The organism is Sinosporangium siamense (assembly GCF_016863435.1).
Lineage (GTDB): Bacteria > Actinomycetota > Actinomycetes > Streptosporangiales > Streptosporangiaceae > Sinosporangium > Sinosporangium siamense.
The window spans coordinates 1-97,789 of sequence record NZ_BOOW01000016.1; the positions used below are offsets into that span (position 1 = coordinate 1).

Genomic DNA, 97,789 nt, shown 5'->3' on the forward strand with positions numbered 1-97,789 from the left:
GGCGCCGCCTGCGTTCACCTTCACCGGCTGGGGTCTGGCGGAGTACGGCACCGTCTGCGTTCACCCTCACCGGCTGAGGTCAGGTGGAGGACGGCACCGCCGTCCTCGTCCGGTCGGCCTCGGCGGCGAGCTCCAGCAGCTCGCCGAGCATCTCCGGGTGACCGGCGACGAAGCTGCGGCCCTCGTCGCCGCGGCCGATGGCGTCGTCGAACGGCCCGCCGGCAAGGGCGCGCACCGCGATGCCCGCTTCCTGGGCGATCAGCATGCCCGCCGGCAGGTCCACCACCTCCGTCCGATAGCCGATGATGCCGTGGATGTCCCCGCGCGCCAGCATCACCCACGACAGCAGCGGCGCCCACAGTTGCAGCACCCGCCGGGCCCGCACCTCCATCGCCAGTTTCAGCGCGCGCGCCGCCGGATCGTCGCGGGCCACCGCATATCCCTGCGTCCAGGCCAGCACCGGCCCGTGCGGCGCGGGGCGGTACGGCGGAGCCACCGGCCCGGCCGGCCCCGTCGTGCCGGCGCCGCGCACCGCCGACCAGGTGTGCCCCGTCACCGGCTCGTGCACGACCCCGACCACCGGCCGCTCACCGTCGCAGAGCGCCATGCCGACGACGAAGGCCGGCAGGCCGATGGCCAGGTTGTTGGTGCCGTCCAGCGGATCGATCAGCCACGACCAGCGGCTCCCGGGCTCGCCGAGCGCGCCCGACTCCTCCGCCAGCACCGCGTGCGCCGGGAAGGCGCCGAGCACACGGTCGATCAGGATCTTCTCCGCGGCCAGGTCGAGGTCGGTGACCACGTCCCCCGCGTCGCCCTTCGCGTGGACTCCCGTGGTCGTGCCGAGGGCGTGGCGCAACATCGCCCCCGCCGCCTCGGCTGCCTCCACGGCCACATTCCTCGCATGATCGAGCTCCATGCTTCTCCTGTCGTCACGGCGGGTCGTGTGCTGACGGGGCCGCCGGCCGGGTCGGTTGGGTTGAGCGCTGGGCTATATGTGGTTGTGGGGCGTTGCCGTGTTCCCTGAGCGTCTCAGGAAGTCGTAGGCCATGCGCGCCGCACTCGCCGTCTCGGCGGCGTCGCACCGGGTCCTCGTGACGAGATGGGGGCGCGCGGCCAGCGGCCCCAGGGACAGATCGGGCGATCCGGGGACGGTGCGCCCGAGCGCCACCGTGGCCGCCTCGCCGCCCTCGGGGATCACACTGCTGTGGAAGACCCCGGCGGGCAGCGCATATGTGTCACCGGGTCCCCAGACCTCGGCTGCTCCCGTCCCGCAGCGCACGGTACGCGCGGTCGGGCGGATGTAGTCGCGTTCGCCTTCGCTGACCACTTCGAGCACCCGATGGGTGGGGTCCACATCGGCGTCGTCCACGTCGGCGAGCACATTTCTTACATACCCATAAAGCACGTAGCTCGTCAGGTCCCAGCTATGGCAGTGCACCTGGGAGGTGGTCGGCTCGGCCATCCGGAAGGCCGCCGACCAAATGTGCAGGCACACGCCGTACTCCCCGTCGCGCACCACCGGCAGGCACAGGAACCCCAGCGGGTGCCGCACCGCCGCCAGCGACGACCGGCCCTCCGCGAGGTCGCCGAGCACGGCGAGCGCGTACGGCCGGGCCCCGCGGGCCGACAGCTCCTCGCGGACGAACGCGAACCCGGGCGGCGTGCTCATGTGGGGGCCGTGCCGTACGGGTCCCTGGCTCGCAGGGCCTTGCGGGTGAGGTGGGCGATGTCGCGGTCGGTGTAGGACTTGGGCAGAGGCAGGTCGATGGTCTCGAAGAGGGTCAGCACCTCCTCGATGGTGGGCTCGTCGCTCAGCGGCGCCGAACGGTAGCGCTCCATCGGCACCCGGCGTGCCTGCTCCAGGCTCGTGCGCAGCTCGGTGTCGCAGCTCAAGTAGTAGAAGGTGCCGGAGAGGGCGAGCATCGCGCGGTTGGGGTCCTCCACGGTCATCACCACGGAATGGTCGGAAAGGTCCCACCGGAACGTCGTCATGGTTCCGGACAGGCCGACCGCGATGTCGAGCAGGCCGTAACGCTGGCGGTACCAGAACGACGCCAGCACCGTCGCATAGGACTCCATGCGCGCCCGCTCCAGCGACCACCGGTCGCCGGTGCCGTCCGGATGGTCCGACAGGGAACGCCGGTAGAGCGCGTAGGACTCGCAGACGTCGATGTTCGCCGGATCGATGATCTCCAGCCGGACCGTGAGGTGGCGTTTGTCCTTGCGCGCGGCGGCCACTACCTCCGGGAGCGTGACCGCCCGGATGAAGGTGCCCGTGCCGCCCTTGAACGACCAGCGGCTCGTGTCCTCCCGCGCCCGCTTGAGCGCCGCACCGATCTCCTGCGAACTGCCGAGCACCCGCACCAGCGCGGCGTCGTCCAGCGCCCGGCGGGTGCCCTCGACGAGGCTCTCCAGGCGGTCCAGGCTTTCCAGCCGGGCCGGCAACTCCGCCAGGGCGCCGGTGGTGAAAGCCTTCTCGACCGGCTCCTGCCGGGCGCGGTCCCGGATGAGCGCGGTGGCGACGAGGGCCAGGATCACCAGGGTCGCACCGCTGATGAGCTCGTCCTCAGGGAAGGTGGAAGGCAGCACGTCGCCGGGGATGATGCCGAGGCCGCCGACCACGATGGCGAGCACCAGGGCGATGGCTCCGTCGGCGTTCTTTCCCGCCCAGGTCGTGAACGACTTGACCTTCGTGAAGAACGGCCCCATCCGCGTCCCCGCATCCTGATCATCCAAGCCCCACGCCATGGTAACTAGAAGGTCATCACCGGACCAGTTCCCAGGAGGAGGGGAAGCCGTACCTAAGGAGGAGACAGAATCAGACTTTCGGCTCATGAAAAGCACAGGTCACAGGTAATACGGTGTTAATCACGCCGGCGGGGGGCCGGGAGACTTTGGGGGATCTCGGTGCCGGTGCTCGTGGAACGGCGGGCGGGCAGAGCGTGCGCGGGGGCGCTCGCGCTCTGCCTGGCCGCCGCCACGTTTCTCCCCTTCACGCTGCGGTCCCACGACGCCGCCGCACTGGTCCCGGCACCCGCCGGCCACGAGCGCTTCCTTCATGTGGTCGCCCATCCCGACGACGACCTGCTCTTCCTCAGCCCCGACATGTTCGGCGCCGTCGCCTCCGGGCGCGCCACGGCCACCGTCTTCCTCACCGCGGGCGAGGCGACCGCCGGGCTCGACGACGACTACGACCCCCTGCAATACATCAGGGATCGGGAAGAGGGCATCCGTACGGCATATGCCGTACTCGCCGGGAAACCCAACCGGTGGCGCAGCCGCCTTGTGCACGCGGGCGCGGCGCGGCTGCGTATGGACGTCCTGGTCGCGACGCCTGCCATCCGCCTTATCTTCGCCCACCTCCCCGACGGCGGCGACCCCCGCGCCGACGGCGGCCGCGACGCCCTCACCCGCGTCTGGCACGCCCGGCGGCGCGGCGAATGCGCGCGGGCCTTCTCCTCGGCGGCGTATCGGCCGTGCCTGGACCGGCGCGACATCGTGGAGGTGCTCACCACCGTTTTCCGCCGCTTCCGGCCCACCGTCCTGCGCACCCTGGACCCCGAGCCCGGCTCCGGCCCCGGCCACGGCCACGACCACCCCGACCACGTGGCCGCCGCCAGATTCGCCCTGGCCGCCGCCCACGAGTATGGCGACCCGAGGTTGAAAATCGTGTCCTACCGCGGCTACAGCGTGACTTCACGCCCGCCCAACCTCGACCCCCGGCTCCGCGCCCTCAAACGCCGCGTCTTCGCGGTGTACGGCCGGCACGACTACCGGGTGCGGGGCGGCGGCCGCTATCACGCGTGGACGGCACGGATGTACCGTTGCCCACCTTGGGCCCCTCTGAGGGAACCCTCCGGGCAGCCCACCCCCCTCCGCGAGGGACCACCAACCGGAGGCTTCGGCCCACTGTGGTGGCGGCCCTGACGCCGTCGGATGCGGCATGATCGCCCTGTTCGTCGAAGTCTGTCCGAGGAGCGTCATGACTGGTTCCGTGGATGAAGGATGGTCGGGTGTCAGTGGGTATGGGTGGGCCGATGGGTGCGGCGGAGGCCGCTCGGCGGCTTGAGGCAGGGCAGGTCGCCGACGCCGAGGTCGCGGGGATTCTGGACGATCCGTGGTCCGATGCCGATAGCAGCCTGGAGGTCGTCGGGATCAGCGACGTGCCCGGTGGGTGCGTTGTCATTCAGCCGTGGGGACATGCTCCCTCGACTCCCGAGGTGACCGGCAGCCTGTCGGGCGGCACCGTCTGTTACAGCTTCTATGCCAACCCCAAGAGCGGCCGTCAGGGGATGGTGGCTCGCGACGGTGTCGTTGAGGACTCCGACACCCATCCGGGCGGTGGTGACGCGGGTGGGCATCTGGCGGCGGGCGAGATCCTCGCCGAGTATCTCTATCAGGGCCACGCCTTGGCCTACTGCTGTGCCGCCGCTGGGTTGCGGGTGGCGGATGCGCGACCGATCTCCGGGACGCCGGACATGTGGGTGCGGCTCCCGGCGGCGGACGGCTGACGGGAAAACCCGCGATCGCCGCCGGGGTGAAGGCCGGGCCGGTTCGCCATGGTCGCACCGGCCCGGGCGGCTTGGGCCGGGGTCAGTGGCCCTTGATCGCGTGGGGGCGGTAGGGGGCCTCCAAACGGGAGATCTCTTCCGGGCTCAGCCGTACGCCGACGGCGGCCAGGGCGTCGTCGATGTGGCCGACGCGGGTGGCGCCGACGATCGGGGCGGTCACGCCGGGCTTGTGCAGCAGCCAGGCGAGGGCCACCTGGGCCGGGGGCAGGCCGCGCTCCTTGGCGATCGCCGTCAGTTCGTCGACCACGTCGAAGTCGGATGCGTCGTACAGCGACTCGGTGAACGGGTCGTTCTGTGCGCGGACCGTGAGCTGTGCGCCCTCGCGCGACCTGTTGCCCGCCAGGAGGCCACGGGCCAGCGGACTCCACGGGATGACACCCACGCCCTGGTCGAGGCAGAGCGGGATCATCTCGCGCTCCTCCTCGCGGTAGGCGAGGTTGTAGTGGTTTTGCATGGAGACGAATTTCGCCCAGCCGTGCCGCTCGGAGGTGAACAGCGCTTTGGCGAACTGCCAGGAGCTCATGCTGGAAGCCCCGATGTAACGGACCTTGCCCGATCGGACGAGGTCGTTGAGCGCCTCCAATGTCTCCTCGAGCGGGGTCTCGGGATCCCAGCGGTGGATCTGGTAGAGGTCGATGTGGTCGGTGCCGAGCCGCCGCAGCGAGTTGTCCACCGAGGCGAAAAGGTGTTTGCGCGACAGGCCCTTGTCGTTGGGGCCGGTGCCCATCGGGAAGTACGCCTTGGTGGCGAGCACGTAGTCGTCGCGGCTGGAGAAGAGTTTGGCGAGGAGGGCACCCGTAACCTCCTCGCTCACCCCCTCTGAGTACATGTCCGCGGTGTCGAAAAAGGTCACGCCCTCGTCCACCGCCCGGCGGACGAGAGGCTCGGCCTCGTCCAGCTCGAGCACCCAGGGGCGCCACTCTTTCGAGCCGTAGCTCATCATGCCGAGGCACACGCGCGAGACCTTGAGTCCCGTCGTGCCCAAGCGCATATATTCCATGACCGTCCTTCTTCGGGGTTCGAATGTCGAGGGGGTGGTCCTATGCCGGACGCGGCCTCCCTCTGATCGTTCTACCCCTGTGGGCGGTGCACTTCAATGTGATTAGGGCCGCCGAAAAGGAGGTCAGGGCTCGGTTCGGCCTGGCTGTGCCGTACTTCGAGGAGAGGTTTGGGCCGGCTGTGCCGTACGGCGAAGGCCTGGGAAATAGGCGGCGGCCCGCGCCGTGGGGCGCGGGCCGCCTGCGGATCGGATCGGGGCCGGCCCGGTGAGGGACGGTCGGCCCCGGCGTCGGCTAGAACCAGCCGCGACGCTGGGCCATGGCGCGCAGGCCGTTCTGCAGCGCCTGCTCGGCCGCGCCGGGGTGGTCGTTGTATCTCACCGTGAACCGGTTGTAGGTGTCCTGGCTGGAGGTGAGGAAACCGCCGCGCTTGTCGGCTTCCAGGATGACGTCCATCTGGGTCGGGCCCGCGATGAAGGTCAGCTCCAGCTCGTTGAAGTGGCGGGACCACTCGTGACCCGCGTAGTACTCGATTTCCTGGTAGAAGGGCATGTGGGAGCCGCGCAGGGTGCCGCGCTCCAGGTCGGCCTTCTTGAAGCGGAACCCGGCGCGGTCCAGAGCCGCGATGACGTGCTCCTGCGCGGGCAGCGGGTTGATGAAGAGCGGGTCGAGGTCGCCCTTGTCCAGGGCGCCCGCCAGGGCGAGCTCGGTCGCCACACCGAGGCGCATGCCGCGCAGGGGGTGGCCGCCGATCGCGCTGATCGGGGTCTCCCAGGGCACGGGGATCTCCAGCGGCACCGAGTGCTCGGCCTTCGCGGCGAGCTGGAATGGGCCGGCGACCTGCTGGCGCAGGAAGCTGTAGGTGGCGTTGTACTCGCTGTCGCCGCTTTCGACCTCGACCACGGCGGTGAAATCGATGAAAATGCCTTCGACCTTGTGCTCGGACCCGCCGCCGCGGAAGTTGACCTGCCCGCGCAAGATCTCGCCGGGCCGGACATTGGAGTTGGCGAGCACGGTGTCGATCTCGACACCGGCACCGAAGGCGGCCATCAGCTTGCGGAACACCATGTGGGAATCTCCCAGTAGAGGTAGTGATTTTTCGTTGGTTGGCGGGCGTTGGGGCTAACGAACCGGGCGGTAGGAGCGTTCCCGGGCTGTCGGGGTTTGCCCTGATTGACTGGGTTTTAAGCGGATCTGGTGTTGGGGATGGGGAATGTGGATCAAGGACTGGCTATCGGTGCCGGGGTTTCGGCCGGCTCATGAGTTGGGTTATAGACCGAGTTCACGGTCCGTGTCCATGCGTTGGGGGAGGTCGGCTCGGCGGGACAGTGGTGCGGTGTGGGGCTATCACGCCCGGTGACTGTTGTGGCGGGTGATGTCGGTCCACAGTTAAGGACATCGTGGTTGCCGACGGCTTAACGGATAGTTGATGTTGTTTGGGGGGTGGGTTGGGCCGCTTCGCGGTGTCCGGGGGCTCGTCGCGTTAAGGATCTTGTGGTGTCCGGCGCGTCAGCGATCTTGTAGTGGTACGGATCTTGTGGTGGCGCGGGTCTTGTGGTGGCGCTTTCGGCGACCGCTGAAATCCTGATTCGGATATGCCGTAAGTAGAGCGCGCTTTCTTGATCGATTGATATTCGCAATGTTGTGTCCGCGGCAAGGCTTCTGCGGGCCGGTATAAACGATCTCCGGAGGTAACATCACGATGACATTTAAACGGCTGCCGCCTATTTCGCTCGCCCGTGGCCATACTTAGGGCAGAGCTTGGATCTGGGGGTACGGAGAACAATCCGACACGGCTGCGGATCTCGATTGGGGAAGCATCGAGATGTCCGACAACGACATAACGATGGTGAGCGTGGAGGAGTTCGTCCCCGTCGACAGCGTCGACCGGATGCTGGCGATTGCCGAATCCATCTTCACGTTGCCGCCCCAGCAGGGCCTCGCGCTTCCCGAGAATCTCAAGCGGTCGATGGTGTGGATGGTGAAGTACATCGCTCCCACGAGCGAATTCTGGGACTGGCCCATGATCGAGAGTCCCATCGACAACGAGACCAGACTGCACGTCAGTTTTATCGGCCTCGGATGGGTGATCAAGCTGGTGCGCACCTACACCGTCCACCGCCAGGTAAACCCCCTGCACGCCGAGCGGCAACTGTGCCGCCTGCTCGACGCGATAACCGCCGGAACCCCGGTCGACGCCGTGGTCCGGTTGAAGTCCACGTCGTGGACAAGGGCCGAGCTGCGGCAATTGGCGGTATATCTCAAGGGGAACGGTTATGAGGCGAAGGCCGACACCAGGGCGTTTCGGCTCACCGTCGGCCCCGTGGTCGTCTCCGTCGGGGGCCAGGAGTCGGCGGCGATCCCGTGCGCCTCGAATGCGATGGACGAGACCGTCAGAAAACTGTTCCGCGATATCAAACGGTGGGCGAACCGCGAACAGAAGTTTGAAGGCGCTGACTGGTGCGCATATAAACGCCGCAGATTGACGGTCATAATGAGGTCCGTTCCCGCCGGCGGGTGCGCTCCCACGGCGGAGGACCTCGACGTGACCAACGAGCCCACCGGATTGTACGACCGATCGGACAGAATTTGTTATGACCTCGTGGAGGATATGACCGCCAGGTCGCCCCGGCCGCTGGGTTCGCTGGTCTTCCCCGCCTACGGTTTCCACCTGGGGGTGATTCAGCCCCGCGCCGTGCTCCGGGTGGTGGCCGGCTCGGACACCGCCGTCGTCGGGGAGTTCCTCCAATACTTCTCCTATCTCTGGGTCAGCCACTACACGCGGATTTGGCGCTACCTGGAGTTCGAGGATCAGTTTGTCTACGCCAGCGACGTCCGGCGCCTGAAGGAGCTCGACGACCAGTCCCTCGACGGCTACAGCGGCAAGGCGCTGCGCCTGGCCGATCTGCGCAGCCGCCTTGAGCTCATGAACCGGGTGGACGAGGGGCGGGTCAACGCCTATACGCCACCGCACCATCGGTTCTCCTTCGCGCCGGGGGTGGCGGGGACGCGGTCCGTGGTCGCCCGGCTCAGATCCGCACTGATCCCTTCGACGATCACGAAGTTGAACAACGATCCGCTGGCGAAGGCGCCCGAGATTCTCGACCACGCCATCAACGAGTTGTCGCGCGCCTACGGCGCCTTCGCCCTGGCGTCGTCGTTCCGTATGCAGCGCATGTTGCAGATCCTGCAGAGCCTCTTCGTGGTCGCCGCGGTCGCGCAGATCTTCAGCCTGGTGCCGCTCGCCGACGTCGTGGACAGCGCGGTGAGCATCGGTCTCGCCGGCCACGCATGGCATGAAGGAGTTCTCGCCCTCAAGGCGCACTGGGTGTGGCTGAAGGACATCGACCTTTCGCTGATCGCCGTGCGGTTGCTCATCTTGGCCCTGGGGTCCGCGCTGGGCATCGCCATAATCAGGAGGGCCCCGATCTCAGGCATGTTGAAACGTTTGCTCGGCTAGGGTCTTGTTCGCCGGATCGGCCGAGGGCCCGGCTTCCGGATTCCGCTGCGGAAACAAGAGGTCAGGGCCCGGTTTCCAGGGTCGGCTTCGGGGGACACCCATCAAGCTGCACCCAGGGGCTAGGTGCGGTCCCACCTGGTGTAAGACACCGTGCGGGAGATCAGGCGTCCATAGGAGACGTTGTCGAACATCGTGTAACGGTGGCCGAAACTTTCGAGTTCCGTCAGGTCGAAGTTCTCCGGCACCCGCAAAAGCACCTCGTCGAAACGCGGCAGCGTGAGACTCAGCAACCGGCCGCCGTCCGGGAGGAAACTCGCGAGGAGAAACCTGTCCTGCCCCTTGTAGGCCGGTCCTCCCCAAGGAGGGTCGAGATAGACGGCGTCGACCGCCGCCCGCGCCGACTGCACGACGTCCATGAAGTCGCCGACCACGAACTCGATCCGGTCCGCCACGCCGTAGATCTTCGAATTCTCCTCCGCCATGCGCAGCCGATCGCCGTCGACGTCGACCGCGATCACCCGCTTGCCCGCCCGGGCGAAACCGATGCTGCTCCCGCCTATCCCGGCGAACCCGTCCAGCACGACGGCCCCCCGCACGGCCTTCGCCACCGCGAGTGCCGCGTCCTCCGGCATGACGGAATAGAGTCCTTCGGCGTCGGTCCGGATGCCTTCGTCGAACCTGGAAAAATATTCATATCGCCTGTTCCAGTATTTCTGCAGGCTGGGGCCGAACGGGGAGGACGTGGCGTCATCCATGATCGAGGTGGCCTTTCCGTAACGGATCCAATCTCGGAACACCGATTGCGGAGTCAACGGAATTTTGCCCGCTGAAACAGCGCGAATGCCACTCCCCGCGCCCCTTCCTTTCCTGGGTGTCGCTCATCCTGCTGCGAACGATGATCGGCACCTGGCAAATGGAAGAACGGGGAAGCAGTTGTTCACCGTACGAGTGTGATAGCGCTGAGAGCTGTCGATAAAGATCGAGGCGGCGATTGAGTGCCGCCGTGACCTGCCGGAGTGCGCATTTGCGGCAAGTGAGAGCGCTCCATGCCGGACCCCCGAGGCGGGAACGTTCACCAGAAACGTGAGGTGGTGCCCATAAAGCTCATAGTGGCCATTGAGTTCATTGAGTCTACAGGGGCGGCAGGGGAGAGTAGATGGCCTCGGAACGGGGGAGGAAAAGCGAATCGGACCATGGCGAGACGGCAGAACGATTCCGGTCCTCAGCGGATCTACCGCAAAACTCGCCATCAACGCGGTAGGAGAGCAATCTGAGAAAGCTTCGCGAGTCGTGGAGACGATCAATCCCCTACACACGCCGACCACTCCCGCCGCAGACGCCGCTTCCCTACCAGTGCCCCCGAAGTCGCGGGGCGGAACACCGCCTTCGCGTCGGGATTGTCGGTGGCGACGCCTACAGTGGGTCGGGTGAGGCCGGTTACTGATTTGCAGCGCAAGGTGGCACCCTTCCACGTGGTCACCGAGATGACGCCGTCCGGAGACCAGCCGGCGGCCATCGCCGAGCTAGAGCGGCGTGTCAAAGCGGGGGAGAAGGACATGGTGCTGCTCGGTGCCACAGGCACCGGCAAGACCGCCACCGTGGCCTGGTTGATCGAGCGCCTGCAGCGCCCGGCCCTGGTGATGCAGCCCAACAAGACCCTGGCCGCGCAGTTCGCCAACGAGCTGCGCGAGATGTTGCCCAACAACGCGGTCGAATACTTCGTCTCCTACTACGACTACTACCAGCCCGAGGCATACGTCCCGCAGACCGACACCTACATCGAGAAGGACTCCTCGATCAACGACGAGGTCGACCGCCTCCGTCACTCGGCGACCAACTCGCTGCTCACCCGCCGCGACACGATCGTCGTGGCCTCGGTGTCGTGCATTTACGGCCTCGGCACCCCGCAGGAATATGTCGACCGCATGGTCAGGCTCAAGGTCGGCCAGGAGATCGAGCGCGACGCCCTGCTGCGCAGGCTCGTCGACATGCAATACGCCCGCAATGACCTCGCCTTCACGCGGGGCACCTTCCGAGTGCGCGGCGACACGATCGAGGTCATCCCGCAATACGAGGAGCTCGCCGTCCGGATCGAGATGTTCGGCGACGAGATCGAGAAGCTCGCCACACTCCACCCCCTCACCGGCGAGGTCGTGACCGAGGACACCGAGCTTTACATCTTCCCCGCGTCCCACTACGTCGCCGGGCCCGAGCGCATGGACCGCGCGATCCGCGACATCGAGGCCGAGCTTGAGGAGCGCCTCGCCGAGTTCGAGCGCCAGGGCAAGCTCCTGGAGGCCCAGCGGCTGCGCATGCGCACCACCTACGACATCGAGATGATGCGCCAGGTCGGCACCGCCTCCGGCATCGAAAACTACTCCCGCCACATCGACAACCGCCCCGCGGGCTCGGCGCCCCACACGCTGCTCGACTACTTCCCCGAGGACTTCATCCTTGTGCTGGACGAGTCCCACCAGACCGTCCCCCAGATCGGCGCGATGTATGAAGGCGACGCCTCCCGCAAGCGCACGCTCGTCGACCACGGCTTCCGCCTGCCCTCCGCGATGGACAACCGCCCCCTCAAGTGGGAGGAGTTCCTCGACCGCATCGGCCAGACCGTCTACCTCTCGGCCACCCCCGGCTCCTATGAGCTGGGCCGCGCCAAGGGCGACGTCGTCGAGCAGGTCATCCGCCCCACCGGCCTCGTCGACCCCGAGGTCGTGGTCAAGACCACCAAGGGCCAGATCGACGACCTGATGCACGAGATCCGCGTCCGCACGGAGAAAGACGAGCGTGTGCTCGTCACCACTCTCACCAAGAAGATGTCGGAGGACCTCACCGACTACCTCTTGGAAAACGGCATCCGCGTGCGCTATCTCCACAGCGAGGTCGACACCCTGCGCCGCATCGAGCTGCTCCGCGAGTTGCGCATGGGCGAGTTCGACGTCCTCGTCGGCATCAACCTCCTCCGCGAGGGCCTCGACCTGCCCGAGGTGTCGCTGGTCTCCATCCTCGACGCCGACAAGGAGGGTTTCCTCCGCTCCGAGACGTCCTTGATCCAGACCATCGGCCGCGCCGCCCGCAACGTCTCCGGCCAAGTGCATATGTATGCCGACACGGTCACCCCGTCGATGCAGCGCGCCATCGACGAGACCAATCGCCGCCGCGAGAAGCAGGTCGCCTACAACCAGGCCAACGGCATCGACCCGATGCCCCTCCGCAAGAAGATCGCCGACATCCTCGACCAGATGGCCCGCGAAAACGCCGACACCGAGCAACTCCTGGGCGGCGCCCGCCAGCAGTCCCGCGGCAAGGCCCCCGTCCCCGGCCTGTCCTCCAAGGCCGGCCAGCACGCCAAGACCATCGTCGGCGAAATGCCCCGCGCCCAGATCGAGGCCCTCATCGAGTCCCTCACCGACCAAATGCACCAGGCCGCCGCCGACCTCCGGTTCGAGGTGGCCGCCCGCCTCCGCGACGAGCTCAAGGAGCTGAAGCGCGAGGTCCGCGACATGCGCGAGGCGGGGGTGAGCTGAGGCTCATTCTTCTACGGGCTCAGCAGCCGTCATGAGCTGAGCGTCCCTGCGTTCCGGGTTCCTCGGAAACCAGGCGCGCGGCCGAGACCTCGGCACACTGCCAAGGACCGTGAACTCGATCCGCCGGGAGGGTGATCCTCTCCCGGCGGATTCGTGCTTTTAAGAAGGATCCCTCTCCTCGCCCTCGCGATCCTGCGCAGGGCTTCCAGGCGGGAATTTGGTGATTCGGGCGGCACTCTGAGGGCCCTCTATACGAGTACGGCAGAGGCCATGTCGGCGGGTTGTCGGATTCTTGCCTCAGTGGCGGGAGTCCCGCCCTTTGGTTGGTGAAGAGAGCTCACCTTTATGGGTGTGCCCTCGCTTTCCGGACGTCTTGCCGTCGGTGCTATAGGTCAGTTTCAACTCACCAATGAGTCGGTTTTTCCACTCGATCGATTCCACGCGATGACTACCCCCTCCTCTAATGAGCGAGAGGAGGCCCAGGTATGTGATCGCGAGGCACAGAGCGGCGGCGAACACCCAACTCAGAGGGCTGCTGACCGCATGGGCGATCACTGTCCCCAAGGCCTGTCAGGCCTGACCGTAGTGAACGGTGGTTCGTGTCATGCTTTCCCTCCGCATATTCAACAGGCACGTCGGCAGTTGCTTTCCTGGTGCGCACTCCGACGGCATCACTATGCGTGCGCCGGGTCTACAGCACAACTACAGCCTTGAGGGAAACACGCTCAAGATCGAAGAAGGACGGCAGATCCGCCACACGCGCTTCGAGGTTCATGCTACTTCGGCTTCAAGTCGTCCGTATAGAGCAATCTCGAAGAAGCGGCAAACAAGCGACGTCCGCCTTCTTGTGGGTGAGCCGAATATGGGCCTGGAAACCGACCGCTCCGTCGTTTAGAACAGGCGGCTAGCCGAGGAGTCTGCCGAGGTCGATGTCCACTGGGAATCCGATATCGATGATCAGTCTGCTGTGGTGGATCCCCGTGGGAACGTAGCCCGCAACGACGGGATCGAGCTCGTATGTGTACACCACGGGCCTGTCATCGACCTGTTCGATCCGCCACATGTGTCTGATGCCCGCGCTTGAATACATGACGGGTTTCGTGGTGCGGTCCCGCTCTCGGGATTCCTCGGACACGACCTCGGCCACGAGGACGACGTCTTCCGGTTCGAAGGAAGGGCCTTCGGCATGAGAGCCTCGCGCTTGACCACCAGGATGTCCGGCTCGGGGCGCTGACGTAGCCCCAGCGTGACGGTCATCTCGCGCGCCACCGCATATTCGCCGGACGGGTTCAGGCCGTGTTCGATCAGGCGCAGCGCAAGCATGTGAAACGCCGTCTGGGGAGGGCGTTTGACCAGGGAGCCGTCGATGAGTTCGACGTGTCGCGGCGCGCCGGGAGGTAGGCGGTCGAGCATGTCCGCGGTCCATCCTCCCGGTGGGCGAGGAGGGAGCCGGTTCACCACGCGGGGGGTCAGCGGAGTTCGTCCGGGCGGTGGGGTTTTTCGGCGGCGATGGTGCGCTGGTAGAGGTCTTCGATCTCGTCGAGGGGGTCGGCTACCGGGGTGCCGGCCTGGCGGCGGGCTTCGATTTCCATTTCGGTGCGGGTGTGGAGTTCGCCGATGCCGGTGGAGGAGTGGGCGACCTGGTTGTCGAGGAGGTCGGCGCGGATGCGGGCGCAGGTGGAGGTGAGTTTGCCGTGGTGTTCGCGTAGGCGGCCCAGGGTGACGTGGTCGACATAGGGCGAGACGCGGCGCTGCTGGGCGTAGGCGGCGAGCTGGCCGTCGAGGACGTTGGCGTGCTGGCTGATCTCGCCGACGAGCTGGGGGAGGTCGCCGAGGCCCCAGCCCTCGTGGATGGCGCGGTCGACGGCCTGGCGGGTGATGGAGATCTCGCGCTGGAGGTCGATGCGCATGCGCTCGACCTCGGCGGCCTCGCCGGTGCCCATCGCGTTGACGTGGGTGGTGAACTTGCTGGTGGCCTCGCGGGCTTTCTTCGCCGCGACCTTGCCGAGGCGCACCATCGCGTAGATCGCGACTCCGCCAATGATCAGCATGAACAGCAGAGCGACCAGGATGATGGTCAACAGCGTGCTTATTGGAGGCACCCCCCACCAGGAACGGCAAAGATGTTTCGAGGATATCCCGGCGGGGCAGAGCGTGAGCCGGTCAATGTCGGGCGGGGGTGGCGTGGCGGCGCCGTGGTGTCCATGTCTCCGGGGTCTCCGGCCGGGTGGGAGCGGCGTGGTGTCCACGTCTCCAGGTTCACGTGACCAGGCGCCGTGTCGTATCCGGGGTGATGCCACAGTCGGGCGAGGATGGTGCCGTGGGGTCCCTGTCCGTGAGATGACGCCAGGTCACTACTGAACGCGGGCGGCGCGGCGGCGGCGTCGGGCGCGCATGATGCGCCAGGCGAGCCAGGCCAGTACGGCGACGGCCACGATGATCAGCACCGGCACGAAGACGGCGATGAGGGTGAGGCCGAGCGAGCCGGCGTCCTCCATGGTGCTGACGACGGGGGCGCCGACGCCCGCGGTGCCGGCGTTGACCACGGGGCGGGCCGCGGACTTCATGGCGTGGACGGCGAGGGCGATGCCGATGCCGAGCACCCAGCTCAGCCAGGGGCGCTCGGTGAAGAAGGAGGAGCCTTCGAGGTTCGCGGCGGCTTCGGTGCCGCTGAAGACGACGCCGCCGGCGGCGGGGCGCACGGCGGTCTGGATCATGTCGTTGACGTGGTCGACGACCGGGATCTTGTCCAGCACGAACTCGGCGGCGAGCAGCACCGCGATGAGGGCCAGCACCCAACCGTTGGAGAGCCAGGCATATCCTTGCGGCAGCCGTACGGCGTCGGTGAAGTTGGCGAGGAGGCCGACGACCAGCAGCGGGATATAGGCGTTGAGACCGGCCGCGGTGGACAGGCCGACGCCCGTCAATGCCGAGAGCATGGTGCCTCCGGAGGGCTGTCAAAACCCGGATCAGGAAATGTCGGGCGTCCTCGACGACGGACACTTACGACTCTATGAGGAAAGCTCCCGGCATGAGCTTGGGATCAAGCAGGCTTGACGCGTTCCCGACCGACCGCGTTCCTGACCGACCATCGCTTTCCCGACCGACCGCGTTCCTGACCGACCATCGCTTTCCCGACCGACCGCGTTCCCGGCCGATCGTGCCCTCTAGAACTGATCGCGCCCTCTAGAGAGGCGTCCCTCCGGGCCCGGGCTCTGCCACCCCTCCTCGGGCTTGTACTGACGGACCAACCTGGCCGGCACCCCCGCTAATACGCAGTGGTCGGGAAACTCCCCCCGCACGACGGCGCCGCCCGCGACGACCGTCTGACGTCCAAGACGGGTGCCGGGAAGAATGATGGCGCCCGCCCCCAGCCATGAGCCGGACCCGATCTCGACGGGACTGTTACGCGGCCACTGCCGCCCGATGGGCGTCTCCGGGTCGTCGTAAACGTGGTTCTGATCGGTGATGTAGACATACGGCCCGGTGAAGACGTCGTCCCCCACAGTGATGGACTGATGGCCGACGATGTGGCTGCCCCTGCCGATGGAGCAGGCGCGGCCGATGCGCACGATGGTGTCGGGGCCGAGGGGCGCGCCGGGCATCATGCCGGCGGAGATGGAGACCCGTTCCCCGATGAGCGTGTGGTCGCCGATCTCTATCCGCTCCTCCCCGAAGATCGCTCCGACGGGGAAGGCGATGCAGGCTCCCTCGCCCAGGCTGCGGAAACGATATCCGGCGGGCGCGGCGGGACTGATCGTGCCGAGCTTGCCGGCGGTGCGCCACAGGGAGTGTACGGCGTGGCCGGCGAGGCGGACGGTCGTCCGGCGCAGGGCACGGCGGGCGGCCTGAAGCGGGGTGAGGGCCGCGGCCTCGCGAGGGGACATGTGGTGAGAAGTTACCGCTTGGTCGCTATGTCCGGTGCATGGGGCTAAGTCCGGCGTAGACCACGAGAGGGTCGCTTATGGCCACAAGGAGGCTTAGTGGATTGGGTCGGGAGGTCCGGCGGGAGAGGAGTTATAGGCTTCGGCCTGGGCTGTTCGAGCACTTGGCGGGCACTGTTTGATACTCTGAGAGCCCGTGGATAAGTTCGGCCGCAACTTGACCGGCCGTCCCCGCCCTCGGACCACGGGAGCCCCTTGTTGCGCAGTGCCTCTCGCACCAAACATCTGTTCGTCACCGGCGGCGTCGCCTCCAGTCTTGGCAAGGGGCTGACCGCGTCCAGCCTGGGGCGCCTGCTCAAGCTTCGCGGCCTACGGGTGACCATGCAGAAGCTCGACCCCTACCTCAACGTCGACCCCGGCACGATGAACCCTTTCCAGCACGGTGAGGTGTTCGTCACCGACGACGGCGCCGAGACCGATCTCGACATCGGCCACTATGAGCGTTTCCTCGACACCGACCTGCACGGCTCGGCCAATGTGACGACCGGCCAGGTCTACTCCAATGTGATCGCCAAGGAGCGCCGCGGCGAATACCTCGGTGACACCGTTCAGGTGATCCCCCACATCACCAACGAAATCAAAGAGCGCATCCGGGGCATGGCGCACCCCGATGTGGACGTCGTCATCACGGAGGTCGGGGGCACGGTCGGCGACATCGAGTCGCTGCCGTTCCTGGAAGCCGTCCGGCAGATCCGCCACGAGGTGGGCCGGGACAACGTCTTCTTCCTGCATGTCTCGCTCCTGCCGTACATCGGGCCGAGCGGTGAGCTCAAGACCAAGCCCACCCAGCACTCGGTCGCCGCGCTGCGCAGTATCGGCATCCAGCCCGACGCGATCGTGTGCCGGTCCGACCGGCCGATCACGACCAGCCTCAAGCGCAAGATCAGCCTGATGTGCGACGTCGACGAGGACGCCGTGGTGTCCGCGTGTGACGCGGCCAGCATTTACGACATTCCCAAGGTGCTCCACACCGAGGGGCTCGACGCTTATGTCGTGCGCCGCCTCGGCCTGCCGTTCCGCGACGTCGACTGGACGGAGTGGGACCAGCTCCTGCGCAGGGTGCACCGCCCCGCCAAGGAGGTGACGGTCGCCCTAGTCGGCAAATACATCGACCTGCCGGACGCCTACCTCAGCGTCACCGAGGCCCTGCGCGCGGGTGGTTTCGCCACCGACGCCCGGGTCAACATCCGCTGGGTCAAGAGCGACGACTGCGAGACGTCCGAGGGCGCGGCGCGCGAGCTCGACGGCGTCGACGGGGTGCTTGTGCCCGGTGGGTTCGGGGTGCGCGGCATCGAGGGCAAGCTGGGAGCGATCCGTCACGCCCGCGAGAACAAGGTCCCGCTGCTCGGCATCTGCCTCGGCATGCAGTGCATGGTCATCGAGGCCGCCCGCACGCTGGCCGGCGTCGAGGACGCCAACAGCGCGGAGTTCGAGCCGGAGACGCCCGCTCCCGTGATCTCCACCATGGCCGACCAGGAGGACGTCGTGGCGGGCGAGCGCGACATGGGCGGCACGATGCGCCTCGGCATGTATCCCGCCGAACTCGCCGAGGGCTCCCTCGCTCGCAGGCTGTACGGCAAAGCCAAGGTCAACGAGCGTCACCGCCACCGTTACGAGGTCAACAACTCCTACCGCGAGCCGCTGGAGAAGGTCGGCATGGTGTTCTCCGGTCTGTCGCCGGACGGCCGCCTCGTCGAATACGCGGAGTTGTCGGTGGACGCCCACCCGTTCTTCATCGGCACGCAGGCCCACCCCGAGTTCCGTTCACGGCCGACGCGGGCGCATCCGCTGTTCCGCGGCCTGATCGCCGCCGCCCTCGACTACGCCGACACGCGCAATGTGGTCGTGAAGGCCGGTCGGGGAAAGTGAGTGTGGCCGGGCAGGGCGACGCGCCTGCCGTGCCGATCAAGGACATCCCGCAGGAGTGGGACGTCGTCGCGGCCAAGGAACGCTTTCAGGCGCGCGTGATCGGCGTGCGCACCGAGACGGTGTGCATGCCGGAGGGCGTGACCGCCGACCGCGACTACGTCGTGCATCCGGGCTCGGTGGCGGTGGTGGCGCTGGACGACCGGCAGCGGGTGCTGCTGCTCCGGCAATACCGCCATCCGGTGCGGCATCTGCTGTGGGAGTTGCCCGCGGGCCTGCGGGACGTCGCGGGCGAGTCGCTTGTGCTCGGCGCGGCGCGTGAGCTCGCCGAGGAGGCGGGTGTGCGGGCTACGACCTGGCACACGCTGCTCGACGTCTTCACCTCGCCCGGCATGGCGAACGAGCGCATCCGGATCTTCCTGGCCAGGGGGCTCACCGAGATCCCCGAGGACGAGCGCGACTTCGTGCACCGGCACGAGGAGATCGGCATGCCGGTGGAATGGGTGCCGCTCGCCGACGCCGTCCGCCTCGCGTTGGAGGGAAAGATCCATAATTCACCGGCCGTCGCCGGTATTCTCGCCGCATACGCCGCTTCGGTCGACGGATTCACCTCATTGCGGTCCGCCGACGCTCCAGATGTGAACGGAGCGAACGGGGCGTATGAAGCAGACGCACCGGAGGCGTGACCGGAGGAGGAAGTCCTGAGCGAGCCTGCGGCAGTGCTCTCCAGCTACCTCGCGCACCTGTCGGTGGAGAGGGGGCTGTCCGCCAACACGCTCGCCTCCTACCGCAGGGACCTGCGGCGTTATCTCCAGCATCTGTCGGGCCTCGGCCGCCTCTCCCTGGGCGGGGTGGTCGAGGCCGACGTGTTGTCCTTCCTGGCGGCGCTGCGTGAGGGCGACGACGATCATCCGGCTCTCGCGCCGGGGTCGGCGGCCAGGGCGGCTTCCGCCGTACGCGGTCTGCACCGTTTCGCCCTGCGGGAGGGGCTGACCGAGACCGATCCCGCCGGGTCGGTGCGCCCGCCGCGGCAGCTCCGCCGGCTGCCCAAGGCGATCACGGTCGACGAGGTGGAGCGGCTGATCGCCGCCTCGGGCCCTGACGGGGCACCGCTGACGCTGCGCAACCGGGCGCTTCTGGAGCTTCTGTACGGCACGGGCGCGCGCATATCCGAGGCCGTCGGGCTGGCCGTGGACGATCAGGAGGACGCTGAGGTACGGCTGACGGGCAAGGGGGGACGCACCCGTGTGGTGCCGCTTGGGCGATATGCGAGGGGAGCCGTGGATTCCTACCTTGTGCGTGGAAGGCCGTCATTGGCCGCTCACGGGCGTGGAACGTCGGCTTTGTTCCTCAATGCCCGGGGCGGGCGTTTGACCCGTCAGGGGGCCTGGGAGGTGCTTCAGGCGGCTGCTGAGCGCGCCGGACTCGATGGGATTTCCCCACATATATTGCGTCATTCGTTTGCAACGCACCTCCTAGATGGAGGTGCTGACGTTAGGGTGGTTCAGGAGCTGCTTGGCCATGCCTCAGTGAGCACCACTCAGGTCTACACTCTGGTGACGGTTGATCGACTCCGCGAGGTTTACGCGGCCACGCACCCGCGTGCGCTGCGTTGATCCGCTGCGCTCAGCACGACTAGGCGGCGGGATGGGCGTGCCTCCTTGCCGCTTACGTGCTGACGCCATAGTGTCCGTCCGGACGGTCCGGTTCGGGGCCGTCAGGGAGGTTCATCTGGTGACTCTGACCACCGGCGGTTCTGCTCGGGGCGCGACCTCGGGCAACCCCGATAATCCCTGGGGCGACTCCAAGACCGCCGCAGCTCCGAGCGGCGGCAGCCTTGGTCCCACCGGGCGCCCTCGCCCGATGTTCCCCGAGCCGAGGCCACGGCTGACCCACGGACCTGCCCGGGTCGTCGCCATGGTCAACCAGAAGGGCGGGGTCGGCAAGACCACGACCACCATCAACCTGGGCGCCGCCCTGGTCGAATGCGGGCTCAAGGTGCTGCTCGTCGACTTCGACCCGCAGGGAGCGCTCTCGGTCGGTCTTGGGATCAACCCGCTCCAACTCGACCTCACGGTCTACAACCTGCTCATGGAGCGCGGGATCACCGCCGAAGAGGTGCTGCTCAAGACCAACGTCGACGGGCTCGACCTGCTCCCCAGCAACATCGACCTATCCGCGGCAGAAGTGCAGCTCGTCACCGAGGTCGCCCGCGAGCAGGTCCTCGGGCGTGTGATCAAGCCCCTCCTGCCCGACTACGACGTCTGCCTGATCGACTGCCAGCCGTCCCTCGGCCTGCTCACGATCAACGCGCTGGCCTGCGCCCACGGCGTCATGGTGCCGCTTGAGTGCGAGTTCTTCGCGCTGCGCGGCGTCGCGCTGCTCATGGACACGATCATCAAGGTGCAGGAGCGCATCAACGAGGACCTCGAGATCGAAGGCCTCCTCGCCACCATGTACGACGCGCGCACCCTCCACGGCCGCGAGGTCCTCGCCCGTGTGGTGGAGGCGTTCGGCGACAAGGTGTTCCACACTGTGATCAATCGCACGGTTCGTTTTCCCGACGCCACGGTCGCGGGCGAGCCGATCACGAGCTTCGACCCCTCCTCCCTCGGCGCCAACGCCTATCGCGAGCTCGCCAGGGAAGTGCTTTTCCGGTGGGACGCGGAGGAGCACGCGCAGCCCGAGTGAGGGCTTCCCATCGGCGGGGGTGTTTCGTGTGGGCGGTGAGCCGGGTGCTCGCCGCCCTGTTCTAATGGCGGGGCGGGCGCGCCCGTCCGTCGTGTACGGCAGAGCCCGGCCGGGCTTCCGCCGTACGCCGCCCGGCCGGTGCCGGGATTGACATCCCCGGCGCTCGGGCCCGACTGAGGGTCATGCGAGGGCCGGCTGAGAGACAATGGGCAGGTGACCGAGCAGACCGCGATCGATCCCGATGCCTTCCTGGTGCACCTGGATGTCTTCGAGGGGCCGTTCGACCTGCTGCTCGGCCTCATCGCCAAGCACAAGCTGGACATCACCGAGGTCTCCCTCCACAAGGTCACCGACGAGTTCATCGCGCACATCCGTGCCCGCGGCTCCGAGTGGGATCTCGATCAGGCCAGCCACTTCCTCCTTGTCGCCGCCACCCTGCTCGACCTCAAGGCCGCCCGGCTGCTGCCCACCGGCGAGGTCGAGGACGAGGAGGATCTCGCGCTGCTGGAGGCCCGCGACCTGCTGTTCGCCCGGCTGCTGCAATATCGCGCGTACAAGGAGGTCGCCAAGGTCTTCTCCGCGCGTATGGCGGAGGAGGCCCTGCGGTTCCCCCGCGTGGTGCCCATGGAGGCGCCCTTCGCGGATCTGCTGCCCGATCTGATCCTCGGCATCGGTCCCGATCAACTCGCCAAGATCGCCGCCCGGGCCTTCACCCCGAAGGCGCCGCCGACGGTCTCGATCACACACATCTATCAACCGATCGCCAGTGTCCGCGAACATGCGGCTATCCTTGTGTCGCGCCTTCGGCGCATGCGCCGAGCGACCTTCCGGGCCCTGACCGCCGACTGCGACGGCACCCACGAGGTCATCGCACGTTTTTTGGCCGTCCTGGAGCTGTTCCGGGAGGCCGCGGTCTCCTTTGAGCAGCTTGAGCCGCTGGGGGAGCTGCACGTGACCTGGACCGGCACCGATGACGGAGAGGTCCTGGTGGGCGACGACTACGACGAGAGCGCGGGGAAGGGACCGGCCGATGAGTGACGTCCACAATGGCGCCCCTGCCCCGGTCAAGCCTGCCCCGCAGCACGAGGCGGCCGGTCCTGAGGCGGCCCCCCGGGTTGAATGGGCCCGTGAATCGGCCCGTGAGTCGGCCCGTGAGGCAACGCGGATTGGGTCGGCCCAGGTTGAGTCGGCTCGTGAGTCGGCCCGTGAGTCGGTCCAGGTTGAGCCGGTTCGTGAGTCGGCCGAGCGTGACGCAACGCGGCGTAGCGCCGGTCGGCCGGAGGGTGACGATCTCGACCCCGGGCTTCGGCAGGGGCTTGAGGCGATCTTGCTCGTGGCCGACGAGCCGGTGAGCGAAATGAGCCTGGCCACGGCGCTGGAGCGTCCCACACGCGAGATCACGATGGCTCTTCGCCGGTTGGCGAAGGAATACACCGATGAGGGACGCGGTTTCGATTTGAGAGAGGTGGCCGGTGGCTGGCGGTTTTACACGCGAGCCGAGTGTGCGCCCCTCGTGGAGCGATTTGTGCGGGACGGTCAGCAGACCCGGCTGACCCAGGCCGCACTTGAGACCCTGGCAGTTGTGGCCTACCGCCAGCCGGTGAGCCGGGCCAGGGTCGCAGCTGTGCGCGGCGTCAACAGTGACGGCGTCATGCGCACCCTGGTGGCGAGGGGGCTGGTCGAAGAGGCCGGCCACGATCCGGAGAGCCAGGCGGTGCTCTACCGCACGACGGCGTTCTTCCTGGAGCGGCTGGGCCTGCGGGATCTCGGGGAGTTGCCCGAGCTCGCCCCCTTCCTGCCCGACGATGTGGAAACCCTTGAGGAGCAGAACAAGTGATGAGCAGAGGCACCCCGTCCGGTGATGGACGCGGTCAGGGACGCACCGGTGGAGCGCCGCGCGGCGGCTCCCGGGCGATAGGCGCGGGGCGCGGCGGTCAGCGCGCCGGACGCGGACAGAGCGAGGGCCGGGGGCGGTCCTTCGACGGGGGCGGCCGTTTCGGCCGCTCCGACAGCGGCGGCTTCGGCCGCTCGGGCGGTGAGCGTGGCGGTCGCGACGAGCGTGGCGGTCGCGACGAGCGTGGCGGTCGCGACGCCGGGCGTTCCGGCGGCGACCGCGACGGTCTGCGCGCGGGACGCGGCGGCCGGCCCACCGGCGGCGGTCGTCCTGAGGGCGGCTGGGGCCGCTCCGACCGCGACGGTGACCGCGGTGGCCGGGGATTCGACCGCGACCGGGCCGGTTCGGGCCGGGGCGGTCCGGGGGGCGGCGGTTTCCGCGGCTCCGACGGTGGACGCGGCTCCGACGGTGGGGCCCGCGGCGACAGGGGCAGATACGGCGCGGGCCGTGACGACGCGCGAGGCGGGCGTCCGGGCGGTTTCGACCGTGACCGCGGCCGTCCAGGTGGATTCGACCGCGATCGAGGTGGCTCGCGCGGGTCCGAAGGCGACAGGGGCAGGCACGGCGCGGGCCGTGACGACGCGAGGGGTGGCCGTTCGGGCGGTTTCGACCGTGACCGGAGTGGCTCCGGTGGTTTCGACGGTGACCGCGGCCGTTCGGGTGGTTTCGACCGTGACCGGGGTGGTTTCGGGGCGGACCGGGGCTCGGGGGGCCGTTTCGGCTCCGGCCAGGGCGACCGCCGAGGCGGGTCCGACCGGGACCGGGGCGGGTTCCGCCCCGACCGTGATCGTGATGACTTCAGGTCAAGGTCGGGTGAGCGTGGTTCCTTCCGCTCCGACCGTGACGGCGGCCGGGCCGGGTTCGGCCGCGACCGCGACGGCGGCCGTGAGGGCGGCGGTTTCCGCTCCGAGCGCGACGGCGGTCGCGCGGGTGGTTTCGGCGACCGCGGCCGTGACGGGCTGCACGCCGGGCGCGGCGGTGGCCGTGCGGGCGGCGGCTTCCGCGACGGCGGGGACGACCGTGGCGCGGGGCGGTCCCGCGGCTCGTTCGACGGCGGCGAGCGGCGCGAGGGAGGCTTCCGCAACGACCGGGACGATCGGGGCGGGTTCGACCGCGGCCGTTCCGGCGGCGCCTCGGCCGGATCGGGCGCCCGCGGCGGCTCCCGGGAGCGTTACGGCAGGTCGGCCAGGCGTGACGAGGTCATGACGATCGGCGACAGCCGCACCGGATCTCGCTTCGGCGGCCCGGCCAGAGGCGGCGCCGGCAAGGGAACGCCCAGGGACCGCACCCAGCCCGCCAACCCCTTCAAAACCGCACGTCAGCCTCGCCGGGACCCGGAGTTCTACCCGGAGGGCTACACCGACGACCGTGACACCACCGAGGTGCCGGACGGCGTGCGGCTGCAGAAGGTCCTCGCGCAGGCGGGTGTGGCGAGCCGCCGCGCCTGCGAGGAGATGATCGGCGAGGGCCGGGTCACCGTCGAAGGCCAGGTGGTGCGCCGCTTCGGCGCGAAGGTCGACCCCGCCAAGCAGGTCATCCACGTCGACGGCAAGCGCATCCCGACCGCTCCCGACCTGGTCTACTACGCGCTCAACAAGCCCATCGGCGTCGTCAGCACGATGGAGGACCCTGCGGGCCGCCCGTGCCTGGCGGACTTCGTGCAGGATCTCGCGGTGCGCATGTTCCACGTGGGGCGTCTCGACACCGAGACCGAGGGGCTCCTGCTGTTCACCAACGACGGTGAGCTGGCGCACAAGCTGACCCATCCGAGTTTCGGTGTGAGCAAGAAATACTGGGCGAAGGTCCCCGGCCCGATCCCGCGTGATCTCGGCCGGCGGCTGAAGAAGGGCATCGACCTGGAGGACGGCCTGGCCAAGGCCGACGACTTCTCGATCGTTCAGGAGCACGGCCAGCAGGCGTTGGTCGAGGTCGTCTTGCACGAGGGGCGCAAGCACATCGTGCGGCGTTTGCTTGAGGAAAGCGGCCATCCGGTCATCGACCTGGCGCGCATCGAATTCGGACCGATCAAGCTGGGCCGGTTGAAGCCGGGCACGCTCAGGACCCTTTCCGTGAAGGAAGTCGGTGATCTTTACGCCGCGGTCGGCATGTAACCTGGCGCGTTAGGCCGAGTTCATATGGGAACTGCGCGATGAAAGGGGACAAAGTGGTGCGAGCTATTCGTGGGGCCATTCAGGTCGCCGCCAATGACCGAGACTCCATCCTTTCGGGGACCACCGAGCTGGTGACTGCGGTCATGGAGCGCAACCAGCTCACGACCGACGACGTGATCAGCGTCATCTTCACCTGCACCCTCGACCTCACCGCGGAGTTCCCGGCCCTGGCCGCGCGCAAGCTCGGCTTCCACGACGTGCCGCTCATCTGCTCCACCGAGATCGACGTGCCGGGGTCGATGCCCCGCGTCGTCCGCCTGATGGCCCATGTCGCCACCGACAAGCCGCGTCAGGAGATCCAGCATGTCTACCTCCGGGGCGCCGCGGCGCTCCGGGTGGACATCGCACAGTAAGACCAGCAATCCACATCGCCCGGTCATCCACCCCTTGGGCGCGAGCAAGCGAGGAAAGTCCTGCCATGACGGTCAGCTCAGTGCTTGACCCCTCGGAGGCGAGAGACGAGATCAGTTCCGTCCTTGTCGTCGGCACCGGCCTGATCGGCACGTCGGTGGCGCTGGCCGTGCGCCGCCACGGCGTGAAGGTCCTGCTGGCCGACCGCGATCCATCGGCGGTACGGCTGGCGCGTGAGCTTGGCGCGGGGGAGGAGTGGGAGCCGGGGCGGACCGCCGACCTGGCCGTGATCGCGGTGCCGCCGCAGGTGGTCGCGCGTCAGCTGCTTGAGCTGCAGAAAGAGGGCGCGGCCCGCTTCTACACCGACGTGGCCAGCGTGAAGGCGCTGCCCATCGCGCTGGCGGAGGAGCTCGGCTGCGACATGAGCGCATACGTCGCCGGGCACCCGCTCGCCGGCCGGGAGAAGTCGGGCCCCGGGGCCGCCCGGGCCGACCTGTTCCTAGGCCGGCCGTGGGCGCTCTGCCCCACCGAGCGCACCGCACCCGAGGCGCTGCGCGCGGCCCTGGCGCTCACCGTGTTGTGCGGCGGCAACGCCGTCGAGGTGGACGCCGCGGCGCACGACGAGGCCGTGGCCGTCATCTCGCACGCGCCGCACGTCGCGGCGTCGGCGGTGGCGGCACGCCTGGTCGACGCCACCGACACCGCGCTCGGCCTCGCCGGGCAGGGGGTGCGTGACGTCACCCGGGTCGCGGGCGGCGACCCGGCCCTCTGGCTCGGCATCCTGTCGGGCAACGCCCGGCCCGTCGCCGCGGTGCTGGAGGCCGTCGCGGCCGACCTCGCGGGCGCGGCGCGGGCGCTGCGGGCGCTCGACGCCGGTGAGGAGCCGGCGGGGGAGAAGCTGACCGGGCTGCTCTCCCGGGGGGTGACCGGTCACGGGCGCATTCCCGGCAAGCACGGCGGTCCCGCCCCGGCCTACGTGGTGGTGCAGGTCGTCGTGGGCGACCGTCCCGGTGAGCTCGCCAGGTTGTTCCAAGTGGCAGACGGGATCGGGGTCAACATCGAGGACGTGCGGCTGGAGCACGCCCCGGGTCTCCCCGTCGGTGCGGCCGATCTCTATGTGCAGCCGGAGGCGGCGGCGCCGCTGTCCGAGGCGCTCCGGGCTCACGGGTGGCACGTGCCTTAGCGGGCTTGTGCCGTACTCCGCGATCAGCGAAATACTCAAGGGGACGAGGAAAGCGCATAACCTCGTCTGCGGACATTTGACTAAAGGGAGCAGGGAGAGCCGTGACCGCACTGGTCGTCGCCATGGACGGGCCTTCGGGATCGGGCAAGTCGAGCGCGTCGCGTGGGGTGGCCCGCGCGCTGGGGTTGCGTTATCTCGACACCGGGGCGATGTATCGCGCGATCACCTGGTGGGTGCTGCGCGAGGGCATCGACCTGACCGACCCCGGGATGATCGCAGCCAGGGCGGAGGAGCCGGTGCTCCAGGTCGGCACCGACCCGGTGGCCCCCACGATCGGCGTCGACGGCGTCGACGTGGCCGGGCCGATCCGTAGCGCCGAGGTGACGGCGGCGGTGAGCGCGGTCAGTGCGGTGCCGGAGGTGCGGCGACGGCTCGTGGCCGAGCAGCGCGAGATCATCGGCGCGGGCGACATCGTGGTCGAAGGGCGCGACATCGGCACCGTGGTGGCGCCGGACGCGCAGCTCAAGGTTTATCTTGTGGCCAGTGCCCACGCCCGCGCCACCCGCCGAGCGGCCGAGGTGGCGGGCAGCACCCTTGAGGCGCAGCGCGCCGACATGGCCCGCCGCGACCACCTCGACTCCACCAGGGTCACCGACCCCCTCGCGATGGCGTCCGACGCCGTCGAACTCGACACCACCGCGCTCAACCTCGACGAGGTGATCGCGGAGATACTCCGACTTATTAAGGAACGCACGTGACCGCCGAGAGCGACTACGACGACAGCGGCTGGATCGCTGCCGAACTCGCCGGGATGGAGGACGAGCGCGAGGCCGCCGAGGCCGATGCGGGGCCGCTGCCCGTCGTCGCCGTCGTGGGCAGGCCCAACGTCGGCAAATCCACCCTGGTCAACCGCATTCTCGGCCGCCGCGAGGCGGTCGTCGAGGATGTGCCGGGGGTGACGCGGGACCGGGTGACCTACGAGGCGTCCTGGCGTGGGCGCAGGTTCACCCTCGTCGACACCGGCGGGTGGGACCCCGACGCGACGGGCATGGCCCAGCGCATCGCCGAACACGCCCAGATCGCTGCCGAACTCGCCGACGTCATCCTGTTCGTGGTGGACGCCACGGTGGGCATCACCGACTCCGACCAGGCCGTGTCGGGTGTGCTCCGCCGTTCAGGCAAGCCGATCGTGCTCGCCGCCAACAAGGTCGACGACCAGCGGGCCGAGCTTGAGGCCAACGTGTTGTGGTCGCTCGGCCTGGGCGAGCCCTACCCCGTGTCGGCCCTGCACGGACGGGCCAGCGGCGACCTGCTCGACGTCGTGCTGGAGGCGCTGCCCGAGGCACCGCCGCAGCGCTTCGGCGCCGAACGCGGCCCGCAGCGCATCGCGCTCGTGGGCAAACCCAACGTGGGCAAGTCGTCCCTGCTCAACAAGCTGGCGGGGGAGGAGCGTGTGCTGGTCGACCCGATGGCGGGCACCACACGCGACCCGGTCGACGAGCTGATCGAGCTCGGCGGCAAGACCTGGCGCTTCGTCGACACCGCGGGCATCCGCCGGCGCGAGCGCGAACTCCAGGGCGCCGACTTCTACGCCGGCATGCGCACCAAGTCCGCGCTTGAGCGGTCGGAGGTCGCCGTCGTGCTGATCGACGCGAGCGACACCCTCACCGAGCAGGACCTCCGCATCCTGTCGATGGTGATCGAGTCGGGCCGGGCCATGGTCGTCGCCTTCAACAAGTGGGACCTGGTCGACGAGGACCGGCGCTACTACCTGGAGAAGGAGATCGACCGCCAGCTCGCCCGGGTGCCATGGGCGTTGCGGGTCAACATCTCCGCCAAGACCGGGCGCCATGTGGACAGGCTGGTGCCGGCCATCGAGCGGGCGCTGGAGTCGTGGCGCACCCGCGTGCCGACAGGACGGCTCAACTCGTTCATCACCGAGCTCGTCCAGCAGACGCCGCCGCCGGTCCGCAGTGGCAAGCAGCCCAAGATTCTCTTCGCGACCCAGGCCGCGGTGGAGCCGCCCAAGTTCGTGCTCTTCACCTCGGGGTTCCTGGAGGAGCAATACCGCCGCTTCATCGAGCGGCGCATCCGCGAGGACTTCGGCTTCGCGGGCAGCCCCATCTCGCTCACCATGAAGATCCGGGAGAAGCGGGGCGGGAGCGCAAAGAAGAAGTAATTGAGGGGCTACCTAGGGTCTGACTGTGTGTAATCATGGAAACGTGAATCGTCGCTCTAGGTCACGTGGTGGAGTCGGCCGCAAGGCCGTCGCGGCCCCACCATGTCCCCTCATTCGGCCCTCCACGGCCGGCACGCCGTAAGGCTGCCCGACGGCCGGCGGTGTGACCGTCCGGCACGCCTCACGGCAAGGTCCTGGGCCCCCGAATCCACGGGTGCCCAGGACCCTAACTTTTTTGGTACGGCAGAAGCCTGGTCGGCGGGGGTTTCGGCCTTCGGCCCTCTGGCCTTTGGCTCCGGCCCGTGGTTCTGGTCAGTGCCTCGGTCCTGTTTCCGCGTTACTCCGTGCGTCGGCTGCGCTGCCCCAACGGTGATCTTTGGCCCAGGGGGTCAGAGGTCAGGGGTTGTGGGGCGGATGAGGCCGGTTTCGTAGGCGTAGACGACCACCTGGGCGCGGTCGCGTAGTCCGAGTTTGACCAATACGCGGCTCAGGTGGGTCTTGACCGTCGCCTCGGCCAGATGCAACGCAGCGGCGACCTCGGCGTTGGACAGTCCGCGTGCCACCTGCGCCAGCACCTCGTGTTCGCGTGTGGTCAGGTGCGCCAGCCGTTCGTCTCGTTCGGCGGGGCTCGGCGTCATCTGCGGCGCGAACCTCTCCAGGACGCGGCGGGTGACGCGAGGCGACAGTGCCGCCTCTCCCGCCGCGACGTTGCGGATCGCGCTCAGCAGCTCCTGCGGCGGCGTGTTCTTCGGCAGGAATCCGGCCGCTCCGGCTTTCAGCCCGGCGAAAGCGTATTCGTCCAGGTCGAAGGTGGTCAGGATGATGACCCGCGAGCGTGGACTGTCCCGGACGATTCTGCGTGTGGCCTCGATGCCGTCCAGCCCCGGCATGCGCACGTCCATCAACACCACGTCGGGGCGCAGGTGCCTGGCCAGCCGGGCCGCCTGCTCGCCGTCGTCCGCCTCACCGGCCACCTCCATGTCCGGCTCGGAGTCGAAGACCATGCGGAAGGCCATCCGCAGCAGCGACTCGTCGTCGGCGATCAGTAGCCGGATCATCGTGGTGCTCCCAGGTTCAGCACGGTCGGGCTTGCAATGGGTCATCGTGGCGCTTCGGGGTCCAGCACGGCTCGCCATGGGTCATTGTGGCGCGTCGAGGTTCAGCACGGCCAGCACCCGCCATCCGCCACCCGGCACCGGCCCGGCGTCCAGGCTCCCGCCGTAGGAGGCCACCCTTTCGCGCATGCCCGCGATCCCACGCCCATCACCTCGGAACTCAGACACCCGGGTTCCGGCGGCCGTCGCCGGCTGTGGTGACGCAGAGCGGGGCACGGAGGCGCCGGCCGCAACCGGATCACGAACGTCGATGACCTCCACCTCGGCACGGTGCGACGATGCTTCGACCCGCACCTCCGCGCGGGCTCCGGGTGCGTGACGCAGCGTGTTCGTCAGCGCCTCCTGAACCAGCCGGTAGATCGTCAGCTGGGCGGCGGCGGGAACCGCCTCGATGTCACCCGCCACCCGGACGCGCGTCGCCAGCCCTGTCGCGCGCATCCGCTCGGCCAGCGGGCCGAGCTCGGCGATCCCGGGGGCGGGTTGCAGCATCTCGTCGAAACGGTTTTCCGAGCCGGCGCGGTCGGTGCGGTCGGTGCTCAGGGAGCGGCGCATGTCCTGCAAGGCCTGGCGTCCCGTCGCGGCGATCTGCTCCATCGCCGCTGCGGCCCGGTCCGGCGCACTGTGGCGGACGTAGGCGGCGCTGTCCGCCAGCGCCACCATGACCGACAGGTTGTGGGTGACGATGTCGTGCATGTCGCGGGTCATGCGTGCGCGTTCCTCGGCGACGGCCAGCCGCGCCCGTTGCTCGCGGTCGTGTTCCAGGGAGGTCACGTAGGCTCGCCGTACCCGCATCCACAGGCCGCTCATGAGCGCGACGGCGGCCATGGCGCTCAGCGCGGCAGCCGTGAAGGGGAACTGCCCGGGCGGTGCCCAGCGGGCGGCGGCCATCAGCACCCCGCCTTCCAGCGCGACCGCCGCCACCAGGGTGCGGCGCCAGGGGCGGTGCGCGGCGACCGTGTACATCGCCACCAGAAGTGCGGCGTCGGCGGGAAGCTGCACGTCCAGCGTCCACTGGACGGCGGCGGCGAGTCCGATCAGACCCATGACCGTCATCGGAGCAAGTCGTCTCCAGGCCAGTGGCGCCACCAGCGCCGTCTGCAGAGCGAGCAACCACGGGGGACCGGGCAGCACCTGGCCGGGGCCGAGTGTGGTCAGGAACAACGCGGCGGCCAGCACGGCGTCGGCGGGCACGGTCGACCATCGGCTCAGCGCGGTGATGCGGGCCGGACGGTCGCCTGGGTTCATGGGCTTCACCCTAGTTGTCCTGCGGGTTCGCTCCCGCTCCTCCCTGAGGACGACCGTCATCCGAAGGTCGCATGCTCTCGTGCGGTTGTTCTGTGACGCTCCTCCCCAGGAGGGACCGTCATCCGAAAGTCGCATGTGTGCGTGCGACCTCCGCCGCTGGCCCACGGGTATGCCGAGCTGCCAGCCTCGTCGGACTTCCATTTCCGTTCGAGGAGTTGTCGCATGTCCTTTGTTAGGAAAAGTACGGATCTGACCGGGGGAAGCGGAGACAGCGGTTACAAGCGCCGGGTGCCCGCTGTCTCGAAAGCCGCGGGCAAGATCGCAGGGCTGGCCGTGCTGGTGTCGGCGCTCTCCCTGCCGATGGCCGGTGCCGAGGCCGGAAGCTCGGTCAGGGCCGCCGCCGACACCGAGGGCCCGATCAAGGTGAGCCTGCCCGCGCCCACCGGCCCGTATCCGATTGGGACGGTGGCGCTGCGGCTGGTCGATCGCTCGCGGCCCGATCCGCTCGTGCCGGCTGTGCCGTACCGGGAACTGATGATCAGCCTGTGGTATCCGGCCACAGGTGGCGGGCAGCTCGCGCCGCACATGGCGCCGATGGCCGCCGCCGACTGGGATCGGCACTCGGCGCCGCCCATGGGCATCACCAAGGGGGCCGTGGACTGGTCCGCCACGCGCACCCATGCCCGTGTGGGCGCACCGGTCGAGCCGCGTGCGGGCAAGCTTCCTGTGGTGCTGTTCGGTTCGGGGGACGGCGGGCCGCGCACGCTGGGCACCGGCCTGGTCGAGGACCTGGCCTCGCGCGGCTACCTGGTCGTCGCCGTCGACCACACCTATGAGGCCGATCAGGTGGAGTTTCCCGGTGGTCGCCTGGTGCGCGCCCTGCCGCTCCCCGCGAAGCTGACGCCGAGGGTCATCGCCAAACTGCTGACCAAGCACTCACGGGCGCGCCTGGCGGACATGCGCTACGTCCTGGACCAGGTCACCGCCCTGGCCGAAGGCCGCTCGATCGGCGGCAAACTGCCCGAGGGGATGCTCGGTGCACCCGACACCTCGCGGATGGGAATGCTGGGCCAGTCGCTCGGCGGGTCGGTCGCCGCCCAACTGACCCGCGACGACCCCCGCGTGGACGCGGGCGTCAACCTCGACGGCGCCTACGTCGGCCCGGTGGCCAAACGCGGTGTGGCGAGGCCGTTCCTGCAACTGGCGGCCGAGACCCACACACGTGACAACGAGCCGAGCTGGAAGTCGTTCTGGCGTGCCTCGACCGGCTGGAAACGAGAACTCCGCTTCAAGGGCGCGGCCCACGGCTCGTTCACCGACCTGCAGCCGCTCCTCCCGCAGATCGCGGCCAAGCTTCCCAAGGTGCCACTCGTGGACTTTGTGGGCACGATCGACCCCGGCCGCTCGGTGGCGGCCCAGCGCGCCTACGTCGGAGCCTTCTTCGACCTGCACCTCCGAGGCAAGCCGACCCCCCTGTTCGAGACCCCCGACACTCGCTTCCCCGAGGTCTCCCTCATCCCCTGACCCCGCAACGCCGGCCCCCGCTTACACGGCCGTCTTCCTGGTCGGGGGTACTGCGCCAGGATCACGAGGCCGGCCCTCAGGGCAGGCGGTCTGTTCGCCGGTGGGGTAACTCACTGCCACAGGCTCTGCATTATCGTCGCGAACTGCCCAGAATGGTGATGAGGGCTGCTCCCCTCATCACCATCTTGGCCTTCGGCAGCGTCAGGGGCCGGCGACAGACATCCCCCCTCAACAGTTGCCCCCCGCCTGCCGCAGTTGCTGACCTTCGGCGGCAAGTCTGCAAAAATTCTGCGCAGTCAGGCTCACCGGAGGCCTGATCGGCTCAAGTGTCCCGTCGCGGGAGGAGCAGTGCCAGGCCCGTGCCCACCGCGCACAGGACGGCCGTGATCAGGAATATCTCCGTATATTCGATGTGCAGCGCCTCGGTCACCTTGGCCTGGTAGGCCGTCATCTGCCGGGCGAACTCCTGGGGCTGCACCCCGATCGGCAGCGGTGTGTCGAGGTCGGCTGTGAGGGACTGGAACCGGTAGAACCCCCACGCCGACAGGGCGGCGACGCCGAGCAGCATGCCCATCATGCGTGCCACGACCACCGCGGCCGACGCCACGCCGTGCTGCACGGCGGGAGTGAGCCGGAGGACCGCCGACGACACGGGGGCGATGACGATGCCCAGGCCGAGCCCGGCCACGACGAGGTCGAGGTCGAGTCTGCGCAGGCCCATGCCGTACGTCGCGTTCGCCAGGTCCAGGGGCCAGGTGGCGATGAGCGCGTAGCCGAGGGTGGCCGCGGCCATGCCGGCGACGGCGACGACGCGTTCGCCGAGGCGGCGGACGAGGAGGCCGCCGAGGAGCGCGGCGACGGACAGGGCGATGAGGAACCGCGACAGGACGAGTGCGCCGTCGACGGTGTCCAGCCTGAGCAGGGTCTGCGCGGTGAGCTGGACGTTGACGAGGGTCGCGAGGAGGGCGGCGCCGGTGAGGAAGCTCACGGCGAGGGTGCCGAGGAGTGGTCCCTGGCGCAGGCCGGTGAGGTCGAGGAGGCGGGTGCGCGACCGGATCTCCCACACGACGAACACGACGCCGACGGCGGCGCCCGCGCCGATGACGGGCAGACCCCAGGAGGGAAGCACGGCCTTGGCCGGGTCGGGGTTGTAGAGGCCGGTGACGAGAAGGCCGAGGGAGAGGGCGAGCAGCACCCCGCCCACCACGTCGATCTTCCGCGGCGAGACGCCGGCGGGGCGCCCGGGCGGCACGGTGAGGTGTACGGCGACCGCCGCGACGAGGGCGAGTGGCAGGTTGACGTAGAAGATCGTGCGCCAGCCGCCGAACGGCTGGCCGAGGAGCTGTCCGGCGGGGAGCAGGGCGGCGAGGCCCGCGCCGTATAGCGGGCCGAGGACGCTGCCGAGCTCCTGGGCGGCGCCGACCGCGCCGAGTGCGAGGGGCCTGCCCTTCTCCTCCCACAGGTCGCCGACGAGCGCCATCGTGATGGGCAGCAGCGCACCCCCGGCGAGGCCCTGGACGGCGCGGCCGGCGACCAGCAGCGGCACGTCGGTCGCGACGGCGGTGAGCGCGGAGCCGAGGGCGAAGCCGGCGAGGCAGGCCTGGATGAGCGCGCGTCTGCCGTAGCGGTCGGAGAGGCTGCCGAGGAGCGGCATCGCGGCGATATAGCCGAGCAGGAAGCCGGTGACGACGGGGGTGGCGCGTTCCATGTGGTTGAGCGGCACGCCGACGTCGCGGGAAATGTCGATCAGCACCGTCACCACGACGTAGGCGTCGAGGGCGGCCAGGAGTACGGCGAGGCCGCCGACGCCGAGCGCGACGCGCCGCCGCGAGCGGGCACCGCCGCCCGGGCCGGGCGTCGTGGCCGGGGTGGTGCGCTGGGTCGTCACGGGTTACTCCGCGGGGGGTGTGACCTGGACGGGGGCGTCGTAGTCGCGGAACGACACCGTGACCTCGCCCGCGTTGCCGCCGCTGCCGAGCGGCAGGCTGACCTTGAGCAGCCGGCCGCTCGCCTTGTCGATCCACAGTTTGCCGTTGACGCCCTGGGTGACGCCGGGGATGAGCTTGGCGAGGACCTGCTGGGACAGAGCGGCGCGCACGCGGTAGGCGTCGGCGCCGGCGACCTGCTCGGCCGCCTCGGTGTGGACGTCGGACGCGGTGCTCATGAGCTGGGCGACCCCCTGAGCGGGGTTGAGGATGACCGACGGGTCGTAGATCGCGGCCAGTTCCTGCCGTGTCATGATCTGATAGCCGCCGGTGGGGCCCTTGAAGTGCACCTTGTCGCCGACGAGCACAAAGTTGACCTCGGTCAGGGTGCCGAGGAAGTCGAGCTGGAGTTTGCCGTCCGCGTCGCCTGTCGCGCTGACGCGGCCTTCGCCGCGCTTGACCGGCACAGGAGGTTTGCCGGTGGTCTCCAGGGTGAACGCCGCGGACTTGGCGCCCTTCGTGGCCTCGGCGGACTTCTTGAGCAGGTCGGCTCCGGCGGGCAGGTCGCCTCCGCCCGTGGAGGAACCGGAGCACGCCGCCGTGATGAACACCATGGCGAGAAGCGGTGCGATCACCGCGAGGATTCGGCGAAGGGACATGCCCCGGATCGTAGCCATCGCGGGGGGAGTTCGAGCGTGGGGCCCATATCGGTTTCGCTTCGACCCGCCCGTGGCTGGTCGCCGGGGTCACCGGCGCAGGGGCGGGCCGCTCCGAGCGGACACGCGGGCGTCGCCTGGCCGGGCAGGCGCCGCACGGTCAGCGGAGCTTCTTCAAGTGGTCCACGATCGGGGTGTAGGCGCGCTCAAGGAACTGGAGCTGCTCGTCGCCGAGGAGATCGAGGAAGTGCTCCCGGACCCCCGTCACATGGTAAGGGGCCACCTTTTTGATCATTTCCCAGCCGTGCGCGGTCAGCACGGCGAAGGTGCCCCTCCGGTCGGAGGAGCAGCTTTCCCGCACGACGAGGCTGGCGGCCTCCATGCGCGAGATCTGGTGGGACAGCCGGCTCCGGCTCTGGATCGTCGCGTCGGCGAGGTCGCTCATGCGCATGCGATGGCCCTGGCTCTCCGAGAGGTTGACCAGGATCTCGTAGTCGTTGAGGGAGAGGCCGAAGGACGACAGCTCCCGGTCGAGCCGGTGCATCAGTAGCTTGTGCGCGGACAGGTGCACCCGCCAGGCACGCTGCTCGGCCGAGCTGAGCCAGCGGGTCGCGACGTTCTCCGTCTCAAGCGTGCTCATCGGTCTCCCTCGGAAGGTCGTGACTCACGATGATGGCAGAACGCGCGTGGGATGCCGGGCGCTTCACCCCGCGTGGTCTCGGCGCGGCCGCCGCACTCCGGTGCCGGACGGCCTTTGGATGGACTTGGGGACTCAAGGATGATCCTCCTGACGATCGGTCGTGAAAGCGGAGCCCCGGAAGGGGTTCCCCTGGTTGAGAAGGGGAGGATGTCAAGATCTCAATCTACAACCCGGCGGCCCGCGGCGAGCGTGATCCGCAGCCGGGCCGTGACGGGGAGTGCCGGGGCCCGGGATCGCCGCAGACGGCAGGGTCGGTGATGTTGGTCACCGCCGACCTGCCCGTCGGTAGGCGTCCGCTGGGTGCTACCTCGCCAGGAGCGCGCTCATCCACGTCTCGATCTCGTCGGGGTGCCTGGGCAGGGCCCGCGACATCATCCTGGCGCCGTCCGCGGTGATCACGAAGTCGTCCTCGATGCGCACGCCGATGCCCCTGAACTCCTCGGGCACCGTGAGATCGTCGGGCTGGAAGTAGATCCCGGGCTCCACGGTGAGCACGTGGCCCTCGGCGAGGGTGCCGTCGAGATATGCCGAGGCCCTGGCCTTGGCGCAGTCGTGCACGTCCAGGCCGAGCATGTGGCCGCTGCTGGCCAGCGTGTACCTGCGGTACAGCCCGTTCGCGGGGTCCAGGGCCTCGTCGGCGCCGATCTTCAGCACGCCCCACTCGTGCAGGCCCTCGGCGATCACCCGCATGCCGGCGCGGTGGAAGTCGCGGAAGCTCGCCCCCGGGCGCAGGGTGGCGATGGCGGTGTTTTGCGCCTCGTAGACCAGCTCATAGATCTGCCGCTGGATCGGGGTGAACCGCCCGGACAGCGGCAGGGTGCGGGTGATGTCGGCGGTGTAGAGGTTGTCGGTCTCCACACCGGCGTCCAGCAGGAGCATCTCCCGCTCGTCGAGCCTGCCGTCGTTGCGGATCCAGTGGAGCACGCAGGCGTGGGCGCCGGAGGCCGCGATGGTGTCGTAGCCCACGTCGTTGCCCTCAAGGCGGGCCCGCAGCCCGAAGACCCCCTCGATGTAGCGTTCGCCGCGGCGGTGCGCCAGCGCCTGGGGGAGGGCGCGCACGACGTCCTCGAAGCCCATGTGGGTGGCGTCGACGGCCCGCTGCAGCTCGGCGATCTCCCACTCGTCCTTGACCAGCCGCGACTCCGACAGGTGGACGGCGAACTCGACGTCGCCGTCGCCGGGGCTCACCAGCCCGTCCACGACGGGGTCCACTCCCCGCAGCACCCGGGCGGGGCCGGTGAGGGCGTCCTTCAGCGCGGAGATGGGGGCGCAGTCGATCTCGTAGAGCGCCGCGGCCTCGGCGAGGTCGGTGCGGCGGCCCACCCAGAACTCCCCGTAGACCCGGTCGCGGTAGAACTCCTGGCCGGCGCGCCCCTCGGCCTGGCGGGGCGAGCGGGGGCGGGTGAACAGGGTGGCGGCGCCGGTGGGGGAGATCACCAGCACATCGTCGGGCTCCTGCCCGCCGCACAGGTGGGTGAAGGCGGAGTGTGCCCGGAACCGGTAGTCGCAGTCGTTGCTGCGGACCTTGTGCGTGCCTGAGGGGATCACGAGGGTCTCGCCGGGGAACCGCTCGGCCAGCGCGGCCCTCCGTTTGGCGGCCCAGGCGGCCACGGGGAGCGCGTCGAGGCCGTCACGGGTGGTGTCGGCCCAGCCGGTCTTCATGAACTCCGCGAGCGCGTCGGTCACAGGAAGATCGTGACTGCCCGTGTTGAGCGGGGAACTCTCGCTCATCAAACCCCCAAACAGTGCGATATTCCGCATTATCCAATGAAGCGTACGGCTTATCGCAACCTTAAGCCGGGCGCCGCATCTCAGCCAGACCCGGCCCTGAGCTCTTGACGTGGGCCGCTTCCTGGGCGTTGCCTGACGATAGGTGGTCCATTTGCTGGAAAGTAGGGGTGATTTTGGCGGATTCACATCTTGCCAATCGCACCCCACACGCCCCGGGGGCGCATGCGAGCCGGACAAACAGGCCCCCCAAGCGCGCTTAAGGATGTTCCGGGTGGGGCAACTCTGAAGGTACTTCACAGCATGATCGGAGGTGGTTTCCATGCTCATCGGAACGATCTTGCAGGGTAAGGGTAGAGATGTCGTGACCGTCCGTCCGGACGCGAGCGTCACCGAGTTGCTGGCCACACTCGCCGAACGGAACATCGGCGCCGTGGTGGTCTCCGAAGACGGGGCCACCATCGCCGGCATCGTGTCGGAGCGTGACGTGGTGCGGCGGCTTCACCAGTACGGCTCGGAGATCCTCGACGCTCCGGTGTCCAGAATCATGACGACCAACGTACGGACCTGCACACCCGGCGAGAACGTCGAGGAGCTCCGCAAGACCATGACCACGCACCGTTTCCGCCACGTCCCCGTCGTCGACAAGAACGGCAGACTGGTGGGCCTGGTCAGCATCGGTGACGTAGTCAAAACCGCGATTGAAGAGTTGGAGACGGAGAAGGCGTCACTTGTGGGCTACATCCACGGCGCCCCCCGCACCCTGAACCCGACCGTCTGACCCCCGACCCCCTGCCCCCCGAGCCCATCGACTCCTGACGGCAGCGGACACAGCGCCGGGCCCCGCCTCACCCACAGCGGGGCCCGGTCGCCGCTCGCGGCCCGGCGGTGCTCCCCCGGGCCACTCGCGTTACTGCACGATGATCTTGTCGACCTCCAGGGTGAGGCCGTCGACCTCCCGGGTCGAGGTGCCGGTGGTCACCGTACCCTCACCCCTTGCGACACCCTTGGCCTTGAAGGAATAGGTCAAGGTCTCGCCCGGCGCGCCCGGCGTGCTGGTGACCCGCAGGTCCGTCGTCGGCGGCCCGGAGATCCGGGTGCCTCCGGTGCCCGTGGAGTTCTCCGCGCCGACCGTCAACCCGAGGCCGCCGCCGGGGTCACCCGGCAGGTTGCCCGGGTCGTAGGCGTAACTGATGTCCTCACTGCCGTTGAGGCCGATCCACTGCTGGAAGACCTTCAGCGCACCGCCGCCGGCGACCTTCAGGCGCCATTCCAGCACCAGCCAGTCGCTCACCCCGTCGGTCAGGATGCCGTAGAGCACACCCGGCGCGTCCGTCCCGTCGAGGTCGGTCCAGTAGCTCGCGAGCACGTTGTTCGGGAGTGCCGGATCCGGCACCGCCTGCGGTGCCGGGCTGATCTGGTCTGGGTCTGCGCCCCCCGGCACCGAGTAGCCGTTCGACACGACCCCGATGCGCGTATAGGTCTGGCCGCTGTAGACGAACGCGGGCACCCCCAGGTTGACCGCCTGCTCGTCACCGAGCGGGACCGGTGTGAACCCGAAGGCGTCCAGCGGGATATACCCCGCGGGCCCCGAGCCGGGGGCGACGTTCGGGGTGTCCGGTGTGCGCCCGGCGAGGTTCTTCCTGGCGGTCACCACCTGGGAGCCGACCCTGGTCGCGCCCGTCGCGGAGGTGATCCGCAGCTTGGAGTTCGCCGTGCTGACCGCGGTCACCTCGGTGGCGGTGAAGGTGTCGTTGCGCACGCTCACCGTGCAGGTGGACTCGGCGTTCCGCGCGATCGTCTCGGGCGTGCAGGTCTGCTCGACCGGCACCGCGCCCTCCTTGCGGAAGAACGCCACCGGCAGGCCGACGTCGCGGCTGCCGCCCACCTGCTTGAGGTTGACCCGGCCGAAGTACTGCCCGTCGGCCAGTCCCGGCGCCGTGATGACCACCTTGAGCGTGATGCTCTTACCCGGTCGCAGGGTGAACGCGGGCGGGATCACCGTGATGTCCGCCCCGTTCACCGTGGTCCCCGACGCACGGTAGGTCAGCGTGCGGCTGGTCACGTTCTTCACCGTGCGGTTGGCGGTGATGAGCCCCGGCATGGTCGGCGCGTTCACCGACGGCAGGTTGAGGTTGATGCGTGCCCTCGGGTCGGCGGCCGAGGCGGCGAAGTTCTCCGCGGTCTCGTCCAGGGTGAGGCCCGGGTCGCCCGCCTTCGTGAGGTCGATGCGCCCGCCGCCCGTGTCGAACGGATCAGCCGGCGTGACCCGGTCCGACTTGGTCACCTTGGTGGTGGCCGTCGTCTCCAGCGCCGACTTCACCTGGCCCGGCGTCCAGTCCGGGTGCAGCGCGAACAGCAGCGCCGCCGCCCCCGCCACGTGCGGAGCCGACATCGAGGTGCCGGCGATGACCTGGAAGAGGTTGCCCGCCGGACCGCCCGCCGGGGTGTCCGGGGTCGGGGTGTGCCCGGCCAGGATATGCAGGCCCGGGGCGGTCACGTCCGGCTTGAGGAAGTCCCCGCCGGGACCGCGGGAGGAGAAGTGCGTGATCGCGTCCCCGGCCCAGGTGGACTCGGCACCTTGGGCGAACGAAGCCGTCGCGCCCGGGTTCGCCTGGAGGAACGCCAGCAGGGCGTCGGTCTCTGGCTTGTCCACGTGGACGGTGGGCAGCCAGTGGCTGTCGGTGAAGACGTCACGCGGGGTGGGGTTGGCAAGGATCATCCCGGCCGCACCGCCCTGTCGTACGCTGAAGCCCTTCATCACCCGGCCGCTCGCGCCGAGACACACCACGATCTTGCCGGAGAAGATCCCCGGCGGGGCGGGGGAGGTGCAATCCGCATTTGCGTACGGCGGAGCCGACGCGAGCACGACCCGCTGCGGCGAGGCGACGCCGCCCGTGACGCTCGCCCCCTTCAGCGTGGCGGTCGCCCCGCCCGGCCCCGTGAGGGTGACCGTGGACTGGAAGGTGCGGGTCTGCGTCGAGGCGGCGACCGTGGTCACCCACGGGCCGCGGTGGTCGGTCGTGCCCGCGCCCGGCCCCGCGTTGCCCGCCGAGGCCGAGACGAACACCCCGGCCGCATAAGCGTCGAGGAACGCCAGCTCCACCGGGTCGCTGTAGGGCTCCGAGCCGCCGGAGACCGAGAAGTTGATGACCCGCACACCGTCGAGGATGGCCCGGCCGATGGCCTGCGTCGTGTCCGACTGGTAGCAGCCGTTCATGCCGCACACCTTGTAGACCGACACGTGGGAGGCGGGCGCGATGCCGTGGATCGCACCCCGGTCGATGCCCAGCGGGTTGGCGTTCTGCACCTTGCCGCCGGCGGAGGTGGTGGCCGTGTGCGTGCCGTGGCCGTCGGAGTCGCGGGCGCTGCCGTAAAGCTCCGCCGGCTCCAGCTCGTGGTAGGTGTCGAGGAAGGCCTGGCCGCCGATCAGCTTGTTGTTGCAGGTGAACGGGTCGTTCGCCGGGGTCAGCGGGTTCTCCCCGAAGTCGCACACCCGCGGCGTGCCGTCCTTGGTGGGCGGCGCGGCCGGCAGGTTGCCCGGGTCGGCGAACGACGGGTGCTCGGGCCAGCCGCCCGAGTCGAGCACCCCGACGACGACCCCCTTGCCGGACGAGGCGCTGCCACCCAGCTTCGAATAGATCGCCGGAGCGCCGACGAACGCCGCGCTCTTGTCGGTTAGCAGCGCCTGGCGCTTGTCCTCCTGCACCGCCGCCACTCCCGGCAGCTTGAGCAGCTCCGCCGAGCGGTTGGCGGGCAACCGTACACTCACCCCGCCGTAGACCACCCGCAGCCGCTGCCCGGCCTTCGCCTCCGGCACCCGCTTGGCCAGCTCGGCGAGGAAGGTGTTCTCCACACCTTCGATGTGCTTCTCGTATTTCTTCGCATCGGCGCTACGTGTGTCCAGCGCCTTACCGGTCTCGGCCGGACTGGTGGCCGCCAGCCCGCCGACCCCGCCCCGATAGGCGGCGAGCGAGTCGTAGTCAAGCTTGACGATCACGTTGGCCGGCTTGAGCGAGGTCGACTTCAACAACGCCTCGCTGCTCTGCGCGAGCTGGCCGCTGGGCGACGAGGCCCCGTTGACGACCTCCCCCGCCGGCACAGGCTTCGGCGTCCACTTGGTCGTGGACGCCGTCGACGGCGACGGCTCGGCCACCGCCGCCTGCGCGGGCACCAGCACAACGGCGGCGGCTACCGCCGCCGCCATTCCCCTCCGACGTCCGGATAACCAGCCGGGCCGGGACTTCTGTGACACGACACCTCCATCAGCGTGGCCGCGGGCACTCACCACCGGGCATGCATGAAGGAGTCGCGTCACCCATGGCACGTGGAATAGGGGGACTCGACCCCTCCCCATGGGGTGACGAGAGAACGACCGTCAGTTACGGGCGGAACGATCCAACGCACAAGTCTAACGTTGGGTGATTTTTTACGCATAGATCAGTAGTTGACTGAGATTGCCCAGTATTTAGGCAGTAACACTCCGCCTTCGATCCCCGATGTACGCTGCCTCTCAGCGCCCCGTTCCGTCATTGAGAGGCATCGGCCCGGCCCCGAACAGCCGCATGAGTTCTTCCTAGACCGCAGTGGCCGGCCCAGCGTGCCCGCAGCTCGGTGTAGTGGCTGACGGCCAGAGCGTCGAGGCTGCACCGATGGTGGCGGCCAGACTCCCACTGCTCAGGTTCACTTGTGGCGCTGGTAGTGGCGGGCGACGCGGACTCGGTTACCGCAGCGGGCGGGGGAGCACCAGCGGCGGCGTGGGCGGGCGGGCAGGAACAGCATTACGCAGTCGCCGGCTTCGCACTGGCGGATCTTGGCGACGGCCGGGTCCGTCAGTAGTTCGGCAGCCGCCTCGGCGAGCCAGGCCGACAGCCGCGCTCCGGGCGAACCGGGGCGTCGCCGTACGGTGGTCACGACCTCGCCGTTCCAGGCGAGTTCGGCGACCGCGGGCGCGGCCCGCTGGGCCTCGTTGAGGGCTGCAAGGGCGTCCGCCGGAGGACGGCTGCCGTGGCGGACACGGTCGAGGGCGCGGGCGGTGTGGTCGCGGACGGCGTGTACGGCTGCCAGGTCGGCGCCGGTCAACCCGGCGGCGAGGTCCTGCGCCTCGGGGAAGCGGCCGGCCTGGAGGTGCAGCCAGGTGCCCAGGTCGTGGGGGGTGGCGATCAGGTCACCGCCGGCCGGGCGGGTGTTGAGTCAGGTGGCGTTGGCGTTCGACTACCACTCCAACGTCGAGCTCTACGACCGATGGCAGGCCGAGCTACGCAGGCACACTCCACCCGCCCTCCTCGTCTGGGGCAGAAACGACCCGTTTTTCCCCGAGTCCGGCGCCCACGCCTACCTCCGCGACCTGCCCGAGGCGGAGCTGCACCTTTTCGACACCGGCCACTTCGCGCTGGAGGAGTGCCTGCCGCAGATGGCCCCGCTCATCGCCGACTTCCTGGACCGGACCCGAGAAACACAGTGATAAGACCAGCCGGCTATGCCGTGCACAGCGTGCTATGCCTCGCCGGCCTGAGCCGCGCCGAGAGAGCTCGTGTGGTCCGCCCAGCGGGTGAGGAGGTCGGTGTCGTGGCTGATGGCCAGGATGCCGGCGCCGGTCTGGGCGCGGTAGGCGTTGATGACCGCGACGAGGTGAGCCTGGGTGGAGGCGTCCAGCATGGTGGTCATCTCATCGCAGATCAGATAGCGCGGTGAGAGGGTCAGGGCGCGGGCCACGCAGGCGCGCTGGAGCTGGCCGTCGGAGACCTCGTGGGGTTTGCGGGTCAGCAGGTCGGGAGTGAGGCCGACCTCCGTGGCGAGGGACGAGACGCGGGCCGGGTCGGGGCGGCCTGCGGCGGCCAGAGGTTCGGCGACGATCTCGGTGAGGGTGAGGCGCGGGTCCACGGCGAGCCGGGGCTGCTGATAGACGAGCGCCACCCGGATGCGCAGATCGCGCGGGGCGCGCTGGCGCCAGCCGGGGGTGGTGCGGCCGTCGACGGTGACGGTGCCCGAGCGGGGGCGGAGCATCATCGCCATCACCCGCGCCAGGGTGGACTTGCCGCAGCCGCTGGGCCCGCCGAGGCCCAGCACCGACCCCGGTTCGACGGCCAGCGTGACCCGGTCGAGGACCGTGCGCGAGCCGTACCTCACGGTGATGTCGCGTGCCTCAAGCACGGCTGCCCTCCTGGTGGACGAGCGGGTGGTGGCAGGCCGCCCGGGCGCCCCGCACGGGGAGCTCGTCGCACAAGGCGGTGCGATGCGGGCAGCGGGGGGCGAAGGCGCACCCGGCGGGCAACGCGGTGAGCTCCGGCGGCATCCCCGGCACCGGCACGAACGCCCGGTGCGGCTGGGCGTCGAAGAGCCCGGCGCTGTAGGGGTGGTGCGGCCGGTTGAGCACCTCCTCGGCGGGGCCGAGTTCGACGATGCGGCTGGCGTACATGACCGCGAGGTCGTCGGCGACACGTTCCGCGGCCCGCAGGTCGTGCGTGATGAGGAGTACGGCACGGCCTTCGTCGCAGAGTTCCCGCAGCGTGGCCATGGCACGCTCGACGAGGTCGCGGTCGAGCCCGGTCGTGGGCTCGTCGGCGAGCAGCAGCCACGGGTCGCCCGCCAGCGCCATCGTGTTGGCGACCCGCTGCGCCATGCCCCCCGACAACTCATGCGGATAGCGGTCAAGGTCGGCGGGCCGCAGCCCGAACCGCCGGGCCAGCTCGTCGGCCGACTCCGGCCGCCGCCCGAGTTCGCGGAGGGCCTCGGCGAGCTGGGCTCTCGCCGTACGCACCGGGGTGAGGTGGGTGGCGGGCGACTGCGGGATCAGCCCGATGGACCGCCCCCGCACCCGCTCCGCCAGGGTGCGCTCGGACGCGCCGATCAGCTCGGTGGCAGTGCCGCCCTCGGTGAGTACGGCACTGCCGGACGTCCTGGCGTTGCCCGGCAGCAGCCCGAGCAGCGCGTGGGCGAGCACCGACTTGCCGCAGCCGGACTCGCCGACGAGCGCCAGGCAGCGGCCGGGCCGCACCGTGAAGGACGCGTCGCCGACCGCCCGCACGACGGCGCCGGGGATGTGGAAGGAGACCGACAGGCCGGTGACGGTGAGGCTGTTCACAGCGACAGCTCCGATCGCCGGCGTGGGCTCCGCCGGTCGCGCAGGTGGTTGGCGAGGATCGCGATGGCGAGTGTGGGCAGCACGACGAACAGGCCGGGCGCGAGGCTCGCCCACCAGCCGCCGGTGAGCAGCGACCGCTGCCCGTCGTTGATCATGTTGCCGAGGGAGGCCATGTGCGGCGGCAGGCCGAGGCCGAGGAAGCTCAGCGCGGTCTCGTGCCAGATGGCGTGCGGGATCATCAGCACGCTCGCCAGCATCAGGTGGGGAAGCAGATGGGGGAGCAGGTGGCGGCGCACCACCCGGGCCCGGCTCGCGCCGCCCGAGATGGCGGCCTCCACGAAGGGCCGTGACCGCAGGCTCAGCACCTCGGAGCGCACGATGCGCGCCGACGTGGTCCAGTGGGTGACCCCGACCGACACCACGACCGCGACCGGGCTCGGGGAGAACATCGCCACGATGAAGATGCCGAACAGCAGGTGCGGCAGCGAGTTGAACCCGTCGACGATCCGCATCAGCACCCGGTCCAGCGTGCCGCCCGCACTGCCGGCGACCAGACCCACCAGGCCGCCGATGGTGATCGACACCAGCGCGGCGACCATCCCCACGGTGAACGACACCCGCAGCCCGTAGATCGAGCGCACCAGCACGTCGCGCCCCACCTCGTCGGTGCCGAGCGGATGGGCGAACGACGGCGGCAGCCCCGCCGACCGCAGGTCCACGAGCCGCTCGTCGAGCTGGACGATCGGCGGCACAAGCAGCACCGCCAGACCGAGCACCGCCAGCACGGCGACGGCGAAGACGAGCCCCTTGCGGCCCCTCATCAGCCCACCCCCAGCGTGCGCACCCGCGGGTCGGCGACCGTGTAGCCGATGTCGGCCAGCAGGTTGCCGCCGAGCACCGCGATCGTGCCGAGCAGCGTGGTGACCGCGAGCAGCGGGAAGTCGACCGCGAGCGCGGCCTGCACCGACGCCGAGGCCACCCCCGGCCACGAGAACACGCTCTCCACGAGGATCGCGCCGGTGACCAGTTCGGGCATGCGCGCCCCGAGCAACGTCAGGAAGGGGAGGAGGGCCGAGCGCAGCGCATGCCGTACCAGCACCGTGCGCTCCCGCAGACCGCGGGCCCGCGCGCCGATCACGAAGTCCTCCCGCAGGGTGCCGATCACCGACTCCCGCACAAACAGCACCAGCCACGACGACTGCGACACCGCGAGCACCACGACCGGCAGCACCATGTGGTGGGCGACGTCCAGCGGGTCGAGCGTCGTCGACGCCGCGTCGGTGAGCCCGCCCGCCGGCATCCACCCGAGTTGTACGGCGAAGACCCAGATGGACAGCAGCCCGAGCCAGAAGACCGGCACCGACTCGTTCGCGAACGCGCCGCCCGTGATGACGCGGTCGAGCCACGAGCCGCGCCGCCACGCCGCGATCGTGCCGATCACGAGGCTTCCGGCGAGCATGAGCACGATCGCGCAGCCCGTCGCCAGCAGCGTCCACGGCAGCCGCTCCGCGATCACCTCGGCGACAGGCCGGTGAAACGATCGCGAATCGCCGAGGTCGCCTTGGAGAAGGTTGCCCAGCCATGTGGTGAACTGCTCCAGCACCGGACGGTCGACGCCCCAGTTCTCCCGGATCTGTTCCACGATCTCGGGTGCGGTGACGGTCGCCCGGTCCCCGAGATATTGACGGACCGGGTCGAACGGCGAAGCCTGCGCGAGCGCGAACATCGCCACCGTGACGATCAGCAGCAGCGGCGCGGCGAACGCGGCCCGCCAGGCCACCATGCGGGCGACGGCTCTCACTTGGCGGGCTTCCAGGTGTGCAGGTTGCGGAACAGGCCGCCGGTGGCGTGCTCGTGCCCGTCGACGCCAGGCGTCACGCCCTGCCAGTCGCCCCGGATGACGTAGACGTGCTTGAGGAAGACGAGGAAGCTCCATGCCTCGTCCTCGAAGATGGTCTTCTGGAAGTCGTCGTAGGCGGCCTTGCGCTCGGCCTCCTCCCCCGACTCGCGGGCCTTCTCCAGCGCCTTGTCGACCTTCGGGTTGTCGTAGCGGCCGGGGTTGAAGAAACCCTTGCCTGCGTAGGCCGAGTGGAACAGCTCGTAGTTGATGTAGTCCGGGTCGTAGGCGCTGCCCCAGCCCATCATGAGCGCGTCCTTGGCCATGCGCGGCTCGATCGCGTCCCAGTCGAGGCCGGCGGGCTCCACGTCGAGGCCGATCTTCCTGGCGTCGGAGGCCGCCGCGAGCGCGAGCTCCTTGCGCAGCGAGTCGCCCGCCGGATACATCAGCGTGAACTTCGCGGGCTTTCCGTCCTTGACCCGGATGCCGTCCGCGCCGGGCTTCCACCCGGCCTCGTCGAGCAGTTTGCCCGCCCCGGCCGGATCGCTCGTGCCCTTCCCGGTGACGACAGCGTTGTACCACTTCGTGGCGGGCGAGATCGGGCCGAACGCCGGCTCGCCCGCCCCCGCCAGGATCGTGTCCACCATCGCCTGCCGGTCGACGGCCAGGCTGAACGCCTTGCGGATCGCCAGGTCGCCGGTCACCGGCTCCTTCATCGGGAACATGATGCCGCGGTAGTCGTTGGCTGCGACGTCGTAGACCTTCAGCCCCGCCTGGGTGCGGAACGGCGCGGCCACCTTGGGCGGCAGGATCGTCGCGTCGAACTCCCCGGCCGACATGCGCGTCGCCCGCACGTTGTCGTCGGCGGCGAACGCCACCACCACCTTCGGGATCGCCGGAGCGCCGCCCCAGTAGGCGGTGTTGGCGGTGAACGCCACCTTGTCACCCGGCGTCCACGACACGAACCGGTACGGCCCGGTGCCGGGCGGCGTCTCCTTCAACGAGGCGCCCTTCGGCACGACGCCCAGCGTGGTGCGCTGGACCAGCGGGGCGTAGGGGTAGTTGAGAGTGAACACCACGGTCTTGGGGTCCGGCGCCTCGACCTCCTTGATCGCGGCGAAGTCGCCGGCGATGGGGGAGCTGCTCTTCGGGTCGAGCATCGTCTCGTAGGTGTATTCCACGTCGGCGCTGGTCAGATCCTGGCCGTTGTGGAACTTGACCCCGTCGCGCAGGGTGAAGGTGACCGTCTTGCCGTCCTTGGAGGTGGTGGGCGGTCCCGAGGCCAGCGCCGGTTCCATCGACAGGTCGGGGGCACGGCTCATCAGGCCGTCGAACATGAGCGATCCGCCGTCGGGGGAGTAGCCGAGCATCGGGTTCAGGCTCTCGAACTCCGAACTCAAGGCGATGACGAAGGTGTCGTCCGCGGTGCTGGGAGCGCTCCCGCCCGGCGGTGCCGGCGCCGAGCACGCGGCGGTGAACAGTGCGAACGTCAGCGGGAGCACGACGGCGCGCCTCATGGGGGAACCTCCTGGGATATGTCACTTGGACAGTAACGGAGAGAATTTTGCAGTTGCAAGGAGGGTGCAGTTAGGCCCCAGTGATCCACTAAAGCCGGAAATGTGGTAGCAGTTGGGGAAACCCATATGAGGGGGACGAGAGATGGCATACGGCTATCCCGACCCGCACCACTTCCATGCGCCACCCCCACCTCCGCAGAGATTCGGCAGCGCGACGGTGATCCTGCTCGCCTCCGGGCTCACCGGGGTGGCGGGGTTCCTCATCGGGATCTTCGTCGGCCTCAGCGCTGTGGAGCCCGCGCCTGCGCCTGCGCCCAGTTCGAGCAGTCCGGAGCAGTTCACCTTCAGTACGCCGGCCGAGACGCCGCCTCCCGTCCAAGAGCAGCAGCCCGGGGTGCAGCCGACGCCGGGGACGGGGGTGCAACCGGGAACCGGTCAGCAGGGTCAGTCAGGACAGTTGGACCCCTCGGGGCAGCCCGGTCAGCCGGGTAGTGGGCAAACCACCATAAATCCCAACGGGACCCTCCAAAACGGTTTCCCGCAGTCAGGCTTTCCCGAGTGACCTGCATACAAGGGATGAGTCGCGTGCCTACTGCACTGTAAGTTACCTTTCCAGTCATGGCCGACATCGTCTATCCGCCCGTCATCTGGACCGCGCTGACCGCGTTCCGAGCCCTGGACCTCAGGGTGCATGTGGACGGGGCCGAGCACATCCCGAGGACCGGCGGGGCGGTCCTGGTCAGCAACCATGTCAGCTACCTGGACTTCATCTTCGCGGGATATGCCGCCAGGCCCGCCCGCCGCCTCGTGAGGTTCATGGCGAAAAAGGAGGTCTTCGACCACAGAATCTCCGGCCCCCTGATGCGCGCCATGCACCACATCCCCGTCGACCGCTCCGCCGGCGCAGGGGCCTACGACAACGCTGTGCAGGCCCTCCGCGACGGCGAGATCATCGGCGTCTTCGCCGAGGCCACCATCAGCCGCTCCTTCACGATCAAGGAGATCAAGACCGGAGCCGTGCGCATGGCGGCGGCCGCCGGGGTGCCGCTCATCCCGGTGACCCTGTGGGGCAGCCAGCGCCTGTGGACCAAGGGCCGCCCGCGCAACCTCCTCCAGCGCCACGTGCCCGTCAGCATCCACGTCGGGCCGCCCGCCTACCCCAGCCTCCACGACGACCCGGCGGTCCTCACCTACGACCTGCGCGCCCGCCTCTCCACCATGCTCGACCGCGCCCAGCGCGCCTACCCCGACATCCCGCCCAGCGTCTGGTGGCAACCCGCCCACCTCGGCGGCATCGCCCCCACCCCCGAGGAGGCCGACGCCATGGACGACGCCGAAGCCGAGGCCCGCCGCGAGAGGCGCCAAAACCGCTGACCGCCGTCAAGCGGGCTCGTGCCGTACGGCGCAGCCCGCCGCGTGCGTGTGCCTCGGCTGCCGGCCCTGGCTCGACGAGGTGTCGCCAGGGGCCTCCCAGCGCCTAATCTGGGCGGTTCAGTCGAGGACGCAAGGGTCCGCAGACGATATGCCGAGGAGGACCCGTGCGCATCGCGTTCGCCGGCCTGGCCACCAGCCATCCGTTCACCGACGCCCGCACCCTCGCCCGCCACGCGGAACTGTCGGTGTGGGAGGAGGACGCCGAGCGGCTGGCCAGATTCACCGCCGAGCACCCCCATGCACGCGTGGCCCGCGACCTCGACGACCTGCTCGCGCCCGGCGCCGACGGGATCGTCCTCACCGTGCAGACCCCACGCGTCGCCGATGTGTTGGAGCCCGTGCTGACCCTCGGCGCCCCCTGCTTCGTCAACAAACCGGCCGCCGCCACCCGCGCCCAGCTCGAACGCCTGGACGCGCTGGTGTCACCGCACTCCGAGAAGGTGCTGACAAGCTCGGTGCTGAGGTTCGCGCCCGCCTTCGCCGGCTACAGCATCGGCTCACAGGTGATGTCGGTCCGTGCGACCGTCCGGCACGACGTGGGGCTCTGGGCGACCGGCTACAACCCCTGGCAGGACGACCCCGCGGAGGGCGGCGGCACGCTGGTCACGATGGGCATCCACGGGGTCGAGTTGCTGGTGGCCCTCCTCGGCCCTCATGTGCGCCTGGCGGGCGCGGCCGGGTCGCTGCGGCGGCACAAGGGCCTGCGCTCGGAGGACACCGGCGTCATGGCCCTCATCTGGGAGAGCGGCGTGACCGGGGTGGTCGAGATCCTCGGCGCGACGGATGTCGAGTCCTATACGGTCTCGGTGCATACGGCGGAGGACACCGAACAAATCGTCATCGAGAGCGGCGCCGACGTCCTGAAAGGCCTCGGCTACGAGGGCACGATCGACGCCTTCCTGTCGATGGTGCACGGCGCCCCGAGCCCGGTGCCGTGGGGGGAGACCCGCGCCATCCTCAACATCCTGATCTCCGCCCGCGAGTCGGCCACCCGGCCTTTGATGGAGGTCGAGCGGATGTAGCACCCAAGGGATGAAATAAGCCTACTGATCACATCGGATCTCGCCTTTGGCGATGATTGCACCATGCGTCTGAACCGCGCCCCTCGTAATGGCCCCGCGGTGCTGTATGTAGGGGCCGTCGGGCTTGCCTCACTTCTGACGCTTGTCGTGGCGAGCAGTCCCGGCTTGTCCGGCTGGACCCTGCTGCTGGCGTTGTACTGGCTGATTCTTGTCGTCATCTGGCCGTCGTGGATATGGGAGCCCACCATGGCGGGGCAGCGGCTCTGGTCACTGCTCGTTTCACTCGGTTTCGTGCTGGTCACCGTACTGCTGGTCAAGGTTGACGTGCCGCTTCACGTGCGCTTCGCCCTGTCGGAGTCCAGCTTGGAGCGACATGCCCGATCAGCGCATGCAGAAGAGCGAGAGGATCAGTGGTGGGGCCTGTTTCATGTGAACTACGTGGAGAAGATCCCTGAAGGCACGATTTTCCTGGTCACGGACATCGGACTGGACTGGTTGAGCCACGGCTTCGCCTACCTCCCGGACAAGCCGCCGGTCGGGGAAGCGCACAGATATGAGCACTTCAAGGGCCCGTGGTATCGCTGGAGCGAAGGCCCCTGACCCCCCTTGACGTGACGACGGCCCCGACCCGCACACCTGTTCGGGGGCCATGAACTGAGGGGTGCCCATGCGCATGTTGGTCGCGGGTCGACGACGGGCTCCGCGAATCCATTACCGATGTACGGATATTCCCAACAACGTGACCTTCGCTCAAGTTAGCCGGGAAAAAGGATTTCCAGTTGGTGGATCCGCGGCGACCAGGTTGAGGGCAAAGGCTGCCGACAAGCCCGTCTCCTCGGCGACCTCTCGCAGAACCGCCTGCTCCAGCCCCTCGCCCGCTTTAACTCCGCCCGGTCTCGACCAGAAGGCAGTGGGCCACCCAGTGCGGGAAGCCGGCGGGACGCATGGTGCCGCAGTTCATGTGGTGGATCTTCATCTTTCCCATGGTGAGGGCTGGAACTTGCCGACGGGTGGGGGTGTGAGCGGGTCACAATGCCCTGAACGCCGTTTTCACCTGGGCGTTGTTCCAGGATCAGTTGTTGACAGGGCGGCTATAGCGAGATTACGGTCTGGACCGTAAAATCTCTATGGTTGGAGGTCGCGTGCGGACGCTGGCGGAACTTGAGGAGCGGCTCGCCCGCCCCACCGAGGGGCTCGTCCAAGACCTGAGTGAGCTCGACGGCGACATCCTGGTGCTCGGCGCGGGCGGCAAACTGGGGCCGAGCCTCGTGCGGCTGGCCCTCAACGCCACCAAGAGCCGGGTGATCGCGGTGTCCCGATTCTCCGAGCCGGGCCTGGCCGAGTCCCTGGAGGCCGACGGAGCCGTGGTCGTCTCCGCCGACGTCGCCGACGAGGCCGCGCTGAAGGACCTGCCCGATGCGCCCAACGTGGTCTTCCTCGTAGGCGCGAAGTTCGGCACGCAGGGGCGCGAGCACGCCACGTGGTTCACCAACGCATACCTGCCGGGCCGGGTGGCCGACAGATATCGCGACAGCCGGATCGCGGCCCTGTCGACCGGCAACGTCTACCCTCTTGTGCCCGTCACGAGCGGCGGCTCCACCGAGGACGACCCCACCGGTCCCGTCGGCGATTATGCGATGAGCTGCCTCGGCAGGGAGCGAGTGCTCTCCCACTTCGCCGAGAAGTACGGCACACGCCTCGCGCTCATCCGGCTGAACTACGCGGTGGAGCTCCGCTACGGGGTGCTCGTCGACCTGGCCCAGAAGATCATCGCCGATGAGCCGATCGACCTGTCGACCGGCCAGGTCAATGTGGTGTGGCAGGGCTACGCCAACGAGGTCACCCTGCGGTCGCTCCTGCTCGCCGAGGCTCCGCCGTACGTGCTGAACGTCACCGGCCCCGAGCTGCTCTCGGTGCGGCAGGCGGCGCTGGCGCTTGGCGAGGCCCTCGGCAAGGAGCCCCGCCTCATCGGCGAGGAGGCGCCGACCGCGCTGCTGTCCAACGCCTCGCGGTGCCACCGTACGTTCGGCTATCCGCAGATCACACCCGCCGAGCTGATCGAGCACACCGCGGCCTGGGTGGCCGGCGGCGGCGCGCTGCTCGGCAAGCCGACCAAGTTCGAGCGCCGCGATGGCCGTTTCTGATGTCGAAGAAGGGGGGACTCACGTGCTGAGCCCCGACGTCGCCGAGACGGTCTCCGCCCGCGACCTGTTCCGGCGCGGCCTGGTGATCCCGGCCCACCCGCTCGCCCTCACCGCCGACCGGCGGCTCGACGAGCGGCGGCAGCGGGCCCTGACGCGCTATTACGTGGAGGCGGGTGCCGGCGGGCTGGCGGTGGGGGTGCACACCACCCAGTTCGCCATCCACGGCACCGCTCTGCTGGCCCCCGTGCTCGAGCTCGCCGCCACCACGGCGGCGGAGGCGTCACGGGACGTCGTGCTGGTGGCGGGTGTGGTGGGGCCGACAGCGCAGGCCGTGGCCGAGGCCGAGCTGGCGGCCTCCCTCGGTTATCACATGGTGCTGCTGACCCCCCACCCGGACCCTTCCGAGGACGCGCTCATCGAGCGGGCCCGCGCCGTCGGCGCGGTGCTTCCGGTGATCGGCTTCTACATGCAGTCGGCGGTCGGCGGGCGCCCCCTGTCACGCGACTTCTGGACCAGGTTCGCCTCTGTCGAGTCGGTCGTGGGCATCAAGGTCGCCCCGTTCGACCGCTATCGCACCCTGGACGTGCTTCACGGCGTGTGCCGGGCGGGCCGCGAAGGCGACCTCGCGCTCTACACCGGCAACGACGACCACATCCTGGCCGACCTCATCGCCCCCCACCGCGTAGTCGTGGACGGGCGCCAGGTCGAGGTGGAGTTCGTCGGCGGGCTGCTCGGCCAGTGGGCGGTCTGGGTGCGCCGCGCCGTCGACCTGCTGGAGGAGGCCGGCCGCGCCCGGGCCGGCGACGCCGCCGCCGTGCGCCGCCTGCTCACCCTCGACGGCCACCTCACCGACGCCAACGCCGCCATCTTCGACGTCGCCCACGGCTTCCACGGCTGCATCCCCGGCATTCACGAGATACTCCGCCGCCAAGGCCTCCTGGCCGGCAACTGGTGCCTCGACCCCGCCGAGACCCTGTCCACCGGCCAGCTCAAGGAGATCGACCGCATTTGGGCCGCCTACCCCTGGCTACGCGACGACGACTTCGTCGCCGAGGGCCTCGACCGGTGGCTCTCCTGACCCACGGGGAGGTCCCCCCCAGGCGCCGGCGGACGGACGGGGGACCCCCCCTCCTGGCATGCGAAGACACACGACATGGGCGGGGTACGGCGGAAGCCCGGCGGGGGAATGCCGGGCGTGTGGCCGCCTGCCGCGCCTGCGCGGCGGTCGCCCGAGGGCAGCACTGGCCCGGCGGCCCCGGGCGCGGGGCGGGCCGGCTCGCGCCCGCGGCCTGGTCGGTCGACCGCTGTGGGCCGGACACTGTGCTGTGTCCGCCCACACGACATGGGTGGGGTACGGCGGAAGCCCGGTGTGCTCCTGCGGGGACATGCCCGGGTGAGGCCGGGCTACAGCGTGAGGCGGTAGAGCGTCAAGGGCCTGCCGCTGGTGCCGCTCGTGAGGTTGCCCATGCGTTCGGCCAGGCCGGCGAGTTCGAGGCGGTGGAGCATACGCCGGGCCGTGCGCTGCTGGACCGCGAGACGTTCGGCGATCTCCTTCGTGGTGAGGGGTTCGCCGCCCGCCGCGGCGCGGGCTTCGAGGAGCTTGGCCAGGGTCGGCACCGACAGGCCGACGCGGCGGGCGATGACGGAGAGGTTCTGTTCGCCGGGTGGCGAAGTGGTGACCGAATCGAGCACGATCTCGGTGTCGGCGCGCAGCGACAACACGGCGGCGACGTCGCCGATGCGGCGGGCGCGGCCGAGGGCGCGCCGGGCGAGGCTTTCGGCCTCGGCGGAGCTGCGTCCGAGGCCGAAGCCCACGCGCACGGTCTTGTTGTGGCAGGCGAGGCGGGCCAGCATGGGCAACCCGGAGAAGCCGCCGGTGGCGTCGTGCAGGGGCCCGCGGGTGGTGACCAGCAGGTAGGTGCCGCCGCGGAACGCGGCGAGGGTGCCGCCGAGCGCGGTGGCCTCGCGCAGCAGCCCTTCGTCGTTTTCGACCTCGATGAGCCCGAGCGCGATCTGGGCGTCCTCCTGGACCTGTCCTTTGGCGGTCAGCAGGAGCTGGCGGAGCGCGACGCGCACGGAGTGCACGGACGGCGCGAGCCGCAGCACGTGCCGTTCGCCGCGCAGCGCCTCGTGCACCGACGACAGGCACGTCACGGCGGGGTGTTCGGGGCCGCGCCGGTGGAAGGCGATGGCGTTCTTGGACGTCATCTCCGCCCGATAGGGCAGAATGCGCACGTTGTCGGTCGGCAGCCCGGCCTCGGTGAAAGTGGCGGTGACGTCGGCCGCGGCGAGGGTGTCGATGGACAGCGTGGTGACGTCGTGCCCTTCGTGCTGGAGCCGCACGAGGGCACTGAGCAGGGTCGCGCCGGAATAGTCGACGAAGGCCGCGGGGCGGGTGAGCGCGTCGGCGTCGCGGGCGAGCATGTACGGCACGATGCCGGTGAAGAGCCACCCTTCGACGGAGGCGGCGTGGGCCTCCACGATGGCAGGGGCCTGCGACTCATGGTCGTAGTCGAGGCGCAGCGCGCTGACCCCCGGCTGCTCCTCGCAGATCCCCGCGACGTCGTCGACCAGATCGTGGGGGCCGACGACACCGATGACGATTCCCACCCGCGTCTCCCTCGCAAATATTACGGTCAAGACCGAAAGGGTAACCCGTGGTCCTGAGGTTTCCAAACATGGCTGAGCCGGACGGCCGTACCCTCGGCGACGAGGAGGTGGCGGCGGCCGAACGCGTCATCCGCTCCGGCATGCTCAACTCCGTCTGGGGTGTCGAGGCCAAAGCGCTCGAACGCGAGATGGCCGCGACATACGGCTCTCGTCACGCGATCTCCTGCAGCTCCGGCACGGCGGCCCTTCATCTGTCGGTCGTAGCCGCCGCGCCCGACCCCGGAGACGAGATCATCACCACACCAATCACCGATTTCGGGACCGTGGCCCCCATCTTGTCGCAGAACGCGGTCCCTGTCTTCGCCGATGTGGATCCGGTGGACGGCAATCTTGATCCGGACGCCGTCGCCGCCCTCATCGGGCCGCGCACCAAGGCCATTCTGGCGGTTCACCTGTTCGGCGCCTCCGCCAGGATCGGCGAGCTCAGAGCCCTCGCCGACACCCATGGGCTGACGCTGATCGAGGACTGCGCGCAGGCGTGGCTTACCGAGACGCCCGGCGGCGCCCTGGCCGGCACGGTGGGGCAGGTGGGGACCTTCAGCCTCCAGCAGTGGAAGCACATTACCTGCGGCGACGGGGGCCTCGTCATCACCGACGACGACGAGCTGGCCAGGCGCATGAGGTTGTTCGCGGACAAGGGGTGGGACCGCGCGGCGGGCCGCTCACACGCGGCCTTCGGCCTCAACTACCGCATGACCGAATTGCAGGCCGCCGTGGCGCGGGCCCAGTTCGCCAAGCTCCACGGCGTGGTGGCGGCGCGGCGGCGCACCGCCGGGCTCCTCACCAAGGCGCTCGCCGGGCTGCCGGGGGTGCTGCTCCCGAATGCCGAAGGGCACGCGTGGTGGCTCTATCCGCTGGTCCTGCCCGGCGGCGGGGCCCCGGCGCTGGCCGAGCGGCTGCGGGCGGCGGGCGTGCCGGCGCGGGCGGGCTATCTCGCCGAGCCGCTCAACCACGCGCCCGTATTGCGGCACGGGCCCGTCTACGGGACCTCGCGTTTCCCGCTCACAGAGGAGCCTGCGGCATGCCCCGAGGCGGAGCGGATGGTGGCGGAGACACTGCTCATCGTCGACTGGAACGAGAACTACACCGACGACCACGTCTCCACGGTGGCCGCCGCCCTGTGGGAGGCCCTCGGCGCGTGATGATCACGAGGTTCCAGCGGTATCTCGTCATGAGCCTCGCGACGAGCGGGCTCAAGCAGCGCCGGTTATCCTGGCCCGCGTGCCCAAAGTGCTGATCACCGGGATGTCCGGCACCGGCAAGTCGACCACGCTTCAGCGGCTCGGCGCACGCGGCCACCGCACGGTGGACACCGACTACGACGGGTGGAGCCACTGGGTGACCCTCCCGGACGGCACCTCGGACTGGGTGTGGCGGGAGGACGCCATCGCCGAGCTGCTGGCCGGGCACACCCAGGGCACACTCTTCGTGGCCGGCTGCAAATCGAACCAGTGGAAGTTCTATCCCCGGTTCGATCACGTGGTGCTGCTGAGCGCGCCCGTCGAGGTGATGCGCGCCCGCATCTCCTCCCGCACCGGCAACGACTTCGGCAAGTCGACGTCGGAGTGGGAGCAGATCGTGCGCGATCACGCGGAGATCGAACCTCTGCTGCGCGAATCGGCCACCGTCGAGATCGACACCTCCATGCCACTGGACGAGGTGGTACACACCCTCGAAGCACTGGGAGCGTGAACATTTTCCGGGCACTTCCGTGTTGATCATTTAACCCGGGACCGCATTCACGCTGACCTGCTATGAAACGATCCAGATCGCCCAAGAGCGGCCTCCTCGGCAAAACCGCCCCCCGCGCCTACTGGCTCAACGCCGGCTTCGCCAAGGGCAGCCCCTCCGCGTGCAACACGTGGAAGGCACCTAAGTCCAAGGTCGCCTGCCACGCCACCGCCGCCATGGCCCGGCCGGAGCCTCGATGAGGTCGCGTCGCACCTCGACCGCGAGTGGCTCGTTACGAACGGAGTCCTTCCCGCCCACCTGGTCACGCGCAACCGGCGCGTCGCTGATCACAACCGCCTTCGGCTATTGCCAGTGACGCAAAACGCGTCACCGGATGCTTCCCGGAAAGAGCCAAGTAGTCACCCCTCCTCACCTCCGGACCAAAATCGAGGAGAAGGTGCTTGACGAGCAGTGTGCATGTCTCGTCGATCGGCGGGACGACGACCTCCGGCAGGTGTCTCTGCTGAATCGCACCAAGTCACCTCGACCTGAACAAGCTGTGCATCCAACTCCGGAAACACAATCAGACGCCACTGCGCCACGTGCAGCAGGAGGTTCGGTGGGATGCGAACGCGGGTTTCTATGTGTGTGCCGCGTGTGAGACGCATCTTTCTGAAGGGAGGCGTCGGCGCGGGTGAAGGAGGAAGCTGGGTGTTGAGCAGGGTGGCGGACGGGAGCTACTGGTCGATGGGTGCCCGCTGGGTGGGTGGCCTATTCAACATGCGGCCGGACAGTTGCAGGACACTTAGCTCCTCCATGAGGATGCGGAGGTAACGCTGTGCGAGCTTCTTATGCCGCCTTCGCCGTAGAGGGTTTTTCGAGCGAATCACTCTGTCGCTTAGCACAGAGAAGTCCCTTTCTGTGTGCCAAGGTAGAACTCCGTGAGGAATATATGGTTCTAGTTTCCGAATGAGACTGTCGATAAAATAGTCATCTTCACGGGTAAGGCGGTTTAGTCGCCTGATCCGAATTTTCGCAACTTGAAGGCAATCACTTCCGCATTGAGGCTCAGTCCGTGGGGGTGGAGCGTCTCTGTTTTCCGTTTGCTGGCGCAGGGCTCACCAGGCGACGATGGAAGAGATCGCGGCAGCGCCTGCGGAGATGAGGGCGCTGATGCCTGCTGCATCAAGGCCAAAGATTACATCCGCGCCGCCGAAGCTAGCGGCGATGTTCACGAACAGGACTCCAGCGGATACGAGAAACATCAGGGCTGCGAACAGCAGAAGTGTTGTTGCCCATGACAAGCGGTTCTCGCGCATGAGGCGTCCTCGTTGGAAGGCGGGCCACATACCTATCAGGATAGACGTCTGGGGGTTTCAGTAAATGGAACTGTGCGGCATTTTTCCCGGTAAAGGCGGTGGCCGTGCCATCCGAGCGTGATTCAGACCAGGCACAGGAACCCAAAGCTAAGACGAGCCGCAGCCGGCATCGATTCCGAGGTGTCACTCGAGTAGCTCCCGCCCCCCAATTCTGTGGCGGGTTGAGGGGTGCGCCTGCTCCGCACGTCCCATCCACGTGCGTCGAACCCGTGCGGCCTGGCCTGCGCGCCTCCCGTGGATCTCACACGCCTCGTCTTATGAGAAATCGGGTGTGGGGTTGTTCAAGCCATGCCTGATCGATCTCCCGCCCCACCATGCGGCCGACGAGAACGAGGCCGGGCGGGGTGGCATCCTATGAAGTCACCGCTCCTATGGGAGGAGCCCGATAAGGGAATCCCGCTCCTCCTCCGGCAATGACGGCCTGTACGGATCGAAGGCGTGCGATCCGGGGACGCGACCCTCTGCGTGGGCCAGCCACAGCATGCGTTGCACATAGCCCTCCATGGGCTCGGTGAACGTCGCCGCCGCCAGGCGGTCCAAGCGTGCCGACGCTCGCGCGAAGGCCCGCAGGTCCGGCCCGGCGAATGTCCTCATGACCTCTGCCGTGTCCGCGACGCAGGCCGCCGCGATGCCGACCAGGGCGGCCTCGGCTCCCCAGAGCAGCGAGGGGCCGAACATTCGGTCCTCGCCGGTGATGGCCAGGCGGCCGGCCGCTCTGGTGTCGGCGATCGCCTCTTGGCACGCCATGGCGTCGGAGAGCAGGGCCGCCTTGAGGCCGGCCACTCCGGGGTGGGCGAGGAGTTTCCGCCGCACGTCGGGGGGACACGGCCGGGTGTACAGGTCGAACGCGATCACGGGCAGGCCCGCGGCTCGCCATACCGTGTCGTGTTCGGCGAGGCGGTCGCCCTCGGAGGGAAAGACCATCACCGCGCCGGCCCCGAGTTCCGCCGCCACCACGGCCTGCGCGGCGACGCTCTCCGGCTGTGCCGTACGGCGGGAGCCTCCGACACCGACGATCACAGGGACGCCGATGGCCACGGCTCGTTCGATCACTCCCGCGCGGACTTCGGGTGAGAGGTAGGGCCCCCGGCCGGTGTGGGCGAGTACGGCGAGGCCGTCGGCACCGTCCGCGACGAGGCTGCGGAAGTATGCCTCAGTGAGGTCGAGATCCACCTCGCCCGCTGCCGTCATGGGGGTCGCGGCGGCCGCGATCAGGGTGCCGCGCAGCCGGTCTGCCAGGAGCTGTGCCGAGGAATCCACCCTCAAACCCTATTTCAGGAAAACCGGAAATGGGCCTCGTGCCAACCAGGCGGCGTGATCGAGAGCACCGCGCCACCGCCCTAAACGCCTGCGCCAACTGCAAGGGGCTTGAACGGGCGCCGCGGGGTCAGTCAACCGTGATGACGAGCTTGCCCGGCGCGTTGCCCGCCGCCAGGTCGCCCACCGCAGTCGAGGCCTCCGCCAGAGAGTATGTGCGCCCAACGGCCGGCCGTACGCTCCCGGCCTCGATGAGGTCGCGCAGGGTGTCCAGGTCGGCGGTGCGGGTGAGCGCGATCGGCGCATCCAGGCGCTGGCGCGTGAACGGGGTGATCAGCCGGGCGGCCAGCATCCGGCCGATCACGCCGAACCACCGGCCGCCGCCCTCGCCGCCGACGAGGACAAGCCGGCCGCGCTCGGTGAGCAGCCCGCGCAGCAGGGCCAGCGGCCGGTTGCCCGCGATGTCGATGATCTGATCGTATGTCCCGGTGAGCGGCTCGCACGTGTAGTCGATGACGGCCTCGGCGCCCAGCGACCGCACGAGGTCGGCCTTGGCTGTGCTGCACACGGCGGTGACGTGGGCGCCGCCGGCGACCGCGAGTTGCGTCGCGAAGCTGCCCACTCCGCCGCCGGCGCCGATGACCAGCACACGTTCACCGGCGGCGACCTGTCCGACGGCCCGCAACGCGGTCACCCCTGACACGGGTACGGCAGCCGCTTCGGTGAAGCTCAGGTTGGCGGGCTTGCGGGCGAGCTTGCCCGGGCGGGCGAGCGCGAACTGTGCGTACGTGCCGGTCCCCGCGCCGTACACCTCGTCGCCGGGGCGAAACGCGGTCACGTTGGCACCGACGGACTCGACGACGCCGGCCACGTCCATGCCCGGCACGCGGTTGCGGGGTCTGCGCAGGCCGAAGCCCAGGCGGCCGATGAGCGGCAGCCCGGTCATGAGATGCCACACGCCGTAGTCGACGCCGGCCGCGTGCACCCGGATCAGGACATCGTCGGCGCCGGGCGCCGGGATCGGGACCTCACCGAGGCTCAGCGTGCGCGGCGGGCCGTACTCGTCCTGGACGATCGCTTTCATAAGGGGTCTCCTTCAATGTCGAGGTGCCGGAAGACGTCTTCGAGTCCGGCCCGGAACATCCGGGTGATGCGGAACGCCGTCTCCAGCGAGGGGGAGTAGCGACCCTGTTCGGTCGCGATGATGGTCTGGCGGGTGACGCCGACCCGGTCGGCCAGCTCGGTCTGGGGCATCTCGTCGTGCGCGAACCGCAGGGCCCGGATCGCGTTGGTGACCTGCGTCGGCCTCACCACGTCTGGAAGCCGCCCTTGCGGTAGGCCGCGATCTTGGCAAACGAGCTGAGCAACGAGGACAGCACGAACGCCAGGTAGACGGCGTTGGCGATCCAGAAGTGGCGCAGCTCGGCGATGGCCATGACCAGTGCGGCTATCATGCCGATGACGACGATCGACTGCCCGATGCGCTCACTAACCTGGTCGATCTCACGGTCGCGCTCGTCAGCGCGCTCGGCGCAGTGGCCGCCCGCGACAGCCATCACGATGTTCGCCACGATCGCGGCGACGATGGCGCCGCCGATGGTCCACAGCAGAGTTCCCGCGTATGCGACGTCGGCGAGCGGGCCGTCGCCGATCCGGCTCAGGACGGTCGCCACGTAGATCGTGTACGCGCCGACGGACACCACGATCATCACCCAGGCGCGCTTCTCCGCGAAACTCATGCCACTCTCCATGTAAAGCAAAGCTGACATCCCCACTAATGTAAAGAACCCCAAACGTCATGTCAAAGTTTATTTACACGGGTGATCCGCGACGCCACGGCGCGACCGGCGCGGTGTTGCCCCAAACGTCCACAGTCGACGCGGTTCAGGGGCGACGGTCGACGAAGCCCGTACGGTACGCCCAGACGACGGCCTGGGTGCGGTCGCGGACGCCCAGTTTGCCCAGGACGTTTTTGATGTGGGTCTTCACCGTCTCCAAGGACACATGCATGGAGCGTGCGATCTCGGTGTTGGACATACCCCCCGCGAGGGCGCGCAGGACGTCGGCTTCGCGTTCGGTTAGGCGGGCGGCGAGGGCGGCGGTGGGGTCGCCGCCGGTGTGGCGGGCGGCGTGGGCGGTGAGGAGGCGGCGGGTGACGGAGGGGGCGAGGAGGGCGTCGCCGGAGGCGACGGTGCGGATGCCCGCGACGACCTGTTCTGGGGTGGCACGTTTGAGGAGGAAGCCGTCGGCGCCGGCGGCGATGGAGTCGTCGACGACCTCGTCGAGGTCGAAGGTGGTGAGCACGAGCACCCGCGGCCGGGGCTGCGGCCAGGAGGTGATCTCGCGGGTGGCGTTGATCCCGTTGTAGCCGGGCATGCGGATGTCCATGACGACGACGTCGGGTCTGGTGGCCCGCACCCCCTCGATCGCCTCGCGGCCGTTGCGGGCCTCGCCGACGACGCTGATGTCGGGTTCGGCCTGGAGGAGGGCGCGCAAACCACCTCTGATCAGGGTGTCGTCGTCGGCGAGAAATACGGTGATCACGTCCGTGCCGCCGCTCTGACCGGCAGGGTCGCGCGTACGGCGAAGCCCTCCCGCACCGGCCCCGCGAAGAACTCGCCGCCTTCGAGATGGGCGCGCTCCCGCATGTTGACGAGCCCGCGGCCGGGGCGGGGCTCGGGGAAACCGTGCCCTTCGTTGAGGACCTCGATCCGGACCGCGGCGCCCTCCTGCGCCACGCCGACACGTATGCGGCCGGTCTCGGTGTGGCGGAGCGCGTTGGTGACGGCCTCCTGGACGATGCGGTAGGCCGCCCGCGCCCCGCCTGCCTCCAGATCGACCTGCCCGATGTGCAGGTCGAGTTCACGTCCCGCCGCCTGCACACGGCCGGCCAGGTCAAAGAGGGAGAGATCGGTCAAGTCGGCGGACGGCGTGCGATCGGCGGGGTGGAGGACACGGACGAGGCGGTCGAGTTCGTCGAGGGCCTCCCTGCCGACGGTCTCGATATGCGTCAGTGCCTCGTGGCTGAAGGACGGGTTGTCGGCGAAGACGCGCCGGCCGACACCAGCCTGCATGACCATCACATTGACGGCGTGGCCCAGCGCGTCGTGCAGCTCCCGGGCGAGGTTGGCGCGCTCTTCGATGAGCACACGTTCGGCGTGCGCCTCCCGCTCGCGTGCCTCGGAAAGGAGGCGGGCCTCGACGGCGGCGGCACGGACGCGGCGGCTGCGGGCGGCGTCGCCGCCGACGGTGGCGATGAGGAAGCACATGGTGATGCCCGACAGTTCCAGCATGCCCGCGGGTTCGCGGTCCAGGGCGATGTAGAAACCGACGGCCAGCACGGTGGCGGCGACCCCGATGCCGCGCCGCCACCAGACGCCGGTCAGGGAAAAGCAGGTGAACAGCGCGATCCAGGCGGGCCACTGCACCACCGTGGCGGCATAACCGGCCGCCGCGTTGGCGGCCAGGATCAGCGACGCGGCGACGGTGACGAGTTCGGGGGCGGTCCGCCGCCAGATGAGGCACAACGCCGACGCCAGGGCGAGGCCGGGCCCGGCGGCGTCGAGGCCGCGGTAGGGCGGACTGGCCGGTGCCGCGAGGCTCACGGCGACCGCCATCACGACCAGCCCGCCCACGAGCCACATGTCGGCACGGGTCGGTCGTGCGGTGCCTTTCGGCCGGGGGATGCGCATGCCCCATCGTGCACCTGCCGCCCATGTGCAGGTCAACTCACCTCCCTCAAATGAGGGAGACGCCTTCACTCACCTGAGTGGCGACCGCCGAGGCACCCCGGCCGTACGTTGTGGCGGTCCCGCGAGCGAGTGGAAAGGACGTGCCCCATGGTTGTGGTCGGAGGCCGAAGCAGAGGACGAGTCGTCGGCTGGTGGTGGATCGCTTTGAGCGCCGTCGCCATCGCGGTGCTGGCCGTCGTGCCATACCTGTCCGGCCCGCTGCACACCCTCGGCGACGACGGGCTGGCGGCCAACTATGCGTATCGGCCGCAGTGGGTCAAGGTCGCCTTCTACGTGCACGTCGTCAGCGGTGGGCTGGCGCTGCTGCTGTCGCCGGTGCAGTTCGCGGCCCGCCTGCGTGCCCGGGTGCCTCGCGTGCACCGTGTCTGCGGGCGTGTCACCTTTGTCTCCTTGGTGGCGGCGGGTGGCGCGGGCCTGGTGCTGGCCCCGTTCAGCCTGGCGGGCATGACGGGCACCCTCGGTTTCGGGGCCCTCGGGATCTTGACGTTGGTCTTCGCCGCGGCGGCCTTCCTGGCCATCAGGCGCGGTGACGTCGCCGCCCACCAGCGGTGGGCCGTGCGGACCTTCGCCCTCATCTACGCCGGGGTGATGCTGCGGTTGTGGCAGATGACACTCGTCCCGCTCCAAGTGGCGGTGTACGGCATAGCGGAGGACGTGGCCTTCGATCGGTCTTACGGGCTAATGCCGTTCTTGTCGTGGGTGCCCAATCTCCTGGTGGCCGAGTGGATGTTGCGCCGGCAGCGGCGGCGGTCCCCCGCCTCGGGCGCGGGGCCCCGGGTCCGGTCGCATAACGCCGTTCCCTAGTCGCCCGGCACGGCGGGCTGCGCCGTACCCCGCCGCAGGGTTGACCTGAAGTTTGCTTGAGGTTTTACGGTCCGGAGGGAACGTGCTCTTCGGATCAGCCGATCCCGTAGGCGCGGATGACCGTCTGCACGACCTTGTTGCCCGCCCTGTCCACGGCGGTGCCGCGCAGCGACACCGCGCCCGGTGAGCCGGGGTTGGTCACCTGGGCGGTCCACGTGGCGCCGCGCCGCTTCACCGGTAGAGGCTGCCAGGTGGCGCCGTCGTCGGTGGACACCTCCAGGGTGAGCGACCGCACCCCGGAGCGGGCCGCGCCCGGGTTGCGCTCGATCCGGACCGGCACCCTGATCACGGAGCCGGGCTTGGCAGGTGCCCGCGGCGAGCCTGGCGCCGGTGAGCTGCCTCCACGTCGCGGCGGCGTCCGACTTGGACACCTTCTGGGCGGACATGTCCAGCCCGGCGATCTGCGTCCCGCTCTTCAGCGGCGAGGCGCGCGTGATCAGGGGGATGTCGGTCCGGTCGGCGTCGCCGTACCTCCACTTGAGCAACTGGGTGACGTCGAACAGCCGCTCGTCCAGCATGCCCTCGGCGATGAGCCGTCTGGCGTCGGACGTGATCACATGCAGATGTCCGTCGCGCGTCTGCCGCCCGAAACTCACCTGCTCCCGGCCGGGGGCGGGCTCCACACGGTGGCCGGCCGCCGTCAGCACCACCTTGTCCCCGGTGATCAGAGTGACGGTGCCTTGCGGGGGTCCTGCTCCCCCGGCGCCTCGCGGGGGCTCCGCCCCGAGGCCGCCCAGGCGGGAGTCGCCGTCATCCCCGCGAGGAGCACTAAGACCAGCCCGTGCCTCATGCTCAAGCTCATGTACGAGCCCCTTTCTCAGAAGAAGATCTCGTTCCTCTTTGTCGTGGGGCTCGGGAAGAGTTCACATCCCGCAGGAAATGTTCTTGATGGGCTCGTCGGCGCCCTACGCCGGCAGGCAAGAACCGACCGGACCGCCTCACACGGATCCAAGTCCGGCCGGGCCGCCAGGACGGGTGATCGAATGGCTTGTCCACGTAGTGGCTTTATCGTGATCTTTGACGACGACAACTACGAGACGGAAATGGACCACGATATGAGGAATCCCCGTGCACTCCGTACGGCATCTCTGCTGTTGAGCGCTGCTCTCGCCGCTGTGACGGCAGCGGCTACGCCGGCTGCCGCCGTACAGGGGCGGCCGTCGCCTGAGGCTGTCGCCCGCAAGGAGTTGCGTGCTCTGGAGGTGTCTTTCGCGGGGCGCATCGGTGCCTATGCCGTCGACACCGCCACGGGCAAGACGGTGTCCTATCGGGCCGGTGAGCGTTTTCCGCTTTTGTCCACCTTCAAGGCGCCTGTTTGTGCTGCCGCGCTGCACAAGGCTCGCACCAGCGAGCCCGGCCTGATGGACAAGGTGGTCAAGTGGACCGCAGCCGACTTGAAGCCCCACTCGCCGACGACCGAGAAGTACGTCAAAGAGGGCCTGACCGTGGCACAGTTGTGCGAGGCGACCATCACCTTGAGCGACAACACCGCCGGCAACATGGTGCTCAAGCAGATCGGCGGACCTGCGGGGATGACCAGATATTTCCGGACGCTGAAGGACCCGCGTTCCCGTCTCGACCGGTGGGAGACCGAACTCAACGACTGGACGCCCAAGGACAAGCGCGACACCACCACGCCCGCCGCCATCTCCCATAGCCTGCGCGCCATCACGGCCGGGAACGCCCTCCACCCCAAGGACCGCGAGCGGCTCAACGGCTGGCTGATCGCAAACCAGACCGGCGACGAGCGCATCCGCGCGGGCCTGCCCAAGACTTGGACCATCGGCGATAAGACTGGCACCAACACCGCGATCGGGGCAGGCAACGACATCGCGATCATCTGGCCGGGTAAGTCGGCCGCGCCGATCGTCATGGCCGTCTACACGAACCGCGACACCGCCACGGTCGACAACCAGGTCATCGCGAAGACCGCCACCATCCTGGCCCGCGGTCTGGGCAAACTCTGATACCGCGGCGGATCCGCCTCGTGTTCCGCGGTTGATGCCTTCTGCGGTTCCCCGTCCCCCGGCTCTCAGAGCTTCAGTATTGCCTGCAGGAACACCCTTTCCCGAGAACGGGGATCATGGTTTAGCTCTCGAAGTAAGGTTTCTGCTTCATGGGCCCTCACCTGCGCTAGAAGCGTTTGGGGGAGAAGGGCAGACGTCAGCTAGCGTTACCACCGTTGACGTCGAGTCCTGGTGGTGACGGTGATGGCGGCGGAGGAATCGAAGTCCAGGGGCACGGCGGCGGCGCCGCGGCGCCGCCGTGACGCCGCAGCGACGCGGCAGGCGCTGCTGGAGGTGGCCCGCGAGCGGTTCGCTCGTGACCGCTTCGAGGCGGTCAGTGTCAGGGACATCGCCGCGGAGGTCGGCGTCAACGTCGCCCTGGTGTACCGCTACTTCGGGTCCAAAGCAGGGCTGTTCGCCACGGCGGCGGCGGACTCGGCGATGTTCGGGCAATTGGACGTACCGGCCGAGGAACTGCCTGACCGGATGGCCGAGCTGCTGGCGTCCAGCGGGGCGCACTCACCCGGCCTGGACGACCTGGTCACGGTCTGGCGGCTCATCGGGGAGACCTCCGATGAGGAGGGGCTGCCCGAGAAGGTGCGGGACTACGCCGAGAACAATGTCGTCGGGCCGTTCGCCACGGTCGCGGCAGGCGATGACCCGCGGCTGCGCGCGGAGCTGGCCGCCGCGCTTCTCGCCGGCATCAGGGTGCTGCGGTGGGCGTCCCCGCAGGGACGGCTGGCCACCGCGCCACCCGAGCAGGTGGTCGAGTACATCCGCCGGGGAGTGCGAGCACTGCTGCACGGCAGTGCCGGGGAAGGCAGTAAGTAAACGCATTTACTTACTGAACGGGGTGACGCTATCGTGCGAATGTAAACGTGTTTACTTCGTATGGAGCCTGCCGTGAAGACACAGCGCACGCACTACGTCACCACCACCGACGGCGTCACCATCGGCGGAACCGTGCACGGCCGGGGACGGCCACTGGTGTTCCTGCACGGGGGCATCGGCGACGGCGACATCGACTGGAACCGGCTGCTGGAACACCTGACCGGCCGGTTCACCTGCCATCTGCCGAGCGTGCGCGGCCGTGGCCTAAGTGGCGACCACCCCGACCTCGGCCCGAGTCGGCAGGTCGACGATGTCCTCGCCTACCTCGACAGCATCGGGGGGCCGGCCGGACTGGTGGGCTGGTCCGCCGGCGCCAACCTGGCACTCGGCGCGGCAGCGCGGTCCGACGCGGTGGACGCGGTGGTCCTCGTGGAGCCTCCGATGCGTGGCCTGATGGACGAGCGGGAGCAAGCGGTCATCGGCGACGCCGTCGCCCGGATGGGAGAACTGGCCGCCGAAGGCCACTTGACGGCTGCGGTCCGTGCATTCGCGAGCGGGCCCTTCAACGACGAGGAGATGGCCGTGGCCGAGGACGCCGGCTACTTCGAAGCCACAGCCCGCTATGTCCCGCACCTGCTCAACATGCTCCAGCAAGTGGTGGCCTACGCAGGCCCCACCGCTGAGGATCCGGCCGTGCTCGGCGCGATCTCCGCTCCGGTGCTGGTGCTGCACGGATCCGACACCATGCCCTTCTACCACGCCAGCGCGCGGCACGTGGCCGGCCACATCCCCAACGCGCAGGTGCGCGAGATCTCCGGCGCCGGGCACGCCGCCCCGCTCACCCATCCCGAGACACTCGCCAAGACATTCGCCGAGTTCTTCGTAGCAGCGCGGCTTGCTTCATAAGCGGCCGTTGCAGATCCCCCCGACTCGGTCCAGCGGCAGGCCAAGAAAGACGGTGTCAGCGGCTTCGCTTCCGCGCTGCATCTTGACCTGTTCCTCCCATAGTGCGCACGCTGATCTGCCCCTACAAGGTCACTCGCGGCGTCAGCAGCCGGCCGATCTCGAACGACTTGACCGGCAGCGGCGCGTGCGACTGGGTGGCCGACCGCGTTGATGCGCGCGTCCCGGACGGCACTCTCATCCCGGTCGACCGGCTCGCCGAGCGGAGGCCGTACTACTCGGGAAAGTATCGCCAGCGCTGAGTGAATGAAAAGCGTTCTCTGTTCAACCCGGTCGAATCCCGCTTGCTGCCCAGGCGTCGGGCTCTATGAAGACCAGGGTGTACGGCAAAAGCCCGGTACGGATGAGTCCCTTCCAGGTCTCGGTGGGCTGAACGGTGATGCCGCGGCGAGCTGGCTCGGCGCCGGGGGCTGTCTGTCAGGCAACAGGAAGGCGGAAAAGGGTGGCCGCGTTGCGCCAGGCGAGGTGTTCCTGGGTTTTGGGGTCCAGGTTGGCGGCGGCTATGGCGCCGTAGGCGGAGGAGGGGTCGATGAGGGTGGCGTCGGTGCCGAAGAGGAGTTGGCGGGGGTCCACGGCGGCGGCGACCTGGGTGATGCGGCCGGTGGGGAAGTGGGACCAGCAGGGTTCGAGGTAGAGGCGGTCGCAGGCGCGGGCGGCCTCGATGGCGTGGGGATAGCCATCGGCGCCCATGTGACCGGCTATGACGCGGAGGCCGGGGATGTCATGGCACAGGGCGGCCAGGTCCAGGACGGATCGGCCCCAGGTGTGCACCAGGGCGGGGACGTCGAACGAGGCGACCAGGCTCAGGGCTTCGCGCAACTGGGGGGAGGTCACCGGGGAGCCGGTGTAGTCGGTGTGGATCTTTACGCCTACGAAGCGGCCGGTGGGCAGGAGCGTACGGAGGTCCTGGGCGGCGTCTCGAAGGCGGCGGGGGTTGACGGTGACGTAGCCGTAGAGACGGTCATTTGCCTCCAGGACCGAGGCCAGGGCGCGGTTGCCGGTGGGGGCGTCGTAGATGACGGCTTCGGTGGCCGAGACGATGGCCAGGTCGATGCCGTAGCGGTCCATGGTGGCGAGGTTGGCCTCGGCCACGTCCATGGTGAAGAACCAGGGGCCCCAGTGGGCGTGGACGTCGATGATCATGCGGTGACCCCTAGCAGGCGGCGGGCGTTGCCTCCGGCGACGGCGGCGATCTCGTCGGGTTTGAGGCCGCTGGTGGCGAGGCGGAGTTGGGGGACGAGGGGCTCGTAATGGGGGGTGCGCGAGCCGTACACGAGGCGGTCGGCGCCGAGCTCGGCGGCGGTGAGCTCCAGGGCGTCGGGGGAGTTGAGCAGGCGGGTGGAGGTGTGGAAGCCGGGTTCGTCGGCGGCGGCCACCAGGAAGTCGCCCAGGTGGTAGAAGTGCGTGTCGAGGAAGACGACCGTGGCGCCGAGTCCGGCGAACGGTTGCCAGAAGTGCCTGACGTCGCCGCCGGTGAGGATGGTCAGGCCGAGCGCGGTGGCGCGGCGGGCCACGTGGCGCACGGAGGGGAAGACCGCCTGCACGCCCTGCTCTTCGGGGAACAGGCGCACGGTTTTGACGCCGGAGGCGGCGAGGCGGTCGAGTTCCCTGGCGGCGCCGAGGGGGTCGCGCAGGTCTGCCGTGCCGATCGGGATGACGGTCGGGGCGGGCACGCCGGCTGTGTCCGCCGGAGGCCGGCCGTGGGCGGGGGAGGGCTTTCCAGTCGCGCCGGGTGGGGAGGCGCTCGCGAGGGCGAGGATCTCGTCGTTGCCGCTTCGCATGTCGAACAGCGCCGCGCGCAGGGAGGCCACGGCCGCCGCGGTGGTGCGGTTGGCGGTCAGGGTTTGGGTGACCGCCTCGGGGGTGCCCGGGGGATGGTCGCGGTCGGGATAGTCACCGACGAGGACGTCCACGTCGAGCGTGATGGTCAGCTCGCCGAGGAGCCTGTTGGCCTCGAACACCGTTGCTCCGCCTCCGCTGCCGGGTTATCTGCACGACAATGCGACAGATTACGGTCTGGGCCTTAATTGGGCAACATGCCTCACGCTCAGCTCATCCAGTTGACCACGATGCCGATGGGCACCGACAGCAGGAGGCCGGCGCCGAAGAACAGCCACTGGCGGCCAGATGCACCGAGTCGGCGACGCCGTCAGAGGTGTCGTGCCTTTTCCGTTTGCTCGGGCTCACCCCTCCATTCCACCGCGAACCCGGCGGAACAGCTACGAAAAGCCGCCGGAGAAAGCACGCCGGAGGCCCGCCGCGCGCAGTTCGGGCACGACGGCGGAGGTGACGGTGTCCGGGATGAGCCAGCTCGCATGTGTGTGGGCGAGGATGCGCAAGGCGGCGGCAGGCACCCCCGCCTCGTGCAGGCGGACCAGATAGCGTTCGCCCTGGTCGCGAAGAGGGTCGTGCTCACTGACGAGGATGACGGCAGGCGGGAGCCCCGACAGGTCGGGCGCGTGCAGCGGTGAGGCGTAGGGGTGGGCGGGGTCGCCGCCGTCGAGATAGTGCATGGCGAACTCGCGGATGGCCGTGGGGGTGAGGGCACCCCCGGCGGGGTTGAAGGCCGAGTCGGGGGTGAGGTCGAGCGCGGGCATGTCGAGGTGTTGCAGGAGCGGGAGGGGGAGGCCGCGGTCGCGGGCGGCGAGGCAGAGGGCGGCGGCCAGGTTGGCGCCCGCGCTGGCGCCGCCGACGGCGACGCGCGCCGGGTCGGCGCCGAGGCCGGATGCGTGATCCAGGAGCCAGGTATAGGCGGCGAGGCAGTCCTCAAGGGCGGTGGGGAAGGGATGTTCCGGCGCGAGCCGGTAGTCGACCGACACCACCATGCACGGCACGAGTGTCGCCATCGGTCCGCATTCGACCTCACCGGTGTCGAGGTCGCCGTGCACCCAGCCGCCGCCGTGCATGAAGAGATAGGCGGGAGCGGGGGAGGGCAGGTCGTGCGGGCGCAGGATCCTGACGACGATCTCCCCGCGGCGCACCGGCACATGGTGGTGCGTCACCTTCACCCGGGGATCGGGGGCCGGGGCGACGGACAGCAGGGTCTCCGCGGCCCGGCGGCGCATCTCCGCCAGGTCGGCGGGCGGCTGAGTCTCGGCGGCGCCGGCGGCCAGGCCCGCGAAATATCGCCGGACGGGCGGATCGAGGTGCACGGGGGAGAGGGGAGTGGGGTCGGGGTTCACCGTACACACCTTCCGGGACGGGGGAGGGGCCTCCCGGCATGCTGCGGGAGGGAGCGGCCTCCCGGCGTTGTGGGAGGGAGGGGCGTCGGCGGGGAAGGACGGGCGGGCATCCCAACGCGTGGCTCGCCTGGGGAAACGTCCGCGTGTCTCACACTGCGGGGGACGTCGCCGGGTGCGGTGCGAGGTCGTGTTCCAGGGATTTGGCGTATGCCTCGATGCTCTCCACCAGGTCGACGCTCTCGGGGTCGAGGAGCCACTGGGTGGAGATCCCGTCGAGGGTCGCGAGGATCTCGACGGCCTTGAGCCGCGGGTCGACCTCGGGCCGGATCTCGCCGCGCTCCTGCCCGACTTGGAGTGACTCGGTCACCAGGCGGCGCATCTCCCGATAACGCCGCACAAACGTCTCGTGCGCGGGAGCTCCGGGATCGAGATTCTCCGCGAGGAGTACGGCGAAGAGCCTGGTCAGCCCGGCCTCCTCATGATTGCGGTGGGCGAAGGCGGGCATCTCGCGGATCGTGCGCAGTCCGCCGAGCGCGCCGACTTCCCGCGCGAACTCCAGGCTGCGGGCGTCGCGCCACTCGATGACGGCGCGCAGCAGCCCCTCCTTGTTGCGGAAGTGGTAGAGCAGCCCCGGCTCGGTGATGCCGACCCGGGCGGCGATCTCGGTCATGCCGGTGCCGCGGAACCCGGTGCGGGCGAACAGCTCCGCGGCCACCGCCACGATCTCCTCCCGGCGCCGGGCTCCCCGCGCGGACCCTCTCCGCGAAGCCTCGCCGTCCGAAGACGTGCCTTCCGAAGACCTGCCTTCTGAAACACCTGAAGAACCTGAAGAACCCGAGGAGCCTCTGTTCTGTGCCATGCCTCTCACTCTAGATTACTTACTAACAACTAAGTAAGGATTTCCGTGGACGACATCCGAATCAAGGTGGAGCACCTCGGCGAACCATTCGGAATCGGTGTGAGCACCCCCCGGCTGTCCTGGACCGTCGACACCGGCCGGGAGGGTTGGCGCCAGACCGCCTATGAGATCGAGGTGCACCGCGAAGACGGCGGGGACGAACGGGTGTGGGTGAGGTCGGGCGAGTCGGTCCTCGTACCGTGGCCGTTCACCCCGCTGACCTCCCGCGAGCGGGTCACCGTGCGAGTGCGTGTCACGGATCGGGACGGCGACCCCTCGCCCTGGAGCCGGGCGTGCCACATCGAGGCGGGGCTTCTCACCCCCGAGGACTGGTCGGCGCGGTTTGTCGCCGGCGGGCAGACGGTCCGCAAGGAGTTCCGCGTCGCCTCCGGCCTGGTCCGCGCCCGCCTCTACGCGTCGGCCCTGGGCGTCTACGAGGCGGAAATCAACGGCACGCGCGTCGGCGACCACGTGCTCGCCCCCGGCTGGACCAGCTACGCCCACCGGCTCCGCTACCAGACCTTCGACGTCACTCACCTGCTCTCCGAGGGCCCGGCCGCGATCGGCGCGATCCTCGGCGACGGGTGGCACCTCGGGCGGCTGGGCTTCGGCGGCGGCCGCAGGCATATCTACGGCGACCGCCGCGCCTTCCTCGCCCAACTCGAACTCTTCTACCAGGACGGCACCGCCGAACGCGTCGTCACCGACGACACCTGGCCGGCGGCCGGCGGCCCGATCGTGTCGTCGGGCATCTACGAGGGCGAGGTCCACGACGCCCGCCTGGAACGCCCCGGCTGGTCGGAGCCGAAAGCCCCACCTGACCAGGACCAACACCCCATTGAGGTGATAAATCGGGATCTATCTGTACTGACTGCCCCTACCGGCCCCCCAATTCGCCGCACCGAACTCCACCCCCCGACAGCAACCCTCACCTCCCCCTCAGGCAAGAAGATCCTCGACTTCGGCCAGAACCTCGTCGGCCGCCTCCGCGTGACCGCCTCCGGCAACCCCGGCGAACGGGTGGTACTCAAGCACGCCGAAGCGCTGGAGAACGGCGACCTCTGCACCCGCCCCCTCCGCACCGCCGACAGCACCGACGTCTACATCCTGCGCGGCGGCGACGAGGAGACCTGGGAACCCCGCTTCACCTTCCACGGCTTCCGCTACGCCTCGATCGAGGGCCCCGTCACCGAGGCCGTCGCCGTCGTCTGCCACACCGACCTGGAACGTTCCGGCTGGTTCGAATGCTCCGACCCCCTGCTGAACAGACTCCACGAGAACATCGTCTGGAGCACCCGCGGCAACTTCCTCGACGTCCCCACCGACTGCCCGCAGCGCGACGAACGCCTCGGCTGGACCGGCGACCTGCAGGTCTTCGCTCCCACCGCCACCTTCCTTTACGGCACAGCCGGCATGTTGACCTCCTGGCTGGCGGACCTGATGAGTGAGCAGGCTGAGGACGGGGCGGTTCCGCTGATCGCTCCCAACGTGCTGGGGGATGTGGCCTACATCCCTGTGGCCGGCTGGAGCGACGCCGCCGTGGTCGTGCCGTGGACCCTCTACGAGCGATACGGCGACGCCGACATATTGCGCACCCACTTCGACGGCATGCGCCGCTTCGTCGACCACGTGGCCGCCCATGCCGGCCCGGACCGCCTGTGGAACTCGGGCTTCCAGATCGGCGACTGGCTCCACCCGGCCGCACCCCCCGACCGCCCGCACGAATCCGGCACCCCGCCCGAACTCGTGGCAACCGCCTACTTCGCCCGCTCCGCCGCACTCGTCGCCGCAGCCGCCGACGTCCTGGGCCGTGAGGCGTCAAGGGAACGCTACGAGGCACTCGCCGCCGAGGTGCGGGAGGCGTTCCGAGCGGAGTACACGACCGGGAACGGCCGCCTGCTGAGCGACTCGCCGACGGCCTACGCGCTGGCCCTCCGCTTCGACCTGCTCACCCCCGGCCAACGTGCGCCCGCCGCCCGCCGCCTGGCCGCCCTAGTGCGAGCCGGCGGCCACGCGGTGCCCACCGGCTTCCTCGGCACACCGCTGATCTGCGACGCCCTGGCCGAGAACGGCCACCTCGACGACGCCTACCGCCTGCTGATGCGCCGCGAATGCCCGTCGTGGCTCTACCCGGTCACCATGGGCGCCACCACCGTCTGGGAACGCTGGGACGCCCTCCTCTCCGACGGTTCCGTCAACCCGGGCGGCATGACGTCCTTCAACCACTACGCCTTCGGCGCCGTGGCCGACTGGATGCACCGCACCGTCGCGGGCCTGGCCCCCGCCGCCCCCGGCTATCGCACGCTGGCGGTCGCCCCCCGCCCCGGCGGCGGCCTGACGTGGGCACGGGCCCGGCTGCGGACACCGTACGGCACGGCGGAGTCGGCCTGGTCGATCGAGGACGGCCACCTGACGCTGGAGGTCGAGGTGCCGCCGAACACGACGGCGCTGATCGACCTGCCGGGCGGGGAACGGGCCGAGGTCGGGGCGGGCAGGCATCGCCGGCGTGTGCCGTACGCGCCGGTGGAGGAGCCGCCGACGCTCGACAGCACGCTCGACCGGTTGGACGGCGATGTAAAAGCGGCCGTCGTCGAGGCGATCGCCCGCCATCAGCCGGATTTCGCCCCCTTCCTGCCGCGGGCGCTGAGCGGCGGGATGACCGTGCGGCGCGCGGTCGAGGCGGTGCGCGGCGGCGAGGACATGCTGGCCGCCGTGGCGGCGGCGATCAGTTCACCGCAGCGCCATTGACGGTGTGAGCGCAGTCACTCTAACGTGAATAACTACCAATCAGTTGGTCGGTTTCTGGAGCGCAGATGCACGCTTTCCTGTCCCTCACCACCGCCTTCACCCTGGTTTCGGCCCCCACCCCCATGGCGGCACCGCTTCAACAGCCCGTCTGGCTCTGCAAGCCCGGCTCCACCGCCGACTTCTGTGAGACGACCGCCCTCAACGCCACGGTCGTCAACCCCGGTGGCGCCACCTCGGTCGAACCCTTCGAACGCCCCCAGCAGCGCCCGGTCGACTGCTTCTACGTCTATCCCACGGTCAACCTCCTGCCCGAGTCCACACCGCCCACGGCCGAGGACGAAGAGGAGACCGTCACGCTCATGCAGGCCGGCCGCCTCACGCAGCACTGCCGCATGTTCGCCCCGATGTACCGCCAGGCCCCCCTGACCTCCTACGTCATCGGCGGCCTCGGCCTGCCGACCGACTTCGAGACCGGCTACCAGGACGTCAAACAGGCCTTCGCCCACTACTGGAACAACGACAACCTCGACCCGGCGACCGGCAAACGGCGCGGAGTGGTGTTCCTCGGCCACTCCCAGGGCGCCGCCGTCGTCGCGCGGCTACTCCAGGAGGAGTTCGACGGCAAACCGGAGAAGTCAGACCAACTGGTCGCGGCCTACATCATGGGCACCGACGTCAAGGTGCCCATGGACGCCACCTCAGGCGGAGGAAACGACCCGGGCGCCACCTTCCAGCACATCCCCTCCTGCGAACGCCCGAACCCCTCGGCACCGATCCCGACCGGCTGCGTCGTCGCCTTCTCCGCCTACGACATGCCCGCCGCCGACGCCGACAAGGCCGCCCTCGGCCGGACCACCAACCTCACCCACCGCGTCCTGTGCTCCAGCCCGTCCGCCCTGCTCACCGGCGCCCGGCACACCGACACGCTCCCGATGCGCGCCTACATGCCGACCAGGCAACTGCTGCGCGGCAACATCCTGTCCCCCTCGGGGGCGCTCACCCTGCTGTTCGGCGACTACCGCCCCACCACTTACCCGACCGGTTATGCGACCTACCCCGGCCAGGTGACCGGCCGGTGCACCTGGGCGACCGGGACCAAGGGCCGCGTCGACTGGCTCCAGGTCGACGGCCTTGAGAACATCAAGAAGAACCACACCGCGCTCGGCCTGCACGTCATGGACTTCAACGTCGACGCCGGCGGCATCGGCGACCTCGTCGCCGCCCAGGCCGCCACGTGGACCGCGGGTCAGGGGCACTGACCGCGATGACATCCACCCTGCCTCCAGTACGGCGGACGCCCGCCGTGCCGGGGATCGGAGAGAAGTTCGCCTACTTCGGCGGCGTGCTCGGCGCCTCCGTCATGGGCGGCGTCACCGGCTTCCTCATGCTCTATCTCACCGAGGCGGTCGGCGTCGGCGCGGCGGCGGTCGGCACCCTGCTGCTGGTGGCGCGGATCGTCGACGGCGTCGGCGACCCCGTCATGGGCTACATCGTCGACCACCTGCCCACGACGAAGCGGGGGAGGTTCCGGAGCTACGTGCTGGTCGGCGCGGTGTTGTGCGCGTTGTGCGCCGTCGCGATGTTCGTCGCGCCCGCCTGGTTCCCCTCCGCGCTGGCCGGCGCGTGGATCGCCTATCTGCTGTGGGGGGTGGTGTTCGACTTCATGCAGATCCCGCTGGCGTCGCTGGTGCCGTCCATCACCGACGATCCGAAGTCCCGCGGCCACCTCGCCGGCATCGGCGGCTTCACCACGCTGATCGGCGCGGCGATCGTCACCGGCGTCACGCTGCCGATGGTCGGCGCGTTCGGCGGCGGCACCCGGGGCTGGCTGATGTACGCGACGGTCTTCTGCCTCGCCGGCCTCGCCCTGGTGGTGATCATGGTGCTCGGCGTCAGGGAGCGGGTCGTGCCGGTGTCGCCGGAGCGCTACCGGCTCGCCGACGTGCGCCGGGTCTTCTTCTCCGGCCGCGCCGTGCCGATCCTGCTGCTGGCCAAGGTGTGCGTGCAGGTCGCGAGCGGGTCGCTCACGGCGGCTCTGCCGTACTTCTTCCTCTATTACGTCGGCGACCAGAAATACATGTCGATGGTCGCGCTGGTGATGGCGGTGCCCATGGTGATCGGCGCGGTCGTCGTGCCCGCCCTGGCCCGGCGCATCGGCTCGAAACCGTCCTACATGGTCAGCCTCGGCGTCGCCATCGCCGGCCTGGCGCTGATCTACGTGATGCCGGCCAACCCTGCGCTCGTCCTGTCGTGCTTCGGCGTGGCCGGCTTCGGGCTCGGCGGGTCGGTCGCGCTCAACCTGCTCCTGCTGGCCGAGCTGACCGACTACACCGAATGGAAACACGGCTACCGCACCGAGGGCTCGCTGAACGCGATGACGTCGTTCGCCACCAAGGCGGGCGGCGGCGTCGGCGGCGGCCTCGTGGCCTACGTGATGGCGCTGACCGGCTTCCAGTCCGGGGGAGTGGCGCAGAACGAAGGGGCGATCCACGGCATCCTGCTCGCCCAGAGCGTGGTGCCCGCCGTGATCGGGATCCTCGGCGTGCTGGCCTTCGCGGCCTATCCCATCACCCGCGCCGTCGCCGCCCGAGCCACCGCGGAACTCGCCGAGCGCCGCACAGCGACGGCCTGACAGCAGACCGCCTCACGTCCCCTAGCGTGGGACGTGAGGCCCCCACGGGAGGCAACATGATCGTCAAAACCAGTGCGGGCGAGGTCCGCGGCGTGGAGGAGGACGGCGTCCGCCGCTTCCTCGGCGTGCCCTACGCTGCGCCGCCGTACGGCGCGGGCCGTTTCGCCCCGCCCCGCCCGCACGAGCCGTGGGAGGGCGTGCGCGACGCCCTCAGCTTCGGCGCGAGCCCGCCGCAGATCCCCTACACCAAGGGCCTGGAGAAGGTGCTGCCCAGTGTGGTCGTGCCCGGCGACGACATGCTCAACGTCAACATCTGGACCCCCAGCGGCGCAGAGGGCGCCCCGGTGATGGTGTGGATGTACGGCGGAGGCCTCACCAGGGGCTCCAACGCCATCGCGACCTACGACGGGCGCGCCTTCGCCCGCGACGGGGTCGTGCTGGTGTCGGTCAACTATCGCATCGGCGCCGAGGGCTTCTCCGTTCTTTCCGACGCCCCCGCCAACCTGGGGCTCGCCGACCAGCTCGCGGCGCTGCGCTGGGTGCGGGAGAACATCGCGGCGTTCGGCGGCGACCCCGCCCGCGTCACCGTGTTCGGCCAGTCAGCCGGCGGCGGCACGGTCGCGGCGCTGCTCGCCCACCCCGAGGCGTCCGTGCTCATGGCCGGGGCGATCGTGATGAGCGGGCCGATCGGCCCCGGCGGGGGCGACTCGGGGAAGATCACCGAACTGATGGCGGCCGATCTCGGCATCCCCCGCACCCGGGAGGCGTTCGCCGCCGTCTCCCCGGAAGACCTGCTGGCCTGTCAGACGCGGGTCATGGGCGGAGCCACGGCGCTGTCCGGCGGGCCCGGCTTCGGCGGGGTCGTGGGGCAGGAGCCGCTGCCGGTCGACCCCGGTGCGGCCCTGCTGGCCGGGGCGGGGAAGGACATTCCGCTCATGCTCGGCTACACCGCCGAGGAGGCGCGGTTGTGGCTCGCCCCCACCGGGCTCAAGATCACCTGGCTGCTTCTGCTGGCGGCGCGGCTCAAACTCAAGATCCCGCGTAAGGCGGTCCGCCTCTACTATCGCAACCGGCCCGGTGCGACCGCCGGGGACGTCTTCGGTGCTCTGGTGACCGACCTTATGCTGCGGGTGCCGAAGAACAACCTGGCCGACGCCCGGTCCGGGCGCACCTGGATGTATGAGTTCGCATGGAAGTCGCCCGTGCTCGGTCTCGGTGCCGCCCACGCCCTGGAACTCGGCTTTGTCTTCGACACGCTGGACAGCGCCGACGCCGAGGCGTTCGCCGGTCCTGGACGGCCCCAGGCGCTCGCCGACGAGATGCACGCCGCATGGGTGCGGTTCGCCGCCACCGGCGACCCCGGCTGGGCGGAATGGGATGCGAGCCGCCCGGTGATGACCTTCGACTCACCGGGCAGCCGCGTCGTCCACGCCCCGCGGGAGGAGGAGCGGGCGGTGCTCAGCCTGACCGGCCGCCGATAAAGCCACTGGCGGGGGCACTGTCCTCTACGAGGTGGCCGCCTGCCGGGGCACTGCCGGTCGAGGTCGTCAAGTGGTCGCGGACCGCGCTGATCACCGCCTCGCGCCACTCGCGGGCGCTCGGCACCAGCGCGGTCAGCATCTGCGACCCGTGCACATGTCCCGCGAAGTCCAGCAGCGTCGCGGGCACGCCCGCCTCCGCCAGACGGCGGGCGTAGCGGCGGCCGTCGTCGGCCAGCGGATCGTATTCCGCGACCGCGATGAGCGCCGGCGGCAACCCCGACAGGTCGCCCGCCAGCAAGGGTGAGACCAGGGGGTCCGCAGCGTCGTGCCCGCCGAGGTAGTCCCGCACATACACCTCAAGAGCGGCGGCGGTCAACACGTACCCTTCGGCATACTCCTCGATCGACGGCGACGACAGCGTGAGGTCGAGCGCGGGGATCTCCATCACCTGCAACCGCAGCGGCGGCCCGCCGCGCTCGCGGGCCAGCAGCGCGACGGCGGCGGCGAGGTTGCCGCCCGCGCTCTCGCCGCCCACCCCCACCCGCGCCGGGTCGAAACCGAGCCGTCCGGCCTGGCCGACGGCCCAGCTGAGGGCCCGATAGCAGTCCTCCAGCCCGGCGGGGAAGCGGAACTCCGGCGCCAGCCGGTAGTCCACGTTGATCACCGCGACGTCGGCCGCCGCGGCTATGGCCCGGCAGCGGCGGTCGCCGCTGTCGAGGTCGCCGGAGGCCCAGCCGCCGCCGTGATACCAGAGGAGCGCGCCGGCGAGCCCGGTGGGTTTGCGGCGGTAGATCCGTACGGCGAAGCCATCCGGGAGGACGGTTTCCTGATGGACGTGTGCGATGTCCGGCTCCGGCTCGATGAACTCGTCGTAGGAGCGGGCGCCCGGCTGATGGTCGTGGACGAGGGGGGCGATCAAGGGGTCCAGTGCCATGTCGAAAACCTACCAACTGATTGGTCTCTTTGCTAGCATGCGAAGCGGAAGATCCCCTGCGGGGGCAGCTCGCCGGAGATAGAGAATTGCGCCTATGAAGCCAGCCGTTCGTAAGCCTTACGCCGTCGGCGTCGCCCGCAGGCAGCAGATTCTCGACGCCGCACACGAGCTGTTCAGCATCCGCGGCTACCGGGGCGCGTCCATGCGCGACGTCGCCGCCCAGGTGGGCCTCAGCATGGCCGGACTACTTCACTACTTCCCGTCCAAGGAGGACCTCCTCCAAGGCGTGCTCAAACACCGCGATGACACCGACACCCCGTGGTTTGAGGAGAAGTGGGCGGAGACCGGCAACATTCGCGAGGCCCTGCACGCCTTGATCGCCCGCAACATGGCCCAGCCGGAAATCGTCCGCCTGTTCGTGACCCTCTCCGCCGAGGCCACCGACCCCGACCACCCCGCCCACGACTACTTCCAGCGGCGCTACCGCCACAGCCGCGAACTCTTCACCCGCGTCATCACCAAGGCCCAGGAACGCGGCGAACTCACGGCAGCGGCGGACGGACCCCTTCTGGTGGCCCTCTTCGACGGGCTGCAGATCCAGTGGCTCCTGGAACCCGGTTTCGACCTGGTCGCGCAGGTCGACCGGCATCTCGACACCATCACTCCATCCCCCTAGGGAGCATTGATGATCCACGCCCGCGACCTCGACCGCCTCACCCTCGAAGAACGCGCCTCGCTCACGACCGGCTCGGGCCTGTGGACCACCCGGGCGATCGAGCGGGCCGGCATTCCCGAGCTCCGGCTGACCGACGGGCCGCACGGTGTGCGCTGGGAGGAGATCCCCGCCACCTGCTTCCCGCCCGCCGTCGCGCTCGGCTCATCGTGGGACGCGGGCCTGCTCGTGCGGGTCGGCGCGGCGCTCGGTGCGGAGGCCGCGGCGTTCGGCGTCCACGTGCTCCTGGGGCCCGGCGTCAACATCAAACGTTCGCCTCTGTGCGGCAGGAACTTCGAATACCTCTCCGAAGACCCACACGTCAGCGGGGTCCTCGGCGCGGCGCTGATCGAGGGCGTCCAGTCGACCGGGGTGGCGGCCTCGCTCAAGCACTTCGCGGTCAACAACCAGGAGACCAACCGCATGCAGGTCAGCGCGGAGGTCGACGAACGCACCCTGCGGGAGATCTACCTCGCCGCCTTCGAGTACGCCGTCAAGACCGCGCGGCCCTGGACGGTCATGTGCTCCTATAACCGCATCAACGGTGAATACGCCTCGCAGAACCACTGGCTGCTCACCGAGGTACTCCGCGACGAATGGGGCTACGACGGGATGGTCGTGTCCGACTGGGGCGCCGTCGGCGACCGGGTGGCGGCGCTCCGCGCCGGACTCGACCTGGAGATGCCCGCCACCAGCGAGGCCGCCGCCGCCCTCGTCCCCGCCGCCGTGCGCGGCGGCGACCTCGCCGAGGCCGACGTCGACCGGTCGGCCCGGCGCGTGCTGCAGCTCGCCGACCGGGTCACGGCCAGACCGCCGGCTCAGCCGTACGACGACGACATGAAGGAGAGACACCACCGGCTGGCCCGCGAGGTGGCCGGGCAGTGCGCGGTGCTGCTGAAGAACGACGGCGTGCTGCCGCTCGCCCCCGCCGCCTCCCTGGCCGTCGTCGGCGAGCTCGCCCGCACGCCCCGCTATCAGGGCGCCGGCAGCTCCAAACTCGTGCCGACCCGCCTCGACGACGCCCTCACCGAGCTCCGCGCGGTGCACACCCCGCCGGTGCCCTTCGCCGCGGGCTACCGTCTCGACGGCGCCCCGGACCCCGCCCTCGTCGCCGAGGCCCGCGCCGCCGCCGAGGCCGCCGACGTCACCGTCGTCTTCCTCGGCCTGCCCGACGGCGAGGAGTCGGAAGGTTACGACCGCACCCACCTCGACCTGCCCGCCGCCCAGCTCGCCGCCTTCGCCGCGGTGGCCGAGACCGCCACCCGCGTGGTCGTCGTCCTGTCCGCCGGCGGCGTCGTCACCACCACCGCCTTTGACGACCGGGCCGGCGCGATCCTCGCGGGCTGGCTGCTCGGCCAGGCCGGCGGTGGAGCGGTCGCCGACGTGCTCACCGGCGCGGTCAATCCGTCCGGGCGGCTCACCGAGACGATCCCGCTGCGGCTTGAGGACACCCCGTCCTACCTCAACTTCCCCGGCGACCCCGACCATGTGAGGTACGGCGAAGGCGTGTTCGTCGGCTACCGCTACCACGACGCGGTGGACGGTCCCGTGGCCTACCCGTTCGGGCACGGTCTGTCCTACACCACGTTCGCCTACTCCGACCTGACCGTTGTGCGGCGGGACGACACCGTCGAGGTCAGTGCCGTCATCACCAACACCGGGACCCGGCAGGGCAGCGAGGTGCCCCAGGTTTATGTCTCGGCGCCCGCCGCCGACGTGCGCCGGCCCCTGCGCGAGCTACGGGCCTTCACCAAGGTCACCCTCGCGCCCGGCGAAAGCACCACGGTCGTCTTCAGCCTGGGATCCCGTGACTTTGCCTACTTCCACCCCACTCGTCGCACCTGGACCGTTGAGGAGGGCACGGCGCTGATCTTCGTTGGCGCGTCCTCCCGGGACCTTCGCCTGTCGGGCGAGGTGAAACTGGAGGGGAACGCGCCGGAATCGCGGCTCACGCCTGACTCCTCGCTGGCCGAGTGGATGGCCACTCCCGGCGGGCGGGCCGTTCTCTCCCGTGAGATGCAGCCTCCGGCCGGATCGGGGTTGCCGCCGTCCCGCTTTTTGTCCGACCACTACGTGAAGACGGTGGGGTCGGTTCCTTTGAGCCGCTTGGCCCGCATCCCCGGCGCCTACCTGGATCTCACGACCCTCGCCGCCCTGGCGGACGAGGCCAACGGCTGACTTTTTCGTACACCGCCCTTTAGTCCTCTGCTCTGCGGTAGGGCACTCTTCGGTACGGCACCGCCCGGGATTCCTTGCCCGAACCCCGGCGCGGTGCTGCGTCGTCGGAAAAGGAGCGTTGCAAATTAAGAAAACTTCATTGTCTCTTAAGTCTGAGGAAAGCCTAATCGCTCGTCTTTTCCCGCGGCGGCAGGGTCGCGGAGACCATCAGGGTGCCGGCGATGAGGACCACATTCTTGATGACGAACTCTCCTTCCACGGTGAGTAGAAGCGGGTTTCCACCCTGGAACGCCAGAGCCGGGTGGATGAGCAGAACCGAGAACGTGCCGACGAGGTGAAGAAGGAGCAGAGGTAGTATCGGCCTCAGCCAGCGCCCTGTGACAAGCGCGGCCGCGACCGCGATCTCGAACACGCCAAGCCCTGTGACCAGCAGCGTTTGTGGAAGAGGTATGAAGAACAGCGTGTCGGCGACCAGTTTGCTCACCGGGCTCACATTCGCCACCTTCAGCGCCCCGAACCACAGGAAGACCAGGGCGAGGGCCCCTCGCATAATGGCGGGGAAATGGCGCTGAATAACGGCCCCGGCATGGGACCTCACCTCGGCCAGACCGCCCGCCCTATGCTCCTTGTGCGGGGGCGAACTGTGCATCCTATGCATGGCTGTCTCCTCGGCTGGGGGGTTTGCCGGGGGTCAATATAGCTTGATCGAATCCACGCGACACGCTGCTCGACATGCCTTTCGTTGTGCATTTAAGAAAAGCAAATTCCGGCAGGTGTGTCGATGGTCATGCATGCAGACTGCATGCTAACGTGGAGGCGTGGGGACCATACAGATTCGAGATGTGCCCGACGGCACCGAGCGTGTCCTGAAGGCGCGGGCGGAGCGGGAAGGCAAGTCCTTGACCGCCTACGTCCGTGACCTTCTCAACGAGGAGGCGGCCAGTCCGACCTTGGACGAGGTGATGATCAGGATCGCGGGCGACGAGCCGGTGCCCTACGATCCAGACTTCGTGCGCGAGACCATGCGCGAGGGGCGCAGATGACCTTGGTCGTCGACGCCTCGATCGTCTTTCGGCTGCTGGCCAACGTCAAGGGAGACGATCTTCTGCGTCAGAGGCTGGCTCGCAAGGTGCACGCACCGGCCCTGATCGACGTCGAGATCGCCTCGGTGGTGCGCGGACATGTGATTACCGGCAAGCCCGAGGTGCGCATCTCCGAGACCCGGGCCGCAGTGATGCTGGAGCGCTACGCCCAGCTTAGGATCGTGCGCCATCCGATGCTGCCGTTGCAGCCCAGAGTGCTGGAGTCGCGGCACAACCTCAGCGCATACGACGGCATGTACGTCGCGCTTGCCGAGTTGCTGGGAATGCCGCTGCTCACCGACGACGCCAAGTTCGCCGGTGCGACCGGACATCGGGCGGAAATCCACCGTTACCCGCCTCCCATGCTCTAGGAGGTCACCCCCTGGACCTGGTCGCACGCGTGCTCTTGCAGCCGGGAGACCGGGTGGCGGTCGCTTCGCTGTCCGCGCTGCCAAGCACCGGCTGATGCCCGGGCACCGCCGCCACTTCGCGGCGGCGGTGCCGTACGCAGGTAAGGGGTGCCTGGCCCCCGATCACGTGCGGCCGGAGGCGGCCAGCATCTCCAGATAGTGCGGGTTGTACATGAGGCCGAGCACGTTGCCGAACGGGTCGAGCACGGAAGCCGTCACGAAACCCGCCTCCCGATGGACGATCGGCTGATAAACCGTCGCGCCCATCGACACCACCTTCGCCAGCGTCGCCTCGATGTCGTCGACATGCCAATACATGACGGCCCCGCCGGGCTCGGCCGACGATCCCTCGGGCGCCCAGCTCCGGTGGATCAAGCCAAGCTCGTGCTGATAGTCGCCGACGCGGAACTCCGCGTAGGCGGGCTCACCGTCCGGCCCCGGCCGTTCGAAGTACGGCTCGACGCCCAGCAGTTCGGTGTACCACCGCTTGGCCGCCTTCAGGTCGTCGGCCCAGAAGCTGATCGTGGTGAATCCTCGCAACATCGTGTTTCTCCCTGCTCGCTGGCTTGTGCCCTCACGTTAGGAGGCCTTGTGGAACGTGCGGTTCCTCAATGGCGCAGACTGGAGAAATGCTGGAAACCTCGGTGCGACTCCTGCGCCTGCTGTCCTTGCTCATGTCCCGGCGCGACTGGTCCGGCGCCGACCTGGCGGACCGGCTCGGCGTGACCACCAGGACCGTGCGCAACGACATCGAGCGGCTGCGCATTCTCGGCTATCAGGTGCACTCCAGCACCGGCACCGCGGGCGGATACCGGCTCACGGCGGGCTCGGCCCTGCCGCCGCTGCTGCTCGACGACGACGAGGCCGTCGCCGTCGCGCTTGGCCTGGCCGCCGCCGCGGCCGGCACCGTCGCCGGCATCCAGGAGCCCTCCGTACGAGCGCTGGCCAAACTGGAGATGACGCTGCCGGGAAGGCTGCGGCACCGCGTGGACGCGCTGCGGTCGGCCACCGTCTCCGCCGCCGGGGGCGGCCCGGTCGCCGACGCCGAGACCCTGACCGGCATCGCCGCCGCCGTACGCGACCACGAGCAGCTCCGCTTCGACTATCGCGGCCACGACGGCCGGACCGGCTCCCGCAAGGCCGAGCCGCACCGCCTGGTCTACACCGGACGGAGGTGGTATCTGATGGCCTTCGACGTCGACCGGCAGGACTGGCGCGTCTTCCGCGCCGACCGCATCCGCCTGCGCACTCCGAACGGCCCGCGCTTCACCCCCCGCGAGCCTCCCGAGGACGCCGCCACCCACGTCCTGCGCGGCGTCGGCTCACGCGCGTGGCAGCACCCCGTGCGCGTGCGGCTGCACGCTCCGGCCGAGACGATCGCCGCCCGCATCCCGTCCACCGCCGGCCTGCTCACCGCTCTCACCGACGACACTTGCATGCTGGAGACAGGCGGCGAGTCGTTCGACAACCTGGCCGCGTTCCTCGGCACACTCGGCGTCGGCTTCGCCGTACTCGACCCGCCGGAGTTCCGCACGTTCCTGGCATCGCTCGCCGACCGCTACCGGGAGGCGTCCGTCGAGTCGTAGGGGGATGGTGGGATCGGCGCTGCGGTCAATATAGTTAAGCGGTGGAACTACTTTCTGAGCGGACTCAGCCCACCGGCCGGGAGATCGCACGAATACTGGCCGGACTGATGCTCGCCCTGTTCATCTGCGTGATGAGCACCATGATCGTCACCAATGCGCTGCCGTCGATTGTGGCGAGCCTCGGGGGCAGTCAGTCGGAATACACCTGGCTGGTGGCGGCGTCGCTGCTGATGATGACGGTCAGCACGCCCATCTGGGGAAGATGCGCCGACCAGTTCAACAAGAAGACACTGGTGCGGTCGGCGTTAGGGCTCTTCCTGCTCGGCTCGATCGGGGCCGGACTGTCGCAGTCGATCTGGATGCTGATCTGCATGCGCGGCCTTCAAGGCATCGCGATGGGCGGCCTCATGGCGACCACCCAGGCGGTGATCGCCTCCATCGTGCCCCCGCGGCAGAGCGGCCGCTATTCGAGTTACATCAGCCTCGTCATGGTGGTCGCGACATTGTGCGGGCCCTTGGTCGGCGGCCTGATCGTGGACACCGACTGGCTGGGATGGCGCTGGTGCTTCTTCGTCGTCGTGCCCCCGGCCCTGGCCAGCCTCGCCGTACTCCAGCGCTATCTCCACCTTCCCGTGCACAGACGTGAAACCCGCGTCGACTACCTCGGCTCACTTCTCGTCGCCGTCACGGTGACGCTTCTCCTGCTGTGGGTGACATTCGCCGGCGAGGCATACGCATGGCTTTCCTGGCAGACGGCCGCCATCCTGACCGGCACCCTGCTCATGGGCGTCCTGACCGTCTATGTCGAACGCCGCCACCCCAACCCGATTCTCGCCCTCCCTGTCCTCCGCGACCGCACCACGGCATGGGCGAGCATCGGCAGTTTCGCCGTCGGGGTGGTGATGTTCAGCTCGATGGTGTTCCTCAGCCAATATTTTCAACTGGCCCGCGGATACAGCCCGACCGAAGCCGGCCTTCTCAGCATGCCCATGCTGATCGGCACCGCCGCCGCCACCTTGGCCGCAGGCCACCTGATCGCCAAATTCGGCCGCTGGAAGGCGATCCTCGTGGCCGGCTCCGCCGTTCTGGCCCTCGGCCTCGCCCTTATCGGCCGGCTCGACGACGCACCCGCCTGGACCGTTCCCGCCGCGGCGGTTCTCGTCGGCGTGGGAATCGGCGTGGTGATTCAGAACTACGTGCTCATCGCGCAAAACGCCGCCGACCCCACCCAGGTCGGTACGGCAGGAGCCACCGTGACCTTCTTCCGCTCCCTGGGCGGCGTGCTGGGCATGTCCGCCCTGGGAGCCATCGTCACCAGCGGCGTCGGGGCCCAGGCCGACCTGGACCTCGCCACATTAACGCCGGCACTCCGAGAGGCCGCGCAGGCGTCCTATGCCGACGCCCTCGGCCTGGTCTTCGTGGTGTCCGGTGCCGTGGCCGCGGTCAGCCTCGTAGCCGCGGTCGTCATCCGCGAAACCCCTCTGCGGACCACCGTTCACAGGGCGAAATCCTGACCGGCAGCTAAGAGCTCCCGGACGGCCCTTTGTCTTTCACCCCATAAAAGGCGAAGAGAGTGGCCCGCCGGGCACAGGTCCGCGGAGGAGAACACGGTTCGGTGGCTGCTGTCGACAGCCGATAGGGTGGCGTGATCAGGCAGTCGGCAGTGCCCGTTGGCCCCGGTCGCCCCACTAATCACGATCGTCTCGGCCACCACACCCGACTCGGAGGAGCCCCATGGACAAATATTCGGATACCGAGTTGCTCAACTCAATCCGCACGGTCATCCGCCTCGCCCGGATCGCCCAGCAGGCGTGCGAGGAGGCCGGGCTCACCATGGCGCAATACCGAGCCCTGACGAGCGCGGTGGCCGGGCGGCAGCGGGCCTACGAGCTGGCTCAGTACACCGCGGTCAGCAGGCCCGCGATCTCCGCGCTCACCTCCGGCATGGTGCGTGACGGGCTGATCGAGCGCAGTGGTCTTGCCTCGGACGGCAGGGGCGTGGTGTTCGACGTGACCGACCAGGGGCTTGAGATGCTGCGCAACGCGGAGCACCTCCTCATTGAGCGGTTCGAGCACGTGCTGGGCGACGCGACGTCGGCTCTTGAGGTGCTCGACTCCCTGGCGCTGGAAGACGCGCTCGACCAGCAGGCCGACAAGGACTTCGGTGTTCAGCGCCGCCCGAAGGGTTCGAAGAACGCGTCTTAGACGACTCAGGCGATCGCCCGGCGTTTACCTAAAGGCAGCACAGAGCTACCGTGCGGCACCGCCTCAGCTTTCGCGCAGTGTATGGAACGCCGCGATGGGCCGACAACGTGTATACGGCTTCATGAACGCGTGCTTAATAAGCCTCGCACACGGTTCGTACGGAGCGAAGTTTTTCACCTACCCTTCGTGAGGTTTGCCGAAGGCGCCACGTGGCGCAAGGCTGTCGCCGGTGGGCGACATATCCCAGGATATATATGTCTCTCGTCCGTGATGTGTCGAGAGAATATCCGCGGGGATTCTTCACATTACCGCCGCTGCGCTGAATCGAGTGCCCGAAGGACGGCCCGCAGGGGAATCGTGCCGGCCGACGATGGCTTCCACCAGCGGAAATGCGCTGATCGCGCAGCGGAAACACCCCGCCTGCGGACCGTAATAGAAGCCGCCCCACAACGGCTTCTATTCCGTCGTGATCGCTTTCCTGATTTCAGGGGTGGTCCTGCCGGATCGACTCTCCTAATGATGTCTCTCACACCCCAATACCCGCTGTCAATGTTGTCATCCGATCACATTCCGTGCATCCCGCTCCCCTGGCCCGATTAGACGCCGGATTACCACGTTCCACAAAAATTTGCTCGCATTCCGGGATTGCAACCCGAGAGATCGCCTGATTTCCTCACATATGCGTACGATCCGCCGATCGTCCATTCTTCACCCTTTAGATGGGGGTTGAACCCGTGAGTGCCGTGAGTTCTCTTCGACGTGCTCGGATGTTGATCCTGGCCATCGTGTCCGTGCAATTGGCGTCCTTCCTGTGGATCCCGCCCCCCGCTCCCGCCGCCGCCCAGTCACCCCCGGTGCCGCAGGCCGGCCCCGGCGCTGCCCCGGTCAACCGGCCGATGCCCAAGGAGATCCAGCCCGACAAAGCCCTCAGACCTAACCAACGTCCACCGGTAGTCCCACTTGGCGCCAAACCCATCGGCAAGCCCACCAAGGTCGCCGACGCCCAGTGGTCGAAGCTCACGAAACCCCGCAACTCCACCAACGCCTTCACGATCCTCGACCTGCGCTCCGGCTACATCCTCGGCGACACCTCCCTGGTCGCCTACTTCACCCCGGCCGCCGCGACCGACCCCACCTGGACCGGCGTCCGCGTGCGCCTCTACGCCGCCGGATCCCAAACGGAACAGGCGTCCACCCTCATCCAACGCGCCGACCTGCAACAGTCGTTCTGTGGGGGAGCGGGCGACTTCTGCCGTTCCTTTGGCGCCGCCGACGGCTGGACGCTCACCCTCGGCCAGCAATATTTCATCACCGTCGCCGCCGTCTACCCGGCGGGCAACGAGTTGGTCTCCGGCCCGTCCAACCATGCCGGGCCCCGCCGTACCCACATGCCGCCGCCCGTGCCGAACGAGCAGGCCGCCGGCTGCGGCTGCGGCAACGCGCTCGCCCTCACCGCCGCGCACCAGGCGACCCGCGGCCAGGGTGTGAACACCGGCACCGGCGCCTATGTGCGCACGGAACGGGACCTGGCGATGGCCTCCTTCGGCCCGCAGTTCGCCAGCATGCGCACCTACTCGTCCATGAACCGCGGCGCGAGCCCGATCGGCCCGGGTTGGGCCTGGTCATACGACATGCGCGTTACTCCGGTCGGCACTGGCGGCGACGTGCTCGTACGCGCCGAAGACGGTGCACAAGGGAAGTACACCCCCACGACCGCCAATAACTACCGCAGGCCCGCCGGAGCCCGGTCCACCCTGGTCAAAACCACCAACGGGTGGGAACTCAAGACCCCACGCCAGATCCGCTACGTCTTCGACGGCCAAGGCCGGCTCACCGCCGTACTCAACGCCCGTGACGTCGGGGTCCGCCTCGCCTACACCGCCCCCGAGATCACCATCACCGACGCCTCGGGACGTACGGCGAAAGCCCGCGTGGAAAACGGATTGATCCAGGAGATCCGCCTCCCCGACGGCCGCAACGTCAACTACCAGTACACCAACGGCATCCTGACCTCGGTCCTCGACGCCCGCGGATTCCGCTGGACCTACACCTACGGGGCGAACGGGCTGATCTCCACCGTCGTCAACCCCCACAACAAGACCGTCGTCACCAACGACTACACCCCGGCCGGACGCGTTGCCGCCCAGCGCGACGCCCTCGCCAAACAGACGAACTTCGCCTGGGACGCCACCAAGGAAGAAGCCGCCACAACCGACCCGGACGGGGTGACGATCTACGACGGTTACCGCGGCAACACCCTCGTCTACTCCCAGCGGTCCACCGGCGACAGCGACAACCACCGCTACGACGCCGACCTCAACCGCGACCTCGTCGTCAACGGCAACCAACATCAGCATGAGGCGACCTACGACAGCAGCGGCAACCGTACCTCGTCCATCGCCCCACGCTCGCTGAACTTCTCCGAAAACACCACCTTCGACGCGCGAAACAACCCGACCCAGCACACCGACGCCATGGGACGGGTATGGCGAGACACCTACAACCAGTACAACGAGCTCGTCCGTAGTGTCGATCCCGAGAACCACGAGATCAACCACACCTACGACAACCGCGGCTTACTCCAGTCCACCACCGACCAACGCGGCAAAGTCTGGCGTTACGAGTACATCCCCGCGGGCAGCCTCAACGCGGGCCTCCTCAAAGCCACCGTTTCCCCCACAGGCCGCCGCAGCGAAATCGACCACGACGCCACCGGCCGCGCCGTCGCCACCGTCGACCCGCGTGGCACCGTGGCCGGTGCCAACCGTGGGGAGTTCACCACCGTCTACACCTATGACGCCCAGGACCGTACGGTTCGCACCCTCGAACCCGGCAAGATCGGCGCCTGGCGCAACGGCTACGACGAGACCGGCCGCCTCGTGCGGCAGCAAACGCCCACCGACGCCACAACCGACTACTTCTACCTCGACAACGGCCTGCTGGAGAGCGTTAAAGAGCCTCGCCGCACCATGAGGTACAAGTACACCGACGCAGGCCGCAAGACCGAGGACGCGGCGATCCTCCGCACCCGCGACCCGATCAGGACCACCTACACCTACAACGGCAAAGGCCTCCTGAAGACCGTCACCACCCCACGTGGCAACGAGGGCCCCACACCCAACCCGGCCTACACCACTACCTACTTCTACGACGCCAACGACAACCCCATCCGGATGCGGCGACCGTATCCCCTGCCGGGGGGCGCCGTCGGCTACACCGACCGCGACATCAAGGTCGACGCCCTCGACCGCACCACCGGCCGCACCGACGAACTCGGCAAACACTCCGGTTTCCAGCGCGACAACAACGGTCAGATCACTGCGACCACCGACACACTCAATCGCACCACCACGATGACCTACGACCGCAGTGGAAGGCAGACCGAGCTTAAGAACCCGGCGAACGGCATCACCAAGACCGAATACGACGCCGCCGGCAACAAGGTCAAGGAAACCGACCCCGAGGGCGGAATCACCACCTACACCTACGACGACGACGGCCTCCTGACCAGCGTCATCGAACCGCGCGGCAACGTCGCCGGAGCCAACCCCGCCGACTTCACCACTCGCTACGAGTACGACCAGGCGGGCAACCAGACCAAAACCATCGACCCCCTGGGCAACACCTCCAGCGCGGCATTCGACGCGAGCAACCGCGTCCGCTCCCAAACCGATGCCAAAGGCCGCACCACCCACTACACCTACCGTGAGGACAACCTTCCGGTCACCGTCCACACCCCCGACACGCCCTACAACCCCAACGACCCTCAGGCCCGCTCAACCGTCTACGCCTACTCGACCGACGGCCTCGTCGAATCCGTCCGCGACCCCGCCGGCCGCTATACCCGCATGGCGTACGACGACATCGGCCGCCTGACGACACGGACCGACCCACTTGGCCGCTACGTCGAGGTCACCTACGACGCCGAAAGCAACCCACTCACCGCCATCACCATCAAGGCCAACGAATGGGTCAGCCCTGCCGACCGGGAACGCCGCACCATCGTCAACACCTACGACATCCTGGGCCGCCGCACCAAGACCAACCTCGGCTCGACCGGCCCCCAATACCGCTGGGAATACGACGCTAAAGACCGCACCATCGCATATGTCGACCCGACCGGCGTGCGCGACGTCGCCTACGACGACGAAGACCAGATCACCCGTGTCACCCGCCGCACCACCGGCCAATCCGACGAAACCTTCACCTACGCCTACGACAACCGCGGCAACATCACCTCTCGCCACTATCCCGACGGCACACAGGTAACCTCCGCCTACGACGCGGCAGGCCGCCAAAACGAACACACCGTCACAGGCGGCGTCGCCGGCGGCCCCAGCACGTGGCGATTCGGCTACGACCCCGGCGGTCGCCGTACCACCACAACCCTGCCATCCGCGACAGGCCTCACCGAACGCCGCGACTACGACAAAGCCGGCCGCCTTACCTCCATTAAAACGGCGGCGGGTACGGCAGCGCCCGTCTCGGCCTTCGACCTGACGCTCGACCAGGTAGGCAACCCCACCAAGTCCATCACCACCCGGGGCAGCCTCACTGAAACCGTGTCGTACGCCTACGACGACATCGACCGCGTCACCTCGGCCTGCTATTCCGCCACCACCTGCGCTGCGGGCACGACCACGGCCGGCCGCATCGACTACGCCTACGACCTGGTCGGCAACCGCACCAGCCAGACCCGCACCGGCAGCGTCGGCGCCGACACCACCACCTACACCTACGACGACGCCGACCAGCTCACCCGCGAAAGTGTCACCCGTCCCGGCAGCACGGTGGTCCGCGACTTCGAATACGACGTCAACGGCAACCAGACCCGCGCCGGCGCCGACAACTTCACCTACAACCTGGACAACAGCCTCGCCACCGCCACCGTCGACGGCCGCAATGCGTCCTTCACCTACGACGCCACCGGCCTCCGCCTCTCCGCCGCCGGCACCACCGGCACCCAGCGGTGGAGCTGGGACGTCAACGGCACACTCCCGCAAATCGCCCTGGACACCACGGTCAACGCCAACGGCACCGTGCTCGAAAAGCAGGGCTATGTCCACGGCCCCGAAGACGAACCCCTGGCCCTCCTGAAGAACGCCACCCACGCCTACACCCACGACTGGCTAGGCGGCGTGGCCAACATGCTCTCCCCGACCGGCCAGGTCGAGGCGGGCTACGACTACGACCCCTTCGGCAACCCCCGCACCGGCCCCACCCTGCCACTCACCACCCAAGCAGCCGAAACCCCACCCGAAAAGTCCACCGAAAAATCAACATCCACCGCCAGCGGCACCATAGAAGGCCCCAAAACCGCCGCAGTCCCCAACAACCCGATGCGGTACGCCGGAGGCTACCAAGACAACACCACCGGAAACGGCAACTACTACCTCCGCGAACGCAACTACAACCCCGGCACGGGCCGCTTCACCTCGACCGACCCCATGCCGACCGGCCCCTCCAAGACCAGCGCTTACACCTACGCCTCCAACAACCCCCTGGTCTACACCGACCCCACCGGCATGACCCCCGCCGTGGGCGCCACCAAAGCAGGCGCAGGCAACCAGCCCGCCGGCCCCACCCCCGAGGACGTCGCCAAGGCCCACCAGATCCAGTCCAAGGGCGTCATCGACGTCATCCTGGAAGCCGGCGGCCAAATCCTCACCGAGATCCTCGGCGTCAACGACATCATCAAATGCCTCAGCGGCGACCTCGGCGCCTGCGTCTGGGTAATCGTCGACGCCATCCCCTGGTCCAAGATCTTCCAAGCCAAGAAGATCGTCGAAGCCATCTGGCGAGCCGGCCGAGCCGTCCTCACCTTCTTCCAAGAACTCAAATGGGCCAAAGCCATCCTCGCCGGCGCCCAACGCGCCGCCGAAACCGCCAAAGCCGCCGCGGCAAAGGCCGCCAAAGCCGCAGCCGACAAGGCCGCCGCCACCAAGGCGGCAGCCGAAGCCCACGCCAAAAAGGTCGCCGCCCAGGCGGCCGAACGAACCAAGGCGGCATCAGCTAAGGCGAAAGCCAAAACAAGGCCAAAACCCAAGTCCACTCCGAACGGCACGAACTGCCCGATCCGCAGCAGCTTCGTCCCCGGCACCCTGGTCTTGATGGCCGACGGCACCAAGAAGCCCATCGAGGACATCGACCTCGGCGACAAGGTCACCGCGACTGACCCCGCAACCGGCAAGAGCGAGGCCAAGAACGTCATCGCTCTGATGGGCAGTGGAGGTGATAAAACCCTCATCGAGATCTCGGTCACGAAGGAAGGCGTCCGAGGGCCTCCGAGCCACGCTGACAAACTGATCGCGACCGACAACCACCCGTTCTGGGTTCCTAGCCTCCGTGCATGGGTTCCGGCTTCCCAACTCGAACCCGGGATGCTACTGAGGACTTCTGCCGGCACCTATGTACAGGTCGCCACAGTAAAGACTCGTACAGCCAAACAGAATGTACACAATCTCACGGTCGCCGACCTCCACACGTACTATGCACTGGCAGGCGACACACCAGTCCTTGTTCACAACTGTGGCGACGGGGCGATCTCCAATAGCAAGCCGGATGCTCTGACGTTTGAACAGATGGCGGCTGACTTCGAGGGAGTGTCTGCGATGGCGGCCGGTTCCGCCGAGTTCAAACGGGCAGTCGAGGGCGGGGGCGAGTATCTCTGGACAGTAGGGGAGCAAGGAAATCTGAATATTGTACGCAAGCTGGGTGGAATCCATCACACGATAGCCAGCGGTGGATCACCGGTTGTTGGTGCTGGACAGATCACATTCAAGGATGGCAAGGTCACGTCGTTCGATAACTTTACGGGGCACTACACGCCGCCGTGCGCACAGTGTGCGGCTTCGTTCATCCAGAATGGAGTCGATGCCTTCGCTCTGGCTGGCACCAGGATACCGCTGGCAGTAATCAAGGACTATGGTGGGAGGGCGCCGTGAATGTGGATAGATACTGATCTCCGTGAAATTCGTAGCGTTCCCATCGAGCAGATCGCAGGTTGGGTGGCGCGTCGTTTCCCTGATGGCACCTCGCCTCAATGGTGGCTGGCGGTCTTTGAGTCTCTCGAGGTCGACGTCCTGCCCTTCCGTGACGCGACTTCGAGCCGGCGTGCACGGGACTTCAAAGTCGGCGCAGAGGTCATCGGTCTAGCTGTCAGGCTCGAGGGAGTTCGGCCCGCGGTCGGGGCCTACTGGATGCTCAGGCTTGCGACCGTCGCTCGGCGGTTCGAACCGCCGGTTTTCGACCTTCCGGAAATCCTTCTGCCTGATGGAGCTGCCAAATGGGCGCTGGGGAAGATTCCTCTCACACGTGAGCGCGCAATCGAAGAATCGGAGGTTCAGAGAGTCTGGTATCTCAATGCCGATGAGAGCTATTACGCTCCTGTCGGCGGTGAGGTGATCCTGACAGGCGAGCCAAAATTCGAGGCACTGCAAGATGTTGAGATGATCCTTTCGGCTCTCCATCGGATATCTGCTTACATCGAGGATGAAGAGATCGATCGCGAGATTCACGCCTGGCTGGAAATCCGAGATCGGCTGTAGTGATCAGGTGAACTTCGCAAGTATAGGGCCTGTTCTCCAGATTGGAGCGCAGCCTTTGAATGCACGAGGAATCGCCGCCGACTACCTGCCGGCGGCGTTTTCTTGGCCTGACGGCAACGTCAGCGGACTAGTGTACATGGGTTGGGTGGACGGACCGTACGCTGAAAAGTTTGGAGACAGGCTTCGACGTATGCTTTCCGATGCATCCGCCAAGGAGGCCGAAAACGATGTCCGCGACAGGTGACGGGGACCCGTTCGTCGGTTTCGGGACCGACGTGGCGCGCATCCGTCAGAGGTCGGCTGAGTTGGTGCAAGCCTCCTTCATGCCTGCCAGGACTTGCATGCCGTTGTTGGATTCGAGGTGATTTTGGGATAGCGCCTGAGCTGAGGAACCTGATTCTCGAATGGTGGTGGTGCCGGGAAGTCAGGCAAGTATCACACCGGAAGAATTCCTTTATTGTCTTAGGAAGAATGACGGCGTAGAACTTGGGGTCGGGCTGCTACGCGGAGCCATGGCAGCCAAAGATGCGGACATATTCGCTCCAGCGGAACCGGATGAGGCAGTGACGGTGGCTGAACAGAGAGAGTCCGTGAGGGCCTATTTTAGGTCCATCGGATACGACTTAAAATCGCTCTAGCTGCCTTTGCGGGACATGGGCTAGCGGTGTTGAATGGGGCATGGAAGCCCTTTAGATATGGAGTAACAAGCGGATAACTGGTGGTGGGTTCGCCCGGTGGGGGCTGCTGAAGGGGGCGGCCCGCACCGGGGGCCCGTTGAAGGAAGAGGGATCGGGGTGGACTGGATCAAAACTGCCGGGTCCGCATGGGGGCGGCCGGGGTTGAGTGAGTTCGATCGGCGTCAATTGCTGTATCTCGACGCGGTGCGGCGGGGTGCTGTAGACGTTGCGGATCGGCTTGCCGGTTTGGATCTGGGCGCTCCGCCTTGGCGGGTGGAGTGGGCGAGCGGCGTCGATCTCGATCCGAGGCTGCTTTTGAAGCTGCATGTCGGGTCTGTGGAAGCGGTGGCGTGGGGAGTGGTGAGGGGCAGACCGCTGATGGCCACCTGTATTCGCGAGGATGGCGAAAGAGGGAACGAACCGAGTTGTCGGTTGCAGATATGGGATGTGATGTCCGGCCGGCTGCGCGAGCTGCCGTGCTTCGAGCACGCGCAGGCTCTCTCGTTCGCGATGACGACCGAAGACCCAATCCTCGTCTCCGGGCACGACAGCGGGCATCTGCGGATCTGGGATGTAGCAGATGGGGCACTGCGTCAGACGGTGAGCACAGGTGACGGACCTGTGGAGGACATATACGTTGCCGAGTCCGGTGACCAAACGCGAGTGTGGGCTCGGAGCTCGGGGAGTCAGGTCCGATGTTGGTCGCTCAAATCCGGAAAACCATTGGGTGTGTTGGACACGCCTCAGCCGAACTCTATGTGTGGAAGCCGCTTGGTCGACGGGCGCTCTGTCCTGCTGACCGTCGGCGAGAGCCTGGCCCTGTGGGATCTAGACGATGGGGCCCGACTGGATCTACAGGCCCCTCCTGAACTGGGAACGGTGAGGAGAACTGTGCTGTCTACCCACGACCGTGACTACGTCACGGTCGTGGGGGAGTACGGCTCGATTCTCACGTTTGACCTTGCTACCGGGGCACAAATGGGACCGCCCATCACCGACCATGCAAATGCGTTGTCGAACAGGCTGATGCACATGGTGCATCTTCCGCGCCCCTATCCGAGATTGGCGGTGGTCTCAGGGACCCTGGCGGTACCCACCCAGTGGCGAGTCACCACGGTTGCAGGTGAATGCGAAGGCCTGGTCCATGCGATATCGGAGGCAGGCGAAAGGCTGGCAGTAATCAAGGACTACGGTGGGAGGGCGTCGTGAATGTGGATAGATTCTGATCTCCGTGAAATTCGTAGCGTTCCCGTCGAGCAGATCGCAGGTTGGGTGGCGCGTCGTTTCCCTGATGGCACCTCGCCTCAGAGGGCATCCGAAAAGCGAAGTTGACGATTGATCGTCGGTTATGG

The 97,789-nt window shown here is 68.6% G+C and carries 87 protein-coding genes and 1 pseudogene; 46 read left to right on the forward strand and 42 right to left on the reverse strand.

What is annotated here, in order from left to right:
• Window positions 1-79: 79 nt before the first annotated feature.
• The 3 genes from Ssi02_RS12795 to Ssi02_RS12805 form a co-directional block, all read right to left on the reverse strand.
• Window positions 80-916, reverse strand: coding sequence for an inositol monophosphatase family protein (locus tag Ssi02_RS12795; protein WP_204025187.1), 837 nt, complete (start codon window positions 914-916; stop codon window positions 80-82).
• A 72-nt stretch (window positions 917-988) separates the two neighbouring features.
• Window positions 989-1,669: a hypothetical protein gene (locus Ssi02_RS12800; protein ID WP_204025188.1), complete on the reverse strand. Its 681-nt coding sequence runs from the start codon at window positions 1,667-1,669 to the stop codon at window positions 989-991.
• On the reverse strand, window positions 1,666-2,736 hold the full coding sequence (locus tag Ssi02_RS12805; protein WP_239128858.1) for a hypothetical protein: 1,071 nt from the start codon (window positions 2,734-2,736) through the stop codon (window positions 1,666-1,668). Before Ssi02_RS12805 ends, Ssi02_RS12800 begins: the two co-directional genes overlap by 4 nt.
• A 171-nt stretch (window positions 2,737-2,907) precedes the next feature.
• Between Ssi02_RS12805 and Ssi02_RS12810 the strand changes: the two genes are divergently transcribed.
• Window positions 2,908-3,927 (forward strand): PIG-L family deacetylase, encoded by a 1,020-nt coding sequence (locus Ssi02_RS12810; RefSeq protein WP_204025189.1) that lies wholly within the window; start codon window positions 2,908-2,910, stop codon window positions 3,925-3,927.
• Window positions 3,928-4,013: 86 nt separating this feature from the next.
• Window positions 4,014-4,511: a hypothetical protein gene (locus Ssi02_RS12815; protein ID WP_204025190.1), complete on the forward strand. Its 498-nt coding sequence runs from the start codon at window positions 4,014-4,016 to the stop codon at window positions 4,509-4,511.
• An 82-nt stretch (window positions 4,512-4,593) separates the two neighbouring features.
• On the opposite strand, the gene Ssi02_RS12820 is transcribed toward Ssi02_RS12815, so the two are convergent.
• Both Ssi02_RS12820 and Ssi02_RS12825 read right to left on the reverse strand, forming a co-directional pair.
• Window positions 4,594-5,571, reverse strand: a complete 978-nt coding sequence (locus tag Ssi02_RS12820) for an aldo/keto reductase (RefSeq protein WP_204025192.1) — start codon at window positions 5,569-5,571, stop codon at window positions 4,594-4,596.
• A gap of 292 nt (window positions 5,572-5,863) precedes the next feature.
• Entirely contained in the window at window positions 5,864-6,637 is a 774-nt protein-coding gene (locus Ssi02_RS12825; protein ID WP_204025194.1) for a sporulation protein, read from the reverse strand.
• Window positions 6,638-7,394: 757 nt separating this feature from the next.
• On the opposite strand from Ssi02_RS12825, the gene Ssi02_RS12830 reads away from it, so the two are divergent.
• Window positions 7,395-9,029, forward strand: a complete 1,635-nt coding sequence (locus Ssi02_RS12830) for a hypothetical protein (protein ID WP_204025196.1) — start codon at window positions 7,395-7,397, stop codon at window positions 9,027-9,029.
• Between the two features lie 119 nt (window positions 9,030-9,148).
• On the opposite strand, the gene Ssi02_RS12835 is transcribed toward Ssi02_RS12830, so the two are convergent.
• Window positions 9,149-9,784 carry an RsmD family RNA methyltransferase gene (locus Ssi02_RS12835; RefSeq protein WP_204025199.1) on the reverse strand — a complete coding sequence of 212 codons (636 nt, stop codon included), beginning with the start codon at window positions 9,782-9,784 and terminating at the stop codon, window positions 9,149-9,151.
• 672 nt (window positions 9,785-10,456) lie between these two features.
• Here Ssi02_RS12835 and uvrB point away from each other — a divergent pair.
• Complete coding sequence (gene uvrB, locus Ssi02_RS12840; protein WP_275410663.1) at window positions 10,457-12,562, forward strand: excinuclease ABC subunit UvrB; 2,106 nt, start codon at window positions 10,457-10,459, stop codon at window positions 12,560-12,562.
• A gap of 904 nt (window positions 12,563-13,466) precedes the next feature.
• Here the strand turns inward: uvrB and Ssi02_RS39605 are convergent.
• The 5 genes and pseudogenes from Ssi02_RS39605 to Ssi02_RS12860 form a co-directional block, all read right to left on the reverse strand.
• Window positions 13,467-13,709 (reverse strand): PDDEXK family nuclease, encoded by a 243-nt coding sequence (locus Ssi02_RS39605; RefSeq protein ID WP_307825655.1) that lies wholly within the window; start codon window positions 13,707-13,709, stop codon window positions 13,467-13,469.
• Between the two features lie 89 nt (window positions 13,710-13,798).
• Window positions 13,799-13,975 (reverse strand): annotated as a pseudogene (locus Ssi02_RS39610) (Uma2 family endonuclease); the annotation flags it as partial.
• A 56-nt stretch (window positions 13,976-14,031) separates the two neighbouring features.
• Complete coding sequence (locus Ssi02_RS12850; RefSeq protein ID WP_239128859.1) at window positions 14,032-14,643, reverse strand: hypothetical protein; 612 nt, start codon at window positions 14,641-14,643, stop codon at window positions 14,032-14,034.
• A 273-nt stretch (window positions 14,644-14,916) separates the two neighbouring features.
• Entirely contained in the window at window positions 14,917-15,501 is a 585-nt protein-coding gene (locus tag Ssi02_RS12855) for a DUF4126 domain-containing protein (RefSeq protein ID WP_204025206.1), read from the reverse strand.
• Window positions 15,502-15,729: 228 nt separating this feature from the next.
• Window positions 15,730-16,449, reverse strand: a complete 720-nt coding sequence (locus Ssi02_RS12860) for an acyltransferase (protein WP_204025208.1) — start codon at window positions 16,447-16,449, stop codon at window positions 15,730-15,732.
• Window positions 16,450-16,704: 255 nt separating this feature from the next.
• Here Ssi02_RS12860 and pyrG point away from each other — a divergent pair, with 255 nt between their 5' ends.
• The 11 genes from pyrG (at window position 16,705) to der (ending at window position 28,841) form a co-directional block, all read left to right on the forward strand.
• Window positions 16,705-18,375, forward strand: a complete 1,671-nt coding sequence (gene pyrG / locus Ssi02_RS12865) for a CTP synthase (RefSeq protein ID WP_204025210.1) — start codon at window positions 16,705-16,707, stop codon at window positions 18,373-18,375.
• Window positions 18,372-19,058 (forward strand): NUDIX domain-containing protein, encoded by a 687-nt coding sequence (locus Ssi02_RS12870; RefSeq protein ID WP_373870130.1) that lies wholly within the window; start codon window positions 18,372-18,374, stop codon window positions 19,056-19,058. Before pyrG ends, Ssi02_RS12870 begins: the two co-directional genes overlap by 4 nt.
• A 33-nt stretch (window positions 19,059-19,091) precedes the next feature.
• Window positions 19,092-19,988 (forward strand): site-specific tyrosine recombinase XerD, encoded by an 897-nt coding sequence (locus Ssi02_RS12875; RefSeq protein WP_239128861.1) that lies wholly within the window; start codon window positions 19,092-19,094, stop codon window positions 19,986-19,988.
• A 118-nt stretch (window positions 19,989-20,106) separates the two neighbouring features.
• Window positions 20,107-21,063: a ParA family protein gene (locus Ssi02_RS12880; protein WP_239128862.1), complete on the forward strand. Its 957-nt coding sequence runs from the start codon at window positions 20,107-20,109 to the stop codon at window positions 21,061-21,063.
• Between the two features lie 213 nt (window positions 21,064-21,276).
• Entirely contained in the window at window positions 21,277-22,101 is an 825-nt protein-coding gene (locus Ssi02_RS12885; RefSeq protein WP_204025214.1) for a segregation and condensation protein A, read from the forward strand.
• Window positions 22,102-22,228: 127 nt separating this feature from the next.
• Entirely contained in the window at window positions 22,229-22,900 is a 672-nt protein-coding gene (scpB, locus tag Ssi02_RS12890; RefSeq protein ID WP_204025330.1) for an SMC-Scp complex subunit ScpB, read from the forward strand.
• Window positions 22,900-25,068, forward strand: a complete 2,169-nt coding sequence (locus tag Ssi02_RS12895; RefSeq protein ID WP_204025216.1) for a pseudouridine synthase — start codon at window positions 22,900-22,902, stop codon at window positions 25,066-25,068. Before scpB ends, Ssi02_RS12895 begins: the two co-directional genes overlap by 1 nt.
• Before the next feature lie 38 nt (window positions 25,069-25,106).
• The gene (gene aroH / locus Ssi02_RS12900; RefSeq protein WP_204025218.1) at window positions 25,107-25,481 is read left to right on the forward strand and encodes a chorismate mutase; all 375 of its coding nucleotides are present in this window, start codon (window positions 25,107-25,109) and stop codon (window positions 25,479-25,481) included.
• A gap of 65 nt (window positions 25,482-25,546) precedes the next feature.
• Window positions 25,547-26,662: a prephenate dehydrogenase gene (locus Ssi02_RS12905; protein ID WP_204025220.1), complete on the forward strand. Its 1,116-nt coding sequence runs from the start codon at window positions 25,547-25,549 to the stop codon at window positions 26,660-26,662.
• 101 nt (window positions 26,663-26,763) lie between these two features.
• Window positions 26,764-27,420: a (d)CMP kinase gene (cmk, locus tag Ssi02_RS12910; RefSeq protein ID WP_239128863.1), complete on the forward strand. Its 657-nt coding sequence runs from the start codon at window positions 26,764-26,766 to the stop codon at window positions 27,418-27,420.
• Window positions 27,421-27,473: 53 nt separating this feature from the next.
• Entirely contained in the window at window positions 27,474-28,841 is a 1,368-nt protein-coding gene (der, locus tag Ssi02_RS12915) for a ribosome biogenesis GTPase Der (protein WP_204025335.1), read from the forward strand.
• Between the two features lie 389 nt (window positions 28,842-29,230).
• Here the strand turns inward: der and Ssi02_RS12920 are convergent, their stop codons facing one another.
• Together Ssi02_RS12920 and Ssi02_RS12925 are read right to left on the reverse strand one after the other, a co-directional pair.
• Window positions 29,231-29,899, reverse strand: a complete 669-nt coding sequence (locus Ssi02_RS12920) for a response regulator transcription factor (RefSeq protein WP_204025221.1) — start codon at window positions 29,897-29,899, stop codon at window positions 29,231-29,233.
• An 81-nt stretch (window positions 29,900-29,980) separates the two neighbouring features.
• Complete coding sequence (locus Ssi02_RS12925; RefSeq protein ID WP_239128864.1) at window positions 29,981-31,201, reverse strand: sensor histidine kinase; 1,221 nt, start codon at window positions 31,199-31,201, stop codon at window positions 29,981-29,983.
• Window positions 31,202-31,423: 222 nt separating this feature from the next.
• On the opposite strand from Ssi02_RS12925, the gene Ssi02_RS12930 reads away from it, so the two are divergent.
• Complete coding sequence (locus tag Ssi02_RS12930) at window positions 31,424-32,725, forward strand: alpha/beta hydrolase family protein (RefSeq protein ID WP_239128865.1); 1,302 nt, start codon at window positions 31,424-31,426, stop codon at window positions 32,723-32,725.
• Window positions 32,726-33,047: 322 nt separating this feature from the next.
• Here the strand turns inward: Ssi02_RS12930 and Ssi02_RS12935 are convergent, their stop codons facing one another.
• The 4 genes from Ssi02_RS12935 to Ssi02_RS12950 all read right to left on the reverse strand — a co-directional run bounded on the left by Ssi02_RS12935 (window position 33,048) and on the right by Ssi02_RS12950 (window position 37,737).
• Window positions 33,048-34,613, reverse strand: a complete 1,566-nt coding sequence (locus Ssi02_RS12935; RefSeq protein WP_204025223.1) for an MFS transporter — start codon at window positions 34,611-34,613, stop codon at window positions 33,048-33,050.
• Window positions 34,614-34,616: 3 nt separating this feature from the next.
• A complete protein-coding gene (locus Ssi02_RS12940; protein ID WP_204025226.1) occupies window positions 34,617-35,309 on the reverse strand; it encodes an LppX_LprAFG lipoprotein in 693 nt (230 codons plus the stop codon).
• 157 nt (window positions 35,310-35,466) lie between these two features.
• Window positions 35,467-35,946, reverse strand: a complete 480-nt coding sequence (locus tag Ssi02_RS12945; RefSeq protein WP_204025227.1) for a MarR family winged helix-turn-helix transcriptional regulator — start codon at window positions 35,944-35,946, stop codon at window positions 35,467-35,469.
• Window positions 35,947-36,309: 363 nt separating this feature from the next.
• Window positions 36,310-37,737 (reverse strand): aminopeptidase P family protein, encoded by a 1,428-nt coding sequence (locus tag Ssi02_RS12950; protein ID WP_239128866.1) that lies wholly within the window; start codon window positions 37,735-37,737, stop codon window positions 36,310-36,312.
• A gap of 319 nt (window positions 37,738-38,056) precedes the next feature.
• On the opposite strand from Ssi02_RS12950, the gene Ssi02_RS12955 reads away from it, so the two are divergent.
• Complete coding sequence (locus Ssi02_RS12955; RefSeq protein ID WP_204025244.1) at window positions 38,057-38,515, forward strand: CBS domain-containing protein; 459 nt, start codon at window positions 38,057-38,059, stop codon at window positions 38,513-38,515.
• A 129-nt stretch (window positions 38,516-38,644) separates the two neighbouring features.
• Here the strand turns inward: Ssi02_RS12955 and Ssi02_RS12960 are convergent, their stop codons facing one another.
• Both Ssi02_RS12960 and Ssi02_RS12965 read right to left on the reverse strand, forming a co-directional pair.
• Entirely contained in the window at window positions 38,645-41,941 is a 3,297-nt protein-coding gene (locus Ssi02_RS12960) for a S8 family serine peptidase (protein WP_204025245.1), read from the reverse strand.
• Between the two features lie 476 nt (window positions 41,942-42,417).
• Complete coding sequence (locus Ssi02_RS12965) at window positions 42,418-42,900, reverse strand: CGNR zinc finger domain-containing protein (protein ID WP_204025341.1); 483 nt, start codon at window positions 42,898-42,900, stop codon at window positions 42,418-42,420.
• Here Ssi02_RS12965 and Ssi02_RS12970 point away from each other — a divergent pair.
• The gene (locus Ssi02_RS12970; protein ID WP_204025246.1) at window positions 42,872-43,198 is read left to right on the forward strand and encodes an alpha/beta fold hydrolase; all 327 of its coding nucleotides are present in this window, start codon (window positions 42,872-42,874) and stop codon (window positions 43,196-43,198) included. The two genes, Ssi02_RS12965 and Ssi02_RS12970, sit on opposite strands and share 29 nt — an antisense overlap.
• Window positions 43,199-43,230: 32 nt before the next feature.
• Here the strand turns inward: Ssi02_RS12970 and Ssi02_RS12975 are convergent, their stop codons facing one another.
• The 5 genes from Ssi02_RS12975 to Ssi02_RS12995 are packed head-to-tail and all read right to left on the reverse strand — an operon-like array spanning window position 43,231 to window position 48,172.
• Entirely contained in the window at window positions 43,231-43,887 is a 657-nt protein-coding gene (locus Ssi02_RS12975; RefSeq protein ID WP_204025248.1) for an ABC transporter ATP-binding protein, read from the reverse strand.
• Window positions 43,880-44,818, reverse strand: coding sequence for an ABC transporter ATP-binding protein (locus tag Ssi02_RS12980; RefSeq protein ID WP_204025250.1), 939 nt, complete (start codon window positions 44,816-44,818; stop codon window positions 43,880-43,882). Before Ssi02_RS12980 ends, Ssi02_RS12975 begins: the two co-directional genes overlap by 8 nt.
• Complete coding sequence (locus tag Ssi02_RS12985; RefSeq protein WP_204025252.1) at window positions 44,815-45,639, reverse strand: ABC transporter permease; 825 nt, start codon at window positions 45,637-45,639, stop codon at window positions 44,815-44,817. The genes Ssi02_RS12980 and Ssi02_RS12985 overlap by 4 nt, the downstream gene beginning before the upstream one ends.
• Window positions 45,639-46,619, reverse strand: coding sequence for an ABC transporter permease (locus Ssi02_RS12990; protein ID WP_239128867.1), 981 nt, complete (start codon window positions 46,617-46,619; stop codon window positions 45,639-45,641). Before Ssi02_RS12990 ends, Ssi02_RS12985 begins: the two co-directional genes overlap by 1 nt.
• Window positions 46,616-48,172: an ABC transporter substrate-binding protein gene (locus Ssi02_RS12995; RefSeq protein WP_204025254.1), complete on the reverse strand. Its 1,557-nt coding sequence runs from the start codon at window positions 48,170-48,172 to the stop codon at window positions 46,616-46,618. Before Ssi02_RS12995 ends, Ssi02_RS12990 begins: the two co-directional genes overlap by 4 nt.
• 142 nt (window positions 48,173-48,314) lie before the next feature.
• On the opposite strand from Ssi02_RS12995, the gene Ssi02_RS13000 reads away from it, so the two are divergent.
• The 4 genes from Ssi02_RS13000 (at window position 48,315) to Ssi02_RS13015 (ending at window position 51,228) form a co-directional block, all read left to right on the forward strand.
• Complete coding sequence (locus Ssi02_RS13000) at window positions 48,315-48,734, forward strand: hypothetical protein (RefSeq protein WP_204025256.1); 420 nt, start codon at window positions 48,315-48,317, stop codon at window positions 48,732-48,734.
• Between the two features lie 56 nt (window positions 48,735-48,790).
• Window positions 48,791-49,546, forward strand: coding sequence for a lysophospholipid acyltransferase family protein (locus tag Ssi02_RS13005; protein WP_204025258.1), 756 nt, complete (start codon window positions 48,791-48,793; stop codon window positions 49,544-49,546).
• A gap of 164 nt (window positions 49,547-49,710) precedes the next feature.
• Window positions 49,711-50,628 carry a Gfo/Idh/MocA family protein gene (locus tag Ssi02_RS13010; protein ID WP_204025260.1) on the forward strand — a complete coding sequence of 306 codons (918 nt, stop codon included), beginning with the start codon at window positions 49,711-49,713 and terminating at the stop codon, window positions 50,626-50,628.
• A 63-nt stretch (window positions 50,629-50,691) separates the two neighbouring features.
• Window positions 50,692-51,228 carry a hypothetical protein gene (locus Ssi02_RS13015; RefSeq protein ID WP_204025262.1) on the forward strand — a complete coding sequence of 179 codons (537 nt, stop codon included), beginning with the start codon at window positions 50,692-50,694 and terminating at the stop codon, window positions 51,226-51,228.
• Between the two features lie 150 nt (window positions 51,229-51,378).
• Here the strand turns inward: Ssi02_RS13015 and Ssi02_RS39780 are convergent, their stop codons facing one another.
• Entirely contained in the window at window positions 51,379-51,495 is a 117-nt protein-coding gene (locus Ssi02_RS39780; RefSeq protein WP_373870131.1) for a hypothetical protein, read from the reverse strand.
• A gap of 275 nt (window positions 51,496-51,770) precedes the next feature.
• Between Ssi02_RS39780 and Ssi02_RS13025 the strand changes: the two genes are divergently transcribed.
• Both Ssi02_RS13025 and Ssi02_RS13030 read left to right on the forward strand, forming a co-directional pair.
• Window positions 51,771-52,772, forward strand: coding sequence for an NAD-dependent epimerase/dehydratase family protein (locus Ssi02_RS13025; RefSeq protein WP_204025264.1), 1,002 nt, complete (start codon window positions 51,771-51,773; stop codon window positions 52,770-52,772).
• Window positions 52,759-53,850 carry a dihydrodipicolinate synthase family protein gene (locus Ssi02_RS13030; protein ID WP_204025266.1) on the forward strand — a complete coding sequence of 364 codons (1,092 nt, stop codon included), beginning with the start codon at window positions 52,759-52,761 and terminating at the stop codon, window positions 53,848-53,850. The genes Ssi02_RS13025 and Ssi02_RS13030 overlap by 14 nt, the downstream gene beginning before the upstream one ends.
• 326 nt (window positions 53,851-54,176) lie before the next feature.
• On the opposite strand, the gene Ssi02_RS13035 is transcribed toward Ssi02_RS13030, so the two are convergent.
• The gene (locus Ssi02_RS13035) at window positions 54,177-55,382 is read right to left on the reverse strand and encodes a response regulator (RefSeq protein ID WP_239128868.1); all 1,206 of its coding nucleotides are present in this window, start codon (window positions 55,380-55,382) and stop codon (window positions 54,177-54,179) included.
• Between the two features lie 68 nt (window positions 55,383-55,450).
• Between Ssi02_RS13035 and Ssi02_RS13040 the strand changes: the two genes are divergently transcribed.
• The 3 genes from Ssi02_RS13040 to Ssi02_RS13050 all read left to right on the forward strand — a co-directional run bounded on the left by Ssi02_RS13040 (window position 55,451) and on the right by Ssi02_RS13050 (window position 57,373).
• Window positions 55,451-56,584, forward strand: a complete 1,134-nt coding sequence (locus tag Ssi02_RS13040; protein ID WP_239128869.1) for a DegT/DnrJ/EryC1/StrS family aminotransferase — start codon at window positions 55,451-55,453, stop codon at window positions 56,582-56,584.
• A 79-nt stretch (window positions 56,585-56,663) separates the two neighbouring features.
• Window positions 56,664-57,134, forward strand: coding sequence for an ATP-binding protein (locus Ssi02_RS13045; RefSeq protein ID WP_239128870.1), 471 nt, complete (start codon window positions 56,664-56,666; stop codon window positions 57,132-57,134).
• Window positions 57,135-57,196: 62 nt separating this feature from the next.
• Window positions 57,197-57,373: a hypothetical protein gene (locus tag Ssi02_RS13050; RefSeq protein ID WP_204025268.1), complete on the forward strand. Its 177-nt coding sequence runs from the start codon at window positions 57,197-57,199 to the stop codon at window positions 57,371-57,373.
• An 858-nt stretch (window positions 57,374-58,231) separates the two neighbouring features.
• Here Ssi02_RS13050 and Ssi02_RS13055 read toward each other — a convergent pair.
• From Ssi02_RS13055 to Ssi02_RS13085, 7 genes are all read right to left on the reverse strand, one after another.
• A complete protein-coding gene (locus Ssi02_RS13055) occupies window positions 58,232-58,432 on the reverse strand; it encodes a hypothetical protein (protein WP_204025269.1) in 201 nt (66 codons plus the stop codon).
• Window positions 58,433-58,861: 429 nt separating this feature from the next.
• Window positions 58,862-59,752 (reverse strand): dihydrodipicolinate synthase family protein, encoded by an 891-nt coding sequence (locus tag Ssi02_RS13060; RefSeq protein ID WP_239128871.1) that lies wholly within the window; start codon window positions 59,750-59,752, stop codon window positions 58,862-58,864.
• Window positions 59,753-59,879: 127 nt separating this feature from the next.
• Window positions 59,880-60,833, reverse strand: coding sequence for an NAD(P)-dependent alcohol dehydrogenase (locus Ssi02_RS13065; protein WP_204025270.1), 954 nt, complete (start codon window positions 60,831-60,833; stop codon window positions 59,880-59,882).
• Window positions 60,830-61,063 carry a helix-turn-helix transcriptional regulator gene (locus Ssi02_RS13070; RefSeq protein ID WP_204025271.1) on the reverse strand — a complete coding sequence of 78 codons (234 nt, stop codon included), beginning with the start codon at window positions 61,061-61,063 and terminating at the stop codon, window positions 60,830-60,832. Before Ssi02_RS13070 ends, Ssi02_RS13065 begins: the two co-directional genes overlap by 4 nt.
• Window positions 61,057-61,488, reverse strand: a complete 432-nt coding sequence (locus Ssi02_RS13075) for a hypothetical protein (RefSeq protein ID WP_204025272.1) — start codon at window positions 61,486-61,488, stop codon at window positions 61,057-61,059. The genes Ssi02_RS13070 and Ssi02_RS13075 overlap by 7 nt, the downstream gene beginning before the upstream one ends.
• A 145-nt stretch (window positions 61,489-61,633) precedes the next feature.
• On the reverse strand, window positions 61,634-62,293 hold the full coding sequence (locus Ssi02_RS13080; RefSeq protein WP_204025273.1) for a response regulator: 660 nt from the start codon (window positions 62,291-62,293) through the stop codon (window positions 61,634-61,636).
• Window positions 62,290-63,477 (reverse strand): sensor histidine kinase, encoded by a 1,188-nt coding sequence (locus Ssi02_RS13085; protein ID WP_204025275.1) that lies wholly within the window; start codon window positions 63,475-63,477, stop codon window positions 62,290-62,292. The genes Ssi02_RS13080 and Ssi02_RS13085 overlap by 4 nt, the downstream gene beginning before the upstream one ends.
• Before the next feature lie 111 nt (window positions 63,478-63,588).
• On the opposite strand from Ssi02_RS13085, the gene Ssi02_RS13090 reads away from it, so the two are divergent.
• On the forward strand, window positions 63,589-64,305 hold the full coding sequence (locus Ssi02_RS13090) for a DUF2306 domain-containing protein (protein WP_204025277.1): 717 nt from the start codon (window positions 63,589-63,591) through the stop codon (window positions 64,303-64,305).
• 94 nt (window positions 64,306-64,399) lie between these two features.
• On the opposite strand, the gene Ssi02_RS13095 is transcribed toward Ssi02_RS13090, so the two are convergent.
• Entirely contained in the window at window positions 64,400-64,654 is a 255-nt protein-coding gene (locus Ssi02_RS13095; RefSeq protein ID WP_204025279.1) for a hypothetical protein, read from the reverse strand.
• A gap of 375 nt (window positions 64,655-65,029) precedes the next feature.
• Window positions 65,030-65,167 carry a hypothetical protein gene (locus Ssi02_RS13100; RefSeq protein WP_204025281.1) on the reverse strand — a complete coding sequence of 46 codons (138 nt, stop codon included), beginning with the start codon at window positions 65,165-65,167 and terminating at the stop codon, window positions 65,030-65,032.
• Between the two features lie 253 nt (window positions 65,168-65,420).
• Between Ssi02_RS13100 and bla the strand changes: the two genes are divergently transcribed.
• From bla to Ssi02_RS13120, 4 genes are all read left to right on the forward strand, one after another.
• Window positions 65,421-66,332 carry a class A beta-lactamase gene (gene bla, locus Ssi02_RS13105; protein ID WP_204025283.1) on the forward strand — a complete coding sequence of 304 codons (912 nt, stop codon included), beginning with the start codon at window positions 65,421-65,423 and terminating at the stop codon, window positions 66,330-66,332.
• 243 nt (window positions 66,333-66,575) lie between these two features.
• Window positions 66,576-67,202 carry a TetR/AcrR family transcriptional regulator gene (locus Ssi02_RS13110; protein ID WP_204025285.1) on the forward strand — a complete coding sequence of 209 codons (627 nt, stop codon included), beginning with the start codon at window positions 66,576-66,578 and terminating at the stop codon, window positions 67,200-67,202.
• Window positions 67,203-67,274: 72 nt separating this feature from the next.
• On the forward strand, window positions 67,275-68,108 hold the full coding sequence (locus tag Ssi02_RS13115) for an alpha/beta fold hydrolase (protein WP_204025287.1): 834 nt from the start codon (window positions 67,275-67,277) through the stop codon (window positions 68,106-68,108).
• A 101-nt stretch (window positions 68,109-68,209) separates the two neighbouring features.
• Window positions 68,210-68,407 carry a hypothetical protein gene (locus Ssi02_RS13120; protein WP_204025289.1) on the forward strand — a complete coding sequence of 66 codons (198 nt, stop codon included), beginning with the start codon at window positions 68,210-68,212 and terminating at the stop codon, window positions 68,405-68,407.
• 175 nt (window positions 68,408-68,582) lie between these two features.
• Here Ssi02_RS13120 and Ssi02_RS13125 read toward each other — a convergent pair whose 3' ends face one another.
• The 4 genes from Ssi02_RS13125 to Ssi02_RS13140 all read right to left on the reverse strand — a co-directional run bounded on the left by Ssi02_RS13125 (window position 68,583) and on the right by Ssi02_RS13140 (window position 72,068).
• Complete coding sequence (locus Ssi02_RS13125; protein WP_204025291.1) at window positions 68,583-69,308, reverse strand: amidohydrolase family protein; 726 nt, start codon at window positions 69,306-69,308, stop codon at window positions 68,583-68,585.
• Window positions 69,305-70,126: an amidohydrolase family protein gene (locus Ssi02_RS13130; RefSeq protein WP_204025294.1), complete on the reverse strand. Its 822-nt coding sequence runs from the start codon at window positions 70,124-70,126 to the stop codon at window positions 69,305-69,307. Before Ssi02_RS13130 ends, Ssi02_RS13125 begins: the two co-directional genes overlap by 4 nt.
• Window positions 70,127-70,384: 258 nt before the next feature.
• Window positions 70,385-71,347 (reverse strand): alpha/beta hydrolase, encoded by a 963-nt coding sequence (locus Ssi02_RS13135; RefSeq protein ID WP_204025296.1) that lies wholly within the window; start codon window positions 71,345-71,347, stop codon window positions 70,385-70,387.
• Window positions 71,348-71,495: 148 nt separating this feature from the next.
• Entirely contained in the window at window positions 71,496-72,068 is a 573-nt protein-coding gene (locus tag Ssi02_RS13140) for a TetR/AcrR family transcriptional regulator (protein WP_204025298.1), read from the reverse strand.
• A gap of 183 nt (window positions 72,069-72,251) precedes the next feature.
• Here Ssi02_RS13140 and Ssi02_RS13145 point away from each other — a divergent pair, with 183 nt between their 5' ends.
• The 4 genes from Ssi02_RS13145 to Ssi02_RS13160 all read left to right on the forward strand — a co-directional run bounded on the left by Ssi02_RS13145 (window position 72,252) and on the right by Ssi02_RS13160 (window position 79,106).
• A complete protein-coding gene (locus Ssi02_RS13145; protein WP_239128872.1) occupies window positions 72,252-74,993 on the forward strand; it encodes a glycoside hydrolase family 78 protein in 2,742 nt (913 codons plus the stop codon).
• A gap of 65 nt (window positions 74,994-75,058) precedes the next feature.
• The gene (locus Ssi02_RS13150; protein ID WP_204025300.1) at window positions 75,059-76,252 is read left to right on the forward strand and encodes a DUF3089 domain-containing protein; all 1,194 of its coding nucleotides are present in this window, start codon (window positions 75,059-75,061) and stop codon (window positions 76,250-76,252) included.
• 5 nt (window positions 76,253-76,257) lie between these two features.
• Window positions 76,258-77,625 (forward strand): MFS transporter, encoded by a 1,368-nt coding sequence (locus tag Ssi02_RS13155; RefSeq protein WP_204025301.1) that lies wholly within the window; start codon window positions 76,258-76,260, stop codon window positions 77,623-77,625.
• 56 nt (window positions 77,626-77,681) lie between these two features.
• Window positions 77,682-79,106, forward strand: a complete 1,425-nt coding sequence (locus tag Ssi02_RS13160) for a carboxylesterase/lipase family protein (protein ID WP_204025304.1) — start codon at window positions 77,682-77,684, stop codon at window positions 79,104-79,106.
• Here the strand turns inward: Ssi02_RS13160 and Ssi02_RS13165 are convergent.
• Window positions 79,084-80,040 (reverse strand): alpha/beta hydrolase, encoded by a 957-nt coding sequence (locus Ssi02_RS13165; RefSeq protein WP_204025306.1) that lies wholly within the window; start codon window positions 80,038-80,040, stop codon window positions 79,084-79,086. The genes Ssi02_RS13160 and Ssi02_RS13165 overlap by 23 nt on opposite strands.
• Window positions 80,041-80,134: 94 nt before the next feature.
• Here Ssi02_RS13165 and Ssi02_RS13170 point away from each other — a divergent pair, with 94 nt between their 5' ends.
• The gene (locus Ssi02_RS13170) at window positions 80,135-80,716 is read left to right on the forward strand and encodes a TetR/AcrR family transcriptional regulator (RefSeq protein ID WP_204025308.1); all 582 of its coding nucleotides are present in this window, start codon (window positions 80,135-80,137) and stop codon (window positions 80,714-80,716) included.
• A 9-nt stretch (window positions 80,717-80,725) separates the two neighbouring features.
• Window positions 80,726-82,930 carry a glycoside hydrolase family 3 C-terminal domain-containing protein gene (locus tag Ssi02_RS13175; protein WP_204025310.1) on the forward strand — a complete coding sequence of 735 codons (2,205 nt, stop codon included), beginning with the start codon at window positions 80,726-80,728 and terminating at the stop codon, window positions 82,928-82,930.
• 163 nt (window positions 82,931-83,093) lie between these two features.
• Here Ssi02_RS13175 and Ssi02_RS13180 read toward each other — a convergent pair whose 3' ends face one another.
• Window positions 83,094-83,414: a hypothetical protein gene (locus Ssi02_RS13180; RefSeq protein WP_204025311.1), complete on the reverse strand. Its 321-nt coding sequence runs from the start codon at window positions 83,412-83,414 to the stop codon at window positions 83,094-83,096.
• Between the two features lie 334 nt (window positions 83,415-83,748).
• On the opposite strand from Ssi02_RS13180, the gene Ssi02_RS13185 reads away from it, so the two are divergent.
• Window positions 83,749-83,973, forward strand: a complete 225-nt coding sequence (locus tag Ssi02_RS13185) for a FitA-like ribbon-helix-helix domain-containing protein (RefSeq protein ID WP_239128873.1) — start codon at window positions 83,749-83,751, stop codon at window positions 83,971-83,973.
• A complete protein-coding gene (locus Ssi02_RS13190) occupies window positions 83,970-84,383 on the forward strand; it encodes a type II toxin-antitoxin system VapC family toxin (protein ID WP_204025312.1) in 414 nt (137 codons plus the stop codon). The genes Ssi02_RS13185 and Ssi02_RS13190 overlap by 4 nt, the downstream gene beginning before the upstream one ends.
• A 162-nt stretch (window positions 84,384-84,545) precedes the next feature.
• Here Ssi02_RS13190 and Ssi02_RS13195 read toward each other — a convergent pair whose 3' ends face one another.
• Window positions 84,546-84,965 carry a VOC family protein gene (locus Ssi02_RS13195; RefSeq protein ID WP_204025313.1) on the reverse strand — a complete coding sequence of 140 codons (420 nt, stop codon included), beginning with the start codon at window positions 84,963-84,965 and terminating at the stop codon, window positions 84,546-84,548.
• An 86-nt stretch (window positions 84,966-85,051) separates the two neighbouring features.
• On the opposite strand from Ssi02_RS13195, the gene Ssi02_RS13200 reads away from it, so the two are divergent.
• From Ssi02_RS13200 to Ssi02_RS13225, 6 genes are all read left to right on the forward strand, one after another.
• Window positions 85,052-86,008 carry a helix-turn-helix transcriptional regulator gene (locus Ssi02_RS13200; RefSeq protein ID WP_204025355.1) on the forward strand — a complete coding sequence of 319 codons (957 nt, stop codon included), beginning with the start codon at window positions 85,052-85,054 and terminating at the stop codon, window positions 86,006-86,008.
• 41 nt (window positions 86,009-86,049) lie between these two features.
• Window positions 86,050-87,522 carry an MFS transporter gene (locus Ssi02_RS13205; protein WP_204025314.1) on the forward strand — a complete coding sequence of 491 codons (1,473 nt, stop codon included), beginning with the start codon at window positions 86,050-86,052 and terminating at the stop codon, window positions 87,520-87,522.
• 220 nt (window positions 87,523-87,742) lie between these two features.
• Window positions 87,743-88,213 (forward strand): MarR family winged helix-turn-helix transcriptional regulator, encoded by a 471-nt coding sequence (locus Ssi02_RS13210; protein WP_204025315.1) that lies wholly within the window; start codon window positions 87,743-87,745, stop codon window positions 88,211-88,213.
• A 767-nt stretch (window positions 88,214-88,980) separates the two neighbouring features.
• Entirely contained in the window at window positions 88,981-95,157 is a 6,177-nt protein-coding gene (locus Ssi02_RS39280) for an RHS repeat-associated core domain-containing protein (RefSeq protein ID WP_204025316.1), read from the forward strand.
• Window positions 95,158-95,760 carry a hypothetical protein gene (locus Ssi02_RS13220; protein ID WP_204025318.1) on the forward strand — a complete coding sequence of 201 codons (603 nt, stop codon included), beginning with the start codon at window positions 95,158-95,160 and terminating at the stop codon, window positions 95,758-95,760.
• Window positions 95,761-96,554: 794 nt separating this feature from the next.
• Window positions 96,555-97,646: a WD40 repeat domain-containing protein gene (locus Ssi02_RS13225; protein WP_204025320.1), complete on the forward strand. Its 1,092-nt coding sequence runs from the start codon at window positions 96,555-96,557 to the stop codon at window positions 97,644-97,646.
• Window positions 97,647-97,789 lie beyond the last annotated feature (143 nt).

Coding starts and splice junctions, on each gene's coding strand:
- Ssi02_RS13005 (WP_204025258.1), top strand. CDS start 48,791: ATGGCCGACATCGTCTATCCGCCCGTCATCTGGACCGCGCTGACCGCG.
- Ssi02_RS12925 (WP_239128864.1), bottom strand. CDS start 31,201: ATGAACCCAGGCGACCGTCCGGCCCGCATCACCGCGCTGAGCCGATGG.
- Ssi02_RS13125 (WP_204025291.1), bottom strand. CDS start 69,308: ATGATCATCGACGTCCACGCCCACTGGGGCCCCTGGTTCTTCACCATG.
- Ssi02_RS12940 (WP_204025226.1), bottom strand. CDS start 35,309: ATGTCCCTTCGCCGAATCCTCGCGGTGATCGCACCGCTTCTCGCCATG.
- Ssi02_RS13160 (WP_204025304.1), top strand. CDS start 77,682: ATGATCGTCAAAACCAGTGCGGGCGAGGTCCGCGGCGTGGAGGAGGAC.
- der (WP_204025335.1), top strand. CDS start 27,474: ATGGAGGACGAGCGCGAGGCCGCCGAGGCCGATGCGGGGCCGCTGCCC.
- Ssi02_RS13155 (WP_204025301.1), top strand. CDS start 76,258: ATGACATCCACCCTGCCTCCAGTACGGCGGACGCCCGCCGTGCCGGGG.
- Ssi02_RS13050 (WP_204025268.1), top strand. CDS start 57,197: ATGAAACGATCCAGATCGCCCAAGAGCGGCCTCCTCGGCAAAACCGCC.
- Ssi02_RS12820 (WP_204025192.1), bottom strand. CDS start 5,571: ATGGAATATATGCGCTTGGGCACGACGGGACTCAAGGTCTCGCGCGTG.
- Ssi02_RS13055 (WP_204025269.1), bottom strand. CDS start 58,432: ATGCGCGAGAACCGCTTGTCATGGGCAACAACACTTCTGCTGTTCGCA.
- Ssi02_RS13090 (WP_204025277.1), top strand. CDS start 63,589: ATGGTTGTGGTCGGAGGCCGAAGCAGAGGACGAGTCGTCGGCTGGTGG.
- Ssi02_RS13210 (WP_204025315.1), top strand. CDS start 87,743: ATGGACAAATATTCGGATACCGAGTTGCTCAACTCAATCCGCACGGTC.
- Ssi02_RS12895 (WP_204025216.1), top strand. CDS start 22,900: ATGAGCAGAGGCACCCCGTCCGGTGATGGACGCGGTCAGGGACGCACC.
- Ssi02_RS13170 (WP_204025308.1), top strand. CDS start 80,135: ATGAAGCCAGCCGTTCGTAAGCCTTACGCCGTCGGCGTCGCCCGCAGG.
- Ssi02_RS39280 (WP_204025316.1), top strand. CDS start 88,981: ATGTTGATCCTGGCCATCGTGTCCGTGCAATTGGCGTCCTTCCTGTGG.
- Ssi02_RS12795 (WP_204025187.1), bottom strand. CDS start 916: ATGGAGCTCGATCATGCGAGGAATGTGGCCGTGGAGGCAGCCGAGGCG.
- Ssi02_RS12920 (WP_204025221.1), bottom strand. CDS start 29,899: ATGATCCGGCTACTGATCGCCGACGACGAGTCGCTGCTGCGGATGGCC.
- Ssi02_RS13040 (WP_239128869.1), top strand. CDS start 55,451: ATGGCTGAGCCGGACGGCCGTACCCTCGGCGACGAGGAGGTGGCGGCG.
- Ssi02_RS13165 (WP_204025306.1), bottom strand. CDS start 80,040: ATGGCACTGGACCCCTTGATCGCCCCCCTCGTCCACGACCATCAGCCG.
- Ssi02_RS13065 (WP_204025270.1), bottom strand. CDS start 60,833: ATGAAAGCGATCGTCCAGGACGAGTACGGCCCGCCGCGCACGCTGAGC.
- Ssi02_RS12855 (WP_204025206.1), bottom strand. CDS start 15,501: ATGCTCTCGGCATTGACGGGCGTCGGCCTGTCCACCGCGGCCGGTCTC.
- Ssi02_RS12860 (WP_204025208.1), bottom strand. CDS start 16,449: ATGTCCCCTCGCGAGGCCGCGGCCCTCACCCCGCTTCAGGCCGCCCGC.
- Ssi02_RS12950 (WP_239128866.1), bottom strand. CDS start 37,737: ATGAGCGAGAGTTCCCCGCTCAACACGGGCAGTCACGATCTTCCTGTG.
- aroH (WP_204025218.1), top strand. CDS start 25,107: ATGAAAGGGGACAAAGTGGTGCGAGCTATTCGTGGGGCCATTCAGGTC.
- Ssi02_RS13220 (WP_204025318.1), top strand. CDS start 95,158: ATGTGGATAGATACTGATCTCCGTGAAATTCGTAGCGTTCCCATCGAG.
- Ssi02_RS13150 (WP_204025300.1), top strand. CDS start 75,059: ATGCACGCTTTCCTGTCCCTCACCACCGCCTTCACCCTGGTTTCGGCC.
- Ssi02_RS13000 (WP_204025256.1), top strand. CDS start 48,315: ATGGCATACGGCTATCCCGACCCGCACCACTTCCATGCGCCACCCCCA.
- Ssi02_RS13190 (WP_204025312.1), top strand. CDS start 83,970: ATGACCTTGGTCGTCGACGCCTCGATCGTCTTTCGGCTGCTGGCCAAC.
- Ssi02_RS12930 (WP_239128865.1), top strand. CDS start 31,424: ATGTCCTTTGTTAGGAAAAGTACGGATCTGACCGGGGGAAGCGGAGAC.
- Ssi02_RS13030 (WP_204025266.1), top strand. CDS start 52,759: ATGGCCGTTTCTGATGTCGAAGAAGGGGGGACTCACGTGCTGAGCCCC.
- Ssi02_RS13075 (WP_204025272.1), bottom strand. CDS start 61,488: ATGAGTTTCGCGGAGAAGCGCGCCTGGGTGATGATCGTGGTGTCCGTC.
- Ssi02_RS13110 (WP_204025285.1), top strand. CDS start 66,576: ATGGCGGCGGAGGAATCGAAGTCCAGGGGCACGGCGGCGGCGCCGCGG.
- Ssi02_RS12945 (WP_204025227.1), bottom strand. CDS start 35,946: ATGAGCACGCTTGAGACGGAGAACGTCGCGACCCGCTGGCTCAGCTCG.
- Ssi02_RS13100 (WP_204025281.1), bottom strand. CDS start 65,167: ATGAGCTTGAGCATGAGGCACGGGCTGGTCTTAGTGCTCCTCGCGGGG.
- Ssi02_RS13175 (WP_204025310.1), top strand. CDS start 80,726: ATGATCCACGCCCGCGACCTCGACCGCCTCACCCTCGAAGAACGCGCC.
- Ssi02_RS12985 (WP_204025252.1), bottom strand. CDS start 45,639: ATGAGGGGCCGCAAGGGGCTCGTCTTCGCCGTCGCCGTGCTGGCGGTG.
- bla (WP_204025283.1), top strand. CDS start 65,421: ATGAGGAATCCCCGTGCACTCCGTACGGCATCTCTGCTGTTGAGCGCT.
- Ssi02_RS12830 (WP_204025196.1), top strand. CDS start 7,395: ATGTCCGACAACGACATAACGATGGTGAGCGTGGAGGAGTTCGTCCCC.
- Ssi02_RS12960 (WP_204025245.1), bottom strand. CDS start 41,941: ATGGCGGCGGCGGTAGCCGCCGCCGTTGTGCTGGTGCCCGCGCAGGCG.
- Ssi02_RS13195 (WP_204025313.1), bottom strand. CDS start 84,965: ATGTTGCGAGGATTCACCACGATCAGCTTCTGGGCCGACGACCTGAAG.
- Ssi02_RS12955 (WP_204025244.1), top strand. CDS start 38,057: ATGCTCATCGGAACGATCTTGCAGGGTAAGGGTAGAGATGTCGTGACC.
- Ssi02_RS13200 (WP_204025355.1), top strand. CDS start 85,052: ATGCTGGAAACCTCGGTGCGACTCCTGCGCCTGCTGTCCTTGCTCATG.
- Ssi02_RS12800 (WP_204025188.1), bottom strand. CDS start 1,669: ATGAGCACGCCGCCCGGGTTCGCGTTCGTCCGCGAGGAGCTGTCGGCC.
- Ssi02_RS12825 (WP_204025194.1), bottom strand. CDS start 6,637: ATGGTGTTCCGCAAGCTGATGGCCGCCTTCGGTGCCGGTGTCGAGATC.
- Ssi02_RS12905 (WP_204025220.1), top strand. CDS start 25,547: ATGACGGTCAGCTCAGTGCTTGACCCCTCGGAGGCGAGAGACGAGATC.
- Ssi02_RS13015 (WP_204025262.1), top strand. CDS start 50,692: ATGCGTCTGAACCGCGCCCCTCGTAATGGCCCCGCGGTGCTGTATGTA.
- Ssi02_RS12835 (WP_204025199.1), bottom strand. CDS start 9,784: ATGGATGACGCCACGTCCTCCCCGTTCGGCCCCAGCCTGCAGAAATAC.
- Ssi02_RS12995 (WP_204025254.1), bottom strand. CDS start 48,172: ATGAGGCGCGCCGTCGTGCTCCCGCTGACGTTCGCACTGTTCACCGCC.